The sequence below is a fragment of the Mesorhizobium sp. BR115XR7A genome, from assembly GCF_020165315.1.
Classification (GTDB): domain Bacteria; phylum Pseudomonadota; class Alphaproteobacteria; order Rhizobiales; family Rhizobiaceae; genus Mesorhizobium; species Mesorhizobium australicum.
On the sequence record NZ_JAIUHW010000011.1, the window covers coordinates 113,484 to 223,646 of the forward strand.

Annotated in this window: 119 protein-coding genes and 1 pseudogene (2 of these 120 running past the window's edge); 41 read left to right on the forward strand and 79 right to left on the reverse strand. The window is 63.9% G+C overall.

Features of this window, described 5'->3' with window-relative positions; all coding sequences use genetic code 11:
• The 6 genes in view from LB557_RS22990 to LB557_RS23015 are tightly spaced (at most 39 nt apart) and all read left to right on the forward strand, a layout consistent with a single transcriptional unit that may run on beyond the window.
• A protein-coding gene (locus LB557_RS22990; protein WP_224642624.1) for an NAD(P)H-dependent glycerol-3-phosphate dehydrogenase crosses the window boundary here: on the forward strand, positions 1–111 show its final stretch. 912 nt of this gene lie to the left of the window's left edge; 111 of the gene's 1,023 nt are visible here — the last part of the coding sequence; its start codon lies off the left edge, out of view; the stop codon is at positions 109–111.
• A gap of 36 nt (positions 112–147) precedes the next feature.
• Positions 148–444, forward strand: coding sequence for a YciI-like protein (locus LB557_RS22995; RefSeq protein ID WP_140874593.1), 297 nt, complete (start codon positions 148–150; stop codon positions 442–444).
• Between the two features lie 39 nt (positions 445–483).
• Positions 484–909: an EVE domain-containing protein gene (locus tag LB557_RS23000; protein ID WP_140822785.1), complete on the forward strand. Its 426-nt coding sequence runs from the start codon at positions 484–486 to the stop codon at positions 907–909.
• Positions 864–1,589, forward strand: coding sequence for a class I SAM-dependent methyltransferase (locus tag LB557_RS23005; protein ID WP_224642623.1), 726 nt, complete (start codon positions 864–866; stop codon positions 1,587–1,589). The genes LB557_RS23000 and LB557_RS23005 overlap by 46 nt, the downstream gene beginning before the upstream one ends.
• 22 nt (positions 1,590–1,611) lie before the next feature.
• Entirely contained in the window at positions 1,612–2,028 is a 417-nt protein-coding gene (locus tag LB557_RS23010) for a DUF1761 domain-containing protein (RefSeq protein WP_140822789.1), read from the forward strand.
• A gap of 13 nt (positions 2,029–2,041) precedes the next feature.
• Positions 2,042–2,785 (forward strand): glycosyltransferase family 25 protein, encoded by a 744-nt coding sequence (locus LB557_RS23015; protein WP_224642622.1) that lies wholly within the window; start codon positions 2,042–2,044, stop codon positions 2,783–2,785.
• A 4-nt stretch (positions 2,786–2,789) separates the two neighbouring features.
• Here the strand turns inward: LB557_RS23015 and gcvA are convergent, their stop codons facing one another.
• Positions 2,790–3,722 carry a transcriptional regulator GcvA gene (gene gcvA, locus LB557_RS23020; RefSeq protein ID WP_140719770.1) on the reverse strand — a complete coding sequence of 311 codons (933 nt, stop codon included), beginning with the start codon at positions 3,720–3,722 and terminating at the stop codon, positions 2,790–2,792.
• Between the two features lie 166 nt (positions 3,723–3,888).
• Between gcvA and LB557_RS23025 the strand changes: the two genes are divergently transcribed.
• Positions 3,889–4,131: a hypothetical protein gene (locus LB557_RS23025; RefSeq protein WP_140618370.1), complete on the forward strand. Its 243-nt coding sequence runs from the start codon at positions 3,889–3,891 to the stop codon at positions 4,129–4,131.
• A 74-nt stretch (positions 4,132–4,205) separates the two neighbouring features.
• Here the strand turns inward: LB557_RS23025 and LB557_RS23030 are convergent, their stop codons facing one another.
• The gene (locus LB557_RS23030; RefSeq protein ID WP_181166327.1) at positions 4,206–4,742 is read right to left on the reverse strand and encodes a L,D-transpeptidase; all 537 of its coding nucleotides are present in this window, start codon (positions 4,740–4,742) and stop codon (positions 4,206–4,208) included.
• 144 nt (positions 4,743–4,886) lie between these two features.
• On the opposite strand from LB557_RS23030, the gene LB557_RS23035 reads away from it, so the two are divergent.
• Together LB557_RS23035 and LB557_RS23040 are read left to right on the forward strand one after the other, a co-directional pair.
• On the forward strand, positions 4,887–5,570 hold the full coding sequence (locus LB557_RS23035; RefSeq protein WP_015315056.1) for a response regulator transcription factor: 684 nt from the start codon (positions 4,887–4,889) through the stop codon (positions 5,568–5,570).
• A gap of 123 nt (positions 5,571–5,693) precedes the next feature.
• On the forward strand, positions 5,694–6,149 hold the full coding sequence (locus LB557_RS23040) for a Crp/Fnr family transcriptional regulator (protein ID WP_224642621.1): 456 nt from the start codon (positions 5,694–5,696) through the stop codon (positions 6,147–6,149).
• Positions 6,150–6,320: 171 nt separating this feature from the next.
• Here LB557_RS23040 and LB557_RS23045 read toward each other — a convergent pair whose 3' ends face one another.
• From LB557_RS23045 to tesB, 7 genes are all read right to left on the reverse strand, one after another.
• Complete coding sequence (locus LB557_RS23045) at positions 6,321–7,127, reverse strand: exodeoxyribonuclease III (RefSeq protein ID WP_224642619.1); 807 nt, start codon at positions 7,125–7,127, stop codon at positions 6,321–6,323.
• Between the two features lie 99 nt (positions 7,128–7,226).
• Positions 7,227–7,907, reverse strand: coding sequence for an outer-membrane lipoprotein carrier protein LolA (locus tag LB557_RS23050; RefSeq protein WP_224642655.1), 681 nt, complete (start codon positions 7,905–7,907; stop codon positions 7,227–7,229).
• Between the two features lie 133 nt (positions 7,908–8,040).
• On the reverse strand, positions 8,041–10,698 hold the full coding sequence (locus tag LB557_RS23055; protein ID WP_224642617.1) for a DNA translocase FtsK: 2,658 nt from the start codon (positions 10,696–10,698) through the stop codon (positions 8,041–8,043).
• 208 nt (positions 10,699–10,906) lie between these two features.
• Complete coding sequence (locus tag LB557_RS23060; RefSeq protein ID WP_015315051.1) at positions 10,907–11,185, reverse strand: hypothetical protein; 279 nt, start codon at positions 11,183–11,185, stop codon at positions 10,907–10,909.
• 326 nt (positions 11,186–11,511) lie between these two features.
• Positions 11,512–12,867 carry an ammonium transporter gene (locus LB557_RS23065; protein ID WP_015315050.1) on the reverse strand — a complete coding sequence of 452 codons (1,356 nt, stop codon included), beginning with the start codon at positions 12,865–12,867 and terminating at the stop codon, positions 11,512–11,514.
• A gap of 31 nt (positions 12,868–12,898) precedes the next feature.
• Complete coding sequence (locus LB557_RS23070; RefSeq protein WP_015315049.1) at positions 12,899–13,237, reverse strand: P-II family nitrogen regulator; 339 nt, start codon at positions 13,235–13,237, stop codon at positions 12,899–12,901.
• Positions 13,238–13,535: 298 nt separating this feature from the next.
• Complete coding sequence (gene tesB, locus LB557_RS23075) at positions 13,536–14,396, reverse strand: acyl-CoA thioesterase II (RefSeq protein ID WP_015315048.1); 861 nt, start codon at positions 14,394–14,396, stop codon at positions 13,536–13,538.
• A 98-nt stretch (positions 14,397–14,494) separates the two neighbouring features.
• Between tesB and LB557_RS23080 the strand changes: the two genes are divergently transcribed.
• Positions 14,495–15,754 (forward strand): ubiquinone biosynthesis hydroxylase, encoded by a 1,260-nt coding sequence (locus LB557_RS23080; RefSeq protein WP_224586447.1) that lies wholly within the window; start codon positions 14,495–14,497, stop codon positions 15,752–15,754.
• Between the two features lie 117 nt (positions 15,755–15,871).
• Here LB557_RS23080 and LB557_RS23085 read toward each other — a convergent pair whose 3' ends face one another.
• The 3 genes from LB557_RS23085 to LB557_RS23095 all read right to left on the reverse strand — a co-directional run bounded on the left by LB557_RS23085 (position 15,872) and on the right by LB557_RS23095 (position 17,124).
• Positions 15,872–16,402, reverse strand: a complete 531-nt coding sequence (locus tag LB557_RS23085; RefSeq protein WP_140791390.1) for a hypothetical protein — start codon at positions 16,400–16,402, stop codon at positions 15,872–15,874.
• 141 nt (positions 16,403–16,543) lie between these two features.
• Complete coding sequence (locus LB557_RS23090; RefSeq protein WP_023794798.1) at positions 16,544–16,900, reverse strand: YciI family protein; 357 nt, start codon at positions 16,898–16,900, stop codon at positions 16,544–16,546.
• Positions 16,897–17,124 carry a hypothetical protein gene (locus LB557_RS23095; protein WP_224642616.1) on the reverse strand — a complete coding sequence of 76 codons (228 nt, stop codon included), beginning with the start codon at positions 17,122–17,124 and terminating at the stop codon, positions 16,897–16,899. Before LB557_RS23095 ends, LB557_RS23090 begins: the two co-directional genes overlap by 4 nt.
• A 212-nt stretch (positions 17,125–17,336) precedes the next feature.
• Here LB557_RS23095 and LB557_RS23100 point away from each other — a divergent pair, with 212 nt between their 5' ends.
• Positions 17,337–17,762, forward strand: a complete 426-nt coding sequence (locus LB557_RS23100; RefSeq protein ID WP_015315043.1) for an OsmC family protein — start codon at positions 17,337–17,339, stop codon at positions 17,760–17,762.
• A gap of 157 nt (positions 17,763–17,919) precedes the next feature.
• Here LB557_RS23100 and LB557_RS23105 read toward each other — a convergent pair whose 3' ends face one another.
• The 8 genes from LB557_RS23105 to LB557_RS23140 all read right to left on the reverse strand — a co-directional run bounded on the left by LB557_RS23105 (position 17,920) and on the right by LB557_RS23140 (position 25,231).
• Positions 17,920–18,549, reverse strand: a complete 630-nt coding sequence (locus LB557_RS23105; RefSeq protein ID WP_224642614.1) for a YceH family protein — start codon at positions 18,547–18,549, stop codon at positions 17,920–17,922.
• A 158-nt stretch (positions 18,550–18,707) separates the two neighbouring features.
• Positions 18,708–20,216, reverse strand: coding sequence for a sulfatase-like hydrolase/transferase (locus LB557_RS23110; protein ID WP_224713097.1), 1,509 nt, complete (start codon positions 20,214–20,216; stop codon positions 18,708–18,710).
• 466 nt (positions 20,217–20,682) lie between these two features.
• On the reverse strand, positions 20,683–21,462 hold the full coding sequence (locus tag LB557_RS23115) for a succinate dehydrogenase iron-sulfur subunit (protein ID WP_140618356.1): 780 nt from the start codon (positions 21,460–21,462) through the stop codon (positions 20,683–20,685).
• A complete protein-coding gene (locus LB557_RS23120) occupies positions 21,462–21,896 on the reverse strand; it encodes a DUF3052 domain-containing protein (protein WP_224642610.1) in 435 nt (144 codons plus the stop codon). The genes LB557_RS23115 and LB557_RS23120 overlap by 1 nt, the downstream gene beginning before the upstream one ends.
• A gap of 2 nt (positions 21,897–21,898) precedes the next feature.
• Positions 21,899–23,734 (reverse strand): succinate dehydrogenase flavoprotein subunit, encoded by a 1,836-nt coding sequence (gene sdhA / locus LB557_RS23125; RefSeq protein ID WP_224642608.1) that lies wholly within the window; start codon positions 23,732–23,734, stop codon positions 21,899–21,901.
• Between the two features lie 4 nt (positions 23,735–23,738).
• Complete coding sequence (gene sdhD / locus LB557_RS23130) at positions 23,739–24,134, reverse strand: succinate dehydrogenase, hydrophobic membrane anchor protein (protein ID WP_224642606.1); 396 nt, start codon at positions 24,132–24,134, stop codon at positions 23,739–23,741.
• Complete coding sequence (gene sdhC / locus LB557_RS23135; protein ID WP_224642604.1) at positions 24,134–24,550, reverse strand: succinate dehydrogenase, cytochrome b556 subunit; 417 nt, start codon at positions 24,548–24,550, stop codon at positions 24,134–24,136. Before sdhC ends, sdhD begins: the two co-directional genes overlap by 1 nt.
• Positions 24,551–24,805: 255 nt before the next feature.
• Positions 24,806–25,231: a hypothetical protein gene (locus LB557_RS23140; protein WP_224642602.1), complete on the reverse strand. Its 426-nt coding sequence runs from the start codon at positions 25,229–25,231 to the stop codon at positions 24,806–24,808.
• A gap of 240 nt (positions 25,232–25,471) precedes the next feature.
• Between LB557_RS23140 and LB557_RS23145 the strand changes: the two genes are divergently transcribed.
• On the forward strand, positions 25,472–25,849 hold the full coding sequence (locus LB557_RS23145) for a hypothetical protein (RefSeq protein WP_263496818.1): 378 nt from the start codon (positions 25,472–25,474) through the stop codon (positions 25,847–25,849).
• Here LB557_RS23145 and LB557_RS23150 read toward each other — a convergent pair.
• Both LB557_RS23150 and LB557_RS23155 read right to left on the reverse strand, forming a co-directional pair.
• The gene (locus tag LB557_RS23150) at positions 25,833–27,050 is read right to left on the reverse strand and encodes a sensor domain-containing diguanylate cyclase (protein WP_224642600.1); all 1,218 of its coding nucleotides are present in this window, start codon (positions 27,048–27,050) and stop codon (positions 25,833–25,835) included. The genes LB557_RS23145 and LB557_RS23150 overlap by 17 nt on opposite strands.
• Positions 27,051–27,125: 75 nt before the next feature.
• Complete coding sequence (locus LB557_RS23155; RefSeq protein ID WP_224642598.1) at positions 27,126–28,322, reverse strand: sensor domain-containing diguanylate cyclase; 1,197 nt, start codon at positions 28,320–28,322, stop codon at positions 27,126–27,128.
• Between the two features lie 149 nt (positions 28,323–28,471).
• On the opposite strand from LB557_RS23155, the gene LB557_RS23160 reads away from it, so the two are divergent.
• The gene (locus tag LB557_RS23160; protein WP_015315031.1) at positions 28,472–28,789 is read left to right on the forward strand and encodes a hypothetical protein; all 318 of its coding nucleotides are present in this window, start codon (positions 28,472–28,474) and stop codon (positions 28,787–28,789) included.
• Between the two features lie 39 nt (positions 28,790–28,828).
• Here LB557_RS23160 and leuC read toward each other — a convergent pair whose 3' ends face one another.
• The 7 genes from leuC to rplS form a co-directional block, all read right to left on the reverse strand.
• The gene (gene leuC / locus LB557_RS23165; protein ID WP_140618342.1) at positions 28,829–30,238 is read right to left on the reverse strand and encodes a 3-isopropylmalate dehydratase large subunit; all 1,410 of its coding nucleotides are present in this window, start codon (positions 30,236–30,238) and stop codon (positions 28,829–28,831) included.
• Between the two features lie 255 nt (positions 30,239–30,493).
• Positions 30,494–31,129 carry a class I SAM-dependent DNA methyltransferase gene (locus tag LB557_RS23170; protein ID WP_224529637.1) on the reverse strand — a complete coding sequence of 212 codons (636 nt, stop codon included), beginning with the start codon at positions 31,127–31,129 and terminating at the stop codon, positions 30,494–30,496.
• 53 nt (positions 31,130–31,182) lie between these two features.
• Positions 31,183–31,992, reverse strand: a complete 810-nt coding sequence (locus tag LB557_RS23175) for an amino acid ABC transporter permease (RefSeq protein ID WP_140712273.1) — start codon at positions 31,990–31,992, stop codon at positions 31,183–31,185.
• An 88-nt stretch (positions 31,993–32,080) separates the two neighbouring features.
• The gene (locus LB557_RS23180) at positions 32,081–32,878 is read right to left on the reverse strand and encodes a transporter substrate-binding domain-containing protein (RefSeq protein WP_140874572.1); all 798 of its coding nucleotides are present in this window, start codon (positions 32,876–32,878) and stop codon (positions 32,081–32,083) included.
• A 168-nt stretch (positions 32,879–33,046) separates the two neighbouring features.
• Complete coding sequence (locus LB557_RS23185; RefSeq protein ID WP_224529641.1) at positions 33,047–33,547, reverse strand: MarR family winged helix-turn-helix transcriptional regulator; 501 nt, start codon at positions 33,545–33,547, stop codon at positions 33,047–33,049.
• Entirely contained in the window at positions 33,544–33,957 is a 414-nt protein-coding gene (locus tag LB557_RS23190; RefSeq protein WP_224642596.1) for an organic hydroperoxide resistance protein, read from the reverse strand. The genes LB557_RS23185 and LB557_RS23190 overlap by 4 nt, the downstream gene beginning before the upstream one ends.
• Positions 33,958–34,114: 157 nt before the next feature.
• Positions 34,115–34,666, reverse strand: coding sequence for a 50S ribosomal protein L19 (gene rplS, locus LB557_RS23195; protein WP_013892267.1), 552 nt, complete (start codon positions 34,664–34,666; stop codon positions 34,115–34,117).
• A 338-nt stretch (positions 34,667–35,004) separates the two neighbouring features.
• On the opposite strand from rplS, the gene LB557_RS23200 reads away from it, so the two are divergent.
• Complete coding sequence (locus LB557_RS23200) at positions 35,005–35,757, forward strand: sulfite exporter TauE/SafE family protein (RefSeq protein WP_224642594.1); 753 nt, start codon at positions 35,005–35,007, stop codon at positions 35,755–35,757.
• Here LB557_RS23200 and trmD read toward each other — a convergent pair.
• Together trmD and rimM are read right to left on the reverse strand one after the other, a co-directional pair.
• On the reverse strand, positions 35,739–36,437 hold the full coding sequence (gene trmD / locus LB557_RS23205) for a tRNA (guanosine(37)-N1)-methyltransferase TrmD (protein ID WP_224622411.1): 699 nt from the start codon (positions 36,435–36,437) through the stop codon (positions 35,739–35,741). The genes LB557_RS23200 and trmD overlap by 19 nt on opposite strands.
• Entirely contained in the window at positions 36,434–37,033 is a 600-nt protein-coding gene (rimM, locus tag LB557_RS23210) for a ribosome maturation factor RimM (protein ID WP_015315021.1), read from the reverse strand. Before rimM ends, trmD begins: the two co-directional genes overlap by 4 nt.
• A 115-nt stretch (positions 37,034–37,148) precedes the next feature.
• Here rimM and LB557_RS23215 point away from each other — a divergent pair, with 115 nt between their 5' ends.
• Positions 37,149–38,087, forward strand: coding sequence for a tyrosine recombinase XerC (locus tag LB557_RS23215; protein WP_224642592.1), 939 nt, complete (start codon positions 37,149–37,151; stop codon positions 38,085–38,087).
• A 328-nt stretch (positions 38,088–38,415) separates the two neighbouring features.
• The gene (locus LB557_RS23220) at positions 38,416–39,483 is read left to right on the forward strand and encodes a TraB/GumN family protein (RefSeq protein ID WP_140822829.1); all 1,068 of its coding nucleotides are present in this window, start codon (positions 38,416–38,418) and stop codon (positions 39,481–39,483) included.
• 782 nt (positions 39,484–40,265) lie between these two features.
• Here the strand turns inward: LB557_RS23220 and lpdA are convergent.
• The 9 genes from lpdA to mdh all read right to left on the reverse strand — a co-directional run bounded on the left by lpdA (position 40,266) and on the right by mdh (position 51,431).
• Positions 40,266–41,672, reverse strand: coding sequence for a dihydrolipoyl dehydrogenase (lpdA, locus tag LB557_RS23225; RefSeq protein WP_224642660.1), 1,407 nt, complete (start codon positions 41,670–41,672; stop codon positions 40,266–40,268).
• Positions 41,673–41,696: 24 nt separating this feature from the next.
• A complete protein-coding gene (locus LB557_RS23230) occupies positions 41,697–42,452 on the reverse strand; it encodes an SDR family oxidoreductase (protein ID WP_224642711.1) in 756 nt (251 codons plus the stop codon).
• Between the two features lie 540 nt (positions 42,453–42,992).
• Complete coding sequence (gene odhB, locus LB557_RS23235) at positions 42,993–44,270, reverse strand: 2-oxoglutarate dehydrogenase complex dihydrolipoyllysine-residue succinyltransferase (RefSeq protein ID WP_224642662.1); 1,278 nt, start codon at positions 44,268–44,270, stop codon at positions 42,993–42,995.
• A 32-nt stretch (positions 44,271–44,302) separates the two neighbouring features.
• Positions 44,303–47,287, reverse strand: coding sequence for a 2-oxoglutarate dehydrogenase E1 component (locus tag LB557_RS23240; protein WP_140618313.1), 2,985 nt, complete (start codon positions 47,285–47,287; stop codon positions 44,303–44,305).
• Between the two features lie 144 nt (positions 47,288–47,431).
• Positions 47,432–48,334, reverse strand: a complete 903-nt coding sequence (gene sucD, locus LB557_RS23245) for a succinate--CoA ligase subunit alpha (RefSeq protein WP_023784122.1) — start codon at positions 48,332–48,334, stop codon at positions 47,432–47,434.
• Positions 48,335–48,345: 11 nt separating this feature from the next.
• Positions 48,346–48,843, reverse strand: a complete 498-nt coding sequence (locus LB557_RS23250) for a DUF1579 family protein (protein ID WP_141906778.1) — start codon at positions 48,841–48,843, stop codon at positions 48,346–48,348.
• A gap of 3 nt (positions 48,844–48,846) precedes the next feature.
• Positions 48,847–49,218, reverse strand: coding sequence for a cupin domain-containing protein (locus LB557_RS23255; RefSeq protein ID WP_015315011.1), 372 nt, complete (start codon positions 49,216–49,218; stop codon positions 48,847–48,849).
• Between the two features lie 4 nt (positions 49,219–49,222).
• The gene (sucC, locus tag LB557_RS23260; RefSeq protein ID WP_140712255.1) at positions 49,223–50,416 is read right to left on the reverse strand and encodes an ADP-forming succinate--CoA ligase subunit beta; all 1,194 of its coding nucleotides are present in this window, start codon (positions 50,414–50,416) and stop codon (positions 49,223–49,225) included.
• Between the two features lie 46 nt (positions 50,417–50,462).
• Positions 50,463–51,431, reverse strand: a complete 969-nt coding sequence (gene mdh, locus LB557_RS23265) for a malate dehydrogenase (protein ID WP_015315009.1) — start codon at positions 51,429–51,431, stop codon at positions 50,463–50,465.
• Between the two features lie 213 nt (positions 51,432–51,644).
• Here mdh and LB557_RS23270 point away from each other — a divergent pair, with 213 nt between their 5' ends.
• On the forward strand, positions 51,645–52,073 hold the full coding sequence (locus LB557_RS23270) for a GNAT family N-acetyltransferase (protein ID WP_224642664.1): 429 nt from the start codon (positions 51,645–51,647) through the stop codon (positions 52,071–52,073).
• A 72-nt stretch (positions 52,074–52,145) separates the two neighbouring features.
• Here LB557_RS23270 and LB557_RS23275 read toward each other — a convergent pair whose 3' ends face one another.
• The 9 genes from LB557_RS23275 to LB557_RS23315 all read right to left on the reverse strand — a co-directional run bounded on the left by LB557_RS23275 (position 52,146) and on the right by LB557_RS23315 (position 60,342).
• Complete coding sequence (locus LB557_RS23275) at positions 52,146–52,685, reverse strand: NADPH-dependent FMN reductase (protein WP_224642666.1); 540 nt, start codon at positions 52,683–52,685, stop codon at positions 52,146–52,148.
• Positions 52,686–52,721: 36 nt separating this feature from the next.
• Positions 52,722–53,342, reverse strand: a complete 621-nt coding sequence (locus tag LB557_RS23280; protein WP_224642668.1) for a pyridoxamine 5'-phosphate oxidase family protein — start codon at positions 53,340–53,342, stop codon at positions 52,722–52,724.
• Positions 53,343–53,361: 19 nt separating this feature from the next.
• Positions 53,362–54,036 carry a septation protein A gene (locus tag LB557_RS23285; RefSeq protein ID WP_015315005.1) on the reverse strand — a complete coding sequence of 225 codons (675 nt, stop codon included), beginning with the start codon at positions 54,034–54,036 and terminating at the stop codon, positions 53,362–53,364.
• Positions 54,037–54,094: 58 nt separating this feature from the next.
• Positions 54,095–55,513 carry a signal recognition particle-docking protein FtsY gene (gene ftsY, locus LB557_RS23290; RefSeq protein ID WP_411970567.1) on the reverse strand — a complete coding sequence of 473 codons (1,419 nt, stop codon included), beginning with the start codon at positions 55,511–55,513 and terminating at the stop codon, positions 54,095–54,097.
• A 492-nt stretch (positions 55,514–56,005) separates the two neighbouring features.
• Positions 56,006–57,331: a tRNA (N(6)-L-threonylcarbamoyladenosine(37)-C(2))-methylthiotransferase MtaB gene (mtaB, locus tag LB557_RS23295; RefSeq protein ID WP_140822844.1), complete on the reverse strand. Its 1,326-nt coding sequence runs from the start codon at positions 57,329–57,331 to the stop codon at positions 56,006–56,008.
• Positions 57,331–58,215 (reverse strand): diaminopimelate epimerase, encoded by an 885-nt coding sequence (gene dapF / locus LB557_RS23300; RefSeq protein WP_140618301.1) that lies wholly within the window; start codon positions 58,213–58,215, stop codon positions 57,331–57,333. Before dapF ends, mtaB begins: the two co-directional genes overlap by 1 nt.
• A gap of 92 nt (positions 58,216–58,307) precedes the next feature.
• Positions 58,308–58,469: a DUF1328 family protein gene (locus tag LB557_RS23305; protein WP_015315001.1), complete on the reverse strand. Its 162-nt coding sequence runs from the start codon at positions 58,467–58,469 to the stop codon at positions 58,308–58,310.
• 214 nt (positions 58,470–58,683) lie between these two features.
• Complete coding sequence (locus LB557_RS23310) at positions 58,684–59,238, reverse strand: hypothetical protein (RefSeq protein WP_224713099.1); 555 nt, start codon at positions 59,236–59,238, stop codon at positions 58,684–58,686.
• A gap of 93 nt (positions 59,239–59,331) precedes the next feature.
• Entirely contained in the window at positions 59,332–60,342 is a 1,011-nt protein-coding gene (locus LB557_RS23315; RefSeq protein ID WP_224642674.1) for an MBL fold metallo-hydrolase, read from the reverse strand.
• 215 nt (positions 60,343–60,557) lie between these two features.
• On the opposite strand from LB557_RS23315, the gene LB557_RS23320 reads away from it, so the two are divergent.
• The 3 genes from LB557_RS23320 to zapE all read left to right on the forward strand — a co-directional run bounded on the left by LB557_RS23320 (position 60,558) and on the right by zapE (position 62,998).
• Entirely contained in the window at positions 60,558–61,001 is a 444-nt protein-coding gene (locus LB557_RS23320; protein WP_015314998.1) for a hypothetical protein, read from the forward strand.
• 138 nt (positions 61,002–61,139) lie between these two features.
• Entirely contained in the window at positions 61,140–61,679 is a 540-nt protein-coding gene (locus LB557_RS23325) for an AprI/Inh family metalloprotease inhibitor (RefSeq protein ID WP_224642676.1), read from the forward strand.
• 92 nt (positions 61,680–61,771) lie between these two features.
• Positions 61,772–62,998, forward strand: a complete 1,227-nt coding sequence (zapE, locus tag LB557_RS23330) for a cell division protein ZapE (protein ID WP_224642678.1) — start codon at positions 61,772–61,774, stop codon at positions 62,996–62,998.
• A gap of 38 nt (positions 62,999–63,036) precedes the next feature.
• Here the strand turns inward: zapE and LB557_RS23335 are convergent, their stop codons facing one another.
• Together LB557_RS23335 and LB557_RS23340 are read right to left on the reverse strand one after the other, a co-directional pair.
• The gene (locus tag LB557_RS23335) at positions 63,037–63,246 is read right to left on the reverse strand and encodes a tautomerase family protein (protein WP_015314995.1); all 210 of its coding nucleotides are present in this window, start codon (positions 63,244–63,246) and stop codon (positions 63,037–63,039) included.
• 162 nt (positions 63,247–63,408) lie between these two features.
• The gene (locus tag LB557_RS23340) at positions 63,409–64,329 is read right to left on the reverse strand and encodes an SMP-30/gluconolactonase/LRE family protein (protein ID WP_224642680.1); all 921 of its coding nucleotides are present in this window, start codon (positions 64,327–64,329) and stop codon (positions 63,409–63,411) included.
• Between the two features lie 282 nt (positions 64,330–64,611).
• Between LB557_RS23340 and LB557_RS23345 the strand changes: the two genes are divergently transcribed.
• Positions 64,612–64,779: a hypothetical protein gene (locus LB557_RS23345; protein ID WP_015314993.1), complete on the forward strand. Its 168-nt coding sequence runs from the start codon at positions 64,612–64,614 to the stop codon at positions 64,777–64,779.
• An 84-nt stretch (positions 64,780–64,863) separates the two neighbouring features.
• Here LB557_RS23345 and LB557_RS23350 read toward each other — a convergent pair whose 3' ends face one another.
• The 3 genes from LB557_RS23350 to LB557_RS23360 are packed head-to-tail and all read right to left on the reverse strand — an operon-like array spanning position 64,864 to position 70,656.
• Positions 64,864–68,199, reverse strand: coding sequence for an error-prone DNA polymerase (locus LB557_RS23350; RefSeq protein ID WP_224642682.1), 3,336 nt, complete (start codon positions 68,197–68,199; stop codon positions 64,864–64,866).
• The gene (locus LB557_RS23355; RefSeq protein ID WP_224642683.1) at positions 68,196–69,674 is read right to left on the reverse strand and encodes a DUF6504 family protein; all 1,479 of its coding nucleotides are present in this window, start codon (positions 69,672–69,674) and stop codon (positions 68,196–68,198) included. Before LB557_RS23355 ends, LB557_RS23350 begins: the two co-directional genes overlap by 4 nt.
• On the reverse strand, positions 69,616–70,656 hold the full coding sequence (locus LB557_RS23360; protein ID WP_140719706.1) for an ImuA family protein: 1,041 nt from the start codon (positions 70,654–70,656) through the stop codon (positions 69,616–69,618). Before LB557_RS23360 ends, LB557_RS23355 begins: the two co-directional genes overlap by 59 nt.
• Before the next feature lie 178 nt (positions 70,657–70,834).
• Between LB557_RS23360 and LB557_RS23365 the strand changes: the two genes are divergently transcribed.
• The gene (locus LB557_RS23365; protein ID WP_140618287.1) at positions 70,835–71,257 is read left to right on the forward strand and encodes a metallopeptidase family protein; all 423 of its coding nucleotides are present in this window, start codon (positions 70,835–70,837) and stop codon (positions 71,255–71,257) included.
• A 16-nt stretch (positions 71,258–71,273) separates the two neighbouring features.
• Here the strand turns inward: LB557_RS23365 and LB557_RS23370 are convergent, their stop codons facing one another.
• Together LB557_RS23370 and LB557_RS23375 are read right to left on the reverse strand one after the other, a co-directional pair.
• Positions 71,274–71,480, reverse strand: a complete 207-nt coding sequence (locus tag LB557_RS23370; RefSeq protein WP_015314987.1) for a DUF1737 domain-containing protein — start codon at positions 71,478–71,480, stop codon at positions 71,274–71,276.
• Positions 71,481–71,517: 37 nt separating this feature from the next.
• On the reverse strand, positions 71,518–72,405 hold the full coding sequence (locus tag LB557_RS23375) for an HpcH/HpaI aldolase/citrate lyase family protein (protein WP_224642685.1): 888 nt from the start codon (positions 72,403–72,405) through the stop codon (positions 71,518–71,520).
• 285 nt (positions 72,406–72,690) lie between these two features.
• On the opposite strand from LB557_RS23375, the gene LB557_RS23380 reads away from it, so the two are divergent.
• From LB557_RS23380 to LB557_RS23395, 4 genes are read left to right on the forward strand one after another with little or no spacing between them, the layout of a single operon-like run.
• Complete coding sequence (locus tag LB557_RS23380; RefSeq protein ID WP_224642687.1) at positions 72,691–74,226, forward strand: DUF4173 domain-containing protein; 1,536 nt, start codon at positions 72,691–72,693, stop codon at positions 74,224–74,226.
• A gap of 3 nt (positions 74,227–74,229) precedes the next feature.
• Positions 74,230–74,922: a response regulator transcription factor gene (locus LB557_RS23385; RefSeq protein WP_140660431.1), complete on the forward strand. Its 693-nt coding sequence runs from the start codon at positions 74,230–74,232 to the stop codon at positions 74,920–74,922.
• Positions 74,913–76,529, forward strand: a complete 1,617-nt coding sequence (locus LB557_RS23390) for an ATP-binding protein (protein WP_224642689.1) — start codon at positions 74,913–74,915, stop codon at positions 76,527–76,529. The genes LB557_RS23385 and LB557_RS23390 overlap by 10 nt, the downstream gene beginning before the upstream one ends.
• A gap of 27 nt (positions 76,530–76,556) precedes the next feature.
• On the forward strand, positions 76,557–77,723 hold the full coding sequence (locus LB557_RS23395; RefSeq protein ID WP_224642691.1) for an NAD(P)/FAD-dependent oxidoreductase: 1,167 nt from the start codon (positions 76,557–76,559) through the stop codon (positions 77,721–77,723).
• Positions 77,724–77,956: 233 nt separating this feature from the next.
• Here LB557_RS23395 and LB557_RS23400 read toward each other — a convergent pair whose 3' ends face one another.
• The 5 genes from LB557_RS23400 to LB557_RS23420 form a co-directional block, all read right to left on the reverse strand.
• On the reverse strand, positions 77,957–78,694 hold the full coding sequence (locus tag LB557_RS23400) for a DUF72 domain-containing protein (RefSeq protein WP_224642692.1): 738 nt from the start codon (positions 78,692–78,694) through the stop codon (positions 77,957–77,959).
• Positions 78,695–78,765: 71 nt separating this feature from the next.
• Positions 78,766–79,257, reverse strand: coding sequence for an SRPBCC domain-containing protein (locus LB557_RS23405; RefSeq protein ID WP_140712227.1), 492 nt, complete (start codon positions 79,255–79,257; stop codon positions 78,766–78,768).
• Positions 79,258–79,298: 41 nt separating this feature from the next.
• Positions 79,299–79,745: an SRPBCC family protein gene (locus LB557_RS23410; protein ID WP_140660427.1), complete on the reverse strand. Its 447-nt coding sequence runs from the start codon at positions 79,743–79,745 to the stop codon at positions 79,299–79,301.
• Entirely contained in the window at positions 79,745–80,062 is a 318-nt protein-coding gene (locus tag LB557_RS23415) for an ArsR/SmtB family transcription factor (RefSeq protein ID WP_140660426.1), read from the reverse strand. The genes LB557_RS23410 and LB557_RS23415 overlap by 1 nt, the downstream gene beginning before the upstream one ends.
• Positions 80,063–80,144: 82 nt before the next feature.
• Positions 80,145–80,615 (reverse strand): GNAT family N-acetyltransferase, encoded by a 471-nt coding sequence (locus LB557_RS23420; protein ID WP_224642693.1) that lies wholly within the window; start codon positions 80,613–80,615, stop codon positions 80,145–80,147.
• Between the two features lie 154 nt (positions 80,616–80,769).
• Here LB557_RS23420 and leuD point away from each other — a divergent pair, with 154 nt between their 5' ends.
• The 3 genes and pseudogenes from leuD to LB557_RS31880 form a co-directional block, all read left to right on the forward strand.
• Positions 80,770–81,375: a 3-isopropylmalate dehydratase small subunit gene (gene leuD / locus LB557_RS23425; protein ID WP_015314976.1), complete on the forward strand. Its 606-nt coding sequence runs from the start codon at positions 80,770–80,772 to the stop codon at positions 81,373–81,375.
• A gap of 50 nt (positions 81,376–81,425) precedes the next feature.
• On the forward strand, positions 81,426–82,361 hold the full coding sequence (locus tag LB557_RS23430; protein ID WP_224642694.1) for a hypothetical protein: 936 nt from the start codon (positions 81,426–81,428) through the stop codon (positions 82,359–82,361).
• A gap of 172 nt (positions 82,362–82,533) precedes the next feature.
• A pseudogene (locus LB557_RS31880) lies at positions 82,534–82,776 on the forward strand (nuclear transport factor 2 family protein); the annotation flags it as partial.
• A 201-nt stretch (positions 82,777–82,977) separates the two neighbouring features.
• On the opposite strand, the gene LB557_RS23440 reads toward LB557_RS31880, so the two are convergent.
• Positions 82,978–86,337, reverse strand: a complete 3,360-nt coding sequence (locus LB557_RS23440; RefSeq protein WP_224642695.1) for a tetratricopeptide repeat protein — start codon at positions 86,335–86,337, stop codon at positions 82,978–82,980.
• Between the two features lie 242 nt (positions 86,338–86,579).
• Here LB557_RS23440 and LB557_RS23445 point away from each other — a divergent pair, with 242 nt between their 5' ends.
• The 3 genes from LB557_RS23445 (at position 86,580) to leuB (ending at position 88,615) form a co-directional block, all read left to right on the forward strand.
• Positions 86,580–86,963 (forward strand): RidA family protein, encoded by a 384-nt coding sequence (locus LB557_RS23445; protein ID WP_140618274.1) that lies wholly within the window; start codon positions 86,580–86,582, stop codon positions 86,961–86,963.
• 13 nt (positions 86,964–86,976) lie between these two features.
• Positions 86,977–87,327, forward strand: coding sequence for a VOC family protein (locus LB557_RS23450; RefSeq protein WP_140874527.1), 351 nt, complete (start codon positions 86,977–86,979; stop codon positions 87,325–87,327).
• 184 nt (positions 87,328–87,511) lie between these two features.
• Positions 87,512–88,615 carry a 3-isopropylmalate dehydrogenase gene (gene leuB / locus LB557_RS23455; protein ID WP_140660421.1) on the forward strand — a complete coding sequence of 368 codons (1,104 nt, stop codon included), beginning with the start codon at positions 87,512–87,514 and terminating at the stop codon, positions 88,613–88,615.
• Here leuB and LB557_RS23460 read toward each other — a convergent pair whose 3' ends face one another.
• The 4 genes from LB557_RS23460 to LB557_RS23475 all read right to left on the reverse strand — a co-directional run bounded on the left by LB557_RS23460 (position 88,616) and on the right by LB557_RS23475 (position 92,437).
• Entirely contained in the window at positions 88,616–89,065 is a 450-nt protein-coding gene (locus LB557_RS23460) for a MarR family winged helix-turn-helix transcriptional regulator (RefSeq protein ID WP_140660420.1), read from the reverse strand.
• Positions 89,058–89,486, reverse strand: a complete 429-nt coding sequence (locus LB557_RS23465) for a polyketide cyclase (RefSeq protein ID WP_015314969.1) — start codon at positions 89,484–89,486, stop codon at positions 89,058–89,060. Before LB557_RS23465 ends, LB557_RS23460 begins: the two co-directional genes overlap by 8 nt.
• 135 nt (positions 89,487–89,621) lie before the next feature.
• Positions 89,622–90,353, reverse strand: a complete 732-nt coding sequence (locus LB557_RS23470) for a DUF805 domain-containing protein (protein ID WP_224642696.1) — start codon at positions 90,351–90,353, stop codon at positions 89,622–89,624.
• Positions 90,354–90,568: 215 nt separating this feature from the next.
• Positions 90,569–92,437: a DEAD/DEAH box helicase gene (locus LB557_RS23475; protein ID WP_224642697.1), complete on the reverse strand. Its 1,869-nt coding sequence runs from the start codon at positions 92,435–92,437 to the stop codon at positions 90,569–90,571.
• Positions 92,438–92,894: 457 nt separating this feature from the next.
• On the opposite strand from LB557_RS23475, the gene LB557_RS23480 reads away from it, so the two are divergent.
• Both LB557_RS23480 and LB557_RS23485 read left to right on the forward strand, forming a co-directional pair.
• Positions 92,895–93,929, forward strand: coding sequence for an aspartate-semialdehyde dehydrogenase (locus tag LB557_RS23480; RefSeq protein WP_023774477.1), 1,035 nt, complete (start codon positions 92,895–92,897; stop codon positions 93,927–93,929).
• A 212-nt stretch (positions 93,930–94,141) separates the two neighbouring features.
• Complete coding sequence (locus tag LB557_RS23485; protein WP_140719681.1) at positions 94,142–94,594, forward strand: GNAT family N-acetyltransferase; 453 nt, start codon at positions 94,142–94,144, stop codon at positions 94,592–94,594.
• Positions 94,595–94,596: 2 nt separating this feature from the next.
• On the opposite strand, the gene LB557_RS23490 is transcribed toward LB557_RS23485, so the two are convergent.
• Positions 94,597–95,004 carry an ACT domain-containing protein gene (locus tag LB557_RS23490; protein ID WP_224642698.1) on the reverse strand — a complete coding sequence of 136 codons (408 nt, stop codon included), beginning with the start codon at positions 95,002–95,004 and terminating at the stop codon, positions 94,597–94,599.
• A 172-nt stretch (positions 95,005–95,176) separates the two neighbouring features.
• Here LB557_RS23490 and LB557_RS23495 point away from each other — a divergent pair, with 172 nt between their 5' ends.
• From LB557_RS23495 to LB557_RS23505, 3 genes are all read left to right on the forward strand, one after another.
• A complete protein-coding gene (locus tag LB557_RS23495) occupies positions 95,177–96,082 on the forward strand; it encodes a bestrophin family protein (RefSeq protein ID WP_140712213.1) in 906 nt (301 codons plus the stop codon).
• Between the two features lie 104 nt (positions 96,083–96,186).
• Entirely contained in the window at positions 96,187–96,597 is a 411-nt protein-coding gene (locus tag LB557_RS23500) for a DoxX family protein (protein WP_224642699.1), read from the forward strand.
• 179 nt (positions 96,598–96,776) lie between these two features.
• The gene (locus LB557_RS23505) at positions 96,777–97,040 is read left to right on the forward strand and encodes a YMGG-like glycine zipper-containing protein (protein ID WP_015314961.1); all 264 of its coding nucleotides are present in this window, start codon (positions 96,777–96,779) and stop codon (positions 97,038–97,040) included.
• Positions 97,041–97,118: 78 nt separating this feature from the next.
• Here LB557_RS23505 and rpsP read toward each other — a convergent pair whose 3' ends face one another.
• The 6 genes from rpsP to LB557_RS23535 form a co-directional block, all read right to left on the reverse strand.
• Entirely contained in the window at positions 97,119–97,520 is a 402-nt protein-coding gene (rpsP, locus tag LB557_RS23510; protein ID WP_023774471.1) for a 30S ribosomal protein S16, read from the reverse strand.
• A 48-nt stretch (positions 97,521–97,568) separates the two neighbouring features.
• Positions 97,569–97,895, reverse strand: a complete 327-nt coding sequence (locus LB557_RS23515; RefSeq protein ID WP_015314959.1) for a chorismate mutase — start codon at positions 97,893–97,895, stop codon at positions 97,569–97,571.
• A gap of 7 nt (positions 97,896–97,902) precedes the next feature.
• Positions 97,903–99,462 carry a signal recognition particle protein gene (ffh, locus tag LB557_RS23520; protein WP_224642700.1) on the reverse strand — a complete coding sequence of 520 codons (1,560 nt, stop codon included), beginning with the start codon at positions 99,460–99,462 and terminating at the stop codon, positions 97,903–97,905.
• A 295-nt stretch (positions 99,463–99,757) separates the two neighbouring features.
• The gene (locus LB557_RS23525) at positions 99,758–100,714 is read right to left on the reverse strand and encodes a CPBP family intramembrane glutamic endopeptidase (RefSeq protein ID WP_224642702.1); all 957 of its coding nucleotides are present in this window, start codon (positions 100,712–100,714) and stop codon (positions 99,758–99,760) included.
• A 178-nt stretch (positions 100,715–100,892) separates the two neighbouring features.
• A complete protein-coding gene (locus LB557_RS23530) occupies positions 100,893–101,492 on the reverse strand; it encodes a DUF1236 domain-containing protein (RefSeq protein ID WP_015314956.1) in 600 nt (199 codons plus the stop codon).
• A gap of 62 nt (positions 101,493–101,554) precedes the next feature.
• Positions 101,555–102,652, reverse strand: coding sequence for a putative zinc-binding metallopeptidase (locus LB557_RS23535; protein WP_140618257.1), 1,098 nt, complete (start codon positions 102,650–102,652; stop codon positions 101,555–101,557).
• Positions 102,653–102,963: 311 nt separating this feature from the next.
• On the opposite strand from LB557_RS23535, the gene LB557_RS23540 reads away from it, so the two are divergent.
• Positions 102,964–103,761, forward strand: coding sequence for a lytic transglycosylase domain-containing protein (locus LB557_RS23540; protein ID WP_140791627.1), 798 nt, complete (start codon positions 102,964–102,966; stop codon positions 103,759–103,761).
• Positions 103,762–103,810: 49 nt separating this feature from the next.
• On the opposite strand, the gene LB557_RS23545 is transcribed toward LB557_RS23540, so the two are convergent.
• Together LB557_RS23545 and LB557_RS23550 are read right to left on the reverse strand one after the other, a co-directional pair.
• The gene (locus LB557_RS23545) at positions 103,811–104,278 is read right to left on the reverse strand and encodes a hypothetical protein (RefSeq protein WP_411909928.1); all 468 of its coding nucleotides are present in this window, start codon (positions 104,276–104,278) and stop codon (positions 103,811–103,813) included.
• A 59-nt stretch (positions 104,279–104,337) separates the two neighbouring features.
• Positions 104,338–105,561 (reverse strand): argininosuccinate synthase, encoded by a 1,224-nt coding sequence (locus LB557_RS23550; RefSeq protein ID WP_224642704.1) that lies wholly within the window; start codon positions 105,559–105,561, stop codon positions 104,338–104,340.
• 325 nt (positions 105,562–105,886) lie between these two features.
• On the opposite strand from LB557_RS23550, the gene LB557_RS23555 reads away from it, so the two are divergent.
• Positions 105,887–106,528 (forward strand): LysE family translocator, encoded by a 642-nt coding sequence (locus LB557_RS23555; RefSeq protein WP_015314951.1) that lies wholly within the window; start codon positions 105,887–105,889, stop codon positions 106,526–106,528.
• Here LB557_RS23555 and LB557_RS23560 read toward each other — a convergent pair.
• The 3 genes from LB557_RS23560 to rlmN are packed head-to-tail and all read right to left on the reverse strand — an operon-like array spanning position 106,500 to position 108,651.
• The gene (locus LB557_RS23560) at positions 106,500–106,973 is read right to left on the reverse strand and encodes a hypothetical protein (protein WP_015314950.1); all 474 of its coding nucleotides are present in this window, start codon (positions 106,971–106,973) and stop codon (positions 106,500–106,502) included. The two genes, LB557_RS23555 and LB557_RS23560, sit on opposite strands and share 29 nt — an antisense overlap.
• Positions 106,970–107,419 (reverse strand): hypothetical protein, encoded by a 450-nt coding sequence (locus tag LB557_RS23565; protein WP_224642705.1) that lies wholly within the window; start codon positions 107,417–107,419, stop codon positions 106,970–106,972. Before LB557_RS23565 ends, LB557_RS23560 begins: the two co-directional genes overlap by 4 nt.
• Positions 107,416–108,651, reverse strand: coding sequence for a 23S rRNA (adenine(2503)-C(2))-methyltransferase RlmN (gene rlmN, locus LB557_RS23570; RefSeq protein WP_140618248.1), 1,236 nt, complete (start codon positions 108,649–108,651; stop codon positions 107,416–107,418). The genes LB557_RS23565 and rlmN overlap by 4 nt, the downstream gene beginning before the upstream one ends.
• 275 nt (positions 108,652–108,926) lie before the next feature.
• On the opposite strand from rlmN, the gene LB557_RS23575 reads away from it, so the two are divergent.
• Positions 108,927–109,226: a hypothetical protein gene (locus LB557_RS23575; protein ID WP_015314947.1), complete on the forward strand. Its 300-nt coding sequence runs from the start codon at positions 108,927–108,929 to the stop codon at positions 109,224–109,226.
• An 80-nt stretch (positions 109,227–109,306) separates the two neighbouring features.
• Here the strand turns inward: LB557_RS23575 and LB557_RS23580 are convergent, their stop codons facing one another.
• Positions 109,307–109,864, reverse strand: a complete 558-nt coding sequence (locus LB557_RS23580) for a DUF305 domain-containing protein (protein WP_224642707.1) — start codon at positions 109,862–109,864, stop codon at positions 109,307–109,309.
• A 128-nt stretch (positions 109,865–109,992) separates the two neighbouring features.
• On the opposite strand from LB557_RS23580, the gene LB557_RS23585 reads away from it, so the two are divergent.
• Positions 109,993–110,163, forward strand: partial view of a chloride channel protein gene (locus LB557_RS23585; RefSeq protein WP_140660410.1) — the beginning only. The gene runs 1,185 nt beyond the window's last position; the window shows 171 of its 1,356 coding nt (coding positions 1–171); its start codon is at positions 109,993–109,995; its stop codon lies off the right edge, out of view.

Below are 110,163 nucleotides of genomic sequence, written 5' to 3' on the forward strand. Positions count from 1 at the left end.
GATGCGCCGATCATCGCCGCGGTCGCCGCCATACTGGATGGCACCATCACCATCGGGCAGGCCGTGACGGCGCTGATGACCCGGCCGCTGAAGACCGAAACCAACGATTGATCCCACACTCTGAACCAATCACCCAGGAGAAAGACCATGCTGTTTGCTCTGATCTGCAAGGACAAGCCCGGAGGCCTGCAGGTGCGCCTCGACACGCGGCCCGAGCATGTCGCCTTTCTCGAAGGGCTGAACGGCGACAAGAAATTGGCCTTTGCCGGTCCGTTCCTCGACGCCGACGGCAAGCCCAATGGCAGCCTCGTGGTGGTCGAGGCGCCCGATCTGCCCAGCGCGCAGGCTCTGTCGGCCGCCGACCCGTACGCCAAGGCCGGCCTGTTCGAAAGCGTCGAAATCCGCCAGTGGAACTGGACGTTCAACAAGCCGGCGGCTAGTTAATTCGCGGCGCCCGCGACTGGGCCGCAAGGAGGAGAGAAAATGAACTACTGGCTGTTCAAATCCGAACCCTCGGTTTTCTCCTTCGAGGCGTTGAAGGCCAAGGGCAAGGCCGGCACCCAATGGGACGGCGTGCGCAACTACGCCGCCCGCAACAACATGAAGGCCATGCAGGTCGGCGATCTCGGCTTCTTCTACCATTCCAACGAGGGGCTGAACGTGGTCGGCATTGCCGAGGTCTGCGCGCTGGCCCATCCCGACACCACGTCGGATGATCCGCGCTGGGAGTGTGTCGACATCCGCGCCGTGAGGGACATGCCGAACCCGCCGACGCTGGAAGAAGTCAAAGCCAATCCGAAACTGGCCGAGATGGCGCTGGTGCGGCTCGGACGGCTTTCCGTGCAGCCGGTGACCCCGGCCGAATGGAAGGAAGTCTGCCGCATGGGCGGCCTGACGCCTGCGCCGTGACGGCACTTACACCCGATAGCGCCAAGCAATTCATTCTCGACAACACGGCGCTGATGGCGCCGCCGCATGTACCTGAGATTCGTCTCCACCTCGCCGACGAAGCGCATGATCTCTGGCAGAGGACAGAGGACGAACTTGTCGAGATCGGCCTGCCGCCGCCCTTCTGGGCGTTTGCCTGGGCGGGCGGCCAGGGCCTCGCCCGCTATGTCATCGACAATCCCGATATGGTCCGAGGCAAGCGCGTGCTCGACTTCGCCTCGGGCTCCGGACTCGTCGCCATCGCCGCCGCCAAGGCGGGCGCTGCCGAGGTAACCGCCGCCGACATCGACCCGTTCTGCGCCACCGCGATCCGCCTCAACAGCGAGGCCAACGGCGTCGGCATCGCGTTCCTCGGCACGGACTGTGTGGGCCCCGATGCGGGTTGGGACGTGGTCCTGGCCGGCGACGTCTTCTACGACAAACCCTTCGCCGACCGGCTGACGCCGTGGTTTTCGACACTCAAACGGCGTGGCGCCGACATTCTGGTCGGCGATCCCGGCCGGTCCTATCTGCCGCGATCGGGGCTGGAGCCGCTTGCCGTCTATCAGGTGCCGGTGACAAGGGCGCTCGAGGATGCCGAAGTCAAACGCACCACGGTATGGCGACTGCTTGACGCAATCGCCGAACAGGCGTTTCCATAAAACCGAACAGGAGGGGGAACTCATGGATTTTTCAGCAGTGAATTGGCTGGCGGTGATCGCCGCCGCCGTCTTGGCCTGGCTGTTCGGCGCCGCCTGGTACATGGTGTTGAGCAAGCCCTGGCTGAAGGCCGCCAGGCTCGATCCGGCGACGATGAAGAAATCGCCGCTGCCCTTCGTCATCTCCTTCATCGCCGAACTGCTGATGGCCTACATCATGGCCCTGGTCGTCGGCGCGATGACGGGTGGTGAGCCGACCTGGCTGGCCGGACTGATCTTCGGTTTCGTGCTTTGGCTGGGTTTTGTCGCCACGACGCTGTCGGTCAACCATCGCTACGAGAATTTCGGCTGGGACCTGACTGTCATTGACGGCGGTCACTGGCTTGGCGTGCTGTTGATCATCGGCGCGGTGATCGGCTGGTTCGGCGCCGCTGCAAGCTGACGGTGCGTTGACGATGGCGGACGAGTCCGGATTTCCCCGCGACCTGGTGTTCACCAGGATCTGCCACGTCAAGCAGGGCTATGACGACCGGCGCCGGCACATCGTGCGCGAGTTCGACCGGCGCGGCGTGCCGGTTACCTTCTACACCGACTGGGACCGTGCGGATATCACCCCGGAAATCCGTGCTGAATTGGTCGCCCCCGATTTTGTCCACCCGGCGCAGGTCTCGCTGGCGCTGAAGCATGTCGGCATCTGGCGCGACTTCCTCGAAACCGACCTGCCCTATTGCCTGGTCTTCGAGGATGACGTCTTCCTCGCGCGCGACTTCGTCGCCAAATTCCGGCAAGGGCTGGCCGAACTCGGCAGCCCGATGCGCAAGGCCGTCATCTATTTCGGCAACGGCAGCAACTACTACACGCCGAGCTGGAAATTGCGCAGGGGTCAGAGGCTCTACCCGGCACTGCATGCCAGGTGCGCGGATTCCTATCTCATCACCCGTCCGGTCGCCGAAGCCCGTTGTGCCTGGATCGATCAACACAAGATCTACACCGTGATCGACCACCAGATCGAACAGATGGACGAAAAGCTGGGCGTTGAGATGCTGTGGTTCGAGCGGCCAATCGTCGAGCAAGGCAGCGAAAACGGCGCGTTCCAGACTTCCGTCGCCGGAAAAATGCAGCCGCTGCTCTACAAGAAGCTAAAATGGAACGTGAAGAAATACCGACGCATGATCTTCGGCCACAACGCCCGGTCCTGAAGGTCTAAAGTTTGTCCGTCGTTCGCGTCCTGGAAACTTCCTCTAGGATCCATTCGCGGAAGGCGACAATGCGGGGATCGTCGGCCATGGCCTGGGGATAAACCAGGAAATAGGCATATTCCGGCGCAACCCTGATGCTGAGTTCGAAGGGCCGCACCAGCCGGCCCTCGGACAGGTCGTTTGCCACCATGGCGAAATCGGCGAGCGCGACGGCATTGCCGTCGAGCGCCGCCTGGACCGCATCCGTCGATGTGCCGAAGACCACGGTGCGGCTGTCGTCGAAATCGTTGATGCCGGCCGCCGCCATCCACATGCGCCAGTTCGGCCATGTCACGCCCTGTCGGGCCCATTCGATATGGGCAAGCGTGTGGTTGAACAGGTCGCGCGGCTCGCGCAGGGGCGGCCCCGATGTCAGGAGGCCCGGACTGCACACCGGAATGATGATGTTGTCGAACAGGCGGTGTGCGCTGAGCCCCGGATATTTGCCGGCGCCGAAGCGGATGCCGACATCGACGTCGTCGAGATCGAAATCGCGCAAGCCATAGGCGATGTCGAACCTGAGTTCGATGCCCGGCCGCTGCTGGCGGAAATTCTCGACGCGCCGCATCAGCCATTTCGCCGCGAACTGCGCGTCCAGCGTCACCTTCAGGAATTCGGTGCCGCGCGCCATCTTGCGCGCCCGCATCACGGCGCGGCCAAGCAGGTCGAGCGTGTCGGTCGCCGCCTCGTAAAGCACCGTGCCCGCCTCCGTCAGCCGGATGGTGCGGCTGGTGCGGGTGAACAGCACGATGCCGAGCTGATCCTCGATTTCCTTGATCTGGTGGCTGACGGCGGCAGGCGTCAGGCCGAGCTCGTCGGCGGCGCGGGTGAAGTTGAGGTGCCGGGCCGCCGCCTCCAGCGTCCTGAGCGCCCGCGTTCCCGGCAAGAGCGCTGCCATCAGCGTGCGGCCTGATCGAAGCGGCTCATGGAGCCTTAATCCTCAAATAAAACTTGATGATCAGACAAGAACTACTCGTTTCCCGTTGGTTTTTCAATACGGCATGATTGCAGCATCAAAGACACCATCAAACCGGATTTGATCTCCGGGGAATACGGATCACCTCATGTCTCACATCGCTCTTCGCCCTGCATACATCGCCCGGCCAGACTGGCTGTCGGCTGCCCGTACCTGGCTGCGGCAGGCCAGGGTCGCGGTCAACCTTCCTCACCAGAACGTCGAGGACCTCTCCGATCGCCAGTTGCGCGATATCGGGGCCGGCCGCAGGGACATCGCCCGGGCCATGGACCGCGAGACAGGCCGGTTGGGCCTTCTCGACATCGGCTGGCAGCGGAACAGGAAGGGATAAGCGAGCAGGGGAATAGGATGATACAGTTTGAGCGTGTCTGCTGCCGCTGAAGACTTCCCTATTCCCTATCCCCCCTATCTCACCACCCTTACCACCGTCCGGTCCGACAGCAGCGGCAAGAGCCGCGCCATCGTGCGCGCGGTCACCGCCACGCAACCTTCCGTCGGCGTGAAGCCGGGACGCGCCAGATGGAAGAAGATGGCGCTGCCGCGCCCGCGCCGGCGCGGCGCGATGTTCCAGTCGAGCACCAGGCAGGCGTCATAGAGCCGGTCGTCGCGCCGCATGCGTTCGTGGCTGGCGCCGTAGGGAATCTTGACCGGCCTGTTATAGTTGCGGTCGTCAGGCACTTCGCACCAGCCGAGGTCCGGCCCGATCGGCGCCATCGCCAGCCGCGTTCTGCGCCCGGCGGCAAACTGATCTCCCCGGAAATAGCCCGTCAGTATGCGCATCGAAGCGAGCGGCGTGGCACCGTCGCCTTCGCGCTTGCCGGCCGAGATGCCGCCACGCCCCAGCGCGCACGCAAACACCGTTTTGCCGGCCTGCAGCAGGCCCTGGCTTGGATGGCCGGGCCGAGCCCGCACGGTCAGCACGCGCAGCCCTTTTGCCAAAATTGCGCCGGCTGCATTGCGATCGCGTTTTTTCTTGTATGATCGTGCCACGGAACAAATCACTGTGATCGGCTATTGTGCCGGCCAGCTTCCGCATAAATACGCAGCGGTCAACTGAATTCACTTTTCAAAACAACGGATTGATCCATGACCTCACGTACCATCCTGATCGTCGATGACGATGACGACCTGCGCGGCACACTGGTCGAGCAACTGTCCCTCTACGAGGAATTCGATGTGCTGCAGGAAGCGACTGCGGCAAAAGGCGTCACCGCTGCGCGCGGCGGGCTCATCGACCTGCTCATCATGGATGTCGGTCTGCCCGACATGGACGGCCGGGAGGCGGTGAAGATCCTGCGCAAGGGCGGCTACAAGGCGCCCATCATCATGCTGACCGGCCACGATACCGATTCGGACACGATTCTGGGTCTCGAGGCCGGCGCCAACGACTATGTGACCAAGCCGTTCCGCTTCGCGGTGCTGCTTGCCCGTATCCGGGCGCAACTGCGCCAGCATGAGCAGAGCGAGGACGCGACCTTCTCGGTCGGCCCCTACACCTTCAAGCCCAGCCAGAAACTGCTCATCGACCAGCGCGGCGGCAAGGTGCGGCTGACGGAAAAGGAAGCCTCGATCATCAAGTATCTCTATCGCGCCGACCAGAAGGTGGTGACCCGCGACGTGCTGCTGGAGGAAGTGTGGGGATACAATTCCGGCGTCACCACGCATACCCTGGAAACCCATGTCTACCGTCTGCGCCAGAAGATCGAGCGCGATCCTTCCAATGCTGAAATTCTTGTGACAGAAAGCGGCGGCTACAAGCTGGTTCCTTAAACATTTCACCATTCAAATGAGCGGTTCGGGCGGGGCCGCTTTCGGGTACGATCCTGTTGGAGGGGGATTCTGGGACCGTACCGCAGAGGAGGGATTGGACTGACCGTTCGGGGACACAGCTAGATGGCGCTGGATGACGACATCCGCATCCTGTCCGCCGTGAGGCTTTTCGAGGGCTTCACGCAGGAACAATTGCGCCTGCTCGCCTTCGGTGCCGAGACCACTTTGGTGCAGGCCGACCACAAGCTTTATCGCGAGGACGATGTGGCCGACTCGGCTTATGTCGTGGTCAGCGGGCGTATCGTGCTCTATCGCGAGCAGGATGGCGAGCGCATCCCGATCAGCAAGGTCGGCCCAGGCACGATGCTTAGCGAGCTGGCGCTGATCGCCGATACCAACCGGCTGACCAGCGCCTCGGCCGAAATCGACTCGGAAGTGATAAGGCTGAGCCGCAAGATGTTCCGGCGCATCCTGGAGGAATACCCGGAATTGGCGGTGAAGCTGCATCAGCGCATCTCCGAGGAATTCCACGACATGATCCGCCGCATCGAGGAATTGGCGCCACGATTTTCGGGTTGACCTGGCATTTGACGCCGCAGGTGTCGAGATTCAGGTCAGGCCGAGGCGAAAACGGCGGATTCCGAGAAGCGTACTTAAAGTACGTGAGCACAGTTCTACTGCGACGTAGTAGAACTGGGAAGCGCAGCAAGCCGCCGTTTGCAGGCCGGCTTCACCTGAATATCGATAAACCTAATCCAAGTCGAACCGGGCAATAACTGGCACATGGTCCGACGGCCGGTCCCAGCCACGGGCGGCTCTAAGGATCTCATAGCCGGCAAAACTGGGCACCAGGTTTGGCGACGACCAGACATGGTCGAGCCGCCGGCCGCGATTGGACGCCTCCCAATCCTGCGCCCGGTAGCTCCACCAGGTGTAGAGCTTCTGTTCCGGTGGCACGTTGTGCCGCATCAGGTCGACCCAGCCGCCGGCGCGCCGCATCGCCTCGAAGTTTTCGGTCTCGACCGGCGTGTGGCTGACCACGTTGAGCAGTTGCTTGTGCGACCAGACATCATGCTCCAGCGGCGCGATGTTGAGGTCCCCGACCAGCACCGACGCCGACACCTCGCCGTGTTCGGCCCGGATGGCGTTCATCTCGGCGACGAAATCGAGCTTGTGCCTGAACTTCCTGTTGATCTCGGGATCCGGCTCGTCGCCACCCGCGGGCACGTAGAAATTGTGCACCAGGATGGTCTGGCCGCCGGCCTGTACCGTCACCGACAAGTGCCGGCTGTCCTCGATGTCGCAGAAGCGGCGCTTTTCGACCACCTCGATCGGCCGCCGCGCCACCGTCGCCACGCCGTGATAGCCCTTCTGGCCATGGAACGCGATGTAGGGATAGCCGACCTTGCGAAAGGCTTTTTCGGGAAAGAGCTCGTCCGGGACCTTGGTTTCCTGCAGGCAGAGCACATCGGGCGCGTACTCATCGAGCAGGCGTTCGACGATCGGCATGCGCAGGCGCACGGAGTTGATATTCCAGGTGGCGATCGAAAAGGGCATGCGGAGGGGTCCGGCAGGAGATCGCCATTCTACTGCCAGTCGCGCGCCGCAAAAACAAGCCAGCCCGCTCCGCTAACGGGCCTGGCTATATCGGCGGGCCTACCGCGTCTTGGTGTTCAGCTCGCGATTGGCCGTATAGTCGATGGCAAAGGTGTCGGGCGCGAAGCTGACGCCTTCCTTGGTGTTGAAGATCATCACCGTCGTGTCCTTGCCCTGCGCGTCGGTGATCGTCCACTGCCGCAGATCATAGGTTTTCGGGTCGAACATCATGGTGATCCGCGCATTGCCGAAAACCGACTTGTCGGAAAGCTGGATGGTGGTGAGGTCGTCTTCTTCCTTGACGCTCTTGACGCGGTTGCCGGAGAGGTCGATGCGGTCGTCGAGCAGCAGTTTCAGCGGCGTCTTCGACAGCGGATAAAGGTCCGACGTGTTCAGTTTCTTGTTGAGTATGGCGACCGATCTGCCGTCGGAAATCACCCGGAAATTCGAAGACCCGTCATAGTTGAAGCGGATCTTGCCCGGCCGTTCCAGGAAGAATTTTCCGCCGGTCTGCTCGCCCTTGGGGCCGAACTGGACGAATTCGCCGCTCATCGATTTGACCGCCGAGAAATGGTCGGCGATCTTCTGTGCCGCCGCGGGCACGGCCGCCTGCGCCGAGGCCAGCAACTCGAATCCGGGCACCACGTTAAGTGCGGCGGCACCCGCGAATACCAGGCCCAGGCCAAGCAATTGGCGGCGTGTCGGGGCAAAATCGCTGAGCGCTGAAAGATCGTTTTTCATATCGGTCACTCTCGTCCGGTTCCTGATTTGGCCGCTGTCGTGAACCCCCAGTTGGGCTGAAGTTTGGCGAGCCGATCGCTGCTCAGTCGGTGAACGCGCCAGAAGGTTCAAAGTTGCCACGAACTCTGCACTGTCAGAACTTGTCGTCTTCTGTCGGCACCAGGATTTCGCGTTTTCCGGCATGGTTGGCTGGGCCGACAATGCCTTCCTTTTCCATCTTCTCGATAATCGAGGCGGCTCTGTTATAGCCGATGCCCAGACGCCGCTGGATGTAGCTGGTCGAGGCCTTGCCGTCGCGCAGCACCACCGAAACCGCCTGATCGTAAGGATCGTCGGAATCCTCGAAATTGCCACCGCCACCGCCGCCCGAACCGGCCTTGCCGGACGGCTCGTCGTCGTCCTCGCCGTCGTCCTCGGTGATGGCGTCGAGATATTCCGGCACGCCCTGCAGCTTCAGGTGCCCGACGATCTTCTCGACCTCGTCATCGGAGACGAACGGCCCGTGCACGCGCTGGATGCGGCCGCCGCCGGCCATGTAGAGCATGTCGCCCATGCCGAGCAGCTGCTCGGCGCCCTGCTCGCCCAGAATGGTGCGGCTGTCGATCTTGGACGTCACCTGGAAGGAGATGCGGGTCGGGAAGTTGGCCTTGATGGTGCCGGTGATGACGTCGACCGAGGGACGTTGCGTGGCCATGATGACGTGGATGCCGGCCGCGCGCGCCATCTGCGCCAGGCGCTGCACCGCGCCTTCGATGTCCTTGCCGGCGACCATCATCAGGTCGGCCATTTCGTCGATGATGACGACGATATAAGGCATCGGCTCGAGATCGAGATTCTCGGTCTCGTAGATCGCCTCGCCTGTCTGGCGGTCGAAGCCGGTCTGCACAGTGCGCGAGATCTTTTCGCCCTTCTTCTCGGCCTGCTGCACGCGTGCGTTGAAGCCGTCAATGTTGCGCACGCCGACCTTGGACATCTTGCGGTAGCGGTCCTCCATCTCGCGCACGGTCCATTTCAGCGCCACCACCGCCTTCTTCGGGTCGGTGACCACGGGCGTCAGCAGATGCGGAATGCCGTCATAGACGGAGAGTTCGAGCATTTTCGGATCGATCATGATCAGCCGGCACTCCTGCGGGGTGAGGCGGTAGAGCAGCGACAGGATCATGGTGTTGATGGCGACCGACTTGCCCGAACCGGTGGTGCCGGCGACCAGCACGTGCGGCATCTTGGCGATGTCGACGATGACGGCTTCGCCATTGATGGTCTTGCCCAGCGCCAGCGCCAGCTTGGCCTTGGTCGTCTCGAAGTCGCGGCTGGCCATGATCTCGCGGAGGTAAACCGTTTCGCGCTTGGCGTTGGGCAGTTCGATGCCGATGGCGTTGCGGCCCGGCACCACGGCGACGCGGCAGGCGATCGCGCTCATCGAACGGGCGATGTCGTCGGAAAGGCCGATGACGCGCGACGACTTGATGCCCGGTGCGGGTTCGAGTTCGTAAAGGGTGACGACCGGACCCGGGCGAACGGCAATGATCTCGCCCTTGACGCCGAAATCCTCCAGCACGCCTTCGAGCAGGCGCGCGTTCTGTTCCAGCGCGTCCTTGGAAAGACTTGGGTCGCGCGCGACATTCTTCGGTTCGGACAGGAAATGCAGCGACGGCATTTCGAACGTGTCGGAGCCGATCAGCGAGGTTTGCGCCTCGCGCTGGACGCGGGCGCCCGGTACCGGTCGCGCCGCCGGCGCCTCCACCCGGGTGGCGGCATCGGAGCGGAACTGCTGGACCTTGGCCGTGGGAGCACGCCGCTGCGCGACGGGCTCGTCATCGAAATCCATATCCGCGTCGTCGCGGCCGAAGACATCGTCGTCGTCCGGGTCGACGGAGACGCTGCGGTCGTTGACCATGGCGGCGAAGAATTCCGGTTCGACACGGGCGCGGCCGTCATGGCTCATGCGCTGCTCGGCGAACTCGGCCGACTCGACGCGTTCGGCGGCCCGGCGCCAGGCGCTGGCGCGCGGCTCCATCTCCGGTTCGAACTCGTCGCGCTCCTGCCTGCGGCGCACCGCGCGGCGATGCATCCACGCGCGGAAAGAAAGCCACCAATGGGTGATTGCGCCGAGCGCCAGTATGCCCTCGTCGCCCTCGTCCTCGTCATTGTCGAACAGAAGCTCGTCCTCGCGCGGGTCCGCGGCGGCCGGTTCTTCCATCACGGCGAAGCCGTTCTTGCGCCCGAGCAGCGCCGCGCCATGGGCGAACAGCCAGAGCGCGGGCGCAGCCAGCACTATGGCGAGCACGCTGGCCACCAGCCCGGTTGGATAGCCGCCGATGAGGACACCGGGGATCTTTAGCACCATGTCGCCGACGACGCCGCCGAGGCCGGTGGGCAGCGGCCAGGTCTTGGGCGGAACGATGCAGCCGGCGATGGCGGCGGCGAGCAGCGCGAAACCGAACCAGAACAGCCCGCGCCTGGGCAGCCGGTCGACGCCGCGCGCCGAAAACAGGAGGTATCCCCAGATCACTGCCGGAACCAGCGCGGCGACCGCGGCAAGGCCGAAGAACTGCATGGCGAGGTCGGAGAACACCGCGCCGGCATAGCCCATGGCGTTGGTGACGATGTTGGCGGTGGCATGCGAGAAGCTTGGATCGGCGACGTTCCAGGTCGCGAGGCTGGCGACGGCGAAGGCCGTGAACGCGAACAGGCCGGTGCCGATCAGCCGGCCGACCTGGCGCCGCGCGAATGCCTGGATGCCGTGCCCCGTATCGGTCAGCGCGAGCGGTGCTGAAGCCCCTGAACGCATGCTCTTCCCCGTCAGTGATTGCCTGGCCGCAGCGCATGACGCACTCCGGCAGATTCGGATGTCAGACTAGGCGTGGGAAGGTTAAGGGCGCATTAACTATAAGACCGTGGGGGCCGTCCTTTTGGCACCGACATCTACCAGTGACCGCACCATAAGAAAAATGGCGGGCGCCCTGGCCCGCCATCCATTCGTTGGGCTGGGCAGCGTGCTACTTGCTGGCGCCGCCGAGCATCTTCACATTGGCGCAGAACTCGGCGTGCGGCTTGCTCATCGCAGCGTCCTGGCATTCCTTCATCATGGCGTCCTGCTTCTCCTTCGGCATGGCCATGAAAGCTGCCTTGAATTCCTCCATTGGCTTCATGGTCTTCATGCTGGAATCGGTGAAGAACGGCGCCATGTTGTCCGGCTCGTCCAGTGCGCCGGCAAATGCAAAGCCGCTGACCATGGAAAGTGCGAGTGCCCCGAGGCAGATATTCTTGAGGTTCATGAGAAAATTCCTTCCCTGTTTCAAAATCACGAGCGTCAGAACGACGATCGCCTCCTGAGTTCGGCGACAGAGCGGTCGATGTTTCCTCGAAAAGCTTCTTCACGCGAACGTGATTGCGTGGACTCGGACGAAGCGAGAACGAATTTGCAAAAAAAGAGGCCCGGAGCGATCCGGGCCTCAAGGCGTGACCTCCTTGCGGGAGCATCACGACGGGATCCTTTCAAAGCAATTCCAGCAGAAGGGATTCGCGGTTTTCCCTCCGGAATTGCGCGGCAAACATGGGGCCGGCGGGAGGAGGGTTCCGCCGGCCCGTTGGCAAGGATGCCTTACGGCACCACTTCGCCATGCTGGGAGATGTCGAGGCCTTCGACTTCTTCCTGGGTCGTCGGACGCAGGCCGACCAGCGCCTTGACGACGTAAAGGATGACGAAGGTGGCAACCGCCGTCCAGACAATGGTGACGGCGACACCGTAGATCTGCTTGCCGAGAGAAGCGCCCGACGAGAGGCTGTTGATCGCCGGGTCGGCAAGCACGCCGGTCAGCAGGGCGCCGACCACGCCGCCGACGCCATGCACGCCGAAGGCATCGAGCGAGTCGTCATAGCCGAACATGTGCTTCACCTTGACCGCCGAGAGGTAGCAGACGACGCCGGCGACGATCCCGACGATGAAGGCGCCGGTCGGGTTGACGAAACCGGAAGCCGGCGTCACCGCGACGAGGCCCGCGACGGCGCCCGAGATGATGCCGAGCACGGAAGGCTTCTTGGCGATGATCCATTCGGCGAACATCCAGGCCAGTGCCGCGGCGGCGGTGGCAACCTGGGTGTTGAGCATGGCGGCACCGGCAAGGCCGTCGGCCGCCAGTTCCGAACCGGCGTTGAAGCCGAACCAGCCGACCCACAGCAGCGATGCGCCGATGACCGAATAGACGAGGTTGTGCGGCGCCATGTTGGTGGTGCCATAGCCTTCGCGCTTGCCGAGAACCAGTGCACAGACGAGGCCCGCGACACCGGCATTGATGTGAACGACCGTGCCGCCGGCGAAGTCGAGCACGCCAGCCGTACCGAGGAAGCCGCCACCCCAGACCCAATGCGCGATCGGCACATAGACGATCAGCAGCCACAGTGCCATGAAGATCAGCAGTGCCGAGAACTTGAAGCGTTCGGCGAAGGCGCCGGCAATCAGCGCCGGCGTGATGATGGCGAAGGTCATCTGAAACATCGAGAAGACGAATTCAGGGATGTTGGCCACACCCGGCAGCCACAGGCTGGCGGTGGTGATGCCGTGGTGGAAGAATTTCGAGGTGCCGCCGAGATAGGCATTCATGCCGCCGCCGTCGGAGAAGGCCAGCGAATAGCCGAACATGAACCATAGCACCGTTACCAGGCAGGTGATGGCGAAGCTCTGCATGACGGTGGCGAGCACGTTCTTCTTGCGCACCATGCCGCCGTAGAACAGCGCCAGGCCCGGGATGGTCATCATCAGCACCAGCGCCGTGGAGGTCAGCATCCAGGCGGTGTTGCCGGTATCGAGCACCGGGGTGGGCGCGGCGGCAGGTGCCGCGGCAGCGGCAGCGGGTGCGGCTTCCTGCGCGAAGGCGGCGACGCTGCCCAGCGCTGCGAGAGCGAGCGTGCCCAGAAGGGCCGCCCGTCCCGTCGTCTTCAAGGTGGAAGGAATATTCATTGAACTCTCCATTGGAATACGTGTTCGCCGCTCAGAGCGCGTCGCTGTCTGTTTCGCCGGTGCGGATGCGCACCGCCTGGTCGATGCCGAAAACGAAGATCTTGCCGTCGCCGATCTGGCCGGTCTTGGCCGCGGCGGTGATGGCTTCGACGGCCTTGTCGACCATGTCGGCCGCGACCGCGACCTCGATCTTGATCTTCGGCAGGAAAGAGACCGCGTATTCCGCCCCCCGATAGATTTCCGTATGCCCCTTCTGACGCCCGTAGCCTTTGACTTCGGTGACGGTCAGGCCCTGGATGCCGACGGCGGTAAGCGCTTCGCGTACCTCGTCCAGCTTGAACGGCTTGATGATTGCCATCACGATTTTCATAGGTTCACCCTTTGCTGTTGCGGTGCCCCGCGTTTGCACGACTTCACCGATCCCAAAGAGCCGGAGAGTGCCCCCAAGGATTCAAGCTCCGTGCCAAGTGCCGAAGCAGGGCGTTAACCTATTGGAAATAAAGGGAATGGAGCGCCCGCCGCCAATTGCTGTATGCATGTGCGGCACGCCGCATGCTCAAAATTTAAGCAATTTTGTGAAATTGCCTAATTTGCCGGCTTTGAGCATGATCAGGAAAAATGGAATCGGCTTTCGCAAAGAATCTTGCTCAAACAAGACTCGCGAATGCTCAACGCTTGAGCCGGATCAACCCTTCCTGTGCCATCGAGGCGATCAGCGTGCCGTCACGGGCATAGAGCGTGCCGCGGCTGAAACCGCGCGATCCCGAACTCGAGGGGCTGTCCTGCGCATAAAGCAGCCAGCCGTCGAGCGAATGCGGCCGATGGAACCACATCGAATGGTCGAGGCTGGCGGCCTGGATGTCGGGATCGAACAGGCCGCGCCCATGGGCGAAGGTCGAGGTGTCGAGCAGCGTCATATCGGAGAGGTAGGCGAGCAGCACCGACTGCAGCGCGCGGTCGTCGGGAACCGGCCCGGCAAGGCGGATCCAGACATTCTGCCGGGGCGGCAGCTTGTCGCGGCTTTCGTAGTGTTGGAGGTTGACCGGCCGCAACTCCAGTGGCCGCTCGCGCGCCCAGAAACGGCGAACCGCCTCCGGCACCCGGTCGGCCGTTTCGAGCAATTGGCGCTGCGTCTTCAGCCCTTCCGGCGGCGGCACGTCGTCAGGTAGCGCGAACTGGTGCTCGAGCCCCTTCTCGTCGACCTGGAACGACGCTTCCAGCGAAAAGATCGCCTGTCCGTGCTGAATTGCCAGCACCCTCCGCGTGGTGAAGGAACCGCCGTCGCGGATGCGATCGACCTCGTAGATGATCGGCACCTTGATGTCGCCCGGGCGCATGAAATAGCCATGCAGCGAATGCACGAAACGGTCGGGCTCCACCGTTCGCTGCGCCGCCACCAGCGCCTGCGCGATGGTCTGGCCGCCGAACACGCGCTGCCACTCCACCTGGGGGCTGCGACCACGATACAGATTGTGTTCCAGCTTCTCGAGGTCGAGAATGCGCAGAAGCTCGTCGATCGCCGCCGTCATGTTTTGTGACCTCGCCGCAAAATTGCTATGGCGGTTTCCGACAGGAAGAACGAGCCGTCAAGGGCGCAAGCCCCGTAGGCGCGCAAGGAGCCAAGACAATGGAACGCAAGGCGGACGCCAAGGCCAGATCCAGGATCGATGTTCTCGTCGCCGGTGCCGGCTATGTCGGCCTGGCCGCCGCGGTCTCGCTGAAACAGGCTCGCCCGGGCCTCGCCGTGGCGCTGGTCGACGCGGCGCCCGCCGGTTCCTGGCAAAGGGATGGCCGCGCTTCCGCCATCGCCGCGGCGGCCTGCCGCATGCTCGACCAGCTCGGCGTCTGGGCCGAGATCGCGCCGAAGGCGCAGGCGATCACTGAGATGATCATCACCGATTCACGCAGCGCCGATCCGGTGCGCCCGGTCTTCCTGACCTTCGGCGGCGAGGTGGCGCCGGGTGAGCCTTTCGCGCATATGGTCGCCAACAGGGCGTTGAACGGCGCCTTGCGGGCCAAAGCCGAACAGCTCGGCATCGACATCATCGAAGGCGTGGCGGTGCAAGGTTTTGAGACCAATGGAGCCGGCATGTCAGTGCATCTGGCGGACGGCGCCACGTTGGCGGCGCGGTTGCTGGTTGCCGCCGATGGTGTCAATTCGAAACTGCGCGACATGGCCGGCATCAAGACGGTCAAGTGGGAATACGGTCAGTCCGGCATCGTCTGCACCGTGGCCCATGAACGCCCGCACAACGGCCGCGCCGAAGAGCATTTCCTGCCCGCCGGCCCGTTCGCCACGCTGCCGCTGATACCCGACGAGGACGGCACCAACCGCTCTTCGATCGTCTGGGTCGAACGGGCGGAAGATGCGAAAACGCTCGTCGAAGGCGACGATCTCGTCTTCGAACACGAACTTGAACAACGTTTTGGGCTGAAACTTGGAGAAATCCGCGTCGCCGACAAGCCGCGCGCCTGGCCGCTTGGTCTTACCATCGCGCGCGCCTTCGTGGCACCGCGCATCGCGCTTGCCGGCGATGCCGCCCACGGCATCCATCCGATCGCCGGCCAGGGGCTCAATCTCGGCTTCAAGGATGTGGCCGCCCTTGCCGAGGTGATCGTCGAGGCCGACCGGCTCGGCCAGGACATCGGCGCGCTCGACGTGCTGGAACGCTATCAGCAATGGCGCCGTTTCGACACGGTGCAGATGGGCATCACGACCGATGTGCTGAACCGGCTGTTTTCCAACGACATCACCCCGCTGCGCACCGTCCGCGACATCGGCCTCGGTCTCGTCGAGCGTATGCCGCGGCTGAAGGAGTTCTTCATCCGCCAGGCATCGGGACTATCCGCGGGCACGCCGCGCCTGCTGAAGGGCGAGGCGATCTGATCGTCTCGCTGACTTGACGTCGCGGCCTGTGGACTGCGCCGCGTCGCATCGCTCCTTGCTCCGCCATGGGATGAGGATGCAGCGGGAGTTTCGCGCCAATCGCCGAGGCCGGCGATCTCAGTTCACTTCAAAACCAAGCTTCTGGCGCAGCCGCAGCATGCGCTGGTCGGGTATCTTCAGGCTCTGCTCTCCGCCCTGAGCCACCCGGTTCAGCATTTGCAGCAGATCGTCCCGTTCGTTCGGGTCGAGGCGTTCGCGCAGGAAGGGCGCCAGCTTGTCGATGACGATGGTGGTGTCGTCTATCTGGGTCGCGGCCCACTTGGCATAGACAACCGCCTCGTCGGTCTTCTTCGGCCCGGCTGCGATCTGCGAAATCACCTCGCGAATGATGGCCTCGCGCCGCGGCAGAACAGGGCCATCTTCCGAAACGATCGCGGTGATCAGCGTCGCTGCCGCCACCACCGGATCATCGATCGCCGTCAGCGGCGAAAGTGCGGCCTGCTTGCGCAGCTTCTTGCGCCGGATGTTGCCTTGAACGCGCCCGACGACTTCGGCGACCTCGCGCGCGGCGTCGTTCATCGCCTTCATCCGGTACCACCACAATGCCGCCGCTCCGAGCACGCCAAGGACAGCAATCAGGAAAGGCATGTCCAAATCCCCCAAAGTCTTGGGCGACGATAGGAGAACTCGTGGCTTGCTTCAACACGCAAGAATTGAGCCCCGGCAAGACGGGACCTTCGCTCAACCGAACGCCCAGGTTTCCAAGGGAGCGCAACGCATGACAGGGAATTAAGACCCCGGCACGTTGTAGATCGCGCGCACTTCGATCGTACCGATTTCAGCCAGCGGAATCTCGCTGGCGATATCCAGCGCCTCGTCGAGATCCTGCGCTTCGATCATGACGAAACCGAGCAACTGCTCCTTCGTTTCCGCGAACGGGCCGTCGGTGATCAGCTGCTTGCCCTTGCGCCGCCGTACGGTCTTCGACGTCTTCACCGATTGCAGTGCCTGCGCGATGATCAGCTTGCCTTGTTGATCCAATGACCTGTCATAGGCCAGCGAGTCGGCATCGAGCTTGGCGGCACCCTCGGCGGTCAGCGCATGGAGGTCTTTTTCCTCACCATAGACCAGGCAGACATATTTCATCTCGAGCTCCCTTCTTGTGACAAATCATAGGCTGCGGCGACAGCCATGTCAGTCTTGCCCGAGATCGGTCCCGCATGGTCGAGAAGGCATGCCGCGACCGTTATGATGGCAAGCGCCGCCAGCAGCCTGTCGAGGCCGGACGCCGGCGGGTCCAGCCAGAAGTCCTCCTGTCGCCCAGGCCCGCGACCTGGCCTCTTCCACAGCGCGAAAAACAGATTGTCCATGTCAACCTCCATCCGGCCACAAATCCCGTGGCCGCCCGCAGGACGGCCGGCCCGGATGGAAGCCGACATTTTTGCGTGGGTATTTTTTCGGCGGAAAAGGCCGTCATCGTGCCGTGGTCCAAACAGCGCAGTGGTCTTCGGCGACGTCCGCGCTATAGTTGGCCGGACGCTGGCTCACCCAGGACAAGTTCACGACAACCCAGGAGGACTTCATGGACCGCACCGCAAACGCCGTCTGGAAAGGCAATTTGAAAGACGGCAAGGGCACGCTCGACACGCAGAGCGGGACCCTGAAGGGTACGCCCTATTCGTTCAAGGCGCGCTTCGAGGACGAAAGCGGCAAATCCGGCACCAATCCGGAAGAACTGATCGCGGCCGCCCATGCCGGCTGCTACGCCATGCAGCTGTCGCATTTCCTCGCCGAAAACGGCACGCCGGCGCAAGAACTTGACGCCAAGGCCGTGGTGACGCTGGTTCCCGGCACCGGCATCACCGGCAGCGCCATCACCCTGGTCGGCAAGGTGCCCGGCATCGATGCGGCGAAGTTCAAGGAATTGGCCGAGAAGGCCAAGGCCGAATGCCCGGTCTCTCAGGCGCTCGGCGCGATCAAGGTTTCGCTCGACGCCAGGCTTGGCTGAAGGGCTTGGCCTGAAGTGACAAACGCCGGCTCCAGGGCCGGCGTTTCTGCATCGGAGATTGGCGAAAGCGGTCGCAGCATCCAATGTTCCCCTCGTGGGGAGATGCCCGGCAGAACAGAGGGGGGCGCCGTCCCGCCGACGTCTCGGATTGGAGGCCTCAACCCCCCAGCGCATCAAGCCGGGCGCGAAGGGCCGCGACTTCCTGCTCCAGCGCCTCCAACCTCGCTTCCAGATGGGAGGCAGGCGCGGCCGGCGCACTGCGCTGAGCCGAGAGAGCGGCAACATCCACTGGACCGGCGAGCAGATGCACGTAGCGGTCCTCGCGCTGGCCCGGCCCGCGTGGGATTTCCTGGACCAATGGCGGCCGGCGGCCGATCAGCATGTCGAGTTCGCCGCGCAGGTCTTCGATCGATGAAAACCGCGCCATGCGCTCAGATCGCGCCAGGAGTTCATGTGCCGTCTGCGGTCCGCGCAGCAAGAGCAGACCGAGCAACGCGGTCTGCGGCGTGGTCAGTGAGAAACGCTGCGCCATCTGATGCTCGTAGCGCTCGACGCGCGAACCGAACATCTGCCGGACCAGTCCTTTCTGCTCCAGCAGCTTCAACGCCCTGTGCACCTCCGTCTGTTCCAGCGTCATGACAGGCTCGCGCGCCGTCTTCTGGTTGGCCGCGGCAAGTGCCGCGTTGAGCGTCAGCGGATAGACGTCCGGCGTCAGCTCCTTCTTCTCGATCAAGCAGCCAAGCACGCGGGCTTCGGCGGGAGAGAGGATGGGAAGGTCTTCGCTCATTGGATTGGTTATTTTCTACCGATTCTTGGACAGCATGATTTTGACAGACATCCGAGAAGCGCGACAGAGCAGAACTCTTGATCTCGGCGATCGCCTTGATCGGGTTGAGGCCTCGGCCAGGTAGGCGCTATCTAGCAGCGAACAAACGCAGGCGCGCATTAACGCGACTCAGCCTCGGACGCCACGGCGGTCCGTGTCGGTTTCAACTGCCAGAATGACCTGACGAGCACATCCTCGGCATAGATAGCGTCATCGAACTGGTCCTGTCCAAGTGCCCGGCTCAGCGTCGGTCGATCCCCAAGCAGCGAAACGCCAAGGGCAGCCTGGTCATTCGAGAGCGGCACCCCCAGCGCGTCAAGAATGGTGGGAAATATGTCAATCGTGCCCGCAAGCCCGGTATAGGTTTTGGAAGGAATGCCATCGCCCGACAGCGAGAAGAAGTTGCGGCGTTCATAATTGTTCAAGCGATCCGTCACCGTGCTCGGCGCGCTGAGGTGGTCGCTTTGCAAGGCCAGAACAGTGTTCCTCATCAGACCCGCGGCTTCGGCTTTGTGAACGAAGTCCGCGATGAGCATGTTCGTGCATTTCACGGCATGGAGAATGTTGGGGGTCTGCGGAGGAAGTCCCGTCTTGCCGATGCATTTGTCGGTCAGGTAGCCGTCCATCGCATGCCCGCCGCTGACGGCGATCGTGAGCGAGAACGGTTTGCCGTCCCGCTGCGCGCGCCGCAAGACGCCGAAGCTCATATCCAGAACTTCGGCGTCGTCGGCGCCAAAAGCGTTGCCGCGCCCCGCGATGGCGGCCACCACTTCGGATCCCCCAAAAAGCGATGAGTAGCCATGGGTGGAATAGAACGTGCCCTGACCGGTGAAGTTGAGCGGCCAACCGGTAATAAAGTTCTGCTGATAGCCCCGCGCCTTCAGAACGTCGCCCAGGCAGGTCAGTCCTGGCAGGAATTGCGAATTCTCCTCCAGATACTGGCGCGTCGTGAAGAACGATATCAGCAGCGGCGTTCCACAGTTCGCAGCGACCATCCCTGAGATGGAGTTGTTGGTATAGGCAAGTTGCACCATGTTGGTCGCCGAAACGCCACGCCTGTCGAATTCGAGCAGCGGACCCATGACGTCGCCGAACTCCGCCTCGTTCATGTAGGTGCGCTCGGCGCTCTCAATGAAAATATGAATGAGGTTCTTCGGCGCGGCGGTCGCCGACGCTGTTTCAGCCGGCTTTGTCAAAGAGGTGACATCGACGAACTGCTTGGACAGGAAATCATGCAGCGGGTTGGGATGGATCGCTGCCGCGATCGGACGTGTCAGCATCGGGTTTGCCGCCAGGAAGAATGCCATCAAGGCAACGTCCAATCCTCTTGTCAGCGTGCCGCGCGCCTTCAGTGCGCCAAGACCGAAAAGACCGGCGGCAATGATCAGGATCGTGCTTCCAGTATTCATCAAATACTCAAGAACGACACTGGGGGTGAGAACTCCGGCGTCGACATGCATGAACATCGCGGCCCAATCGAAATAACCGAAAACATTTTCGAGGTAGACATAGACAAGGAAGAAAAAGCAGGGAACGAGCGATAAATAGGCTCTGAACCACCCGCTTCCTGGCTGATCCGTCCTTGCCCCCTGGAGGCGATCCAGCAAGACAAGCGCGATCAAAGCCACTAGGCCGACGACCAGGATCAGCCTCTTCTCCTGAAAATAGACCAGCGAGGTGAGCCAGGTGAGCGATCCCACCGTCGCGGCGCTAACCAACGGTCCTATTGGCCAGTAACGAACCGCAGGAAATCTACTCATACTCTGTACTCGAGCGACGACTTCCGAAGTATCTATCGAGAATATCTTAACACTATACTAAGGTAACGTCACGTCATAGTGTATAGATGACAGCTGATTAATGAGGTTCCTCTAATGTAAGTCGTCCCGAAAATCACCTCGGCTTTGGGCAAGCAACGTGTATGAAAACAATGATGGGCGCGCCACATATCCAGGCCGTGCCGTGGCGCCTGGTAGCCGCTTCGACGGCGCTGAGGGATCCTTGATCTCAGCGCATTGTTGGTGAGGATGGCCGCCGTGTATTTCAGGCGAGTACCGATTCTCGATCAGCCGGCCGGCTTGTCCTCCGCCGAACCTAAACCCTTCTCTCCACCATCATCTTCTTGATCTCGGCGATCGCCTTCGCGGGATTGAGCCCCTTCGGGCAGGTCTGCGCGCAGTTCATGATGGTGTGGCAGCGATAGAGCCGGAACGGGTCTTCGAGATTGTCGAGCCGTTCCCCCTTGGCCTCGTCGCGGCTGTCGATCAGCCAGCGATAGGCCTGCAGCAGCGTCGCCGGGCCGAGATAGCGGTCGCCGTTCCACCAATAGCTCGGGCACGAGGTAGAGCAGCAGGCGCACAATATGCACTCGTAGAGCCCGTCGAGCTTTTCGCGGTCTTCGTGGCTCTGCAGCCATTCCTTGGCCGGCGTTGGCGACACCGTCTTCAGCCATGGCTCGATCGAGGCGTGCTGGGCGTAGAAATTGGTAAGATCGGGCACTAGGTCCTTGATCACGGGCATATGCGGCAGCGGATAGATCTTGATCGCGCCCGATATGTCGTCGCAGCCCTTGGTGCAGGCGAGCGTGTTCGAGCCGTCGATGTTCATGGCGCAGGAACCGCAAATGCCTTCGCGGCAGGAACGGCGCAAGGTCAGCGTCGGGTCGATCTTGTTCTTGATCCACAACAGCGCGTCGAGCACCATCGGCCCGCAATCGTCCATATCGACGAAGTAGGTGTCCATGCGCGGGTTCTCGTCGTCGTCCGGCGACCAGCGATAGATGCGGTATTCCCTGAGATTGGTGGCACCCTCCGGCTTCGGCCAGGTCTTGCCCTGCTGGACCTTCGAGTTCTTTGGAAGCGTGAGTTCGACCATTACCTCAGGTCCTTTCGGATGACGAGCTTCAGCCCGGACCAGATTTCGTTCACGGCGGCGACCTTGACGTCGACAAGGTCGAGCTTGAGCGCTTCAGCACGGACAACGCCCTCGGTGACGTCGGTGGCCACTTTCGAGGCCTTCTTTGGCCAGGAGACCCAGATCATGCCGTCGCGCTTGATCGCCGCCTCGAGTGCGCCGAGGCGATCCTCGATCTCGGCGCGCTGTTTGGTGAAGGCGTGGACGGCGTCGTATTTCAACACCACGCCCGAAATGTCGGACCATTCGGCCAGTCGGTCGGCCTCGGCGAAATCGACGGCCTCGGCGAGGTCCGTGAGTTCCGGCGGCAGGGCGATGAAGGCGGCAATCATCCCATCCTTCAGGCCGAGCTTGGCTGGAAGGTACGTACCGGAATATCCCGCCGCCGTCGCCATCCTCAGTACACCCTGGCCTTCGGCGCTATCTTGGCCAGACTGATGCCGCCGTCCTTTTCGGCCAAAAGCGGCTCGGTGTGCACCGGCCGATAGGTCAGCGTCACCGCGCCGTCCTCGCTGAGATGGGCGAGCGTATGCTTGCGCCAGTTGACGTCGTCGCGGGCGGAAAAATCTTCCCGGGCATGCGCGCCACGGCTCTCCTTGCGCGCCTCGGCGCCGTAGACGGTGGTGATGGCATTGGCCATCAGGTTTTCCAGTTCCAGCGTCTCGACCAGGTCCGAGTTCCAGATCATCGAGCGGTCGAAGACTTTGACATCCTTGAGCTCGGTCCAGATTTCCGAAATGCGCTTGCAGCCATTTTCGAGCGATTCCTGCGTGCGGAACACCGCAGCGTCTTCCTGCATCGCCTTTTGCATCTTTTCACGAAGGACAGCCGTCGGCGTCGAGCCGTTGGCGTGGCGCAACCGGTCGAAGCGGTCCATGATCTTGTCGACCGAAGCCTGGTTGGGCGACGGGATCGCCGCCTTGCGGTCGATGACCTGGCCGGCGCGGATCGCCGCGGCGCGGCCGAACACCACCAGGTCGATCAGCGAGTTCGAGCCCAGCCGGTTGGCGCCGTGCACGGAAGCGCAACCGGCCTCGCCGACCGCCATCAGGCCGGGCGAGACCCGGTCGGGGTTGTCCGCGGTTGGATTGAGCACCTCGCCCCAATAATTGGTCGGCACGCCGCCCATATTGTAGTGCACCGTCGGCAGCACCGGGATCGGCTCCTTGGTCAGGTCGACGCCGGCGAAGATTTTCGCCGACTCCGAAATGCCTGGAAGCCTTTCGTGCAAGACCGCCGGATCGAGATGATCGAGGTGCAGGAAGATGTGGTCCTTGGCCTTGCCGACGCCGCGGCCCTCGCGAATTTCCAGCGTCATGCAGCGCGAGACGACATCGCGCGAGGCGAGGTCCTTGGCCGACGGTGCGTAGCGCTCCATGAAGCGTTCGCCCTCGGAGTTGACGAGATAGCCGCCCTCGCCGCGCGCGCCCTCGGTAATCAGGCAGCCGGCGCCATAGATTCCGGTCGGGTGAAACTGCACGAACTCCATGTCCTGCAAGGGGAACCCCGCCCGCGCCGCCATGCCGCCACCGTCGCCGGTGCAGGTGTGCGCCGAGGTCGCCGAAAAATAGGCGCGCCCATAGCCGCCGGTCGCCAGCACCACCATCTTGGCCGAGAAGCGGTGGATGGTGCCGTCGTCCAGATTCCACGCCACGACGCCGGTGCAGGTGCCGTCCGGTTCCATGATCAGATCGAGCGCGAAATACTCGATGAAGAACTGCGCGTTGTTCTTCAGCGACTGGCCGTAGAGCGTGTGCAGGATGGCATGGCCGGTGCGGTCGGCGGCCGCACAGGTGCGCTGCACCGGCGGCCCGTCGCCATAGTTCATCATGTGGCCGCCGAACGGCCGCTGGTAGATCTTGCCCTCTTCGGTGCGCGAGAACGGCACGCCGTAATGTTCGAGTTCGTAAACGGCGGCCGGGGCTTCGCGCACCAGATATTCCATGGCGTCGACATCGCCCAGCCAGTCCGACCCCTTGACGGTGTCGTACATGTGCCACTGCCAGGAATCCGGGCCCATGTTGGACAGCGACGCGGCGATGCCGCCTTGCGCGGCAACCGTGTGCGAGCGGGTCGGGAACACCTTGGTGATGCAGGCGGTGCGCAGGCCCTGTTCGGCCATGCCAAGCGTGGCGCGCAGCCCGGCGCCGCCGGCGCCGACGACGACCACGTCGAACTTATGATCGACAAAGGTGTAGCCTGCCGCGTTGGCTGATTTCGTGTCCTGGACCAAGACTTCAGCCTCCGAATGCCAGTTTCAGCAGGGCGAAGAGCGAAGCGACGCCGACTGCTATTGTGAAGAATGTGTTGAGGGCGATCAGCGCCAGCTTCATGCCTTCGCCATGCACATAGTCCTCGATGATCACCTGCATGCCGATCCGCATATGATAGAGCGGCGAGATGAGCACCAGGGCCATCACCAGCGCCACGAACGGGTTGACGAGCGCTGCCCGCACCTGTGCATAGCCGGCGCCGTTGAGCGCGATCAGGAATCCGGTGAAAAACAGGATCAGCGGGATGTTGGCGATCGCCGTCAATCGCTGGCGCCAGAAATGCCCGGTGCCTTCGCGGGCAGAGCCCAAGCCGCGCACCCTGGCCAGCGGGGTGCGCATGTCGGTGTTCTTCGCACTCATCACAAAGCTCCCCGCGCCATGGTGCCGGCGACCCAGATCAGCAGCGTGAGCAGAACCGAGCCGGCAAGCGTCGCCCAGGCGATATTCGAGGCCGTGTGTTTTTCAAGCCCGGCGCCGGTGTCCCAGATCAGATGGCGGACACCGCCCAGCATGTGATGCATCAGCGCCCAGCTATAGCCGAACAGGATCAGCCGCCCGAGCCAGGTGCCGAAGGCCCAGTTCACCCAATCGAAAGCCGGCTGCGAGGATGCCGCCGCCATCAGCCAGACGGCAACCAGCAGCGTGCCGAAGTAAAGCGCGCCCCCGGTGATGCGATGGATGATCGACATCGTCATGGTGATCGGCGGCCGGTACACGCTCAGGTGCGGCGAAAGCGGCCTTTCGCGTCTGGCTTGGGTGGCTGGTGATTTGCTCATGGCTGCCCCAGTTCGGCGTCTGCCGCCTCAGGTGGAAATGCGGCATTGCCGCTTCCGGTTGCGACTTCGGACAGCCGGTTTCTAATGCTCTTTTTGCACCGCGTCAAAGCCAGAAAACCGTTTTGAAAACGTAATTTAGTCTGACTAAAAGGCCGAATGCGGCTTCAATCGATTAGCGGATGTCAGCCGAAGCCGGCTCGATATCGCTGCAGTGCAGCATGTCTGGCCCGGGGCGCGGCCGTGTCGAGATTTGGCTCACCGGGTGCAGGTCTGCGGCGTCGATCCCTTCTTCATCACCAGCGCCTCGCGTCCGTCGATCACGATTGCGTCATGCGTGACCGCCTGGTAGCGGCTGCTCTGGTTTGCCGGTGACGCCGCGAACTCCTCGGTGGCGCCTTCCTGGCCGACCACGCGCAGCGACGTGCCGAGATTCTGAATGGTGATCATGCCGCCATTGCCGCATCTGTAGGTAACCGTGCCCGTGGTGAAGCGCGGGGCGGTGAGGTCGGTGGTGATCTTGGTCGCCGGTCGGGCGGACCGTTGCTGGACGGGAGCAGCGGGCGCCACCACGGGTGTCGCTGTGTTGGCGGCCTTGGGCGCGCCGTCCTCCGGCACACAGGCGCCAGCCGCGAGAAGCAGCGGAATAGAGAACGACAGCCGAAGCGTTCGGTCAAACATCATGTGCTGCCCCCTCATGGCCGGGCACGCTAGCCACGCGGCGCGCCAAGATCAAGTTACCCCAGGATGCGAGTGGCCATGTCGTCCCGTTGGGACATCGGCGGCGACCGCGAAATTAACCATGTTCATTAAGAAACGGCCGTTGGACCGCTCCTCCCCTTAACAAAGGTTAAGAAAGGGTTAATTTCCGATTCGGACCAGATCGGGGCGCGATCTCTCTCGCGCCGACAAAGGGAGAGCGACATGCGTTCTAAATCAGTGCTCACCAAATCAGTGCGGACAAGCCTCGCGGCCCTCACGCTGGCAGCGCTTGCCGTCACGGTGGCCGCGCCGGCCGAGGCCGGTTTGCGCCATCATGACCGCGTCTACGCCGATTCGCTCGGCAATCTCGTCATCGACAGCGCAGCCGGCTACAAGCGCATCATCGTCGGCGAAGGCAAGCTGGCCAGGCAATTGTCCGACTACACCAGCGCCGGCCAGCCCAAGGTGATCTACCAAAACGAATCCGACGACATATCGGGCGAAGGCGACTGCTACCGCCCGCCGGTGTTCGTCAAGGGCCGCTCCTATATGTACGGCCTGTCCGACGGCGAAATGCCGGAGCTCAGCCCCTGCCGTTGATGCGGGCCTGACCGATTTTGAACACGGCCAGCCCATCGGCTGGCCCGGTGGAGACACGCACGCAGTCGCGCCCGGCATTCTTTGCCAGGTAGAGCGCTTCATCCGCGCGCCGCATCAGGTCGGAAAAACCCTCGCTCACGTGGAGCTCGGCAATGCCGAAGCTCGACGTGCAGCGGTTGTCGGCCGGCAACCCGCTGATGGGCAACGCGCCGAACGCGTGGCGGGTGCCTTCCGCGAACAGCCGGGCGGCCGCAAGGTTAGCGCCTGTCAGGATGATGGCGAACTCCTCGCCGCCGATGCGGCCAACCACGTGATGACCCTCGGCCGCTTCTCGCAGCAGGCCGGCAAAGGCCTCGATCACCCGGTCGCCGGAGGCATGGCCGAAGCTGTCGTTGACGGACTTGAAATGATCGAGATCGGCAATGACCATCGCCACCGGCACGCCCAGGCGCGTGGCGTCGTGCACGGCCAGCTCCGCATGACGCGTGAAGCCGCCACGATTGAGCAGGCCCGACAGCGTGTCCACCTCCGACTTCGACGTCACTTCGGCAAGCACATCGCGAACGAGAATGCCCAGCGTCAGCAGCGCCAGCGCCAAGGCAAAGACAGTGCCCAGCGACTGCGACACCAGCGCGTAACTGCTTTGCAGATAGGCCTGCGGATTGGCGCCCCAGCCGCCGAGCGCATGCGCGATGAACGGCTTTGAGGCAAACTGCAGGCCGCTGGCCGCCAGCACCGCCATCAAGATCAGATCGAGCCGACCGCGGCTTTGCCTAGACGTCCAGACGATGCCAAGGCCAACGAATTGCATGACGGCGTAGGGAAGCTGGTAGGCCATGATGCGGGTGAGCGACTGGCGCGGCAGATCCTGCACGAAATAGACGGCGATGGTGGTTGCGGCCAGGAAAAACAGCATCGGCGTCCATGGCGGCGCCACGCAATATTTGCGGGCAAGTCCCCCGTTGAAGGCAATGGTGGCGCCGAGGAAAACGGCAAAGGCCGCAACAACAGGAAGCCGCGCATCGTTGAAGGCCGGAATGCTGAATTCGATCGCTGAATAGACCACGCCCAGGACATAAGCTGACGCCAGCCAGCGCGCCGGCGCGCGGCCGGCATCGTGGAACGAGACAGCCATGAAGGATGCCGCCAGCAGGCCGGCAACCGCCAGATTGATCAACAGGATGAAGTTGGCGCCGCTCATCTATCCTCAAACCCCCGCCGACAGCTAAACATCGACGGGCGAAAAAGACGTTAACGCGAAACGCGGACGCGGCGGTCAGCTGGCCCTGAGCGGCTCCGGCACGAACACCGTCTCCGGTCGCTCGTAGGAGAGGCGCACGCTGTCGCGACCGTTTTTCTTGGCCTTGTAAAGCGCCTCGTCGGCCCGTCGCATCAACGGTTCCAGCGTCTCGTCGCCGCTGCGGGCCGCCACGCCGAAGCTGGCGGTGACCTTGGTGCCGGCGGGAAGGCCGTCGACGCCGCCGGCCGAATAGAGCGTGCGCACCGCCTCGGCGAACAGCCGCGCCGCGGCGAGATCGGTCAGCGGCAAAAGCACGGCGAATTCCTCGCCGCCGATGCGCCCCGCGGCACCTCGTGCTCCCGTGGCCGAGCGCAGCTTCCCGGCGAAATCCGCGATCACGCGGTCGCCGGCGGCATGCCCGTGCATATCGTTGAGCGCTTTGAAATGGTCGAGGTCGGCCAGCACCAGCGCCACCGGGAATTTGGCCATGGCGCAATGCTGCAGCAGCATGGCGGCGCGCTCCTCGAAACCCCGGCGGTTGAGCAGCCCCGAAAGCGGATCGGTGTGGGTTTCCGTCTTCAGCGCTTTCATTACGTCGAGCGCGGCGGCGGTGAAGAGGCAAAGCGCGATCAGCAGCGACAGCAAGGCGTGCGACAGCAGCGCCGTCGTCCAGTAGGACGAGCCGTAGAAGCCGTCATAGCCGGCGAAGGGTCCGTGCGCGATGACGACCGCCAGGGTGCGCACGAAGAAATTGACGCTGGACAGCAGCGACAGCACGAACAGGATCTTTTCCGTCGGACCATTGTTGCGCACCGGGCGCAGTTCGGCGGCGACGAGCAGGCTGACGCCGCCGAAACCGAAATTCATCGCCAGGATGCGCCAGGTGAGATCCGGGGTGACGAACAGGAACCACGCGAATGCCGCAAGGCCGCCGCCCGCCAGCACGGCGATCCCGACGCCGGGCACCTTCCGGCCGTAGCGGGCGATAATGGCGCCGGACAGGCAGCAGGCGGCGATGGTGAAGCAGATGTTCGACACCAGCTTGGTCAGCGTCACGCCGATGGGCAAGGTGAAATATTGGAACAGGAAGCCGGGCGCCGAGACGCAGTAGCTGAGCGCCAGCACCGCCAGATAGGGGCGATGGCGCTGATGGAACCACAGCACGAGGAAGGCCGCGCCGAGCGCCAGTGCGATCGTCGGGTTGAGCAACGCTATGAACAGGCCGGTGTCCAAAGGACCGTGACTTCCCCTCTGCTGACGTCACGGAAGACCTTAGAGGGCAAGCCCAAACAAGCCGTTAAGCCTGGGCTGTCGGCGCCGTATGTTTGGGGGAACCCGGTGCTGTCGGAAGCGTTCCTGAATTCACAATCCAGGAGCAGGCCATGGCCGACACGATCACATTGACCGACCACGATGCAATCCGTTCATGGGCTGCCGGGCGTGCCGGCTTTCCCGCGATCGTCGACATATCGCCAGAGGCTGGGACGCAGCCCATGCTTAGGCTGGTCTTCGGCCAGCACGCCTATCAGGACCAGGACCAGCCGGAACGGCCCGTCAACGCCGGCGGCTATGAGCTTGTCGAATGGGACGAGTGGTTCAAGCTCTTCGACGAAGAGCAGCTGGCGCTCGTGGTCGCGGCGGACGAACCTGGGCGCCGCGAGGAATTCCATGAACTCATCCGGCGCGACAGGAAGGCTTGACCCAAGCCCCGCAAAGGCTCGGGTCAAGTCCAGCCTGGCTTATTTCCAGTCGCGAATGTCGACGAAGTGGCCGGCAATCGCCGCCGCCGCCGCCATGGCCGGCGACACAAGGTGGGTGCGGCCCTTGAAGCCCTGGCGGCCTTCGAAATTGCGGTTCGAGGTCGAGGCGCAGCGCTCATGCGGCTTCAGCCGGTCGTCGTTCATGGCCAGGCACATCGAACAGCCCGGCTCGCGCCAGTCGAACCCGGCGGCGCGGAAGATCTTGTCCAGCCCCTCGGCTTCGGCCTGCTCCTTGACCAGGCCGGAGCCCGGCACGATCATGGCATCGACATGCGGGCTGACTGTCTTGCCCTCGACCACCTTGGCGACGGCGCGCAGATCCTCGATGCGGCCGTTGGTGCAGGAGCCGATGAAGACGCGGTCGAGGGTGATGTCGGTGATCTTCGTCCCCGGCGTCAGGCCCATATAGTCGAGCGCGCGCAGCTTGGAGGTGCGCTTGTTCTCGTCGGTGATGTCTTCCGGGTTCGGCACGATGCCCTGCACGGAGACGACATCCTCGGGCGAGGAGCCCCAGGAGACGATCGGCGGCAGCTTGGCCGCGTCGAGCACGATCACCTTGTCGAAATGCGCGCCTTCGTCGGTCTGCAGCGTCTTCCAGTATTCGAGCGCCGCGTCCCAGGCAGCGCCCTTCGGCGCGCGCGGCTTGTCCTTGACATAGGCGAAGGTGGTCTCGTCGGCCGCGATCAGGCCGGCGCGCGCGCCGCCCTCGATCGACATGTTGCAGATCGTCATGCGGCCTTCCATCGACAGCGCACGGATCGCCTCGCCGGCATATTCGATGACATAGCCGGTGCCGCCGGCGGTGCCGATCTCGCCGATGATTGCAAGGATGATGTCCTTGGCGGTGACCCCTTCCGGCAGCTGGCCGTCGACGCGCACCAGCATGTTCTTGGCCTTGCGCTGGATCAGCGTTTGCGTCGCCAGCACATGCTCGACCTCGGACGTGCCGATGCCATGCGCCAGCGCGCCGAAGGCACCGTGCGTCGAAGTGTGGCTGTCGCCGCAGACGATGGTCATGCCGGGCAGCGTAAAGCCCTGCTCGGGGCCGATGATGTGGACGATGCCCTGGCGGATATCGTTCTCGGAATAATATTCGACGCCGAAATCCCTGGCGTTCCTGGCCAGCGCTTCGACCTGGATGCGGCTTTCCTCGTTCTTGATGCCGAACTTGCGCTCGGGCGAGGTCGAGACGTTGTGGTCGACCACGGCCAGCGTCTTTTCCGGGTGACGGACTTTCCGGCCGCTCATGCGCAGGCCTTCGAAGGCCTGCGGACTGGTCACCTCATGGACGAGGTGGCGGTCAATGTAGAGCAGGCAGGTGCCGTCGTCCTGGCGGTCGACGACATGGTCGTCGAAAATCTTGTCGTAGAGGGTGCGCGGTGCGCTCATGTGCGTAAATCCGTCGATATGAGAATGGGAAGGAGCTGATGCCGCAAGCCCGCGGCCGGCCGGCAGGGATCAGCGAAGTCGGCTGGTCAGGGCGCCGGACACGCGCGCGGAAAAGCGCGACGGCAGGCGTTTTCTGTCCTGCAGCACGAACCCCTTGTAGGCCGGATCGCTGAAAAGCTTTTCCATGGCGGGCTAGATAGCAATGTTTTGGCTTTTCGGCAATTGCGGCGTGTCGCCGGCACCTCTTCCCTCGGCTTACATCACCTCGAACACAAAAGTCTTCACCAGCGCGTCGGGCTCGGCGATGGCGTAACAGCGAAACCACGGGCTTGCCTCAACCGCCCGCCATTTCGCTGCCTGTTCCAACTCATCGAACACAGCCTGAAAACCGCCGCTCTCAAACACCTGGTCGCGCACCGTGAAGATGGCGTGGCCGCCCTTTTTCGTGATGCGCACCAGTTCGTGCAGGCCGGCGGCCGGCGCGTGGCTGATGGTGAACACACCGGTGGAGAAGAAAGCGCGGAAATGCCCGTCCGGCCATGGCAGCGGGCCGCCCAGCATTGCCTGCTTCAGCTCGCTGTAGGCACTGCGGCTGCCGGCGATCTTGAGCATGTCGTCCGACAGGTCGAGTCCGGCAATGTCGCTGTAGCCGAGCGCCTTCAGCGACGGTCCCGACAGGCCCGTGCCGCAGCCGGCGTCGAGCAGCGGCCCTTCTCCCGCAGGCACGTGGCGGGTAACCCAGGCGGTGATCAGGAACGGCAGGAGATACCCGAGCGAGGCGGTTTCGCCATCATAGGTCGCGGCCCATGCGGCATAGGCCCGCGCCAGCGTTTCGGGCGTATCGGCCGTGTAGACCGAATCCAGCGCCGCATTGGCCTTGTCGATGTTCACTGGCAGCTCCTCCTCCGGCAAGCACCGAGCGTAACGCTGTCCCGGCCCAAAAACTATTCCTCGTGCTGGCGGCGCAGCCGCCGCTCCAGCGCCCTGAGCGCCAGCGACAGGCCGACGGTGAGGATGAGATAGATATAGGCTGTTATCGAATAGGTCTCGAAGAAGCGGAACGAGCCGGCGGCATACACTTTGCCCATCTGCGTGATGTCGGCGACGCCGAGCACCGAGACCAGCGAGGAATCCTTGACCAGGGCGACGAAATCATTGCCGAGCGGCGGCAGGATGGTGCGGATCGCCTGCGGAAACACGACCAGCCGGAAGCGCTGCGCACGGCTCAGCCCCAAGGCCTTCGCTGCCTCGATCTGACCTTTCTCGACCGACTGGATGCCGGCGCGAAAAACCTCGGAGATGAAGGCCGAATAGCCGATGGTGAGCGCCATGATGGCACGCCACAGCAACGACACGTCACGCACCAGCAATTCGCCGAGGACGCCGGCATTCTGCAATGGCGCGGTCAGCCCGTTCCAGGCCGCGACGAAGGCCGGCGCGCCGGCAAAGGCTATCCAGAACAGCAGCACCAGGATCGGCACGCCGCGAATGATCTCGACATAGAAGCGCGCGATCTGCCGCAGCCAGGCCGAACCCGACAGCCCCATCAAAGCGATGCCGAGGCCGATCACCGACGCCAGGACAAAGGCGATCACGGTGACGAAGACGGTGATGCCGATGCCCTTGGCGACAGTGGCGAAGACCTGCGCATAGAGATCGCTGGCGGCGATGGCGAGGGCGGCCGCCAGCGCAAGGACACCGGCAACGGCGAGCCACCAGGGGAAGTCGGGTTTGGAAATGGTGGGGGCTGCCATTAGCAGAGGTCGGCGACGCAAGAACTGCGAGAGGGACGCGCCCAACGCAAATCCCTGCCCATCAGACCACGCCCTCAACAAGATTGGCTCACTGGCCCATCTTGTAATCAAGGAACCACTTCTTGTTCAGCGCATCGAAGGTGCCATCTGCCTTCAGCGCTGCGATCGCCGCGTTGACCGGCTTCACGAGGTCGGAGCCCTTGGGGAAGATGAAGCCGAAATCCTCGGTGCCGAGCGGGCCGCCGATCAGCTTCAGCTTGCCCTCCGAAGCATCGACATAACCCTTGCCGGCGGTGCCGTCGGTCAGCACGACATCGACGTCGCCGGACTTCAGTGCCTGCACGGTGGCGCCAAACGTCTCGAACAGTTTGATGCGCGGGTTTTGCTCATTGCCGTCGAGCACACTGTAGACGGCGGTGTAGAAGGGCGTGGTGCCGGCCTGTGCGCCAATTAGTCCATCCTTGAAGGCGCCGAAGGTCTTGGCGTCGGTGAAGCGGCTTTCATCGCCGCGCACCAGCATGAACTGTTCCGAGCGCATATAGGGATCGGAGAAGTCGACCTTCTGCTTGCGGTCGTCCTTGATGGTGATGCCGGTCATGCCGATGTTGTACTGGTTGTCGGAGACCGCCTGGATCATCGCATCCCAAGAGGTGTTCTGGTACTCGACCTTGAAATTGAGCCGCTTGGCGATCTCGTTCATCGCGTCATATTCCCAGCCGATCTGTTTGCCGGTCTTGGCATCGATGAACTGCAGCGGCGGATAGGCGTTTTCGGTCACCACAACGACCTTCTTGCCGCCGAGATCGGGCAGCGCCTGCGCGAAGGCGGCAACGGGCGCCAGGACCAGGGCCAACAGGCCGGCCAGCAGCAATTTCGATTTGGTCATGACACACTCCCCGAAATGATTGGCCGCGCGATGCTGCGCGGCAGAGAAATCCGGCGCCGACTTTAGCTTTCCGCAAGCGCCTTGCAAGACGGGTCCACCGCGACCTTGCGCGTTGACGTGGATTCCAGTGCTTCCGGGAGGCGGTTTTTGAGGACAGCCTTGCCGCGATCAATCTTGCTCGGTCGCGGCTTCGCGCAATCCCGCGACAAGGCGGGTGAGCGTGCCGTGAAGGGTTTTGAGCTCAGCCCGCTCCAGCGGCATGCCGCAATCGAGCGCCGCCTGCACATCCTTCATGTTCGCGCGCAGCGCCTGGCCCTTGGCCGTCGGCTCGACCAGCACCCGGCGCTCGTCGTCGGCATCGCGCCGGCGGGTGACGAGGCCGCCCGCTTCCATTCGCTTGAGCAGCGGCGTCAGCGTCGCTGAATCCAGGCCGAGCGCTTCGCCAAGGTCGCCCACCGTGCTCGGCGCGCGTTCCCACAGCGCCAGCATCACCAGATATTGCGGATAGGTCAGGCCGAGCGGATCGAGCAACGGCCGGTAGAGCTTGGTCATCAATCCGCTCGCCGAATAGAGCGCGAAACAGAGCTGTTGATCGAGCCGTGGCACCGGGTGCGCCCCGGCGGCCTCCGCCGGGGCTTCTCTGGCTTTCGTTTCGACCTTTGTCGTCATGCCGCCTTTACCGAAAGCGCCACCTCGACATTGCCCCTGATGGCATTCGAATAGGGGCAAATCTGATGCGCAGCCGATACAAGCGCTTCAGCCGCCGCCTGATCAAGGCCTTTCGTCTCCGCTGCCAACGCGACGCCGAGCTTGAAGCCTTCGCCATTGGGGAGCAGGCTGACGGTGGCCGCTACCGCTGCATCCTCGAGCGGCAGCTTCTGCTTGCGCGCCACGAAGCGGATCGCGCTTTCGAAGCAGGCGGCATAGCCGATGGCGAAAAGCTGTTCGGGATTGGTCGCGCCGCCCGGTCCGCCGAGCTCCTTGGGCATTGCCAGATCGACCTTGAGCAGGCCGTCGCTGGTTTCGCCATGGCCTGCGCGACCGCCCGTCACATGGGCCTGTGTGGTGTAGAGTGCCATCTTCCATTCTCCAATTTAGATTGTGCACGATTATTTAGTACGCAATATGATTAGACGTCAATTGTCGACCCCGATCACCGAGGCTGAACCCGTTCACAGTTCGGTGAAACGAAAAAAGGCGGCCGAAGCCGCCTTTTCAAATTCCTTCGTCGAACTCTTATTCGGCCGGGGTCGCTTCGGCGGCTGCCTTGGCTGCTGCTTCAGCCTCGGCGGCTGCCTTCTTCTCGGCGGCTTCCTTGGCGGCCGTCTCGGCGGCCAGCGCCTGGGCGGCTGCGACCTTCTCGGCCTCGATGCGCGCCTTCTCGGCGTTCAGCGCGTCGCGCTCCTCATCATTGAGCTTGCGGGCGCGCACGCCGGTATTTTCCGAAATACGGGCCGACTTGCCGCGACGATCGCGCAGGTAATAGAGCTTGGCGCGACGCACCTTGCCGCGGCGCACGATCTCGACGCCTTCGACCATCGGCGAGTAGACGGGGAACACGCGCTCGACGCCTTCGCCGTAGGAGATCTTGCGGACGGTGAAATTTTCCTGGAAGCCGGAACCGGCGCGGGCGATGACGACGCCCTCATAAGCCTGGACGCGGGTGCGGGTGCCTTCGGTCACGCGGACCTGGACGCGCACGGTGTCGCCGGGCTGGAATTCGGGAAGCTTGCGCTTGGCTTCGATCTTGGCGGCCTGTTCGGCCTCGAGCTGACGGATGAGATCCATCTAAAAATCCACTTCTTGTTCTTCCGACAGTCAGAGCGCCCTACGCTCGCCTTGCAGTTCCATTGACCGCTCGGCTATGTCCTTTGTCTCCAAGACATTTGTCTCCCAGACATCGGGCAGGGGCGACTACACCGTCATTGTTGACGGGTCCGGCAGAGTTTTTCTTGCCGGTACGGGCGGGCACATACAGCTATTTCGGCGCTTTGTCACGCCTTGCCCGTGCATTTTTTGCCGGCATGGCTCCCGGCATGGCACCATCTTAATCCTGCCGTGCCGGGTTGCGTCTGTCCACCAAGCTTTCTAAGCCAGAATAGCACACTTCTTCACGGCGGCCATCCATGTCTGTCTTCGACGCCATCCTGCTCTTCCTGGCGGGCTTTCTGTCCGGCGCCGCCAACGCGGTCGCCGGCGGCGGCACCTTCGTCACCTTCGGCGCCATGACACTGGTCGGCGTCCCCCCGATCGTGGCCAACGCCACCTCCTCGGTGACGCAGTTCCCCGGCTACATCACCTCGACCCTCGCTTACTGGGCCGACATCAGGCACTTCTGGCGCGGCGCGCTGCTGCTCTGCCTGATCTCGGCCGTCGGCGCGCTAGCCGGCGCCCTGATCCTGCTGGCGCTCGACAATCCGTCCTTTCGCGTCCTGGTGCCGTGGCTGCTTTTGGGCGCGACGGCACTGTTTGCCGCCGGGCCCTGGCTGAAGCCGGCGCCGAAACCCGGACACGAAGCGGCTGTCGGCTCACTCGCCGGTTCGCTGGCGCAATTCGTCACCGCCATCTATGGCGGCTTCTTCGGCGCCGGCATGGGCGTGATGATGCTGGCCACCCTCGGCCTGACCCAGGCCGGCGACTACCACCGGCTGAACGCGCTGAAGAACATGCTGGCCGTGGTCATCGCGGCCGTCGCCATCGTCGTCTTCGTCTCGGGCGGCGTCGTCGCCTGGCCGGAGGCCATCGTCATGATCCCGGGCGGCGCGCTCGGCGGCTATGCCGGCGTCTGGATCGCCAAGCGCGTACCGCAGAACGTGGTGCGCGGCTTCGTCATCGCCGTCGGCCTGTTTCTGGCTTTTTACTATTTCGGCAAAGGCTGATCGCCGAACAGATCGGGTCGCCGCTCTTTCGTCAGCGTCTCCGACTGCGCGCGGCGCCAGGCGGCGATCTTCTTGTGATTGCCGGAGATCAGCACTTCGGGAATTTCCCGGCCCTCGAATTCCTGCGGTCGCGTGTAGTGCGGATGTTCGAGCAGGCCGTTTTCGAAACTCTCTTCTTCCCCGGAGACCGCATTGCCCATCACCCCGGGCAACAGCCGCACAACAGCGTCGAGCAGCACCAGCGCCGCCGGCTCGCCCCCGGACAGGATGAAATCGCCGATCGAGACTTCCTCCAGTCCCCGTGCATCGATCACCCGCTGGTCGACGCCTTCGAAACGGCCGCACAGGATGACCGCGCCCGGCCCGGCGGCGAGCTCCCGCACGCGCGCCTGCGTCAGCGGTCTTCCGCGAGGGCTCATCAGCAGCCTTGGACGCTCATCGCCCGGCGGCGAAGCATGGTCGATTGCCTTCGCCAGGACATCGGCACGCATCACCATGCCGGCACCGCCGCCGGCCGGCGTGTCGTCGACGGTGCGATGCCGGTCGGTGGCGAAGTCGCGTATCTGTATCGCCTCCAGAGACCATGTCCCCGCCTCCAGTGCCCGCCCGGCCAGCGACAGGCCAAGCGCGCCCGGAAACATCTCGGGATAGAGCGTCAGCACCGACGCGGCAAAACTCACCGGTTGCCTCCGGCGTCGCGCGGTCCGCGCGGCCGGCCCTTCGGGTCGAAATCCTCCTCGCGCGGCGCGTCCGCGTCCTCGTCCTCGACCAGTCCAGCCGCCACCGGATCGACGCGGACAAAGCCCTCGGCGATCGACACGGCAGGCACGGCGGCTTGCGTGAACGGGATCAGCACGCCCTTGCGCCCGGCGAGCGTCACATCGAGGATGTCGCCGCCCCCGAAATTGTGCACCGCGACGACCTTGCCGATGGCGGCGCCGGTATCATCCCGGATTTCCAGCCCGATCAGGTCGGCATGGTAGAATTCGTCCTCCTCGCCATCATCGGGCAGCATCGAACGGTCGACGAACAGCTCCGTGCCGGCGAGCGCCTCGGCCGCATTGCGGTCGCTGACACCCTTAAAGCGCACCACGACAACGGTGTTGGCGGGCCTTATGTCGGTTATCTGGAAGGCTCGTCCATCCCTGGCGTAGAGCGGCCCATAATCCGCCAGCGCCATTGGCTCGCCGGTGAAGGTTTTCACCCTGAGTTCGCCCTTGATGCCGTGCGCGGCGCCGATTACGGCCATCTGGACGGGGTTCTGCGGCTTGCTCATGGGCGAAAATCCTTTGTCCCTGCTCTAGCGCCGCCTCGCCGTCATTTCAACAACGGGCTCTTCACCGCTTCCTAACCCGGCTGCCGGAAAATGACGGCGAACCGGAACAGACCCGATGCAGGAATTCCTCATACCGGCAAAGGCCGATCTCCAGGCCGCGCGCGAAAGCTGGCTGAAGATGCTCGCGCGTGAACGTCGCCTGTCACCCGAGACAGTGGAAGCCTATGAGCGCGATTCACGCCAGTTCCTGCATTTCTTCACCGGCCATATCGGCGGACCACCCGGCATTTCCGATATCGCCGATCTGCGCCCGGCCGACCTGCGCGGCTTCCTCGCCGCCCGCCGCAATGCCGGCGCCGGCGCACGCACGCTTGGCCGTGGCCTGGCCGGCATCCGCTCGCTGCTGCGGTTCCTCGAGCGGCGCGGCCTCGCCAATGCGGCAGGTGCCGCGGCCTTGCGCGCGCCGCGACAACCCAAATCCCTGCCCAAACCTTTGACGGCGAGCGATGCCAAACATGTCGTATCGGTGGAAGGCCAACTGGCGGAAGAACCCTGGATCGCCGCCCGCAACGCCGCCGTGCTGACGCTGCTCTACGGCTCGGGCCTGCGCATTTCGGAAGCGCTTGGCCTCAATGCCGCCGATCTGGCGTCGGAAGCCGACACCGTGCTGCGCGTCATCGGCAAGGGCGGCAAGACACGGCTGGTGCCGGTGTTGCCGGTGGCGCTCAGGGCGATCGCCGAATACCGCCGGCTCTGCCCCTATCACCTCGATCCGAAGGGTCTGCTGTTTCGCGGCGCGCGCGGCGGCCCGCTCAACCCGGCCATCATCCAGCGTGACATGGCGAAGCTGCGTTCGGCGCTCAACCTGCCGGACACGGCGACGCCACATGCCTTGCGCCATTCCTTCGCCACCCATCTGCTCGGCCGAGGCGGCGATCTGCGCACCATCCAGGAACTCCTGGGCCACGCCAGCCTGTCGACGACGCAGATCTACACCGGCGTCGACACCGCAAGGCTGCTCGAAATCTACGAATCGGCCCATCCCAGGGCATGAACGTCGGTAAAGCCATGCAGTATCGGTGGCCCATTATAAACATTCGCGATTGGCCGAAGCCTTCCCAACTTCGTCATCCTAGGGCGAAGCAGGAGCGAAGCTCCGTCGCGGAGACCCTGGGATCCATGCCGTGACATCAGCCGTGGAATGCAGCGGAGCTGAATTCTGCACCGTGGGCGGTGCTCTGAAGTCGCGGCATTCATCCTCGGGTCTGCGCCGCGTCGCTATGCTCCTTGCTCCGCCCGTGGATGACGAAGAATGGGCGGTTAGGACAATTTCATAACCCCGATTAACGGTTTTGCCGCTTTTCAGTCCTAGGAATGGGACCATGAAACGCGTCATTGCCATCGCCGACCGTGCGGCTTCCGTCTCGCTGAAACTGCTTGTCGCGCTCAACGTGCTGTTTTTCCTGTCCTTCCTTGCTGTCCTGCTGTTCGCCGCCGGCAGGGCGCACGCGGAAATCCCGACCTGTAGCGGCGCCGACATGCTGTCGGCCTTGCAGAAGAGCAACCCTGCCACCTACGGCAAAATCGAGGCCGAGGCGGCTGCCACGCTGAACGGCAAGGGACTGCTGTGGAAGCTGGAAAAATCAGGCGAACAGCCATCCTACCTGTTCGGCACCATGCACATGACCGATCCGCGCGTCACCACGCTGCCGGCCTATGCGCAGAAGGCCTTCGATGCGGCCGGCACCCTCATCATCGAGACCACCGACGTGCTCGACAAGCAGAAGATGATGGCGGCGATGCTGAAGGAGCCGGACCTGATGATGTTCACCGACTCCACGACGCTTTCGTCACTGCTGTCGCCGGACGAAGCGGCGGCCATGAACGCCGCGCTCGATGCGCGCGGCATCCCGCCGGCGACGGTCGCAAAAATGAAGCCGTGGATGCTGTCGGCCATGATGGCGCTTCCGGCTTGCGAACTCGCCCGCCAGTCCGGCGGCGCGCCGGTGCTCGACGTCAAGCTGGCCGAGAGCGCCAAGGCGGCCGGCAAGCCGGTGGAAGGATTGGAAACGGCCGAGAGCCAGCTGCGCGCCATGGCCTCGCTGCCGCTCGCGTTTCACATGAAAGGTCTGGTCGACACGCTGAAGCTGGGCGACAAGGTCAACGATATCAACGAAACCATGATCGTGCTCTACCAGCGTGGCGACACCGGGATGTTCTGGCCGCTGTTCCGCGCCGCCATGCCCGAGGAGCAGGACGACCCCGCGGGCTACGCCGCCTTCGAGGAAACCATGATCACCAGCCGCAACAAGGTGATGGTCGATCATGCAGGACCGATCCTGGCCAAGGGCAACGCCTTCATGGCGGTCGGCGCGCTGCATCTGCCCGGTCCAGAGGGACTGGTCGAGGATTTCCGCAAAGCCGGCTATACTGTCACCGCCGTCAATTGAGTCGGACGGCAGCGGAGGCACGCAAACGCCGCGTTTCCGGCGTTTTCCTCCGCTAGCGTGAAACCCATTCAACGGTTGCGCGTTGATGGATGTTGATTGACCTTTTTCATTTTCCCGGAGGACACATTTATGGCGAACACACCAAACCCAAACGACCCGTACAATTCGACCACCAATGCCCCTCGGCCGAGCGGCGGTGGCGGCAGCCCCTGGCTGATTGCACTGGTCGTCGTTATCCTGGCGATTGTCGCGTATTATGTTTTCGGAAGAAGTGGTGGCGAGCACCCGGCACCCGCCGAGCCGCCAGCGGCCAGCACACCGGCTCCGGCGCCCGCACCGGCTGAACCGATGAAGCCCGCCGAACCGGCCAAGCCAGCCGAACCAGCTCCTGCACCCGCCCCGGCTCCTGCACCAGCGCCAGCGCCGGCTCCCGCACCAGCGCCCGCCCCGGCACCAGCGCCCGCCCCGGCACCAGCGCCGGCCCAGTAAGGGGCTCGATATCAAAGACCAACGGCCTGCTGAAAGGCGGGCCGTTTTGTTTTGGGTGATGACCGTTGGGGGGCCTTGGCGCCAAGCCGCTCCGCCCGTTCGTCATCCTCGGGCTTGACCCGAGGATCCATGCCGCGACCTCGGCCGAGGAATGCAGCGGAGCAGAATTCCGCATCGCAGGAGCGCTCTGAAGTCACGGCAGGGATCCCTTGGGCTGCGGAGCAGCTCCAGGGATCTACGCCGCGTCGCTTCGCTCCTTGCTCCGCCATAGGACGACGAAGCGTTGGGCACCCTTAGATGTGGATCGGCTTGAAGAAGGTGGCCAGCGCCGCTTCCTTCACCGCTTCCGACATCGTCGGATGGGCGTGGCAGGTGCGGGCCAGATCTTCCGACGAGCCGCCGAACTCCATCAGTACCGCCGCCTCATGGATCATCTCGCCGGCGCCGAAGCCGACGATATGGACGCCGAGCACGCGGTCGCTCTGCTTGTCGGCCAGGATCTTCACGAAACCGTCGGTATGCAGCATGGCGCGCGCGCGGCCGTTGGCCGTGAAGGGGAATTTGCCGACCTTGTAGTCGATGCCGGCCTTCTTCAGCTCTTCCTCGGTCCTGCCGACCGACGCGATCTCCGGACTGGTGTAGACGACGCTCGGAATGACGTCATAGTTCACATGGCCGGCCTGGCCGGCGATGGTCTCGGCCACCGCCACGCCCTCGTCCTCGGCCTTGTGCGCCAGCATCGGCCCGGCGATGACGTCGCCGATGGCGTAGATCCCGGGAACATTGGTCCTGAGATGCCCGTCGGTCTTGACCCGGCCGCGCTCGTCGACCTCGACGCCGGCTTCCTTCAGCCCGAGACTGTCCGAAAAGGCGCGGCGTCCCGTCGAGATCAGCACGGCATCGGCCTCGATGGTTTCGGCAGCACCCCCCTTGACCGGCTCGAAGGTCACGGTCGCGCCCTTCTTGGCCTTGGCGACGCCGGTCACCTTGGCGCCGAGCTTGAATTCGAAGCCCTGCTTGGAGAGCAGCCGCTGGAACTGTTTCGACACCTCGCCGTCCATGCCGCCCAGAATGGTGTCGAGGAACTCGACCACAGTGACCTTAGCGCCAAGCCGTGCCCAGACCGAGCCGAGTTCGAGCCCGATGACACCGCCGCCGACCACCACCAGGTGGCCAGGCACCTTCTCGAGCGACAGCGCGCCGGTCGAGGACACGATGATCTTTTCGTCGAAATCGACCTTGACGCCGGGAATGCCGGCGACGTCGGACCCGGTGGCGATGACGATGTTCTTGGTCTCGATCTCCTCGACCTTGCCGTCCTCGCCGGTCACCGAGACCTTGCCTGCGGCGACCACCTTGCCGGTGCCGCGGAAGGCATCGATCTTGTTCTTCTTGAACAGGAAGGCGACGCCGTTGACGTTGGACGACACCGTCGCGTCCTTGTGCGCCATCATTTTCCTCAGGTTCAGCCTGGGTGCCGGAATTTCGACGCCGAGCGTGTCGAAGGAATGGCCGGCCTCGGCGAACATTTCCGAGGCATAAAGCAGCGCCTTGGACGGGATGCAGCCGATGTTGAGGCAGGTGCCGCCGAAGGTCGCGTTCTTCTCGACCACCGCGACCTTCAGCCCAAGCTGTGCCGCCTTGATGGCGCAGACATAGCCGCCGGGTCCCGAGCCGATGATAACCACGTCATAAGCCATGTTTGTTTCCCTTTTGCTTGGGGCTCAGCGGCCGCCGCTGACATTCAGGATCGCGCCCGTCGTATAGGACGCGGCATCGGATAAAAGATAGAGGACCGCACCGGCGACTTCATCCGCCGTTCCCGCCCTTTTCATCGGCAGCAGATCGCGGAACCGTTCTATCCGGTCCGGCTGGCCTCCGGAGGCGTGGATGTCGGTGTCGATGATGCCCGGCCGCACCGCGTTGACGCGAATGCCTTCCAGAGCCACCTCGCGGGCGAGGCCGATGGTGAAGGTGTCGATGGCGCCCTTGGAGGCGGCATAGTCGACATATTCGCCCGGCGAGCCCAGCGTCGCCGCCGCCGACGAGATGTTGACGATCGCACCACCCGACCCGCCATGCCGCGTCGACATGCGCTTCACCGCCTCGCGAGCGCACAGGAACGAGCCGATGACATTGATGCGCATCATGCGTTCCAGCCGCGCGACATCCATCTCGTCGACGCGCGCCTTGACGTCGACGATGCCGGCATTGTTGACGAAGGCGTCGAGGCGGCCAAAGGCGCGGTCGACGGCGCCGAACATGGCCACGATATCGGTTTCCTTGCCGACATCGCCCCTGACGGCAACGGCTTCGCCGCCGCCGTCCTTGATTTCGGCGACCAGCGCATCGGCGGCGGCCTTGTTGGAGGCGTAATTGACCGCGACGCGATAGCCCCCCTCCGACCCAAGCCGGCAGATGGCGGCGCCGATGCCGCGGCTGCCGCCGGTGACCAGCAGCACTTTTTGCGTCGCGCTCATTCCTGGCATCCCTTCAGCGAACACATCGGACGGCACTTTCGAAAATCCGCCGCCGCCACGCGCCCGGGACTGCCTAAGCACCGGCCCGAGATCGGGCAGGATCAGCGTCTTCGGCGCCTCCACTCCCTCGGCCGGCAAAAGCCCGACAGTGCCCTTGTCGTCGGACGTGTAGATGACGCCGTTCCACAGCGTGCAGGCGGCAAGCTCCTCGCCGGTCACGTCGCCTTCCGGGCACTTGTACATCAGCGCGCCGTTCGGCCGCGCAACATCCGTGGTCCACATGACGATGCCGTTCAGCACCACATCGTTGTCGAGGATCAGCCGGAAACTGTTGGTGACAACAGCCGATGTGCCGGTCGGGGTAAAATCGATCTCGCTGCCGCTCTGGCTATCCCCATAGACGGCGAGTTCGATCGGGCAGGCGGCTTGGGCGGCTGCGGTAGCCATCACGATACCGATCATCAGCACAACCCGTTTGGTGGCTCCAAGCAAACGCGCCATCATTGGCCGCTCTTTGCCGCAAGCCGCCATCCGACCGCCTCACAGATCGAGCACCAGCCGTTCCGGATCCTCCAGGCTTTCCTTGACCCGCACCAGGAAAGTCACGGCTTCCTTGCCGTCGACGATGCGGTGGTCGTAGCTGAGCGCCAGGTACATCATCGGCCGGATCACGATCTGGCCGCCGACCACGACCGGCCGGTCCTGGATCTTGTGCATGCCGAGAATGCCCGACTGCGGCGCATTGAGGATCGGCGTCGACATCAGCGACCCGTAGACGCCACCATTGGAGATGGTGAAGGTGCCGCCCTGCATGTCGGCGACCGACAGCTTGCCGTCGCGCGCGGCGATGCCCAGCCGGCCGATATCCTTCTCGATCTCGGCGATCGACATCTGGTCGGCATCGCGCACGACCGGAACCACGAGACCCTTTTCGGTGCCGACCGCGACACCGATATGGGCATAATTCTTGAAGATGATGTCGGTGCCGTCGATCTCGGCATTGACCGAGGGGATTTCCTTCAGCGCGTGGGTGACCGCCTTGGTGAAGAAGCCCATGAAGCCGAGCTTCACGCCGTGCTTCTTCTCGAAAACGTCCTTGTACTTGGTCCTGAGCGCCATCACCGCCGACATGTCGACTTCGTTGAAGGTGGTCAGCATGGCGGCGGTCGACTGCGCCTCCTTCAGGCGGCGCGCGATGGTCTGGCGCAGCTTGGTCATGCGCACGCGCTCCTCGCGCGATGCATCGTCGCCCGACGACGGCGCCCGAACCGCGATCGGTGACGGCGCCGCCTTTGGCGTCTCGGCCGGCTGCGACGGCGCACCCTTGGAGATGGCATCCAGCACGTCGCCCTTCAGCACCTGGCCGCGCCTGCCCGAGCCGGAGAGCTGGTCGACCGACAGATTGTTCTCGGCGATCAATTTTGCCGCCGCCGGCGCCGGCGGCATGGTGCGCGGCTCGACCGGTCCGGCATCGCCGGCAACCTTGGCGGTCTCGGCCGCGGCCTGCTTGGTGGTGGATGCCGCGTCGGGGCTGGACGCCTGCGCGACCGCTTGCGGCTTGGTCGCGGGAGCAGCCGCGCCACCGGCCGAAATCGACCCGAGCAGGGCGCCGACGCCGACCGTCTCGCCTTCCCCAACCGTGATTTCACCGAGCGTCCCGGCGGCGGCGGCGGGCACCTCTATCGTCACCTTGTCGGTTTCGAGCTCGACCAGCGGTTCGTCGGCGGCAATGGCATCGCCGACCTTCTTGAACCATTTGCCGACGGTCGCTTCGGTGACGGATTCGCCGAGTGTGGGAACGCGGATTTCGGTAGCCATTGTGCCTGTCCGTTCTTTCGGTTCTGTTCTGCTTATTCGCCGAGCGCGTCTTCGAGCAAGGCGGCGAGCTGGGCGAGGTGCTTCGACATCAGCCCGGTCGCCGGCGAGGCGGCCGCCGGACGGCCGGTGTAGCGCACCCGCTGATGCTTGGCGTCGATATGCGCCAGCACCCATTCCAGATACGGATCGATGAACGACCAGGCACCCATGTTCTTGGGCTCCTCCTGGCACCACACCATCTCGGCGTTGCGGAAGCGTGACAGCTCGGTGATCAGCGCCTTGGCCGGGAACGGATAGAGCTGTTCGACGCGCAGCAAGTAGATGTCGTTGATGCCGCGCTTCTCGCGCTCTTCATAGAGGTCGTAATAGACCTTGCCCGAGCACAGCACGACGCGGCGGATCTTGGAATCCTTGGTCAGCTTGATCGCCTGGTTGGGCAACAGCTGGGCGTCGTCCCACAGCAGCCGGTGGAACGAGCTTTCGCCCGAGATTTCCGGCAGCGTCGACACCGCCCGCTTGTGGCGCAGCAGCGACTTCGGCGTCATCAGGATCAGCGGCTTGCGGAAGTCGCGCTTCAGCTGTCGGCGCAAGATGTGGAAGTAGTTGGCCGGCGTCGTGCAGTTGGCGACCTGCATATTGTCTTCGGCGCAAAGCTGCAGGAAGCGCTCCAGCCGAGCGGAAGAATGTTCCGGGCCCTGGCCTTCATAGCCATGCGGCAGCAGGCAGACGAGGCCAGACATTCTGAGCCACTTGCGTTCGCCCGACGAGATGAACTGGTCGAACACCACCTGGGCGCCGTTGGCGAAGTCGCCGAACTGCGCCTCCCACAGCGTCAGCGCCTTCGGCTCGGCCAGGCTGTAGCCATATTCGAAGCCCAGCACCGCTTCTTCCGACAGCATCGAGTTGATGACTTCGTAACCGGCCTGCGCCGCCGACAGATTGTTGAGCGGGATGTAGCGGGTCTCGTCGCGCTGGTCGTAAAGCACGGAATGGCGCTGCGAGAAGGTGCCGCGCTCGGAATCCTGGCCAGAAAGCCGGATCGGATTGCCGTCGAGCAGGATCGCGCCGAAGGCCAGCGCCTCGGCCGTCGACCAGTCGATGCCTTCGCCGGACTCGATCGCCTGGCGCCGGTTTTCGAGGAAGCGGATGATCGTCTTGTGCGCTTCGAAACCCTTCGGCACCTCGGTCAGCTTCTTGCCGATTTCCTTCAGCGTCTTGACCGGTACCGCTGTCTTGCCGCGCCTTGTCTCGTCCTGGTTGTCGGCCGTGCGCAGGCCTGACCAGGCGCCGTCGAGCCAGTCGGCCTTGTTGGGCTTGTAGTGCTGGCCGACTTCCCATTCGGCTTCCAGATGCGCGCGCCAGTCGGCCTTCATCTGATCGAGCTCGGCCTGGGTGATGTGCCCTTCCGCGATCAGGCGATCGCCATAGATTTGCACCGTCGTCTTGTGGGCGCGGATGTTGCTGTACATGAGCGGCTGCGTGAAGGCCGGTTCGTCGCCCTCATTGTGGCCGAAGCGGCGGTAGCAGAACATGTCCACGACCACCGGCTTATGGAACTTCATGCGGAATTCGATCGCCACCTTGGTGGCGTGCACCACAGCCTCCGGATCGTCGCCATTGACGTGAAAGATCGGTGCCTCGATCATCTTGGCGACATCGGACGGATAGGGCGATGAGCGCGAGAAGCGCGGATTGGTGGTGAAGCCGATCTGGTTGTTGATGATGAAGTGCAGCGTGCCGGCGACGCGGTGGCCACGCAGGCCCGATAGGCCGAGGATCTCGGCGATCACGCCCTGGCCGGCGAAGGCGGCGTCGCCATGCAGCAAGAGCGGCAGCACCTTGGCCCGCTCTTCCAGCGGCACGATCTCCTCGCGGCCGCGGCCGAACAGGGAATCCTGCTTGGCGCGCGCCTTGCCCATCACCACGGGATCGACGATCTCCAGATGCGAAGGGTTCGCCGTCAGCGAAAGGTGAACCTTGTTGCCGTCGAACTCGCGGTCCGACGAGGCACCGAGATGGTACTTCACGTCGCCCGAGCCCTCGACCTCGTCGGGGGCCGCCGAGCCGCCCTTGAATTCGTGGAAGATGGCGCGGTGCGGCTTGGCCATCACCTGGGAAAGCACATTGAGGCGGCCGCGATGGGCCATGCCGAGCACGATCTCCTTCATGCCGAGCTGGCCGCCGCGCTTGACGATCTGCTCCAGCGCCGGGATCAGCGATTCACCGCCGTCGAGACCGAAGCGCTTGGTGCCCTTGTACTTGACGTCGATGAACTGCTCGAAGCCTTCCGCCTCGACCAGCTTCTGCAGGATCGCCTTCTTGCCGGTGGCGGTGAACGAGATCTCCTTGTCGGCGCCCTCGATGCGCGCCTGGATCCAGGCCTTTTCCTCGGGATCGGAAATATGCATGAACTCGACGCCGAGCGTCGAACAATAGGTGCGGGTGAGGATCTCCAGCATTTGCCGGATGCTGCCGAATTCGAGCCCCAGCACATTGTCGAGGAAGATCGGCCGGTCGTAGTCGGCTTCGGTGAAGCCGTAATTTTCCGGCGACAGTTCGTTGTAATCCTCGAGCGTGTTGATGCCGAGCGGATCGAGATTGGCGTGCAGATGGCCACGCATGCGGAAGGCGCGGATCATCATGATGGCGCGCACCGAATCGCGTGTCGCCTGGTGCACATCGGCGTCGGACAGCACGACACCGTTGGTGACGGCCTTGTCCTTGACCTTCTTTTCCAGGTGCTTTTCGACGATGCCCCAATTGCCGTCCAGCGCCGACACCAGCTCGCCATTGGCCTGCAGCGGCCAGGATGGTTTCGCCCACGAAGCGCCCTTGGCGTTCCTGCGCACATCGCCGGCATCGTCCTTCAGTCCGGCGAAGAACTCCTGCCACTCGGGATTGACCGAGGCGGGATCGTCCTCATACGCCGCGTAGAGAGCGTCGATGTAATCGGCATTGCCGCCATAAAGGAAAGAGGTGAGCGAAAATTGGTCGTTGGCCTGATCTTGTCTTGCCATGTCGTTTCAGCGGAGCCTGGCTCCGTCTCCTTTCGAGGGAACGGTGAGTAGCCGGTAGTGAGTGGAAAATGGAATTTTCCACTCAGTTGCTACTCACCCGTTCTTCCCTTCTTCACTACTGACTACCTGCTACTCACTACTGGCTTAACCCTTGATCGCCTCGACCAGCGTCGTGCCCAGCCGCGCCGGCGACGGCGAAACTTTTATCCCGGCCGATTCCATCGCCGCGATCTTGTCTTCCGCCCCGCCCTTGCCGCCGGAGATGACCGCGCCCGCATGGCCCATGGTGCGTCCGGCCGGCGCCGTGCGCCCGGCGATGAAGCCGGCCATCGGCTTCTTGCGACCACGCTTGGCTTCGTCCTTGAGAAACTGCGCGGCGTCTTCCTCGGCCGAACCGCCGATCTCGCCGATCATGATGATCGACTTGGTCTCATCATCGGCCAGGAACATCTCGAGCATGTCGATGAACTCGGTGCCCTTGACGGGGTCGCCGCCGATGCCGACGGCGGTGGTCTGGCCGAGGCCGACATTGGTGGTCTGGAACACAGCCTCATAGGTAAGTGTTCCCGAGCGCGAAACAACGCCGACCGAGCCCTTGCGGAAGATGTTCCCGGGCATGATGCCGATCTTGCATTCGTCGGGGGTAAGCACGCCCGGGCAGTTCGGTCCGATCAGCCGCGAGGCCGAGCGATCGAGCCGCGCCTTGACCTTGATCATGTCCATCACCGGAATGCCTTCCGTGATGCAGACGATCAGCGGGATCTCCGCCTCGATCGCCTCGATGATGGCTTCCGCGGCGCCCGCCGGCGGCACGTAGATGACGGAGGCGTTGGCGCCTGTCTTTTCCTTGCCTTCGGCGACAGTGGCGAAGATCGGCAGGCTCTCGCCTTTCGAGCCCGTCCAGGTCTCGCCGCCCTTCTTGGGATGGATGCCGCCGACCATCTTTGTCCCGTGATAGGCCAGCGCCTGCTCAGTATGGAACGTACCGGTCTTGCCGGTCAGGCCCTGCACCAGCACCTTGGTATTCTTGTCGACGAGAATGGACATGGCCGCCCTTTTTAAAAACCGTTGATCGAGGAAGGCGAGACGCGCCGGTAGACGCCGCTCACCATGTCTTGCCAGTCATCGCTGCCGGCAAGTTTGAAATGCAATCGCATGCGGTAGGTGTCGGCATCGTCGAAAACATACGTCACCCTCGCAAAGCCGCGCGGCGACGATCGCTCCAGTACCAATTCGCTGCCGTTCCATGTGCCCGTGGCGGGCGAGGACGGCACAAAGCCCATCGAATCGAACTGGTGCATGGTGACGACGCTGTTCTGCTGGTCGAAGCCGAATACATTGTGCGCGCCGAAGGAGACCGTGCCATCGCGGCGCTGCTTATAGCGCTGCACCACGAACAGACCGCCGAACTGCGCTTCCGCTGTCACTTCGCTCGTCGCCATGCCGCCATCGGCCCACTGCGTATCCGCGACCTCCTCCTCGCCGCGCCAAGCACCGACCAAAGCCTGCAGGAGCTGGTGATCGGCCGAGAGCGAAGAGAAGGGCGAGGCGTTCATCGGTCAGAGCCGCTTCAGATCGGCGACCGTCAGATCGCTCTTGGCATTGCCGGTGTTGAGTGTCGTCGCCGGTTCGAACATCAGCACCACCGGCTCTGATGTCAGCGAACGCGGCCGATGCTCGACGCCGCGCGGTACGACGATGAAGTCGCCCTCGCCGAGCTCGATCGGCCCGTCGCGAAAATCAATGGCGATCCTGCCGCGCAGCACGAGGAAGGCTTCGTCTTCATTGTCATGCGCATGCCAGTCAAAGACCTCGCCGAACTTGGCGACCTTGGCCTGGCTGTCATTCACGTCGCCGGCGATATGCGGATCGAAGACCTCAGTGATGGTCCGATCCGCCGCCTCGACCAGGTTTATCTTGCGTGGAGGCACCGGCTCAGCCCTTCACCGCCGCCACGATCTTCTTGGCCGCGTCGTCGAGATCGTCGGCCGAGACGACGTTCAGGCCGCTGTCGTTGATGATCTTCTTGCCAAGCTCGGCATTGGTGCCTTCCAGGCGCACGACCAGCGGCACCTTGAGCCCGACTTCCTTGACCGCGGCAATCACACCCTCGGCGATGATGTCGCACTTCATGATGCCGCCGAAGATATTGATCAGGATGCCCTTGACCGCCGGATCCCTGGTGATGATCTTGAACGCCGCCGTCACCTTCTCCTTGGAAGCGCCGCCGCCGACATCGAGGAAGTTGGCGGGTTCGGCGCCATAGAGCTTGATGATGTCCATCGTCGCCATGGCAAGGCCGGCGCCGTTGACCATGCAGCCGATATTGCCATCGAGCGCGACATAGGCGAGGTCGTATTTCGACGCCTCGATCTCCTTCTCGTCCTCTTCTGACGTGTCGCGCAGTTCGAGCACATCTGGGTGGCGAAACAGCGCGTTGTTGTCGAACGACACCTTCGCGTCGAGCACGCGCAGATGCCCATCCTTCATGACGATCAGCGGGTTGACCTCGAGCAGGCTCATGTCCTTCTCGACGAAGGCCTTGTAGAGGATCGGGAACAGCGTGCCGCCGTCCCTGGCCGCGTCGCCGTCGAGCTTCAGCGCATCGTTGAGCGCCTTGACGTCCTCAGCCGTAACGCCCTTTTCCGGATCGATGGCGACGGTGATGATCTTTTCCGGCGTGTCGTGCGCGACGCCCTCGATGTCCATGCCGCCCTCGGTCGAGACGACAAAGGCGATGCGGCCGACCGAGCGGTCGACCAGAATGGAGAGATAGAGTTCGCGCTCGATGTCGGCGCCGTCCTCGATATAGAGGCGGTTGACCTGCTTGCCGGCCGGGCCGGTCTGCTTGGTCACCAGCGTGTGGCCGAGCATCTCGTTGGCGTTGGCGACCACCTCGGCGACGGACTTCGCCAGCCGCACGCCGCCCTTGGCGTCGGGGCCGAGTTCCCTGAATTTGCCTTTGCCGCGGCCGCCGGCATGGATCTGGCTCTTCACCACATAGAGTGGGCCGGGCAGCGCCTGTGCAGCGGCTTCCGCCTCGCTTGCCTTGAAAACCGGCACGCCTTCGGCCACCGGCGCGCCAAAGCTCTTCAGCAGCGCCTTGCCTTGATATTCATGGATGTTCATCGGGAACTATCTCCAGGTCGTTTTGCCGGGGTGACGTTTGGGCGGGTTATTTCGAGGCGAGCTGCGGCGCGATCTTGACGCAGGCCTCGGTCAGGCCCTGCACGGTCGCCACCGATGCCTCGAACATCTTCTGCTCGGCCTTGTTAAGGTCGATCTCGATGACGCGCTCGACACCGCCGGCGCCGATCACCACGGGCACGCCGACATAGGTACCCTTGACGCCATACTGGCCGGAGAGGTGTGCCGCGCAAGGCAGCACGCGCTTCTTGTCCTTGAGATAGGATTCGGCCATCTGGATCGCCGAGGCCGCCGGCGCGTAATAGGCCGAGCCGGTCTTCAGGAGGCCGACGATCTCGGCGCCGCCGTCACGGGTGCGCTGCACGATCTGGTCGAGCTTTTCCTTCGAGGTCCAGCCCATCTTGATCAGGTCGGGAAGCGGAATGCCCGACACCGTGGAATAGCGGATCATCGGCACCATGGAATCGCCGTGGCCGCCGAGCACGAAGGCGGTGACGTCCTCGACCGAAACCTTGAATTCCTCGGCCAGGAAGTAGCGGAAGCGCGCGCTGTCGAGCACGCCGGCCATGCCGACGACATGGGTCTTGGGCAAGCCCGAAAACTTCTGCAGCGCCCACACCATGGCGTCGAGCGGATTGGTAATGCAGATGACGAAGGCCTTCGGCGCGTACTTCTTCAGTCCTGCGCCGACCTGCTCCATGACCTTCAGGTTGATGCCCAGCAGGTCGTCGCGGCTCATGCCCGGTTTGCGCGGCACGCCGGCGGTGACGATGCAGACATCGGCGCCCTCGATGCCGGCATAGTCGTTGACGCCGGTCAGCCGAGAATCGAAACCATCGACCGGCGACGACTGCGCGATATCGAGCCCCTTGCCTTGCGGGATACCCTCGGCGATATCGAACAGGACCACGTCGCCGAGATCCTTGAGGCCGATCATGTGGGCGAGCGTGCCGCCGATCATGCCAGAGCCGATAAGCGCTATCTTGTTGCGTGCCATGTGAGGATGATTTCCCTTTGTCTGTGACGCGCCAACACGGCGTCGAGGAAGAGGCCGGACTGCTGCGGGGAACCGCGAATTTCCCGCACCCAATAACTCTGGTGCGGAATAAATTCAAACGATTATTTCGACCCCTGCAGTTTCAATCGGTTAGTGTCTTCGGGATTTACGTAAACGTCAAAGTTTGTAAGCCGACTTGGGAGAATTTACACAATGGCGATTGAGATCAGAAGGCTTTATCCCGGAGATGACGCCCTTGTGATGCGGATTGCCGACGACGTGTTCGACCAGCCGGTGCGGCCCGATCGCCTGGCAAGCTATCTCGCGCAATCGGGCCATTTCATGATCGTGGCCCTGGCCGAGGACGTTGTCGTCGGCCAATGCGCGGCGGTCATGCACCGCCATCCGGACAAGGCGACCGAACTCTATGTCGACGAGGTCGGCGTCTCGCCAGCCTTCCAGCGCCAAGGCATCGCGCGCGGAATGCTCGACGCCATGTTCGCGCTCGGCCGCGAGCATGGCTGCGAAGAGGCCTGGGTCGGCACCGAGCCGGACAATCTGCCCGCCCGCGCACTTTATGAGGGGCGCAAGGAGGCGCATGGCGAGGCGGAGACCTTTGTGATGTACGTCTATCGGCTGTAGCGATTGGCCGACGCCTCCGGTCCTTCCAGGACGACGACACGATGGCGACCGCTCAATTTGGCGCGAGTCCGCTCAAATTTGGCGCGAGCGGATGAAGGCCGCGAAGGCTGACAGGCTATCGCGAATTGCCCGCACGTTTGCCGGCTCTCGCAGGATACTTTCAACCTCCGCCGGCTTCTTGCCGAGGAGCGAGACCTCGAGCATGGCTTCTTCGCAAAGCGCGAACGACATGGTGCGCATGATCTCCGCCAGCCCCGTGCGGGCGTAGAGCGAGCGTGGCGAGGCGTGCGCCAGCATCGCCGGCTTGCCGACGGCGGCGTCACGCGAGACCAGCCAGTCGAGCGCGTTCTTAAGCCCGCCAGGCACGCCATGGGCATATTCGGGACAGGAGACGACGACACCGTCCGCGCCGGTGACGGCCTCGATCAGATCGGAGGCCTCACGCGGCGTCCGCTCGCCCTCGTCGTCGGGATTGAAGATCGGCAGCCGGCCAAGCCCGTCATAGACGGTGACGCGACAGCCCGCTGGCGTGTTCAGCGCCAGTGCCGCGACCAGGGCCGAATTGGTGGAGGCCGCCCGCAGGCTGCCGGATATCGCAATGAGGTTGAGCAAGGCGGACCAGTCCAGACGAATCGGGGGCCGACAACCCTACCACATCGTCTGTTTGTACTCGCCATCGAGCCAGCGGTCGGTCGCCTCGGCCGAATCGGCCAGTGCCAACTGGTCGCGCAGGATCTGGCCGAGCGTCGGCAGCGTGGCGCGATCATGCCAGCTGTCGGGCTTCCACAAATCGGAGCGCATGAAAGCCTTGGCGCAATGCATGTAAGCGGCCTTGACCACTATCACGATAACGCTTTGCGGCTCCTTGCCGCCGACCGCAAGGCGCTCGCGCAAGGTGGCATCGACGGTGATGCGGGCATCGCCATTGACGCGCAGCGTCTCGTTCATGCCTGGTATGAGGAAGAGCAGCCCGACCGAGGGATTGCGGATGATGTTTTCCAGCGTATCCAGCCGGTTGTTGCCGGGCCGGTCGGGGATGGCGATGGTGTTCTCGTCGAGAATGGCGGCGAAGCCGGGCTTGTCGCCTTTCGGGGTGACGTCGGCATTGCCTTCGCCATCGGACGAGCCGATCAGCACGAATGGGCTCTTGCCGATGAAGGAGCGGCAATGGGCGTCCAGCGCCTTCAATTCCTTGCGGATCGAGCCATCGGTCGGGCGCGGCGTCTTGTAGATCGTCCGCAGATCCTCCTGGGTGGTGACGAATTCCATGGCTCTCCCCTTTACAGCCCTATTTCCCGACTTTCTCTTCGCCGCCGGCCTTGTCGTCCAGCGAGTGGCGCAGGATCAGCGGCATCTGGCTGAAGGTGAAAAGAAGCGTGATCGGCATGATGCCCCAGACCTTGAACGTAACCCAGGCGTCGGTGGAAAAATTCCGCCAGACGACTTCGTTGACGAGGGCCAGGAACAGGAAGAACAGGCCCCAGCGGAAGGTGAGCTTGCGCCAGCCTTCGGCATCGAGCTTGAATGCGGACTCGAAGACATAGCCGAGCAGCGAGCGGCCGAAATACAGGCCGCCAAGCAGCACGCCGCCGAACAGCGTGTTGACGATGGTCGGCTTCATCTTGATGAAGATATCGTCCTGCAGATAAAGCGTCAGCGCGCCGAAGATGAAAACGACGACCCCCGACACCATCGGCATGATCGGCAAGGTGCGGGTGAGCAGCCATGAGGCGATCAGCGCGATGGCGGTCGCGGCCATGAACAGGCCTGTGGCGACGAAGATCGGGCCGCCGAATTCAGCCAGCACGGGCAATTTCTGCGTCAGCCACTCGCCGCGCGCATTGGCGAAGAAGAAGACGAGCAGCGGCCCGAGCTCCAGCGCCAGCTTGAGCACGGGATTGATGCCTTCCTTCTTCTCTTTCTGCGGGTCGGACGGATCGCGTTCGAGAATGGGTGGGTTCATGGTTTCCTTCTAACGCACGATCCAATCCGGAAGCCTCACTTCCGGCATCGTGCCTTGTTCAAGCCACTCCAGCGATCGCCCTGGCGAATTCGCTTGCGGAAAACGGTTCGAGGTCGTCGACCTGTTCGCCGACGCCGATGAAATAGACCGGCAATTTATGTTTTGCCGCGATCGCCACCAGAATACCGCCCCGCGCCGTGCCGTCCAGCTTGGTCATCACCAGGCCGTTGACGCCGGCGATATTGCGGAAGATCTCGACCTGGTTGAGCGCGTTCTGGCCGGTCGTGGCGTCGACCGTCTGCAGCACGGTGTGCGGCGCTTCGGGATCGAGCTTGCCCAGCACGCGGACGATCTTTTCCAACTCCGCCATCAGTTCGGTCTTGTTCTGCAGCCGGCCGGCGGTGTCGATGATCAGCACGTCGGAGCCGGCTTCCTTTGCCCGCTCGAAGGCATCGTAGGCGAGACCGGCGGCGTCGGCGCCGAGCTTCGAGGCAATGACGGGCGATTTCGTTCGTTCGCCCCAGATCTTCAGCTGTTCGATGGCGGCGGCGCGGAACGTGTCGCCGGCGGCCAGCATCACCGACAGGCCGCCATCGGTCAGCTTGGCGGCGAGCTTGCCGATGGTCGTGGTCTTGCCGGTGCCGTTGACGCCGACCACCAGGATGACATGCGGCTTGTGCGAGAGGTCGAGCTCGAGTGGTTTCGCGACCGGCGCGAGCACCTTCTCCACCTCGGCCGCCATGACGGCGCGCACTTCGGTATCGGAAACATCCTTGCCGTAGCGGCTGGAGGCCAGTGAATCGGTGACGCGCAGCGCCGTTTCGACGCCGAGATCGGCGCGGATCAGCACGTCCTCCAGGTCCTGCAGCGTCTCCTCGTCCAGCTTGCGCTTGGTGAAGACGCCGGCAATGTTGCCGGTCAGTTCGCGCGAGGACCGGGCTAGCCCGTCCCGCATGCGCTGGAACCAGGATTGCCTCGGCGCCGGTTCCGGCGCCTTCTGTGGCTCGGCCTTCTGCTCGACCTTCCTGGCGACCGTCACCTTGCCGGGAACGGGTCTTGGCTCCGGGGTGGGCCGCGGGACCGATTGAGGCTCGGGCGCGACCTCGGCAACGACCGGCTGCGTCTCGACCGGTGCAGGCTGGCGAATGGGAGGGGCGATTTCAGCTGGTGGCGCTTCGAGCGCCGCTTCGACGGCAGGTCCGCGCTTTCCTTCATGCTCTCCCCGCAAACCGGGCGAGGGTGGTGCTGAAGCCCCTTCCTTCGCCCCGTCCCTATACGGGGAGGTGCCGGCAGGCGGATGAGGGGCAGCGCCGGCCCCTGAAGGCTGCTCGACGGCGGCCGCCGACGGAGGCACTTCAGCCGGCGACGCCGACGGCACCTCGACCGGTGCGGGTATCTCGGCCGGCACTTCGACTGGCGGCGTCGGCACTTCGACGGGCGCGGGTTCCGGTCGCCTCTCCGGACGCGAGGGAACGATCTCCGGCTCCGATGGCGCCGGCGGGATCTCCTGCGGCTGGGGTTCGGGTGTGGGCTCGGGAGCAACGGGCGGCGGCGGGACCTCTTCGGGCGCGGGCGGTTCAGGCGTTTCGGGCGTTTCGGGCGCGGGTGCCGGTTTCTCTTCCGGCGCAGGCTCCGGCTGCCGCTCCGGTTCTGACGGAACCGTCGGCTCCGGCGCGGGCGGAATGGTCGGCGCAGGCTCGGGTGTGGGTTCCTCGGGTGTGGGTTCCTCGGGCTGCGGCCCGGGCGCGGCCTCGACCGGAGCAGGCACGGTCGCCGGCGCGGCTTCCGCCACAGGCTCCTCGCGCTTCAAAAACTCCGGCAAGGCCTGCTCGGCCGCCGGCTTCAGCGCGTCGAGCTGGTCCCATTTGATCGGCGGCAGCGGGGCGGTCTCGTCGATGCGCTCCTCGACCACCTCCTTCTTGCCGAACGAAAATATCTTCTTGAAAAAACCAGCCATGCTTTTGTGTTCTCAGGCGGCGCGGGCGGCAAGGGGGGTGGCTATGAGCCTGATCCCGTCGTGGCCGGTTATATCAGCCTCGACGATCTCTCCCGGCGCGCCGGTGCCGAGTGCGGCAAGCGTGAACCCTTCGGTGCGGCCAAGGCCGTCGCGCTCGATCAGGACCGACTGACGGCTGCCGGCGAGCGAGGACAGATGGCGCTGGTAGGCCGCTTCGCCGGCGGCGCGCAACCGGGCGGCGCGCTGCTTGACCAACTCGCGGCGGACCTGCGGCATGCGCGCGGCGGGTGTGCCTTCGCGCGGCGAAAACGGGAAGACGTGGAGATGGGTCAGGCCGCACTCCTCGACGATCTCCAGCGAATTCTCGAACATGGCTTCGGTCTCGGTCGGGAAACCCGCGATAATGTCGGCGCCGAAGACAATGTCGGGCCGCAGCTTGCGCACATCCTCGCAAAAGCGGATCGACTGATCGCGCAGATGCCGGCGCTTCATGCGCTTCAGGATCATGTCGTCGCCCGACTGCAGCGACAGATGCAGATGCGGCATCAGCCTGGGTTCTGTGGCGAGCGCATCGAGCAAGTCGTCGTCGGCCTCGATCGAATCGATGGAGGACAGCCTAAGCCGCTTTACGTCGGGCACCTGACGCAGGATGGTCTTCACCAGCTTGCCGAGCTTCGGCGCGCCTGGCAGGTCGGCGCCGAAAGACGTCATGTCGACGCCGGTCAGCACGATCTCGGCGTAGCCGTTGCCCGCCAGCCGCTTGACCTGCTCGACCACGGCGCCCATCGGCACCGAGCGCGAATTGCCGCGGCCATAGGGGATAATGCAGAAGGTGCAGCGATGGTCGCAGCCATTCTGCACCTGCACGAACGCACGGGCCCGGCCCTCGATGGCGTCGACCATGTGGCCGGCGGTCTCGCGCACCGAAAAGATGTCGTTGACGCGCGCCTTCTCGGTGTCGTTGACGCCGAAATCCGGCAGCGCGCGATAGGAATTGGCCTTCAGCTTCTCTTCGTTGCCAAGCACGAGATCGACCTCGTCCATGGCGGCGAATTTTTCGGGCTCGGTCTGCGCGGCGCAGCCGGTGACGATGATGCGCGCGGCCGGGTTGTCGCGGCGCGCCTTGCGGATCGCCTGCCTGGCCTGGCGCACCGCTTCGCCAGTGACTGCGCAGGTGTTGAAGATGACGGTGCCGCCATCCAGCGCGCCGAGGCCGGCATTTTCGGCCTCGCGCCGCATCACTTCGGACTCATAGGTGTTGAGACGGCAGCCGAAAGTCACCACGTCGATGCAGCCGGGCTCCTTCGCCACGTCGACGTCCTTGGCAAGAGCGGACATCACGCCGCGCTTTCGGTGTCGCGGGCCCATTGTCCGGTCGACGGATCGAAGCTGCCGGAAAATTCCCACTCGGCCGCGCCGGTCAGGATGACGTGGTCGTCCTCGCGCCACTCGACATGCAGCGTACCGCCGCCGGGGGTCAAAAGATTGACGCTGCGGCCCGTGCGCCTGGTGCGCGCGGCGGCAACCACAGCCGCGCACGAGGCGGAGCCGCAGGCCTTGGTCAGCCCGGCGCCACGCTCCCAGGTGCGGATGATCATCGAGTCGGGCGAGGTCACCTGCGCGATGGTTATGTTGGCGCGCTCAGGAAAGATCGGATGGTTTTCGAGCAGCGGGCCGAAACGATCGAGTTCATAAGTCCAGACATCGGCGTCGACCCAGAAGATGGCGTGCGGGTTGCCCATCGAGACCGCCGAAGGCGAATGCAGCACCGGCGCGTCGATCGGGCCGACCTGCAATTCGATCATGCGGGTGTCGCGGAACTCCTCGGCCAGCGGGATGTCGCGCCAGCCGAAGCGCGGCGTGCCCATGTCGACCGAGATCGAGCCGTCCGCGTGTTCGCGGGCGTTCAAGATCCCGGCCACGGTTTCGAAGGTGAAGGTCTTCTCGCCGGTCTCGGCGGCCAGCGCCTGGACGACACAGCGCATACCGTTGCCGCAGGCCTGCGCGCCCGACCCGTCGGAATTCAGGATGTCGACGAAATAAGCGGTGCCCGGCGTCCTGGCGTCGTGGATCGCCATGATCTGGTCGAACCGCGTCGAGGCATCGGCGTTGAGCGCGATGGCAGCCGCGGCCGTCACCCGATCCGCACGGCCACGCATGTCGGCAACGATGATCTCGTTGCCGATGCCATTCATCTTGGCGAAAGGGGCCGTGCCTGCCATTGCTCCGAAATTCCATGTCCGTTCGGCGCTATATGGCGGAAACGGGCAGGAATTACCAGTGCGCAGCCGCTTTCACGGCGAAGGTGCGGGACTTACGTCACCGCAAAGACCCCAAGCAAGATCAACAGGAAGATGATGAGCACGATGCCGATGAGAATGCGCGCGCCAGTGGCGGCCGCGCCCGCCAGCGCCGGCATGCCGAGCAGGCTCGCCGCGGCGGCGATGATCAGGAGAATGATGATCCATTTGAGCATGGGAAAGCCTCGCAAGCCGGACACATTGAAACCGGTTGAAAAACGCGGCTGTCGTGCTTGGGTTCCCGATGCCGGGAGATAGCGTCGGCGATGTCGAGGCAGCCGAGGTCGTAGAAAGTGCAGTTCTGATTGATGAAGACATTACGCCCGACGCGGATTTCGTCCCCGCCGATGCCGTCTCCCATCGGACATCGGTGGTTTTCCCGGCATCGCCTCAGCCGGCGATCTCGATATCGGTGCTGAAGGGGGCCGTCTTGCTCGAATTCTCGTCATGCATGACGAAGTCGCACCGGTATTTGCCGGCCGGCAGGCCGTCGAGGGTAAGGTCGAGTTTGAAGAACAGTTCGCGATTGTGCGAGCGAGAGGCGATCTGAACACGGCCGACCTTCTCCATTGTGCCGAGCGTTTCGCCGGCTGCGGACACGATGGTGATGTCGACAGAGAGCGCGATCATGCTGTTGCCGAGGCCGTCCTTGCCGTAGCCATAGCCGACCGGCTCCATGTACAGCACGATTTTCTCGCCGGGCTTGTAGATGTGGTTGGCGCGCTCGCTGTAGATACCGAAGCCGGAGGCCGTGTCGACTTGCTTGACGTTCAGGACGCCAAGCGGCATCGCTTGCCAGAGCGCTTCCTGGGCGCTGCTGAATTTCTCCAGCGCACCGGCGCCATCACCCGACTGGAGCAGCTTCTCGGCCTCGGCCGCCCGATCGCTGATCTCGCCCGCGAAAGCCGCCGGCACAGAGACCGCCAGCGCCAAAAGACCTGCCATGATTGACTTCATCTGATTCCCCCTATCCTGTCCGCGGATGACCATCAGCGAAAACCATGGCAGCGTAAACGGTCATTCCAGCCATCGAGGCGATCATATCCGGGGCACTTCCCAGATCTCGCCGGGTCGCAAGGCGCGAAAGCGCTCCTGTGGGATGCCTCGGCCGTCCAGCGCCTCGGCCAGCTTCCGCACCGGTTCGTCGAACGGCTCGTCGGTGAGCTGGAACGTGCCCCAATGGCAGCCGGCGGCGAAGGCTGCGTTGCACAACGACATGCCCTGGACCGCTTCCTCGGGGTTCTGGTGCTGCGGCGCCATGAACCAGCGCGGCTCGTAGGCGCCGATCGGCAGGATGGCGAAGCGGAAGCCGCCATGCCTCTCCGCCATCAGCCGGTAGTTGATGCCGCCGTGGAAGCCGGTATCACCGGCGAAATAGATTTTTCCGCCCGGCGTCTCGATGACGAAGCCGGCCCACAGCGCCATGCGCCGGTCGCGCGCCCCGCGCGCCGACCAGTGATGCGCGGGCTCGACGTGGATAGCGGTGCCGTCGGAGACATCGACCCTGTCGCCCCAGTCATGCGCGGAAAGCCGCATCCCGGGCACCGCGGCGGCGATGATGGCATCGTTGCCGAGCGGCGTCACCACCAGCGGATCGTGCTTCTCCTGCAACTGCCTCAGCGTGGCAAGGTCGAGATGGTCATAGTGGTTGTGGCTGACCAGCACGAGGTCGATCGCCGGCAGATCGCCAAGGGCGATACCCGGCGGATTGACGCGCCTGGGTCCGGCAAAGGAGAACGGCGATGTGCGCTCCGACCAGACCGGATCGGTAAGGATGTTCAGCCCGGCTGTCTGGATCAGCAAGGTCGAATGGCCGACCATGGTCACGATCAGATCGGCGCCTTCGACCGCCGCCGCCGGCTTTGCCTGCGCAAAGGGGCTCGGGCTGGCAGCCGGCCATTTCGAGCGCTGGCCGCTGAACTGCCATTTCAGCAAATCCTTGAAGGGGCCGGGCATCCGGCCGCCGGGATTGAAGAACAGGCTGCCGTCGAAATGGTCGCTGGGCGGGCCGCTGTAGTAGCGGTTGGCGGCTTTCTTTCTGGCGGCCAAGGTCTGCGCTCCGGCGGGTTTCGGTGAACTCTTTGTTTTCACTCAGTTCCCAGGGGGAAAGTGCTGCGCGTTTTCCCGGGGAAATCGCCGCACACCTTTCCTGGAATTGGCCATAGACATAAGCCCTGACGCGCCTGGCGCAAGCGTTTGCCGGCCGAAGGCCAAGGGCGGCAAGGCGGTCTCGGCTAGGATCGCGGCATCAGGAGGAAGACGCCATGGCGATGAAGCGGACCAAGACACCCTGGATGAAGGCCGAGGATTTCGGCCGCTCGCTGCCGCGCGGCATCGGCGTCAATCTGCTGGTATCGGACATGGCGGCGATGGAAGCCTTCTGCGGTGACGTGCTTGGCGCCCGCATCGTCTATGCCGACGAGGATTTCGCCGCGCTCGAGCTTCTGGGATCGGTGTTCATGCTGCATGCGGACCATTCTTATCTCGACAATCCCATGACGGGCTCCATCGCGGGTACGGAGACGCGCGGTGCCGGCATCGAACTGCGTCTCTATGGCGCGGAGCCCGACGCGATCGAGGCGGCGGCGCTGGAGCATGGCCACATCGTGCTGGCCGGCGCGATCGACAAGCCGCATGGTCTGCGCGAGTGCTATATCGTCGGACCGGACGGATATGTGTTCGTGCCGAGTGCGCCGCTCGCCGGGTGAGTGCGATAAATTTGCAACAATTCATACCACAAACCCTATTTTAACCATATCGGGTTGAAATTTCGCCACCTTCTCCATCTTGGTGGAGGTGAAATTGCGCGGACGGTTTCCCCCCAGCCGGATCCGACGGAGGTTGTAATGAATTTTTCGAAAGGCGGCCTGGTGGCCGTATCCCTGGCGGCACTCGTTGCGAGCGGCTGCTCAACCTCACGCTTCTCGTCGATGGACGACCAGCAACCGGCGCCGCTGCAGCCAGCCCCCGCCGGCCAGGTGAGTTCCAACCAGCTGCCGCCGCCGGCCTCACCCGGCACCACCGACCCGTCGCGGTTCCCCACCGCGCCGGCCAACACGCAGGTTGCTTCGCTGCCGCCGGACGGCGCGGCGCCCGCGGGTGCCGCCGATCTCAGCGCGGCGGCCGTCGCCGGTGTCTGGAACGTCAGCGTCTCCGGCCAGAGCTGCAAGGTGGCGACGCCGCAGACCAAGTTCGGCGCCGGTTTCCGCGCCGGGCCGCTGCATTGCCCGGCGCCGATCGACGGCATCAAGTCGTGGAACGTCGCCGGCAAGCAGCTGACGCTTTATGACGAGAATGGCGGTTCGCTGGCGCGGCTCTATTCGTCGGGCGGCTTGAAATTCGACGGCCAGACTTCCAACGGGCAACCGATCTCGCTTACGAGGTAGGAGATGCCGACATTCAGGTGATGCCGGCGGCGTGACCTCGATCTCGGCGCACCCTTTCTCTGGGCATCCTGCTCTGAACAATGACGTGATCGATGCATCTGCGTGACGGCCTTCAGACACATCCGACCGTCCGGCAGCGCTACGACCATCTGGTGGTATCAGGCGCGATCGAGCGCGATGCCGCGCAGGAAGAGATCGCCGCCGCGCTCGACCGGCTGACCGTCGAGATCTCGGCCAAGCGGCTGGCGCACAAGTCCAGTGCACTGGGCTGGCTGTTTGCGCGCAAGCGCGAGACGCATGAAGCTGTCAAGGGCCTCTACATCCATGGCGGCGTCGGCCGCGGCAAGACCATGCTGATGGACATGTTCTTCGAGCTCCTGCCGGTCAGGCGCAAGCGCCGTGTGCATTTCAACGACTTCATGGCCGATGTGCAGGACCGTATCCAGAAACACCGGCAGGCGCGCAAGGAAGGCACGGTCAGGGAAGACGATCCGATCCCGCCGGTGGCCAAGGCGCTCGCCGAGCAGGCCTGGGTGCTGTGTTTCGACGAGTTCTCGGTCACCGACATCGCCGACGCCATGATCCTGTCCAGGCTGTTCTCGGCACTGTTTGCCAACGGGGTCGTACTGGTGGCCACCTCGAACGTGGCGCCGCAAGACCTTTACCGTGACGGGTTGAACCGCCAGCTTTTCCTACCGTTCATCGCCATACTGGAACGCCACGCGCAGGTGCTGTCGCTGGACAGCGACAAGGATTACCGGCTGGAAAAGCTCGCCCGTACGCCGGTCTATGTCACGCCGGCCGATGCGGCGGCCGACCAGGCGCTCGACGAGGCCTGGCAGGCGATGACGCGCGGTGCGCCGACGGCCGAGACCTCGCTGACGCTGAAGGGACGCAAGGTGGTGGTGCCGGCCGCCGCTGGTGACGCGGCGCGTTTCACCTTCGCCGACCTTTGCGAAAAGCCGCTCGGCGCGCGCGATTACCTGGCGATCGCCGGGCGGTTTTCGACTGTTTTCATCGACCGTGTGCCGGTACTGGGCGAAGGCAAGCGCAACGAGGCCAAACGCTTCATCCTGTTGATCGACACGCTTTACGACCATCATACGCGGCTGGTGGTGAGCGCCGAGGCGCCACCGCACGCGCTTTATGTGGCCAAGCGCGGCGTCGAGGTGTTCGAATTCGAGCGAACCGCATCGCGGCTGATCGAGATGCAAAGCCGCGACTGGCTGGAGAGCTGGGCGAAGCGCCGGCCGGGTGAAGGTACGGTCGGCCGACGCACGGCAGGCGCGGATACGGCCGCCGCACCTTCACCGTCCTGAGCAGAGCCCGGATTTGCGGCGCTCATCGCGCCTTGGGATTATTTCTTGCCTCTCAACGTCTCCACGTCGGTCTTGCCGACATACCAGTCGCGGGCGTTGACTTCCTCGAAGACCACCCAGACATCGTCGTTGCTAAGCCCGGTGGCGTCCATGATGGCCGCCGTGACTTTCCTGGCGATGTCAGCCTTCTTGCCGGCCGGATCGGCGGCGATCACTTCCTTGACGATGCGGATGTTGACGAATGGCATGACGCCCTCCCCTTGAATTGTGTCTGATACCGCCGACATGCGGCTTCGAACTCCGCCCCGGCGAACCGCAGGATGGTGGCTCCGGAAGCCGCGGCGAAGCGGGCGCTGTGGCTACCCGCAAAACGGCCAATAAGGGACGCCAGAGAAGCGTTTCCAGCAGACTCAATAGGTCTTGGCCCCATTCACCATCAGCCGCACCGAATAAAGCGAGGTGGTGCCGGCGATGTAGAGACAGTTCAGCTTGGCGCCGCCGAAAACGCAATTGGCGGTCACCTCCGGCACCTTGACCTTGCCGATCAGCGTGCCGTCGGGATCGTAGCAATGGATGCCGTCGGCGGCACTCGTCCAGATGCGCCCATCGGCGTCGAGCCGGAAGCCGTCGAACAGTCCGGCCGTGCAGTCGGCGAACACCTTGCCTCCGGAAACCTTCTTGCCGTGCTTGCCGACGTTGAACACCCGCATATGCGCCGGGTTCTCGGCGCCATGCGTGCGGCCGGTGTCGACGACATAGAGCAGGCTTTCGTCGAGCGAGAAGGCAAGGCCGTTCGGCCTGACCATGTCGGTGATGACAGCCTCGATATCGCCCGTGTCGGGATCGACCCGGTAGACATGGCAGGCGCCGATTTCACTCTCGGCTTTGTCGCCCTCATAGTCGGTGTCGATGCCGTAGGTCGGATCGGTGAACCAGATCGAGCCGTCGGACTTCACCACCGCGTCGTTGGGCGAGTTCAGCGGCTTGCCCTTCCATTTGGCGGCGATGGTGGTGATCGAGCCGTCATGCTCGGTGCGGCTGACGCGCCGGCCCGAATGCTCGCAGGTGACCAGCCGGCCTTGCCGGTCGACGGTGTTGCCGTTGGAATTGCCGGAGGGCTGACGGAAGACACTGACTCTGCCGTCCGTCTCGTCGTAGCGCATCATGCGGTTGTTCGGAATGTCCGACCAGACGACATAGCGGCCGGCGGCGAACCAGGCCGGCCCTTCCGCCCACCGGCAGCCGGTGAACAGCTTCTCCACCTGCGCGTTGCCGTTGAACAGGCGCCCGAAACGCGGATCGAGAACTTCATAGTAATCTGCGGCCGCCATGTTTCCTCCAGGCATCAGGTGACATTGGATCAAGCCAGCCCGCAATCGATCTGGCAAGACGGGGTAACGCTAATTTGTAAGACAAAATGGGAGGCGGCTCGCCTGCCGGCCCGGGCCGCGCGTCGTGCGGGAGCTTAGGAAGCCATTAACCGGCTATGCGCTGGCTGCAATGGTGCATTGCAACATCTTCTTTTTGCAACGCACCATTCCTATGTCATGATCCGTACCGATCAAGGGAGGAAGAAACGGCCGCGCCGAATGCGGCACAGAAGGAACCTTGCTATGATCTTCAACGACCTCGTGACCCGCGCTCGCACCAGCATCGCCAAGCGCAAGCACTACAATCGCCTCATCGCCGAAATCGACAGCTTCTCCAGCCGCGATCTGGCCGACATGCGCGCCGACCGTTCGGAAATGCTCTACCAGATCCACAAGCAGATCTACGGCTGAGCAACCCATCACGTTTGTCGTCCTCGGGTCGCCGCGACGGAGCTTCGCTCCTGCTCGCCCGTGGATGACGAAGGTGGGTCGGGCCTACTGAAAATTACGCCCTTTGGGCATGACCCTCTCCGCCTCTTCCGACAGCGTTGCGAGATCCCGTTCGTCTTTCAGCATCGCGGGCCGAATTGCGGGTTGGCCGGAGCGGTCCGAAGGATCGGCGGCCGGCAGTGCGGCCGCACCGACCTTCTCCAGCAGCACGGTCAGCCAGGGCGTCAGGTCCTCGATCTTCTCGGCGACGATATGGACGACACCTGATTCCGACTGCAGTTTTCCGGTGACCTTCACAAACCGGGCACCCATGACGATGGGCCGGAAACGGGTGAAGGTCCTTTCCCAGAAGATGACGTTGGCGACGGCCTTGTCGTCTTCCAGCGTGAGAAAGATCGCGTTGCCCTTGCCGGGGCGCTGGCGCACCAGCACCAGCCCGGCAACGGAGACCCGCCTGCCGTCGCGCACGGAAGGCAGGCTGGCATTGGGAGTGATGCCGGCGCGGTCGAGCCGCTCGCGCAGGAAGGCGACCGGATGCGCCTTCAGCGACAGGCCGAGCGAGCGGTAGTCATGGATGACATGCTCGCCGAGCGGCATTTTCGGCAGCTTCGTCTCGGGCTCCAGCTCGCGCAGGCTGAGCGCCGGCTGGTCGAACAGCGGCAGCTTCTCGGCGGCACTCTTGCCGTCAAGCGCGCGGACCTCCCATAGTGCCGCGCGGCGGTCGAGGCCGATGGAACGAAAGGCGTCGGCCTGCGCCAATTTCTCGATCTCGTCGACATTGAGGCCGGAGCGCAGCCAGACATCCCGGACCGTCGAGTAGCCGGCGCCGCGCCGCTCGACGAAAACCTCCATGCGTTCCTTGGAAAGTCCCTTGATCTGCCGGAAGCCGAGCCGCACCGCATGCTGAGTCTCGATGACACCGTGCATTTCGGCATGACGCGGCAGGATGCGGGCCGGGTCGAAAAGCGCCTTTTCCAAAGTGCAGTCCCAGACGGAGAAATTGACGTCGACCTCGCGGATGTCGACGCCATGGTCGCGGGCGTCACGCACCAGCTGCGCCGGCTGATAGAAGCCCATCGGCTGCGAATTCAGGATCGCGGCGCAGAACACGTCCGGGTAGAAGGTCTTGAACCAGCAGGAGGCATAGACGAGCAGGGCGAAGGAGGCGGCGTGGCTTTCGGGAAAGCCATACTCGCCAAAGCCCTCGATCTGCTTGAAACAGCGCTCGGCGAAGTCCTTTTCGTAGCCTCGTCCTGTCATGCCGTCGATCATCTGCTGGCGATAATTGCCGATCGTGCCGGTGCGCTTGAAGGTGGCCATGGCACGGCGCAGTTCATCGGCCTTGCCCGGTTTGAAGCCGCCGGCGACGATGGCGATCTTCATCGCCTGCTCCTGGAACAGCGGCACGCCCAGCGTCTTGCCGAGAATCTCTTTCAGCTCCGCCTTGGGATATTCGGGTTTTTCCTTGCCTTGCCGCCGGCGCAGATAGGGGTGCACCATGTCGCCCTGGATCGGGCCCGGTCGTACGATCGCCACCTCGATGACGAGGTCGTAGAATTCGCGCGGCTTGAGACGCGGTAGCATCGACATCTGAGCACGCGATTCGATCTGGAAGACGCCGAGCGTATCGGCACGGCAGATCATGTCGTAGACACGGGAATCCTCCTTGGCGATCGTATCCAGGGTCAATGGCCTGCCATAATCGTCTCTCACGCCGTAATGGGTCTCGAGCAAAGTGAAAGCGCGCTGGAGGCAGGTCAGCATGCCGAGCGCCAGGATATCCACCTTGAGGATTTTCACCGAATCGAGATCGTCCTTGTCCCATTCGACCATCTTGCGCTCGTCCATCGCCGTCTTGACGATGGGGACGATCTCGTCGAGCCGGTCCCTGGTGATGACGAAGCCGCCGACATGCTGGGAGAGGTGGCGGGGAAAGCCCATGATCTCGTTGGCGCGTTCCATCACATGCCGTGACACCGGATCCCTGCGGTCGAGGCCGCCGGCCCTGGCTTCCTTCTCGCCGAGTTCCGAGGTCGACCAACCCCAGATCGAGCCGGAGAGAGACGCCCTGACATCCTCCGAAAGGCCCATCGCTTTCGACACTTCGCGCAGCGCCGAACGGCCGCGATAGCTGATGACGGCGGCGGCGAGTGCCGTGCGTTTGGAGCTGTATTTCGTATAGATGTACTGCATCACCTCTTCGCGCCGTTCATGCTCGAAGTCGACGTCGATATCCGGCGGCTCGTTGCGTTCCTCGGAAATGAAACGCTCGAAGAGCGTGTCGATCTTGTCCGGCCCGACCTCGGTAATGCCAATGCAGAAGCAGATAATCGAATTGGCCGCGGAGCCGCGGCCCTGGCAGAGAATGCCTTCGCCTCGGGCGAATTTGATGATGTCATGGACGGTCAGGAAATAACGGGCGTAATTCAGCCGCTCGATCAGGGCGAGCTCTTCCTGGATTCGTTTTATCACGCTGGCGGGGATACCGCCGGGAAAGCGCCGGGCCGCACCTTCCCGAGCCAGTCGCTCCAGCTCCGCCTGCGGTCCGAGACCCGATTCCGTCGGCTCGTCGGGATAATTGTACTGAAGGTCGCCGAGCGAGAAGGTCAGCTCTTGCGCAAACCGCAGCGTCTCCGCCAGCGCTTGCGGATACCGGCGGAATAGGCGCGCCATTTCCAGCGGCGGCTTCAGATGGCGTTCGGCATTGGCGGTCAGTTCCAGCCCCACCTCGGCGACCGGAACATTGAGGCGGATCGCGGTCAGCACGTCCTGCAGCGGGCGCCGTTCGGCCGTGTGGTAGAGCACATCGTTGGTCGCCATCAGCGGGATGCCGGTGCTCTCGGCGAACGCCGCCGCCTGCTCGATCCGGAAGCGATCATGGCCGGCATAACAGGGTGAGACGCCAAGCCGCAGGATCCTGCCGAAGCGACCCCTGAGTTCACGGAGCAAAGCCAGACTGTCTTGCGCGCCGGCCGCCAGATCGGGCAGGACCGCCAGCGACATCCGGTCCCCCCATTCGAGCAGGTCGTCGCGCCGGAGCAGGGTGGCGCCCTTTTCGGTCTCGTCACGCAGATTGGCCTGGGTGAGCATGCGGCACAGATGGCCCCAGCCCGCACGGTCCCTGGGATAGGCGAGAATGTCCGGCGTGCCGTCGCCAAAAACCAGCCGGCAGCCGGGATGGTAGGCAAGCTTTTCGACCTTGGCCTGCTGCCAGGCGCGCACCACGCCGGCGACGCTGTTGCGGTCGGCGAGCCCGATCGCGGAGAAGCCCATGAGCTTGGCCGCGACCACCAGCTCCTCGGGTTTGGAGGCGCCGCGCAGGAAGGAGAAATTCGACTGGATGCCGAACTCCGCATAAGGAATGACGGTCAGCGCGTTCATGCGAAGACCCCATGCATGAACCAGCGCGGCGGGGTTTGCGAGACGCCGCCGTAAAGGCCTTGCCGGTAGAGCCAGTAGCGGCGGCCACCGGCATCCTCGATGCGGAAATAATCGCGTGTCGACGCCGCCGCGTCGCCCGGCGCCTCGCGCCACCATTCGGCGGCGATGCGCTCCGGCCCTTCGGCGCGCGTCACACGGTAAAGCGCGCGGCGCCAACGAAAATGCAGCGGCGGTCCCTCCGGCATTTCGGTGGCCGGCACCTCGATGGGCTCGGGCGAACGGAACAGCCGGATCGGTCGTTCCGGCGGGAAGATGGTCATCGGCGCCTGCATCCTGTCCGGCTTCTTGGGTGGTGTGGTCCGGCGCGGGGCTTCGGTGAAGGGAATGACGGCGACGGCGCGTTCCGGCAGGTGGCTTTCCACGGGAACCGGCTGCAGAACCGCGCCCTCGCCGAGGCGGGCGCGGATACGGTCGGCGAACAGGGCGATGTCGGCGCCGTCATCGGCCGCTTCGCCGGTCAGATCGGTCTGCTGCATGTCGAAAGCGGCGACGGCCAGCACCGAGAGGCGCACTAGGTCGAAGCCAAAGCCGGCATCGATATGCTGCTCGAGTGCCGCCAGCCTTTCATGGAACAATTTCCGGATCAGCAAGGGTTCGCGCATCGGCCGCGAGGTGCCGAGCGCGATGCGGCTGACGGCGCCGTCGACGCGAAAAAGCAGTAGCGCCAGGCTCCTTGCGCCTTCGCCGCGGCGTTCGAGGTCGGTCTTCAAGGTCGTCGCCAGCATGCCCACCAGCCGCTCTATCTCCTCCGTCAGCGTGACGGGCTCGGCGAGATGACGCTCGACCGAAAGCGGCGCGACGGGAAGACGCGGTGAGATCGCCTCGTCGAGACGGCCAAGCGCCTGGTCGAGGCGCTGGAGCAGCAAAGCGCCGAAGCGGCGGGCGAGCGGCGCGCGCGGTGCCGCCATGACGGCACCCGCCGTGCGCAGCCCCACGCTTTCCAGGCTGGTACGGGTTTCCGGCGCTATGCGAAGGGCGGCCAGCGGCAAGGGCGCGAGCAGGGCTTCCTCCTCGCCTGATGGAACGATGCGGTCGCCGCAAAAGCGGGCCGCCGCCCAGGCCGCCCCGGGCGTGCCGGCAAGCCCGGCGCGGACGTCGAAACCCTGCTGGAAGAAGCGCGACAGGATTTCGTCCAGCATGGCGCGTTCGCCGCCGAACAGATGGGTGCAGCCGGTGACGTCGAGGAACAGGCCGTCGATGCCGTCCAGCGCCACCAGCGGCGTGTAGCGGTCGCACCAGTCGGCAAGGCCCTCGAGCAGGCGCCGGTCGGCCTCCGGATCGGCTTCGACGATGTCGATCGACGGATGCATGGCGCGCGCATCGGCAATCCCCATGTCGCGCTTCAGGTGCAGCGCCTCAGCCCGCGCGTCGAGGGCCGCGATGCGCTGCGCGTTGCCCTGGCGATGGCTGATCACGAGCGGTGGATGAGATGGCTGCGGATGATCCGGCGGCCGGGAACGCCAGGATTTCCCCAGACGCTGCCGCAGGATCCTTTCGGTCGCGAGATAGGGAAACCACAGGGACAGGATTCTCTGCCCATTCGTTGCTTGCCCTGCTTCTTTCCTCGCCCCTTCTTTCATCGAATCTGCATTCATCGGGGTTCCACTCCAGTGTGAATTGTCCAGGCAGGGCCGTGCGGCTCTTGCCGATGCTGATGGTGAAGGCCGGGTGACCGATCGAGCCGGCGAGCGGCCCGGCGACTGTTTCGCGCGGCACGGCCGGCGCCGAAGCGACAATCAGACGAACAGGCGCCGCCGTCGGTTCGGGCTCGGCCGCTTGTCGCAGCAGGAACACCGGCCGGCCGGCACCTTGCGCCCGCGCATGCAGGCGGCGTGTCGCGGTCAGGTCCAGCCGCTGCGGATTGCCGCGGATCTCCAGGATGACGGCTGCAAGCGCGGTCATGCGGGCCGCCTCCTCGGCGATCCACAGCGCATCGACAAGCCTGGGCGCCTCGGAAAACAGCAATTGCTGGGGCTCGATGCCGAACGAGGCATGCAGCCCCCTGGCATAGGGAAAGCCGGCCTCGTGGAAAATTTCCGATGTCCCGATCCACAGGATGGGCAGCCCCTGCGCCTGGTTGAGGATCAGGCTGACGATCGACAGGGCGAAACCGGCGACGGCGCCCGCATCGCGGGTTTCCAGGCCATGGATTTCGGTCAGGGCGGCTTTCGGCAGGCCGCCGCTGAGCGCGGCATCGAGCCGCTCGATGCCGATGGGCAGGAAAGCATCCGGCAAGGCCGCGGCAAGCCCGCGCCGGACGATCGTCAGATCGCTGCCGGCGTCAGCAAGGGGCGCGCCAGCCGGCGCCTGCAGGCGCTCGGGCAGCGTTCCCTCGATCTTCGCGATCTGGCGGCGCAGGGCAAAAACAGTCTCCCGCGCCACGGCGGTCATCGCCATGACGGTCAGCTTTCACTCACGATTGTTCCTGTTATGTTCCTATAGATTCCAGAGGGGATCGGAAGAGTCAAGCAGGCTCATCAAGGAATTTATTCCTCTTCCTGCGCGACACCGGCGTACAGGCGTCATTTGCCTCGACCAGCGCGAACGCCTATATGCCGGGATCAAAGGACAAAGCATGGCCCGCATCTACAAGACCCGCACCTGGCATGGTGAACTTGCGCCCTCGATGGAGGAATTGGAGTTCCTTGCCCTGGAGGCCTACGCCCACCTGCCGGAGGATTTTCGCAAGCTGACCGGCGAGATCGTCATCCAGATCGCCGAATTCCCGACCGACGAGATCATGGACGACCTGTCGCTGGAAACGCCGTTCGACCTGCTCGGCCTGTTCGAGGGCCGCGGCATCGCCGAACGCTGGAACCCGCAGACAGGCGAAGGCCCGAACCGTATCACGCTCTACCGCCGCGCCATGCTCGACTACTGGGCCGAAAACGAGGAAACGCTGGGCGACATCGTCACCCACGTGCTGGTCCACGAGATCGGCCACCATTTCGGCCTGTCGGACGATGATATGGAGAAAATCGAAGAGGCGGCTGAATAGCCCTCGGCGTTTTCCCCTACCAGTCGCTGAGCTTCGTATCCGGCCCGTATTCCTGGCCATCGACATCCTTCACCACGGCCTGGCCGCAGCGCATGGTCTTGGTCTTCTTGTCGTAGGCGTAGGTCGGCGAGCCGAACAGGTGCCAGCCCTTGTTCAGCGCCGCCGTCACCTTATGGCAGAAGCTGGCGTCGTCCGGGGCGGTGAGAAAGCGGTAGAGTTTCATCGTCCAATTCCTGTCGTGTATCCCAAATCGGCGAATATCATGCGCCGATGGCGGCCGCTTTCGCCAGAAGTTTTTCAGCCTGCGCCAAGTGCAACCGCTCGACCATCCTGCCATTCAGCGCGATGACGCCCGTGCCACTGTTTTGCGCAAGCGCGAAGGCATCCTTCACCGCGCGCGCCTCGGCCAGCGCCTGCGCCGACGGAGCGAAGGCACGGTTGGCCGCCTCGATCTGCGATGGATGGATCAGCGTCTTGCCGTCGAAGCCCATGGCGGCTGCCTGCGTGCACTCACGCGCGAACGCATCCGGGTCGCGGAACTCGTTGAACACCCCATCGAGCATGTCGATCCCGCCGGCGCGTGCCGCCAGCAGCATCTGCATCAGCCATGGCAGCAGATAGGCGCGATCCGGCGTCGCCAGCACGCCGGTATCCTTGATCAGGTCATTCGTTCCGGCGATGAAACAATCCAGGCGCGAGGCGGAGTCGCGGCCGAGTTCGGCGATGGCGCCGATGTTGAGCATGGCCTTGGGCGTCTCGATCATCGCCCATAGTTTCACGCTGTCCGGGGCAAAATTATCGTCCAGCACATCGCCGACTTCAAGCACGTCACGCGGCGTGTCGACCTTCGGCAGCAGGATGCCGTCCGGCTCCGCCTTGGCCACGGCCGCAAGGTCGTCAGTGCCCCATTCGCTGGACAGCGCGTTGACGCGTACCACCATCTCGCGTCGCCGGCCATTGGCATCAGGGCGGTTGGCGAAAATGCCGGCCAGTTTTTCGCGCGCGGCGATCTTGTCGGCGGGGGCGACGGCGTCCTCGAGGTCGATGATGACGGCGTCGCAGGCAAGCTGCGCGATCTTGGCCAGCGCCTTGTCGTTGGAGGCCGGGACATAGAGCACGGAGCGGCGCGGGCGGTAGATTTCGGTCATGCCAGATCTATGCCGTGTGTGATTGGTCGAGGCAAGCCGCCAGCCCTGCACGAAAACTGCACGCGCCTGCCGAAAACCTCCTCCGATCCGCCGCATCGCTTTCCTGCAGGCCTGCGACACAGGCGGCATGCACAAGCGAGCAAAACCCCGTCTGCCTTACCGGCTGCGCAGCGAAGGCTGGTGGCTGGTCGACCCGCAACGCGCCAACCCCGCTGCAATTCCCATCCCATTTGTCCGCAAGAGCCCATCGCCATGGCGATGGGACGCCATCAGGAAGATCAGGCCATGACCTCTTTCTTCCGCGCCGCGCCAAGCTATTGCAGCCGCTTCGGCGTCGCCGTGCTGCTGGTCGCGCTCGCCGATTTCCTGTTCTACGGCCAGCCCGCCGGGATCACGGTTCTGCTGTTCGCTACGCTGCTTGCCGCCGCGGCGGTTGCCGTGCATCCCGCCGCCTTCAGCGACGGGAAGATGTGGCTCAAGTCGGCCGCCTTGCTTGTCGCGCTGTTGCCGCTCGCCGAGACTGTCAGTCCCTTGTCCGTCTCGGTCGCGCTTGCCGCGCTGGTGGCGTTCGCGCTTTCGCTGAGCGGCCGCCCGTGGCACGGCATGGCGCGAATTGCCGGCCAGATCGTGCTGTTCGGACTGGCGGCGCCGTTCCGGTTCCTCGGCGATTTTCTCCAGTGGCGAAGAGCGGCGCGGCGGTTCGGCGGACATCGCATAAGGCTGGCGGCAATCGCGGTCTGGGTAATGCCGCTGACGCTGGGCGCGGTCTTCGTCGCCCTTTTCGGTGCCGCCAATCCGGTCATCGAAGAGTGGCTGTCGCTGATCGACGTCTTCAAGCTGCTCGACCTGATCCAGCTGACGCGGATTACCTTCTGGCTATTCGTGCTTGCCGGCGTCTGGGCCTTTCTGCGGCCACGCCTGCCGCGCTTTCAGCGCCGCATCGCCAGGCCAAATCACCCTCCTGCCGATGCCCAGCCAGCGGCCGACAGGCACGCCGTCGAGGATATCGTCTTCGGCAAGGCCGCCATCCTGCGCGCGTTGATCGTCTTCAACATTCTGTTTGCGCTGCAGAGCGGACTCGACGCCACCTATCTGTGGGGCGGGGTCGCGCTTCCCGATGGTTTGAGCTACGCCGCCTACGCGCATCGCGGCGCCTATCCCTTGATCGTCACCGCGCTGCTGGCCGCCGGCTTTGTCCTTGCGGCGCTGAGGCCCGGCAGCGAAACATCGGCCGACCCGCTCATCCGCCGGCTGGTCTATGCCTGGGTGGCACAGAACATCATGCTGGTCGTCTCGTCGATCCTGCGGCTCGACCTCTATGTCGGCATCTATGCGCTGACCTACTGGCGCGTCGCCGCCTTCGTCTGGATGGGACTGGTGGCGGCCGGCCTTGCGCTGATCATCGCCCGTATCGCGCTCGGAAAATCCAGTGAATGGCTGCTCTCCGCCAATCTTCTGACGTTATCCCTAACGCTTTATGCCTGCTGTTTCATCAACTTCGCAGCCATGATCGCCACCTGCAATGTCGACCATTCCCTCGAAATGAGCGGCCAAGGCATCCCGCTCGACGTCAGGTATCTCCGCTCGCTCGGGCCGGACGCGTTTCCAGCGCTCGATCGCATCTCCGATCGTCAGCGCGGGACGGCCAATGCCGGTGCCGTCGGCGAACTGGCAAGGTTGCGCGGTGTCGATGAAGGCTGGTATCGCAGCCTGCAGGAAAACTGGCGAAGCTGGAGCTTCCGCGACTGGCGCCTGCTTCGCTATCTCGACAACAGGCGGCCTATTGTTCCCAGCGCCGCAGAACTCGTGCCGGATCGCTAATCCATGCCGCATCACATCCTCGTCGCCGACGACGACCCGCATATCCGCGAAGTGATCTGCTTCGCGCTGGAAAAGGCCGGCATGAAAACGGCTGCCGTCTCCGATGGCGCCGCCGCCCTGCAGGCAATCGAACGAAGCACACCCGACCTTGTCGTGCTCGACATCGGCATGCCGGAGATGGACGGGCTGGAGGTCTGCCGGCGGCTGCGTCACACATCAGACGTGCCGGTGTTGTTCCTGTCCGCACGCGACGAGGAGATCGACCGCATCCTCGGGCTCGAAATGGGTGGCGACGACTATGTCACCAAACCGTTCAGCCCGCGCGAACTCGTCGCCCGTGTCAACGTCATTCTGCGCCGCGCCCGTCCGGCGGCGCCGGAACCGGCCGACGACAGGCAGTTCGCGCAGGGAAAGCTCACCCTGGCGCCGGCCAGCCACGCGGCCGCCTTCGACGGCAAGCCGCTCGCCCTGACGGCGATCGAGTTCTCGATCCTGAAAGGGTTTCTGGCGCGGCCCACCCATGTGCTCGACCGCGACGCGGTGATGGCCAATGCCTATGCCGGCAAGATCCATGTCGCCGACCGCACCGTCGACAGCCATATCCGCAATATCCGGGCCAAGCTGGCGGCCGTGGGGTGCCCGGAGGTCATCGAGACCGTGCACGGCGTCGGCTTCCGGCTCGGCCGATGCGGCTGACGACATCAAGCAAGTCGATTGGCAGCAAGTGGGTCGGCCGCAAATGGCGGCCGCGCCTCGCCACGGTCGTCGTCGCCATCCTGATCCTGGTAATGTCCCTGCCGCTGGTCGGCCTGTTCTTCTTCCGCCTCTATGAGAACCAGCTGATCCGCCAGACCGAGGCAGAACTGATCGCACAGGGCGCGGCCATCGCCGCCATCTATGCGCAGGAGGTCCGCGACGCCGGCATTTCACCGGAAAAGCTTGGCGTGGCGATGCCGCCGGCCAATGGCTATGCGAGCCGAGGCGCCAATCTCGATTCGCCCTATCGGCCGATCGAGCCGCAGCTCGATCTCGCCTCGGACTACGTGCTTGCGACCCGGCCGGCGGGGATCCCCGCCACGGTCGATCCCGCTTTCGCCACGATCGGCGCGCGGCTGGCGGGCATTCTCGACGCGACGCAGAAGACCACGCTGGCCGGCTTCCGGCTGCTCGATCCCTGGGGTGTGGTGATTGCCGGGCGCGACGAGACCGGGCAGTCGCTTGCCGGGGTCGAGGAGGTGCGCGCAGCACTTGCCGGGCGCTATGCCAGCGCGCTCCGGCTGCGCATCCCCAACCAGCCGGCGCCGCCGCTCTATTCGGTCAGCCGCGGCACAAAGGTGCGCGTCTTCGTCGCTTTGCCGGTGGCCGTCGACGGCAAGGTCGCCGGCGTGGTCTATGTCTCGCGGACGCCCAACAACATCATAAAACATCTCTATGGCGAACGCGGCAAGGTGACGGCGGCGGCGATCGCCATTCTCGGCGGCACGCTGCTTATCGGCCTCGTCTTCCTGCGCACCGTCAGCCGGCCGATCTACGCGCTGATCGACCGCACCCAGCGCATCGCCGCCGGCGAGCGCGACGCGATCCGGCCTCTCGACCACCATGGCACGCGAGAAATGGCGGAGCTTTCCGCCGCCTTTCTCGACATGGCCGAAAAACTGCAGGCGCGCTCGGACGCCATCCAGACCTTCGCCACCCATGTCTCGCATGAACTCAAATCGCCGCTGACGGCGATCCAGGGCGCGGCCGAACTGCTGCGCGATTCAGGCAGCGCGATGGGCGATGACGAGCGGCGGCGCTTCTCCGACAATATCGTCACCGATGCAGGGCGGCTCAACCTTTTGGTCCGGCGGCTGCTCGACCTGGCGCGGGCCGAAAACCTCGCACCCAGCGGCGAAAGCACCTCGGTCGGCGCGGCGCTGGCCCTGCTTCCCGTCGACACCAGGCTGGCGGTTGAAGTCAAGGCCGGTGGCGACCTGGCCTTGCGCATCTCGGCCGAGAACGCGGCGATCGTGCTTGCCAACCTCATCGACAATTCCGCCAGGCACGGCGCGACGCTGGTTTCGATCACCGCCGCAAGCGCCGGCGGCAAGGCGACCGTGCTGGTCAGCGACGACGGCGCCGGCATCTCGCCAAGCAACCAAGCGCGCATCTTCGAGCCGTTCTTCACCACGCGACGCGATACGGGCGGCACCGGCATGGGGCTTGGCATCGTGCTGGCCCTCCTGAAAGCGCATGATGGTACGATCCGGCTGGTTGACTCCGAGCGCGGCACGCGCTTCGAGATCACTTTGCCGGTCGCGTAGATTGCGGGCGGCGGATCGGAGAAAAAAGTGCGCTACGACATCGTCATCATCGGCGGGGCCATCGTCGGGTCCTCGATCGCCTACTATCTGCGCGAGGAAGGGTTTTCCGGCTCGATCGCGCTGATCGAGCGCGACCCGCAATTCGCCCATGCGGCGACGACGCTGTCCATGGCCTCGATCCGCCAGCAATTCTCCATTCCGCAAAACATCCGCCTGTCGCAGTTCACGCTAAAACTGTTCCGGCGGCTGAAGGAAGAATTCGGCACCGACGCCGATATCGGTTTTCGCGAGGGCGGCTACCTCATCCTTGCCGGCGAGGCCGGGCTGCCGATCCTGAAAGCCAACCACGAAGCGCAGGTCGCCGAGGGCGCCGACATCCTGCTCGAGGACGCCGACCAGCTGACGCGCCGCTTCCCCTGGCTGTCGACCGAAGGCATCACCGCCGGCGCCTATGGCCGGACCGGCGAGGGCTGGTTCGACGCGCATGCGATGCTGATGCTGTTTCGCAAGGCGCTGCGGCAGAAGAAGATCGACTTCATCAGCGCGTCGGTCACCGGCGTCGAGCGGCAGGGTGACCGCGTCACCGGCGTCAGCCTCGACAATGGCGATCGGCTCGAGGCCGGCACCGTCATCAATGCCGCCGGGCCGAATGCTGGCAAGGTCGCCGCCCTTGCCCAGCTTTCGCTGCCGGTCGAGCCGCGCAAGCGCAACGTCTTCGTGTTCGACGCGCGGGACAAATTCACTGACATGCCATTACTGGTCGATCCCTCCGGCATCTATGTCAGGCCGGAAGGCTCGGTCTACCTCACCGGCGGCGCCGAGCCGGAAGAGGGCGATGGCCCGGCCAACCCCGGGGACTTCGACGTCGACTGGCCGCTGTTCGAAGAGGTGATCTGGCCGGTGCTGGCAACCCGCATCCCGGCCTTCGAGGCGATCAAGGCGACGCGCGCCTGGGCCGGGCACTACGACTACAACACGCTGGACCAGAACGCCGTGATCGGCCCGCACCCGCAAGTGACGAATTTCCTGTTCGCCAACGGTTTCTCCGGCCATGGCCTGCAACAGGCGCCGGCGGTCGGCAAGGCGCTGGCCGAACTGATCGTGCATGGCGGCTACCGGACGATCGACTGCTCGGCATTTGGCTACGCGCGCGTCGCCGAAGGGCGGGCCTTCCGGGAATTGAATGTGATTTGAGGTCAGGGGCTGCCTCGCGGGTTTGCCAGGCGCTCAGTTTCTTCGTCATTCCAGGGCGGAGCAGGAGCGAAGCGACGTCGCGGAGACCCTGGAATCCATCCCGTTACCGTTGTCGTAGTGTTCTAACGGCGCAGAACGAAGGGGGTGCCGATTGGCGCGTATTGTCGCGATAAGTCGACGTCGCGGCATGGATTCTAGGGTCTGCGCCGCGTCGCTGCGCTCCTTGCTTCGCCCTAGAATGACGAAGTCTGGGCGTCAACCTTGAGCGCGTTGCCCAGCGCATTGCCTCCGGCCGTATTGTCGAAGATTCCCCAGACCTCGGCACCCGAAGCGGCGGCGGCCTCGACTTGCCGGCTGAACCGGTCGAGGCTGTCGGCATCGTAGTCGGAATAGTAGACGCGCGGCGCGCCATGCCAGCGGAAATAGGCGAGGCCGGGCCAGCCGCCCGGCCTCGCCGCAGGTGGCACCGGAGCGGGATCGGCGGCAACGCGCGCGATCCGGCGATCGGCCAGAAGCGCTTCAGCCTCTGCTTCGAACCAGCTGGGATGGCGCGGCTCGCAGACCAGCCTAGTTTCGGTTCGGGTGCCCACCATGTCGAAGAAATCGCTCGCGACATCGGGCTCGAAGGACAGGCTGGGCGGCAGCTGCACCAGAAGCACGCTCAGCTTTCCACCGAGACCTTCGACCTCCTGGAGAAAGCTTTGCAAAATTTCGTTGCAGTCCACGAGACGGCGCTCATGGGTGATCGCCTTCGGCATCTTGACGGCGAAGCGGAAGTGCTGCGGCACGGCGTGTGCCCAGCGTTCGTAAGTCTCGCGACGGTGCGGCTTGTAGAAGGACGTGTCGATCTCGACGATCGGAAAGTGCCGGGCGTAGCGTTCGAGATGCGATCCGGGTTGCGGGAAATTATTCTTGTATCGTGTCGGAATGCCCCAGCCAGCCGTGCCTATGAAACATGCCTGTTTTCCCATGCATGGGATGTGGACCAGAACAGGCGTGGGTCAAGGCGTGCGGAGGGGCGTGACGTCGCTCCGCACGCCGATCAGGCCGCAGCCAGCCTTCCAGCCTCGACATGCGCCTGCAGCCAGGCCAGCACCCGGGCCCAGTCCTCGGCATGTTCAGCCGCCGCCTCTTGCCGCCCGCCAAAGCCGCCATGGCAGATGGTGACGCGCGTGCCGTCGGCGATAGGCTCCAGCAGCCAGGCGACCCTGGTTTGCCGCCGGCCAAGCGTGGGATGGTCCCAGCCATGGGCCCACGTCTGCACGATCCGGCGCGGTGTTTCGATTTCGAGGAATTCGCCGCCGGCCGGCAGGTCCCTACCGCCGGCCGTGCGCACGACAACAGTCCAGCGGCCGCCGACGCGAAGGTCGGCCGACCAGTCGACCATCCGGTAGGTATCGGCTGACCCCCACCATTGCTCGGCTTCCTTGCCGACCAGCGCCTTGAAGACGCGTTCGGGAGGCGCGCCGATCTCGGCCGATGCCATGATCGTCTCGCCATTGGTCATGCTCCGCACCCTGAGAGCGTGCATCATCGATGCCTCCACGTGAAATTTGTTCCGCTAGCGAAACGAGTTCAAGCTTTCGATGGCGGACGCTCGAATCCCTTGCCGGTCTCGAGCAGGCTCTTCAGGCTGGCCAGCACCAGCGGCCAGCCTTTGGCGACATTGCCGATCAGCCTGTGCGGGCCGTCCGCCTCATGGGTGACGGCAAGTTTCATCAGCTCGCCGTCGGGCTCGATGGTGAAGGTGCAGCGCGTGTAGCCGTCTTGCCTGATCTCGGGCATCCATTCATTGCGCCATTTGATGACCAGGCGTCGTGGCGGGTCGATCTCGAGAATCTCGCCACTGTCGGCGACACGGCCGTCCGGGAAGATCAGCTTCCAGCTGGAGCCCACTTTCCAATCGCTCTCCTGATAGGAGCAGAGGAAAAACTGCCGGTTGAACTCCGGGTCGGTCAACGCCTCCCAGAGTTTCTCCGGCGTGGTGCGGATATAGGTCACGTAAACGAAGCTGTTGCTCATCAGTCTTCCCTTTCGAGGCGTTTCTTCAGATCACTCAATGCATCAAGCCGGTGGCGCTCGAATTTGCCGATCCAGCGTTCGGCGATCTCATTGATCGGAACCGGGTTGAGGTAGTGCTCCTTCCCTCGGCCCCGGCGGATGGTGGTGACGAGGTTCGCCTCTTCCAGGATCGCCAGGTGCTTGGTCACCGCCTGGCGGGTCATGGCCATCTCCGCGCACAGCGCATTGAGCGTCTGTCCGTTCCTGGCATGCAGGCTGTCCAGCAATTGCCGGCGTGTCGGGTCGGCCAGGGCGCGAAAGACGGCATCCATGCTCATGGCTTTAATATGCAACCATTTGGTTGCATGTCAAGCGACAAGGTCGCTCACCGTTGACGATGGATGGATCACAGAGGAAAAGTCAGCGCTGGCGGGAGATCCAGAAGGCGTCGGGCATGCGCTTCATGCCGATGCGTTCATAGAATCCGACAGCGTCGGGCATGGAAATCAGGCTGATGGCGACCGACGGTCCGAGCTGCCGGGCCACCTCGTCCATCAGTCCCTTGCCGATGCCCAGGCCTTGCGCCTTGGCCGAGACGGCAAGATCGCTGATGTAGCAGACCCAGGAAAAGTCGGTCAGGCAGCGGGCAACGCCAATCAGCGGCCTGCCTCCCATGTCGAGACCGGCCATGTCGAGACCGGCCCTGTCGAGACGGGGCATGTCGAGACGGGCGGTCACGATCAGGCTGGCGCCCTCCAGCATCGCCTTCAGCCTTGCCTCGTCATCGACGGGCCGGACTTCGCCGAGACCGGATTCCACCAGCACGCGGCGGAATTCGGGAATGCCGAGCGCCAGTTCGCGCGCATAGAGAACGTGGGAGTTTTCCACCATTGGACCAGACTGCACCATCGGGCGGTGAATTCGAAGCTGTTTTGCACAGCGCCCTTGTGCCGGCGCGCACGAACAGTTGCCTTTTATTTGCCCGCGGCTTTGTGTAAACCGAGCCTCAGCAAATCCCCCCGCAACGAAAACACGGGCCAAAGCCATGGAAAAATTCACCAAGCTCACCGGCGTCGCCGCTCCCATGCCGATCGTCAATGTCGACACCGACATGATCATCCCGAAGGATTATCTCAAGACGATCAAGCGCACCGGGCTTGGCACCGGCCTCTTCGCCGAGATGCGCTACAAGGACGACGGTTCGGAAAATCCGGATTTCGTGCTCAACAAGCCCGCTTACCGCAAGGCGCAGATCCTGGTTGCCGGCGACAATTTCGGCTGCGGCTCGAGCAGGGAACACGCGCCATGGGCGCTGCTCGATTTCGGCATACGCTGCGTCATCTCGACCTCGTTCGCCGACATCTTCTACAACAACTGCTTCAAGAACGGCGTGCTGCCGATCACCGTCAGCCCCGAGGACCTGGAGAAGCTGATGGACGACGCATCGCGCGGCTCCAACGCCACCCTGTCGGTCGATCTCGAAGCCAAGGAAATCCGTGGCCCGGACGGCGGCGTGGTCACCTTCGACCTCGACGACTTCAAGCGGCACTGCCTGCTCAATGGGCTCGACGATATCGGCCTGACCATGGAAAAGGCAGGCGCCATCGCCTCGTTCGAGAAGAAGAACGCCGAACTGCGCCCCTGGGCCTGAGCGGCCGCCAGGACCGGCCCTTTCCGGGCCGGGTCGAGGGAGGGACAGTCATGAGACATCAGCTTCTTGCCGGCTTTTGCGGGCTGGCCTTGTTGCTGGCGCTCGCCGCGAGCGTGCTCGCGCAGACCCAGACGCCCGCAGCGCAAAAGGCGCCGGCGGTGGAAAAGCCGGCCACCGATCATGATGCGGGAGCCAACGCCGCCGACGCCGCCGATGACGACAAACAGGCGCCGGTGCCGTTCGAAGGCGGCCACCTCACCATCACGCAGCCGGAGCAGGACGGCGAGAAGGTGCTTGCTTATGACGGTAAGCAGCTGGCCAGCAATTACGATCTCTTCTTCGACAAGATTGTGGAGGTTGGTGGCATCAAGGTGGCCCTGTTCGATGTTGGCGATGGCGGCAATCAATGCGGCCCGGCGACGGTGATCGTCTGGAGGCCAGAAGGCGGCGCCATCCAGAGCACCAAGGTCGAGCAGGACGAGTGCGGAGCGCCGCCCGCGGGAGTGTCCGACAACGCCATCTATTTCGTGCCCTATCTCCTGCCGGGGGACCAGAAGCCGGCCCTGCAGTGGTCGCCGACGGATGGGCTGACGATTTCGGGCAATCTCACCTACATGCCGGAACCCGGCACCGACTGGAAAGACATCGATCCGGAAAAGTACCAGAACATCATCGACGCCTTCCACAATGAGGCTGTCTACAAGGAAGCCGAAAAGCTGCTCGGCAAGGACATGCCCGATATGGCGACCAGCCTGCTGGTCGGCGGCGGCACGGAAAAGACCGCGACCGGCGCCTTCTTCGCCAGCGGCTGCGTGCCGCATGATTGCGGCGGCAATGACGGCTTCATGGCTGTCGACCCGGCCAAGCACCAGCTCTATTTCGCCCGCCGCGGCGACAATGGCCAACCGAACGCCTGGCCGGCGCTGGCGACATGGCCGGCCGATGTGAAGGAAGCGCTGGACAAGGCGCTGGGGTCGGCGAACTAGCGCTGTCGCCAAGCGCGACGGTCTTCCGTCGCCATTTCCCGACGGAGGCTACGATGCAGAATCAGCGACAAGTGACAGCAGCCGGGCTGCTTCTCGGTGGCGGCTTGCTGACACCGACCCTCGCCCGGGCGGCTGCTCGGCTCAACCACTGGCGGGACGGTTCGCGGCGACATTGAGCGCGGGCGATATCGACGCCTTCTCCGAACTGTTCGCCGACACCTATGTGAATCATCAACAGAGCGCCGCGGCACCGCCGCCGGCCAATGTCAGTCCGAAACAGGCGACGGTCGCTTTCTTCAAGGCGCGGCTGACGGCAATGCCGGATCTCAAAGTCGTCACGGAAGTCGTGGTCGCCGACAAGGACCATGTGGCCGCGAGCTTCGTCTACAGCGGCACACAAGGTGTCTATTTCGGTGTCGCACCGACCGGCCGGACGCTGCACTTCACCTCCTGCGACATTTTTTCGGGTGGAAGACGGTCGCATCATCGGCATTGGGCATGGGTGATATCGCAGGCGTCCTGGCGCAACTGCGAGCCTGATTCATCACCGGCTCACCATTGTGAGCCCGCCATCGGACCAGTCGGACCGACCTCCATGCAACTCCGACGGACAAGCTTATTTCGCTTCGAGGCTGAGCGCTTTCTTGCGGTCGGCCTCGGCGCGTTTGTGGTTTCCCTTGGCTTCCCATGCTTGGCTTCGCGCTTGATAAGCGGCAGCGAAATTCGGCTTCATCCTTATTGCTTGGTTCAGATCGGCAATGGCGCCATCATAGTTCGATTGGCGAACGCCGATCGCTCCTCGGCCGAAGTAACCGAAAACGTTATTGCGATCGAGGCTGAGCACAGTCTCGAAATCGGCAAGTGCTGCTGCGTCTTCTCGCCGGGCCATTCGGAACATGCCTCGACCAGCATAGCTCCTGGCGTTCGTTGGATCAAGACGGACGGCTTTGTCGTAATCCGCCACCGCTCCGTCATAATCCCCTTGATATTTGAGGTTGCGGCCGCGATCGCCATAGGTCTCGCCAATGTCGGGGTTGATCGCGATCGCAAGGCTGAAATCGGCAATGGCCTGAGCATAATCGCCCTTTATCTCCCAAAGGAAGGCGCGGGCCACATATGCGTCCCGGAATGCAGGGAACAGGAGGATTGCCTTGCCATACTGCGCGATGGCGCCGTCATAGTCATTTTCGTTATCCAGCACCCCTCCCTGCTCGAAAGCCACTCTGGCTGCAGGTGGAATAGTGTAGCCACGATCGGTCAAAGCCTTTAGATTCTTCGGCTCAGGCCCAACGGCACCCGATGCAGCAGCGTCTTTTGCCTTCGCGGCCAGAGCCGTAATGCGCTCGGTCACATAGCTGACATTGTAAGGATTGAATTTTATCGCCTGATCGAAATCGGCAATGGCGCCCTCATAGTCATTCATGTCGACTCGTGCCATGCCGCGCCCGAAGTAACTGGCTGCATTTTTTGGGTCGATCTTAATCGCCACTGAGTAGGCCGCGATCGCCCGCTCGGCGTCGCCCCTGGCGCTCCAAGCCGACGCGGAACAGACAAATGCGTCGCTCGCTTCCGGGTCAATCTTGGCGGCCTGGCTACAATCCGCCAAGGCTCCGTCGACATCGCCCGACATGGTCTTGGCGATGCCCCGGAAGATCCACGCCGACTCTAAGTTTGGGAGGAGATCGATCACCCGATCATAGTCGGCGATCGCTCGACTGTAGTTGCGTTTTGCGGCCCAGGCCTTGCCGCGACCGAAATAGGCGAACGGGCTATTGGGGTCGAGGGCGATCGCCTTCTCATATTGCCCGATGGCTTGCTCGTATTTTCCGGCACCCGAGAAAGTGTCGCCGTTCTGCACTGTGCTCAGGACGCCCGGGCGAGCCGCCTCAGCCAGCTCCGTTATCTTTGACGCGGACAGCTTTTCGGTTGGCTTTGCTTTACCCTGGCTGAGTTGCCGGGCCAGGATTTCAACCCCGGCCGCGACGGAGGGCTTCGGCTGTTCCACCCTCGGTGGAGTCGACCGCATGCTTTCGCCGCTAGCAACCTGCTCGTCGCAAGCTCCTGCCCATTTCGGATCGAGTTCGACCGCGTGACGGCAATCCGCCGATGCCCCGGCCTTGTCCCCGTTCGTCGCCCTCGCTCGCCCTCGCGCCAGATAGGCTTCAGCATTGTCGGGATCGAGGCGGATCGCAGTGGCAAGATCGATGAGCGCGCTGCCGGCGCTATATTCCGCGAGACGCGCCTTGGCGCGCTCGATCAGGACTTTCGCAGCTGCCGGGTTCCTGGTCCCTCCCGCAGCCGACTCGGCTGGTTCGGCCGACGCATGGTCGTTGCAGGAACCCGTTCGCCTGGGGTCGAGATCAACGGCGCGCCGGCAGTCCTTGGCGGCGACGGCGTCGTTCCCTCGCGATGCCTCGGCGATCGAGCGGTTGTAGAAGGCGTCGGCATTGTAGGGGTCGCGTTCGATTGCAAAATTGAACGAGTCTATCGCGTCATTGAGATTTCCACGCGCCTGTTGCTCCAGGCCCCGCTTGAGCGTCCAGGCCACGATCTCGGAATGATCCACCTTCTTGGGGTATGGCTGAAACGGCTCATACGTTGGAGGCTCGGCAGGCTTCGCCGCTTGCATCGCGGCTGGGTTGGAGGTGTCGGCGGTCTCGGGACCCTGATTGTCCTCCGTGTCTGGTGCCTGCAGTACGGGTTGCCCCTTCGCCCTGCGCTTGTCGAGCTGGACGCGAAGCCTTTCGTTGCGGTAACCCACGTTGGCCGGATCGAGCGCGATTGCCTTATCCAGATCGGCGAGTGCCTTGTTGGGATCGCTCGTCTCCCAGACAATCGCCCTCTCAAAATACGGTTTTGGATCGTCGGCACTGATGGAAATCGCTTTGTCGAGGTCGGCAAAAGCCTCCTTTGAATTGCCGATTCGAGCCATAGTCATCCCGCGCACGCGATAAGCCTCGGCGTTGGCCGGGTTGCGGCGGACGGCTTCATTCAGATCGGTGAGCGCGCGGGTATAATTCTTCTTTAAGCCCCAGCTCTTGGCGCGATTGAAGTAGAAAGCGGAACTTGTTGGATTGAGCCGGATAGCCTCGTCGAATGCAGCGATGGCGCGGGTATGGTCGCCCTTTTCCTGCCACCCCACTCCAATCGCATTTTGAGCAGAAGCGGGGTTTGAGCCGGGGCCGCCGTCGCGCGGGTCGCCGAGAGCTTTCGCGATCAGGTGGCTGCAAGCGCGTCCTTTGCTCACGTCGACGCCAGCTATGTACTTGCAGTCGGCTTCAGCGCGCTTGCGCTCGCCCTTCGCGATCCACGAGCGGACGCGGTCTTGATAAGGCGCGACCGGGTCGGTACGGACGCTCTCCGCTTTGTCATAGTCGGCTTGGGACCGCGCCGCGTCGCCCTTGTCTTCCCATTGGACACCGCGCACGCCATAGGCGATCTCGTTGGCGGGGTCGATGTCGATCGCCTTGTCGCACTCGGCAATAGCGCGATCATGCTCGCCTCCTTTGCCGAGTGCCCTGGCGCGATAGGCGTAGAGGTTGGCGTCGTTCGGCGTGAGCGCGATCGCGCCCGTATAGTCCGCCACGGCTCGGTCGAAGTCCCCCTTGCTCTCCCAGGCAATGGCGCGGTTGGTAAAAGCGCGCACGTAAGTCGGATCGAGCGCTATCACCTCATTCATGTCAGCGATGACATGGTCGATATCATTCTTTTGCGTATAGGCAAGGCCACGCCAGAAATAGGCATTCACGCGCAGATCGGGTATCTCGCTGCTGTCCTCGGCGATGGGCGTGCAGGCGGCGATCTGCTGGTCGGCGCCAACCTTGCCGTCGCTGAAACAGGTGGCGTAATCCATGCCCGCGCCAAGCGCCGTAGAGCCAAGCCCGGCCTGGGCCGCCATCGCTGTCAAGACTACCACCGGCACGCGCGAAAACCGTACCACGAAGGCGCGAGCGAGCGCGACGGTGCGGCTTGACATAATGATTCCTCCCCCCGGAGTGACCGCGTCTGCTCTCGCGGATACATATATAGTTCTCTTTTTGTTCCTGAATGCAAGCAGAAATTGTGGCGGCGGTTGACTTTGCCGATTTCCCTTTGTGGCGTCCGGGCACAAGCTGGCCCGTCGAGGCCACAGTTTCTGCACCGCCGATCCATCCGCATTGGCCCATGGCAGGATCGGTTTTTCCCCGCAGACTAGCTGCAACAATGCGAGGCTCCCCCATGCGCAAGCTCATCTCAACCGGCTCGCCGTTCGAAAAGACCGCCGGCTATTCACGCGCCGTGGTGCAGGGCGACTGGTGCTTCGTGTCCGGGACGACCGGCTACGATTACGCCACCATGACGATGCCGGACAGTGTCGAGGCGCAGACGCGCAATTGCCTGGCGACGATCGGCAAGGCGTTGCAGGACGGCGGCTTCGAGATATCCGACGTGGTGCGCGCGCACTACTACATCACCGACCAGGCCTTCGTGGATGTCGTCTTCCCGATCCTTGGCGAGACATTCGGCGACATCAGGCCGGCGGCGACGATGATCGTCTGCCAGCTCAACAAGCCGGAAATGAAGATCGAGATCGAGGTGACGGCGCTGCGGCGTACCATGTGAGGAGACTTCCGCCATGAAGGTCCGGCGTATCGTGGCCAATATCGAAACGCCGGACGTGGCCGCGGCGAACCGTTTCTACCACGACGTGCTTGGCCTCGACATCCTGATGGATCAGGGCTGGATCGTAACCTACGGTTCCGAGGACATGATGCAGCTGCAGGTCAGCTTCATGACGCAAGGCGGGTCCGGTACGCCGGTGCCGGATCTGTCGATCGAGGTGGACGATGTCGATGCGGCATTCGAAGCCATGAAGGGCGCCGGCTTCGCCGTCGAATACGGGCCCGCCGATGAACCCTGGGGCGTGCGGCGCTTCTATGTGCGCGATCCGCTGGGCCGGCTGGTCAACATTCTCTCGCACCGGTGAGCGCATCTTCCGTGGCCACTAACTTGGACATGCCGGCGGGACAGCGGCGACAGGTCCTTCGTCCTCCCCTTGCGCTGCAACCGCTTGGCGTTTAGCAAGGCCGCGTCGCACAGCGCCGCGCGCCTCTTTGGCGCGCGAAGGACGCCGTGCAAACCGAAACGCATTCTTTCTGGGACGGCTCACCATGGCAACGAAGCATCTTTTCCTGCTCCCCGGCGACGGCATCGGCCCCGAGGCGATGGCCGAGGTCAAGAAGCTGATCTCGGCCATGAACGCAAAGCTCGGCAGTGGCTTCGTCACCGACGAGGGCCTGGTCGGCGGCTGCGCTCACGATGCGCACGGCGCGGCGATCTCCGACGCCGACATGGAAAAGGCGATGGCTGCGGACGCGGTGCTGTTCGGCGCCGTCGGCGGCCCGAAATGGGATGCCGTGCCTTACGAGGTGCGCCCCGAAGCCGGCCTGCTGCGCCTGCGCAAGGACATGGAGCTGTTCGCCAATCTCAGGCCCGCCATCTGCTATCCGGCGCTGGCCGCGTCGTCCTCGCTGAAGCAGGAAGTCGTCGAAGGCCTCGACATCCTCATCGTGCGTGAGCTGACCGGCGGCGTCTATTTCGGCGAGCCCAAGCAGATCATCGATCTCGGCAACGGCCAGAAGCGCGGCATCGACACCCAGGTCTACGACACGTTCGAGATCGAGCGCATTTCGGGCGTCGCTTTCGAGCTCGCGCGGACCCGCAAGAACCATGTCACTTCGATGGAAAAGCGCAACGTCATGAAGTCGGGCGTGCTGTGGAACGAGGTCGTCACCCAGACCCACAAGGCACGCTATTCCGACGTCAAGCTCGACCACATGCTGGCCGATGCCGGCGGCATGCAGCTGGTGCGCTGGCCAAAGCAGTTCGACGTCATCGTCACCGACAATCTGTTCGGCGACATGCTGTCCGACATCGCCGCCATGCTGACCGGCTCGATCGGCATGCTGCCGTCGGCCTCGCTCGGCGCGCCTGACGCCAAGACCAAGAAGCGCAAGGCGCTGTACGAGCCGGTGCACGGCTCGGCACCCGACATTGCCGGCAAGGGCATCGCCAACCCGATCGCCATGATCGCCTCCTTCGCCATGTGCCTGCGCTATTCCTTTGGCATGGTCGACGAAGCCGACAAGCTTGAAGGCGCTATCGCCGCCGTGCTCGACCAGGGCCTGCGCACCAAGGATATTTTCTCACCCGGCATGACCGAGGTCGGCACGGTCGAAATGGGCGACGCGATCATCGCCAAGTTCCTGGGATAATCAGCGGATCTCGCCGGCAAGCTGCCGCAGCAGACCGACGAGCCGCGCCTCGTCCACCGGCTCGAAAAACGCTGAGTCGGCGGCCTCGACGGCGACGATCGCTTGCTGGGCGGCCGCCGCCCCGGCGGCGGTGACGCGGATCACCTTGGCCCGGGAGTCCCGGGAATCGGCTTCGCGTGCGATCAAACCCTTGGCCTCCAGCCGGGCGACGACGTCAGAGGTCATCTTCACCTCCGTGCCGGCCTGGGCGGCGAGCTGCACCTGGTTGGGCGGTTCGCCATTGCGGCCAAGCCACATCGCCGAGGCGAGCAGCACGAACTGGACATGCGTCAGGTCGAGCGGCGCCAGCGCCGCCGTCATGAGGCGCTGCCAGCGCATGGTGGTTCGCCAGAGCAGCAAGCCGGGGCTCTCCGATGGCCCGCCCTTGAAGCGCGTGTCGAGTTCAGCCATGGTTCGCCAACGCCTCCGCCTGCTCGAACAACTTGGCCATCGACACGTCGAAATCGCCACTGATCTGGGGCCCGAGTTCCGGGCCGACCTCGGCGGCCGAAGGACCTGAGATATCGAGCCGGTGCGTCACCTGCGTGCCGCCTTCGACAGGCACCAGAGTGTGCCGGAACAGCAGCTTGGTGTCGCCGAACGAAGTTTCATCGGCATAGGTCACGTTTTCGACGAGATCGACGATGGTCGATTCGAACGTGTCCTGACCGACCGGCGTCACCGAGACGCGGGTGCCCTTGGCGAATGGCCCATGCAGCACGAAGGTATCGGAGCCTTCATAAGTCAGGCGGCCTTCATGCAAGGCCTTGAGCGCATTCCAGATGGCTTGCGCAGGAAGGGGGGAAGTCGCGGTGTATTCATTGGTCCACATCGTCTTGCTCCATTCACCTATTTAGTCTGCACACAGACTATCTGTGCGCGGATTAAATTGCAAGCGGAATCTTCGTCTGTGACGAAGATCGGCTGAACCGTCGTTTTTGGAGTGACCTTTCTCGGGAACTGACCGCTAAACCCTGACTCCAGCAGGCACCGGTCCCCACTGGTTTTCACGCGCCTGGGTCGGGATCAGCGCGAAGACCAGGATGATCAGGCTGCCGATGCTGGGGATCAGGATCACCAGATAGAGCCAGCCCGACAGGCCGATATCGTGCAGCCGGCGCACGGTCATGCCGAGGCCGGGCAGGAGCGTCGCCAGGAGGAAGGTGCCGCAGAGGCCGACCGTCACCACCGCCGAGACATCTGTGTCGAAATTGCCCATTTCGATATCGGTGAAGATGCCGATGCCGCCGACGATCAGCAGGCAGACCACCCAAAACAGGCAATAGCCCCAATATTCCTTGCGGCGGGCGCGGCCGGCGAAGTTGAAGTAGTTCTGCGTCAGTCCACGCCAGAAATAGCCCCAGAGATCACTGGGTTCGGCGGTTGCGCTCTCGCTGGATCGGCCGAAATGCTGCGCCTGCGGTGCGCGGGCTGTGGATGCGGTGCCGGCTTGGGCCGGTGCCGCATCTATGCCTGCGCCAACCGTCGAGTTCACGGCCGGGCCTGCGGTGGTTTGGCCAGCGATCGAAAAGACGTCGCGCGCCTGGCCGCCGCCCGGCTGGAACTCGACCGCCGTCCCGTTGGGCATGGCGGTTTGCCGGCGCAGGTTCTCGCGGGTGAAAGTGTAGCTGCTGCCGTCGGCTCCGGTGATGAAGCCGAAGCCCTGGTCCTCGTCATAGTGAAGCACTTCACCGCGCATCCGCCCGCCCCTTGTAGCCCGTTCCCTGCCAAGATGTGGCACAGGCCCAAGCCCATGGGCAAGCCGCCCATAGCTATGACAGCCAAGCGTTCCGATGCCTGCCGCGCGTCCCTGGCCGGGCACATCGCCAGACAGCACCGGCCGACACTGGCGTCGGCAAGCTGGGCGGCGATCATCCGGGCCGGCCTGAAGCAGAGCGCGGCCAGTCTGGATTCCTACGAAGGCCGCTTCTTCGTCTTCTTGTTTTTTGGCGGACCGGCGTTGTCGAATTTCGGCTTGCCCGGCTTCTTCGCCCACGGCTTTGCCTCATGCGTGGTGGCCGGACGATGGTCGACTGAAGCCGGTGCACGCTTCTCGAATTTGCGCTTCGGCGCGTTCGGGTCGAACGGCGCCTTGCCGCGATGCGGCTTCTTGTCCGGGCTCGGCGGCTGATAGCCGGCCCGCGACAGGTCCGGCGTGCCGTCCAGCCGCTTGACCACGATGTTGCCCTGCAATTTGCGGTCGGGACCGATCGCGGCGAGAAAGCGCTCCGCCCAGTCGGCGGCGATCTGCACGAACGTCTCTTCCGGCTGCATCTTGATGGCGCCGATCTCGCGCTTGGAAATGCTGCCGGCACGACACAGCATCGGGATCAGCCAGCGCGGCTCGGCATTCTGCCGGCGCCCCACCGACAGCGAGAACCAGACGCTGGCGCTGAAATCGTCGCGGCGGCTCGGTGCCTCGTCGCGAGGGCTGAATTTTTCGCCCGCCGCTCTTTCACGCGATGGCGTGAAAGGCGCGACGTCCATGAGATCCTCGGGCGCCGAGCGGCTGGCGCGGCATTGGCGCACGAAAGCGGCCGCCACCTGTTCGGCGCCATGCCGGCTAAGAAGCGCATCGATGAACTCGCGCTCGTCATCCTTGACCGGTTCGTCGAAAGCCGGGTCGGCAAGAATGCGCTCGTCGTCGCGCCGCATCACGTCGTCGGCCGAGGGCGGGCTCGCCCAGGTCGCCGTCAGCTTGGCGCTTTGCAGCAGCCGCTCGGTGCGCCTGCGGGCGCTGTTAGGCACGATCAACGCGCTGACGCCCTTGCGCCCGGCACGTCCCGTGCGGCCGCTTCGGTGCAGCAGCGTTTCGGGATTGGTCGGCAGGTCGGCGTGGATCACCAGCTCGAGATTGGGCAGGTCGATGCCGCGCGCCGCGACGTCGGTGGCGATGCAGACTTTCGCGCGGCCGTCGCGCATCGCCTGCAGCGCGTGGCTGCGTTCGTTCTGGCTGAGTTCACCCGAGAGCGCCACGACGGAAAAATTGCGGTTGTTGAAGCGTGCGGTCAGATGGTTGACGGCGGCGCGCGTGTTGCAGAACACCAGCGCGTTCTTGGCCTCATAGAAGCGCAGCACGTTGATGATGGCGTTCTCGCGGTCGGCCTGGGCTACATTCAGCGCCCGATACTCGATGTCGAGATGCTGCTTTTCCTCGCCGGCGGCCGAGATGCGCACGGCATCGCGCTGATAGCCCTGTGCGAGCGTGGCGATGGAGCGCGGCACGGTGGCCGAGAACATCAGCGTCCGGCGCTCGGCCGGTGCGGCATCGAGGATGAATTCGAGGTCCTCGCGAAAGCCGAGGTCGAGCATCTCGTCGGCCTCGTCGAGAACCACGGCCTTCAGCGTCGACATGTCGAGCGAATGCCGCGTGATGTGGTCGCGCAGCCGGCCGGGCGTGCCGACGACGATGTGGGCGCCGCGCTCCAGCGCGCGCCGTTCGGTGCGCATGTCCATGCCGCCGACGCAGGACGCCACCGTGGCGCCGGTTGGCTCATAGAGCCATTCGAGCTCGCGCGTCACCTGCAGCGCCAGTTCGCGTGTCGGCGCCACCGCCAATGCCAGCGGCGCCGCTGCCGGGCCGAAACGTTCCGCGCCGTCGAGCAGCGTCGGCGCCATGGCAAGGCCGAAGGCGACGGTCTTGCCCGAGCCGGTCTGCGCCGACACCAGCGCGTCGGCCTGGCCGAGCTCCAGCACCGCCTTCTGCACCGGTGTCAGGTCGGAATAACCGCGTTTTTCCAGCGCTTGTGCCAGCGCGGGAACAATACCATCGAAATTGGACATCTCGTTCTTTCGGAATTCAGGGTTCTGCGCTCATCATGGAGCACATGCCGGGGGCTGGCGGCGCCAGCCAAACAATCTTGGCCGTTCGTACTTCCTGCCGCCCTTCTTGTACAGGGTGCCATGAAGGCTATGCGGCGTGCCGCCAATTGACTCCTGCCGCAAACCGCGTAAAAGCCCGCTTCGAACGGGATCGTTTTTCGATGCGCGGCCTTTTGATGGCTCTTCTTGCATTCGATGCCCCCAGCCTCAATGCGAATCATTGGGCCGGGCGCGTCGCTGCGTCGCCTCGTTCCGGCAAAACCCTATTCTTGGCCAGGAAAACCACCAAAAGCACCACCAAAACGGTGTGATTCCCTTGGCCTAACCACCCTCTCCCGGGTCCGGCCCGGGGGACGGAACCCGCACTTGGCCGGCGGGTTTTCTCCAAAAACCAAGCGGAGAGGGACAGGAGATTTTTATGAGTTTCAAGGTTGCGATAGTCGGCGCCACGGGCAATGTGGGCCGGGAAATGCTCAACATCCTGGAAGAGCGCGGCTTTCCAGTGAGCGAAGTCGTGGCGCTCGCCTCGCGGCGCAGCATGGGCACGGAAGTGTCGTTCGGCGACCGCACGCTGAAGGTCAGGCCGCTCGACCAGTATGATTTTTCCGACACTGACATCTGCATCATGTCGGCCGGCGGCAATGTCTCCAAGGAATGGTCGCCGAAGATCGGCAAGCAGGGCTGCGTCGTCATCGATAATTCGTCGGCCTTCCGTTACGACCAGGACGTGCCGCTGATCGTGCCCGAGGTTAACCCGGACGCGATCTCGCTGTTCACACGCAAGAACATCATCGCCAACCCGAATTGCTCGACGGCGCAGCTCGTCGTGGCGCTGAAGCCGCTGCATGATTTCGCCACCATCAAGCGCGTCGTCGTCGCCACCTACCAGTCGGTATCCGGCGCCGGCAAGGAAGGCATGGACGAGCTGTTCACGCAGACGCGTGCGGTGTTCGTCGCCGACAGCGTCGACGTCAAGAAGTTCACCAAGCGCATCGCCTTCAACGTCATCCCGCATATCGATGTCTTCCTCGATGACGGTTTTACCAAGGAAGAATGGAAGATGGTCGCCGAGACCAAGAAGATGCTCGACCCCAAGATCAAGCTGACGGCGACCTGCGTGCGCGTGCCGGTGTTCATCGGCCATTCGGAAGCGGTCAACATCGAGTTCGAGAAGCCGATCACCGCCGATGAGGCGCGCGACATCCTGCGTGATGCGCCGGGCTGCCAGGTCTTGGACAAGCGCGAGGATGGCGGCTACATCACGCCGCTGGAATCGGCCGGCGAGGACGCCACCTTCATCTCGCGCATCCGCGAGGATTCGACCATCGACAACGGCCTGTCGATGTGGATCGTCTCCGACAATCTGCGCAAGGGCGCGGCGCTGAACGCCGTGCAGATCGCCGAGCTCCTGGTCGAGCGCGGCCTTATCCAGCCGAAGAAGAAGGCGGCATAATCTTCGCTCACGGGCCGTATCGCCGCTGCCGCGGCTGGCCCTCCGCGAGGGCGCCGGACGACCGGCGGCCCGCCGTCGCGGGCTCGGCCTCCGGCCGTTAGCCCTCTTCTCCCCGTCACTATACGGGGAGAAGGTCCCGGCAGGGGGATGAGGGGCGGCGCTGGCCTGTCCATTTTCCTCGACCGACCGGCGGCAGTCACAGGCTTGTAATTATGACCGATAACATCAAAGTCGCTCCGCGCCCGGCCATCGGTTCCGACGCCGCTTCCATCGCCAAGGTCATGCGTGCGGCGCTTGCCTCGTTCGACTGGATGCCGGTCTTGCACACGCCGGAGCAGGACTTGTCTTTCATCCGAGATATCGTGTTGCCCAACCAGCAGGTGACGATCGCCGAGGCTGACAATGACATTATTGGCTTCATTTCGGTCAAAGGCGAATGGATCGAGCAGCTTTATCTTGATCCGGCCTGGACGGGCCAAGGAATTGGTAGCCGGCTAGTGGAAGAGGCTGCCGCCATCTTGCCGGTGGTCAAGTTATATTGCTTTCAGGCCAACAGCGGTGCCCGCCGCTTCTATGAACGCCACGGATTTCGCGCCGAAGCGTTCGGCGACGGTTCGACCAATGAGGAAGGATTGCCGGACATTCTTTACGTCCGAAGGCGCTGATTTCAGCCAGCGCTGTCCTTGGCGAGCTGATGCAGCACCGCCATCGCCTCCTCCGCCCGCCCAGCCGGCACGAACAGATGGTCGTGGTAAAAACCCGAGATCGGATTGACGCCCATGCCGGCGGCGGCGAGGCGCGCGGTGATGGCGGCGAGGAAGCCGACGGCTTCCAGCGATGAGTGGACGTTCAGCGTGATCATCCGGCAGCGGAACGAGGCGGTCAGCTCAGTGCTCCGGGCGGCTTCCTCCGTCACGATCAGCGTCGTGCCTTCGCGCTCCCGAAACGCCATGACCGGTTCGAGGCCTTCGGGCTGTGGAACGCCAGGCGCCAGCGTGGCGAAGACATAGATGCCATCGCGCAGTTCCGGCGTCATCGACGCCAACAGAGTGCTCAGATCGGTCTCGCCCGTCATTTTTTCTCGCCTGCATCGGGACGGCAGCAGCTTCTCAATATCCGCAAACAGCACACACCGGTAGTCGACACACGGACGACATGGCAATGTCGGCGGCGGCCGGGCTTGCATGACGGCCGCATCGCACAATACAGGAGCTGAGGGCCGACGCTGGTCCGTGAAAGGCTCCCGAATGATCGTTCGTCCGCGCCCCACCTTCCTGCAGCTGTTCTTCATCATGCGCGGTTCGGTGGTGCCACGCATCCTGCCGCAGATTTTCGGCTTCGCGATCTATTCGGTGGTCATCCTCGTCGTGGCGCGCCGGTTCCAGCTCGATCTCGGCGTCTTCAACATCACGCCTTTCGGACTGGTGGGCGTGACCTTGTCGATCTATCTGTCGTTTCGCAACAACGCCGCCTATGATCGCTGGTGGGAGGCGCGCAAACTGTGGGGCGCGCTGGTCTTCGAAATCCGCAATCTGGCCCGCGCCACGACAAGCCTCATTCCCGATCGGGCCGAGCAGCGCGCCCTGCTGATGGAAGCGCTGGCCTTCTGTCATTTTCTGCGCGGCCAGTTGCGCAAGATCGACAGCGTCAAGGAGGTCCATGCCTTCATCGAGGCTGAAGCCGGGACGGCCGCTAGTTTCGCCAATCCGGCGGACGAGATGGTCAGGCGCATGGGCCGCCGTGCCAATGCGCAGCGCCGGGCTGGCGACCTCGACACGATCGGTTTCCGCATTCTGGATGAGAGGCTGGCGTCAATCACCGCCATCCAGGCCGGCTGCGAGCGGATCGCCGGCACGCCCTTGCCCTTCGCCTACACGCTGCTGGTGCACCGCACGGCCTACATCGTGTGCCTGCTGCTGCCGATTGGCCTGATCTCGACCACCGGTTGGGCAACGCCATTGTTCACGGCGCTGATCGCCTACACCTTCTTCGGCCTCGACGCGCTTTCGGAAGAGCTCGAGGATCCGTTTGGCACCGAAGCCAACGACCTCGCGCTCGACGGCCTGTGCCGGGTCTGCGAAATCTCGGTGTTCGAGGCCTTGGGCGAGACGCCGCCAAAGATGCTGTCGGCCGAAAAGTTCTATCTTTCGTAACGCTGCATCGTCAAGAATCCGAACACTTGTCGGATCGACGCCTCATGGAACGTCCTTGGATCGACCCCACCGAAAAAGGGGCTGACCATCAGGAGGGACACCCAATGAGCATTTCTCAAACCGCGCCCGTCTCGGCTGGCGCCCTGTGGACCGGCCGGGCGCTCAGCGGCCTCATCGTCCTGTTCATGATCTTCGACGGCGCCATCAAGCTGCCGCCGCTCGACGTGGTCACCCAGACGATGGTGCCGCTTGGGTGGCCAGCCGATCCCAACGTCGCGCGCATGCTGGGCGTCATCGGCCTGGTCTCGACCGCGCTCTACGCGCTGCCGCGCACCTCCGTGCTCGGCGCCCTCCTGCTCACCGCCTATATGGGCGGCGCCATCGCCACCAATGCGCGCATCGGCAATCCGCTGTTCTCGCACATGCTGTTCGGCGTCTATCTCGGCATCATCCTATGGGGCGGCCTCTATCTGAGCGACCCCAGGGTTCGTGCGCTGATCCCGTTCAGCCGATAGCTGTTCCGAGCCAAGAACAGCGTCCACTTCGCCTGCACGTCATCGGGTGCCGATACCGCCGATGCGGTCTGTTTGGGCGAGCAGCGTCGCGATCTTCGTTCTCCTCGGGATCAAATTAGCCGTCTGAGAGTTAAGCACTTGGCGGCGAGACGGCGATCCGCGTGTGAGAGGAACGACAAATGAAGAAAATACTGACCATTCTGGTGCTGACGACGGCACTGGGTGCATGTTCGCAAACGGAAAAAGGGGCTGCCGTGGGCGGCCTGGGCGGTGCTGCGGTTGGCGCGGCCGTGGCCGGAGATCCGGTGCAGGGCGCTGTTGTCGGCGGTGCGGTCGGCGCCGTGGCCGGCGCGCTGATCGGCCATGCCAGCGAAAGCGGCCAATGCCGGTACCGCGATCGCCATGGTCGGGTCTATGTCGATCGCTGCCCAAGCGGTTATTGATCGACAGCATTCCAAACATGAACAGCAAAACGGCGGGCACAGGCCCGCCGTTTTGTTCCCGCAAGGAATAGGAAGCGATTACTCGGCGGTAGCGGCTTCCGCTTCGGCCGGTGCGGCAGCGGCCGAGGCGACGGCGGCAGCGGCGTCTTCCTGGGCCTTCTTCAGCAGGGCGGCGCGTTCCTGCGCCTTCTTGCCGGGCTCGGCCTTCTTCGGGTTGGAGCGGGCTTCGCGCTTGGCAAGGCCGGCCTCATCGAGGAAGCGCAGCACGCGGTCGGTCGGCTGGGCGCCATGCGACAGCCAATGCTTGACGCGGTCGGCGTCGACCTTGATGCGCTCGCCGTCCTTAGGCAGCAGCGGGTTCCACGAGCCGAGCGACTCGATGAACCGGCCGTCGCGGGGCGAACGGGCATCGGCGACGACGACGTGGTAGTAAGGACGCTTCTTCGAGCCCGCACGGGCCAGTCTGATCTTCAGTGCCATTTCTTTTCTCCTAAAAGCTCTGATTTCGTTTGATAAGTCAGGGTTTTTTCAACCCGTTTTCGTCACGCCGTTGGCAGCGGCGATCTGTTCGTGGTGCCGGATCACTTCGCGGACGACGAAGTTGAGGAATTTCTCCGCGAAATCCGGGTCGAGATGCGCGTCATGCGCCAGCTGGCGCAGGCGGGCGATCTGCTGCTGCTCGCGCGCCGGGTCGGCCGGCGGCAGGCCATGCTCGGCCTTGAGCACGCCAACCGCCTTGGTGCAGCGGAAGCGCTCGGCCAGCATGTGGATGAGGGCCGCGTCGATGTTGTCGATCGACGCACGGTAGCCGGCCAGGATGGTGCGGGCGTCGGCCATGTCCTTTTCTTCGTTCATAGCGTCCTCACTTTTTCTTGCCGAGACCGGGCAGGCCGCCACCGCCGCCAAGGCCGGGAAGCTTCATGCCGCCGGGCAGGCCCTTCATGCCGCCGAGGCCGGCGGCCTGCGCCTGCTTCTGCAAGGCTTCGAGCTGCTTGGGGTCCATCTTCGACAGATCGGGCATGCCGCCCATGCCGCCGGGCATCATGCCGCCCCCCAAACCACCAAGGCCCATCTTGGAGGCGAGGCCGCCCATCATGCCGCGCATCAGGCCACCGCCTTTGCCCTTGCCGCCCATCGCCTTCATCATGTCGGCCATGCCGCGATGCATCTTCAGGAGCTTGTTGATCTCGGCGGCATCGGTGCCGGAGCCGGCGGCGATGCGCTTCTTGCGCGAGTGCTTTAGAATGTCGGGATTGGCGCGCTCGGCCTTGGTCATCGAGGAGATGATGGCGAGCTGGCGGCCGAACATCTTGTCGTCGAGCCCGGCGGCGGCCATCTGGTCCTTCATCTTGCCCATGCCGGGCATCATGCCCATGATGCCGCCCATGCCGCCCATCTTCGACATCTGCTGAAGCTGCTGGGCAAGGTCGTTCAGGTCGAACTTGCCCGACTGCATCTTCTTGGCCATCGCCGCCGCCTGCTCGGCGTCGATGTTCTCGGCGGCCTTTTCGACCAGGCTGACGATGTCGCCCATGCCCAGGATGCGGTCGGCGATGCGCTTGGGGTGGAATTCCTCCAGCCCGTCCATCTTTTCGCCGGTGCCGATCAGCTTGATCGGCTTGCCGGTGACGGCGCGCATCGAAAGCGCTGCACCGCCGCGGCCATCGCCGTCCATGCGGGTCAGCACAAGCCCGGTAATGCCGACGCGCTCGTCGAAGCTTTTCGCCAGGTTGACGGCGTCCTGACCGGTCAGCGAATCGGCGACCAGCAGGATCTCGTGCGGGCTCGACACCTTCTTGATGTCGGCCATCTCGACCATCAGCGGCTCGTCGATATGGGTGCGACCGGCGGTGTCGAGGATGACGACGTCATGGCCGCCGAGCTTGGCCGCCTGCACGGCGCGCTTGGCGATATCGACCGGGTTCTGGCCTGCGATAACAGGCAGCGTCGCCACCTTGACCTGCTCGCCGAGCTGGCGCAGCTGCTCCTGCGCGGCCGGACGCCGCGTGTCGAGCGAGGCCATCAGAACCTTCTTGTTCTGCCGCTCGGTCAGCCGCTTGGCGATCTTGGCCGACGTGGTGGTCTTGCCGGAGCCCTGCAGGCCGACCATCATGATGACGACCGGGGCCGGCGCGTTGAGGTCGATGGCGACACCCTCGGCGCCGAGCATGTCGACCAGCTCGTCATGGACGATCTTGACGACCATCTGTCCCGGCTTGATCGACTTCAGCACCGCGGCGCCGACGGCCTTCTCGCGCACCTTGTCGGTGAAGGACCGCACCACTTCCAACGCCACGTCGGCCTCGAGCAGCGCACGGCGCACCTCGCGCAGCGCTGCCGAGACATCCGCCTCCGACAGCGCGCCGCGGCCGGTCAGGCCGTTCAGGATGGAGCCAAGACGCTCCTGCAGCGATTCAAACATTCGTTTTCCTTTTCCCTGGCACCCGGATGGTGCCCGAGAGGTAATGCGTTCGCGCCCAGTCTCCAAGCAAAAGCCAGTCCAAGCAAAAGCCCAAAACCAAAAAGCACCCGGGGGCGCACAGCGCTGCCGGGTGTTGGCCTCCAGGATCTGTTTACAGCACTCGGCCTCAAAGAGGTTTCGGCATCCTGGTCGGCTTGCTCGGAGGAATACTCGTCGCGGAATTGGTGGGCTGTAGACAGGAAATCGGCGCGAGAGTCAAGGCAAGGCCGGTGTTGCGATGTTTTCCGGGCAGCGATCAGGCAGCACCCACGGCGTTTGGAACCTCGGCCGTGACCTTCAGCGGCGAGCGCGGATGCAGCAGCAAGACAATCGTCAGCAGGCTGCAGGCAATACCGATGACCGCAATGAGGATGGCATCCGATATCATCCAGCCCGGCCCTTCGAGCGGCTTTGCGGTGAACAAGGCGAAGGAATTGTAGCTCTCCTGATGCGAGATCAGCAGGAAGCCGGTGAGGTTGTTGCCAAGATGAGCTCCAAGGGCGGTCCCGAGATTGCCGGTGGCGTAGACCACAAGCGTCAGAAACAGCGCGAAGGCAGCGATCGACACCAGCACGCTGGCGTTGATGGCGGCCGACGAACCGCCGCTCCAGTGCAGCGAGGTGAACAGCAGGCCGGGCAGCAGCGCCCAGACGCACGGGCTTCTGAACCGATTGGCCAGGCCACGCAGCAGATAGCCGCGAAACAGCACCTCCTCCGACGACGTCTGCAGCAAGGTGAGCGTGGCGATTGGGATCGCGAACAGCAGCCATGACGACAGGCTGATCGGGCCGCGCGCGATGCCGGGCTGCAGCAGATAGAACAGGATTTCGGACAAGGCCGACGTGATCAGCACCGCGATCAGCCCCTTGAGGAAGTCCGGTCGCGCTACGCAGCGGCCGGCGCCAAGCAGCGCCGACAGCGGCTCGCCATGCACCCAGCGCATGGCGATCCACAGGCCGATCCAGATCCCCGCGAAAGAGGCGAGCGCGCACAGGATGCCGGCGGGCGAGGCGAGAAAACCTTCCATGCCGTATGGCGAAGTCGCCGCCCCCTGCCAGGCGAAGTAAACACGGGTGCCACCGAACAGCACGGCCGCGGTGGTGGCGGCCCAGAACAGGACGACGATCAGCGTTCCCAGCAACAGGCGCGGCAAGGTCGTCCTGGCGGTCGGCGTGTTGCGATAGCGCTCGAAGGCAGTGTCGTCGATCGTCACGCTTGTCCTCGATCCCAATCCATCGCTGCTTGATCCAGCTGATGGTTTCGGGAACCGGAATCGATATCAGCAGGAATACGCGCACTGCGATTGCCCCGGAACGCAGGCGCGGGCCAGCCTGCCGCGGTCGCCAATCCAGGTTTCGCCGGCGGCCGCTTCGGCGACCGCCGGCATCGCGTCAACGCACGACGTACATGATGCGCCGTGTCTGCGGATCGATCAGCGCCCGCTGGCCGTTCACATAGACATAGCGGTAGTTGTAGTCAGGAATTTCGCGCAGCTCGACCGTATCGGGCAGGGTCGCGCCGGTGACCACCTCGCCGTCGAGATAGACGGGGTCGAGGCGATGGGTGTCGACATAGGTCCGTACCGCGGCCGGCGGCGCTGGAAAGTCGCCAACCACCGGATCGCTGGAAATGATCGCACCGGTATAGTCGGTCGAATAGTTGCCGATGTCGTCCGGCGGCGAGACCACGGCAACGGCGGAGCGGCGCTGCGTCAGCACCACGCGGCTGCCGCCGAAATCGGCGGTGACGTAGTCGGAATAGACCCAGCCCTGGCCGCCAGCTTCGGCGATGGTGCACCATTTGCTGTTTTCGATGCAGCCGTTGAGCGTCGCCGACTGGCCTGCGGCGAGAACGCCAATGACAGGATATTGCGGGCCGGGACCGGCACGCACGTTGAGATCGGTGACTGCCGAGACAGCGGTATCGGCCAATGCCGCGCCCGACATTGCGGTCAGCATCCCGGCTATTGCGGGAAACAATAAGGATTTCATGGGTTCTCTCCGTTTCACAGTCCCTCGGCGGTGACAACGGGACAGCAGCGCATGCGTTCCGGCTAAAATGCGCGAGCCAACTCACGATTTGTTCCGGCCTCCATCGGCAAGCCGGTCAGAAGATCGTGTACGAACGCCAGTTTCCGCGCGGTCGCGTCCGAAATGACGAAGGGGTAGAGGTCGGGTAGGCCCATGCAGCGGTTGATCGAATTGGAGGCTTCCGACAGCACCAGCCAGCGGGCAAGGATCTTGTCGAAGGGCTCGGGTGTGTTGGCGGGCTCCGAGGGTGCTGCCTGCGGCTCGCCCCCGGTATCGCCCCGCGGCAGTTCGTTCGTCTCCACCGTCTCCAGCCGGCCGAGCGGGAAGTTCAGCGCATGGACCATCTCCAGCGTGTCGGTAATGTGCAGGTGGTGGGCCCAGGTCTCGGCCCAGTCCTCCCACGGATGCGAGGTGGCGTAGGCCGAGATGTGGTCTTGCTGCCAATCGGGCGCCGCGCCATTGGCGTAATAGGCCTTCAGCGCCTGTTCGTAGTCGGCACGCTCGTCGCCGAACAAGGCGCGGAACGCTTCCAGCCTTTGCGGATCGTCGCGGATCAGGCGGTCCCAGTAATAGTGGCCGAGCTCGTGGCGGAAATGGCCGAGCAGCGTGCGGTAATTCTCACCCATCTGGACGCGACGTTTTTCGCGCTCGGCTGAATCGGCTTCGGCGACGTTCAGCGTGATCAGGCCGTTGTCGTGACCAGTGAGAATCCGTTCGCCGCCCGGGCCGCCGCCGATCGGATCGGCGAGGAAGTCGAAGGCCAGCCCGATCTCGTCCGTCGGGCTCTGCTTGGGCGCCACCGGCAGGCCGAAGGCGAGCAGCGAATAGATGGCGCGCTTCTTCGCCGCCTCGACGCGAATCCAGCGGCGGCGATTGCCGTCGACCGAGAGATCGGGGATCAGCTGGTTCAGCACGCAGGCACGGCAGAAGACCTGTCCCGGCTCGGCCATCCAGTTGCAGGCGCATTCGTCGGCATTGGTGCACTGGATCGCGCCGTCGACGCCGGACAAGACAAAGCGCGCGCCCTCGGGATCATAGAGCACGAGACTGCTGCAGTTCAGGCACTGGGCATTCTCGAAATAGAGACGGTGGCCGCAATGCGGGCAGTCGAAAAGTTTCATCTCGGTCTCAATTCGTCAGAAGGGATGCATGATTCATCTGAAAGGGATGCATGGCGGCCCGTGCCCAAACGCGAACCACCGGCCGGTGTTCCGCGGTCCATCGCGACTATTTTGCTTCGCCGGTCCAGGCGCGCCTGCCCCGGTCCATGGGCGGCATCAGCGTCTTTCATGCCTGACACTCGCCATAATAATCACTTGATCGTAGGCAAATTCCCCGGCATTCGCCAGCATCGCGCCACAGACGGTGACAAATGCGCGTTTCGCTGGCAAATTCGCAAACGGGACGTGAATCAGGCAACCAGGAGAACAACATGGCATTTCGTGCCAAGGGTAGGATTTTAGCGGCGGCGGTGGTGGCGGTGCTGGGGCTGGCAACCGGCGCGCAAGCGGCGGCCAGCTGCGGCAAGACCGGCGCCGGCTTCGACGCCTGGAAACAGGACTTCGCCGCCGAGGCCAAGTCCGAAGGTGTCGGGTCGAGGGGTCTGGCTGCTCTGGCCGGCGCGACCTACGCAACAAGGACGATCTCCGCCGACCGCGCCATCCACAAGGCTTTCAGCGGCTCGGTGGACGATTTCATGAAACGCCGCGGCGGGTCGGCGATCATCTCCAAGGGCCGTTCGCTGAAGAAGTCGAACGCGGCGCTGTTCAACCAGATTGAAGCCAACTACGGCGTGTCGCCGGGCGTGCTGCTCGCCATCTGGGGCATGGAAACCGGCTTCGGTGCTTCCATGGGCAACCAGAACACAGTCTCCGCCATTGTGACGCTTGCCTATGATTGCCGCCGTCCGGATTACTTCCATCCGCACGCCATCGCGGCCCTGAAGCTGGTTGATCGAGGAGCGTTGACCGCCTCGTCGGTCGGCGCCATGCATGGCGAGATCGGCCACACGCAGTTCTTGCCCGGAAATGTCTTGAAGTATGCGGTCGGTAGCGGAAACCTGCGCGACAAGGCCACAGCTTTGGCCTCCACCGCCAACTTCCTCAAGGGTCACGGCTGGCGGGCTGGCGCCAGCGCGCAGTCGAATATGGGCGCGATCGCCGGCTGGAATTCGGCAAGCGTCTATCAGCAGGCCATCGCCCGCATCGCCACCGCGATCGACGCCGATTGATCGAACCGCACGGCCATTGAACGAAAAACCCGGCTCCGCGCCGGGTTTTTCATTTCACGTCGAGCGCATAGGAGCAGCCGGCCAGCGTCCTGCCGGGGTGGGACTCGACGGTCGAGACGTTGAGCGTGATGCGCGTGGCAAGGCTCACGCCGCCGGCATCCTCGCTGCTTTCGGCCATGACCTTCTCGCCGAGGAACTTGTCCGGCGTCGAGACCGTCGCCGGGACGTCGAGCTGGCGGGCGAGGTCCGGCGCTGCGATGCCATCAAGCACGGCCATCGGCCCTGTCGCGGTAAAGACGATCGTCGCGGTCTCGCGCCCGAAGACATGGACCGGGACCGGCAATCGATACTGCCGCAGGAAGGGATTGCCGGAAGCGACCTCCTTCCAGCCAAGGGTCTGCGCCGCGTCTGGCTCACCGCCCAGCCAGAGGGCAAGACCATTATACGCCGGCAGATCGGCCCTGCATTCGATGAGGGCGGCGAGGTCCAGGGAGGTGGGCGCGAAGTCCCCAGCCATGACCGGCGCCGCCAGAAAGAGCAGCGGCACCGGGCATCGACCGAGACAGCGCATTCCGTCTAGCTGTTGCGGTTGCGCGCGGCCAATGTCCGCAGCCTCAGCGCATTGAGGCGGATGAAGCCGGCGGCGTCCTTCTGGTCATAGGCGCCACGGTCGTCCTCGAAGGTGACCAGCGCGTCGGAATAGAGCGTCTTCCCAGATTTGCGGCCGGTGACCATGACATTGCCCTTGTAGAGCTTCAGCCGCACCGTGCCTTCGACGTCTTCCTGGCTCTTGTCGATCATCGCCTGCAGCATCAGGCGCTCGGGCGAGAACCAGAAGCCGTTGTAGATGAGCTCCGCGTAGCGCGGCATGAACTCGTCCTTGAGGTGCGCGGCACCCCGGTCGAGCGTGATCGATTCAATGGCGCGATGGGCCACGATCAGGATAGCGCCTCCCGGCGTTTCATACACGCCTCGCGATTTCATGCCGACGAAACGGTTCTCGACCAGGTCGAGCCGGCCTACGCCATTGTCGCGGCCGAAATCGTTGAGCGCCGCCAGCATGGTGGCCGGCGACAGCTTCTTGCCGTTGAGCGCGACCGGGTCGCCCTTCAGGAATTCGATCTCGATCTCGGTGACGGCATCCGGCGCGTCCATCGGCGACACGGTGCGCTGGTGCACGAATTCCGGCGGCTCGCTCCATGGGTCTTCCAGCACCTTGCCCTCGGAGGACGAGTGCAGCAGATTTGCGTCGACGGAGAACGGTGCGTCGCCCCTCTTGTCCTTCGGCACCGGGATCTGGTGCTGTTCGGCGAAGTTCATCAGGTCGGTGCGCGATTTGAACGACCAGTCGCGCCACGGCGCGATGACCTTGATGTCGGGGTTGAGCGCATAGGCCGAAAGCTCGAAACGGACCTGGTCGTTGCCCTTGCCGGTGGCGCCATGCGCGATGGCGTCGGCGCCGGTTTCCCTGGCGATCTCGACCAGGTGCTTGGAGATCAGCGGCCGCGCGATCGAGGTGCCCAGGAGATAGGTGCCTTCATAGACGGTGTTGGCGCGGAACATCGGGAAGACGAAGTCGGCGACGAATTCCTCGCGTACGTCGACGACGCGGATGTCCTTGATCCCCATCATCTCGGCCTTGCGGCGCGCCGGCTCCAGTTCGCCGCCCTGGCCGAGATCGGCGGTGAAGGTGACGACTTCGGCCCCGAGTTCGGTCTGCAGCCATTTCAGAATGATGGATGTGTCGAGGCCGCCGGAATAGGCGAGCACGACCTTCTTGACGTCTTTGATCTTGGACATTTCTGCTCCGTCGAAAAGCGGACGCCTGAGGCAAGGCGCCACGGATTGTCGGAGCGCCTTTTAGCAGGAACGGCAAAGCGAGCAAGCGCACGCGGCGCAAGGTTGCTGATCCAGCGCGGCAGTGCGACGCCGGGCTTGATCGGGAGGACCGATCCCGGGGCCATGCGGCCGGTTACCAGGCGCTCAAGAACGCCGCCTGTAAGCTGGCGAAATGTAAGCTGGCAAAACTGGCCGAACCGCTCCAACTCCACCGGAGGACGCGCTGGCCCATCTGGCGCCGGCGAGACGGGTCCTGTATAGCCGACGCGTTCCCCCGGGGCCCGCCATGTCCTTCATTCCCGACACCACCACGCTGATCCAGTTCGCCATCGCCACCGTCATCCTGGCGATCACGCCAGGCCCTGACATGACGCTGTTCGTGTCGCGCACGCTGAGCCAGGGCCGCGCCACCGGCTTTGCCTCGATGGCCGGCGCGCTGTGCGGCACGTTGATCCACACCACGCTGGTGGTGGTCGGCGTCTCGGCGCTGATCGTCGCCTCGCCGATGGCTTTCTTCGTGCTGAAGATCTTTGGCGCCGGCTATCTCGTCTTCCTAGCCTGGCAGGCGATCGCCAAGGGCTCGGCTTTCTCGCCGGAAAAGAAGACCGGTCCGCGGATTTCCTTGTTGCGCAGCTGGGCAGCGGGGCTCGGCGTCAATTTGCTCAACCCGAAGATCATCCTGTTCTTCATGACCTTCCTGCCGCAATTCGTCTCCGCGCACGATCCGAACGCGCCGGGGAAGCTGTTCTTCCTCGGCTCCATGTTCATCGTGCTGTCGATCCCGGTGACGGTACCGATGGTGCTGGCGGCGGAAAAATTCTCGGCGGCAATGAAAGCCAGCCCCCGTGTGACGCGGGTGGTCGACTATCTCTTCGCCGGCGTGTTCTCGGCGTTCGCGCTCAAGATCCTGACGGCCCAGGCGAAGTAGAGACCTTCCACCAGCTTCCCGCCCAGCGCCCGGCGGCAAGCCAATAGAAGATCCCGCCGACCATGCCGCCACCGAGCACCGCCATGATGGCGCTGGCTTCGGTGACCGCGAAAGGGGAATCGCGGACATTGTCGACGAGGCCGAGGAAAACCCCCGCCACCACCGCGCCGGCGAGCGCGTAGAACAACCAGTCGCGCCGGCCGAGGATTTCGGCAATCAGGATGACGATCGCCGCCGGCATGAAGCCGAAATAGGCGACGAACAGGGCGACGAAGGGAATTGAAAAATAGAGCGATGCCGTTGCCGCCGGATGCGCTTGCGCCGGCGCGTAGCCGAGCGAGGCCAGGAACAGGATGTTGAGGAAGGCGCTCGCCGCCAGCGAGGCGACGGCATAACCGAACAGGATGATGGCGAAGCGCACGATGTAGGCGACGAGACGGTTCATCGGGGATCATGGCCCTTGAGACGACCGGAGCTGCGTCCGGCCAGAAGCCAGTAGACCCAGCCGGCGGCAATGCCGGCGGCGGCCAGAAAACCCAGGAAGCCCGGATTGAAAACAAAGCCTCCAGCGGAGCCCGGCACAAAAACACCGAAGGCGATCGACGTGACCGCGCCCGTGACGGCGAAGTAGAACCATCCTCGCAGCGCCAGCCGTTCGGCGACGAAGATCGCCGGGCCGACGATCAGCAGCGCGCAGATCGCCACGGTCAACACGGCGAGCGGGAAGGAGGCCAGCCAGTCGAATGTGAAAATGATCGACCAGTTGCCGTCCTCGATCCCGGCCAGAAGAACGATCAGCAGCACCGGCACCAGGATCGAGGTCAGCACGGCGGCGAGGTAGCCGACTGCGATCATGGCGAAGCGTGTGAGGCCGGCGACGAGACGGCTCACACCTCGCCGTGCCCCGCGATCATCATGGCTTCCAGCGCCAGCCGGTCGACCTTGCGCATGCGTTCTGATTCCGACTTCAGCTGACCGCAGGCGGCCAGGATGTCGCGGCCGCGCGGCGTGCGGATCGGCGAGGCATAGCCGGCATTGTTGATGTAGTCGGCGAACTTCTCGATCGTCTCCCAGTCCGAGCACTGGTAGTTGGTGCCCGGCCACGGGTTGAACGGGATCAGGTTTATCTTGGCCGGAATCCCCTTGAGCAGCTTGATCAGCCCCTTGGCGTCCTCGATGGAATCGTTGACGTCCTTCAGCATCACATATTCGAAGGTGATGCGCTTGGCGTTGGAGAGGCCGGGATAGGCGCGGCAGGCGGCGATCAGCTCCTTCAGCGGATACTTCTTGTTGATCGGTACCAGAAGGTCGCGCAGATCGTCGTTGGTCGCATGCAGCGAGATCGCCAGCATGACGCCGATCTCCTCGCCGGTGCGGAAAATCTCGGGCACGACGCCGGAGGTCGACAGCGTGATGCGACGCTTCGACAGGGACAGGCCGTCGCCGTCGGAGGCGATCAGCAGCGCCTTCTTCACCGCCTCGAAATTATAGAGCGGCTCGCCCATGCCCATCATGACGATGTTGGACACTTTCCGGCCCTCGGCCGGCACGATGGCGCCATCCGGCGTGTCGCGGTCGGGGAAGTCGCCGAGCCGGTCGCGCGCGGTGAGCAACTGCGCCAGGATTTCTTCCGCGGTCAGGTTGCGCACCAACTTCTGCGTGCCGGTGTGGCAGAACGAACAGGTCAGCGTGCAGCCGACCTGCGAGGAGATGCACAGCGTGCCACGGCCTTCCTCGGGGATATAGACGGTCTCGATCTCGACCGGCCGGCCGGCGCCGCGGGGCGGAAAGCGGAACAGCCACTTTCGCGTGCCGTCGGCGGAAATCTGCTCCTCGACGATCTCGGGCCGGGCGACGGTGAAATGCTTGTCGAGTTCGGCGCGCAGATCCTTGGAGATGTTGAACATGCCGGCGAAGTCGGAAACGCCGCGCACATACATCCAGTGCCAGAGCTGCTGGGCGCGCATCTTTGCCTGGCGCTCCGGCACGGTGCCGGATTCGACGAGAGCGGCGGCGAGTTCCGTCCGCGTGAGGCCGATCAGCGATGGCTTTTCGGTCCGCGCGGCACGGCCGCGCAAGGCGTCACGGGCGCCTTCGGCGGTAAGGTCGAGTGAAAGGGTCATGGTTGCACAGATATAAGCGGTTTGCGGCCGATTTCATCCATCGGCCCGATATGAAGCGCGGCGCATAGCACAGGTTGAGCGCGAAGTCATGCCGTGCACGCCAAACTGGAGCCGGCCGTCGGTGTCCCGATCGCCACCGTCCCCGTGAAGGACGATCGCCGGTGGACGCGATGTCGTTGGCGGCGATCACTTAGTCGTGTTGGCGTAACGATCCCCATCGCGCCTTCGAACCCTGAATGGGGCAACTGTGCCCCTACAGAATGGGAGTATGCAGGATGAAATCGATCAAGCTCGCCGTCGTTGCCGGCTTCGCCGCTCTTTGCGCCTCGCAGGCGTTTGCCGAGGACGCGATGGGCACCATGAGCATGATGAAAGGCGGACAAGTGACGGCGATCATGCCCGACGGGCATATGGGCACCATGACGCCGGACGCGAAGATGGGCGCCGACATGATGAAGATGGCCAAGCCGATCAAGCACTGCATGATGATGATGACCGACGCCAAGGGCAAAGCCTACATGATCGACACCTCGACCAAGAAGGCCCAGGCCGAATGTGAAAAAATGGCTATGTGACGATCCCGCAAGGAATGTTCCCGCCGGCTTGGAGGCCGGCGGGACGAGCGGCTTCCATATCCGCGCGTCCATCTCCGCGCCTACCTGTCGATGGACAGCGTATCGATCCCGGTGCTCTGGTCGGTTTCCGGCGGTGGCGGCGCGGCCCCGCGGGCTCGGTAGGACGGCAGGTCGGGAGCGCCGGCCGCTACGGGATTGGCGTCGAGCCGCGCGATCAGACGCTTCATTTGCGTGATCTCGCGCACCTGGGCGTCGATGATGCCGTCCGCCAGCTTTCGCACCTCCGGGTCGCGGATATGGGCGCGTTCGCTGGTCATGATCGCGATCGAGTGGTGCGGGATCATGGCCTTCATGTAAGAGACGTCGCTCACGGTTTCCTGGCTTCTGACCAGCCACAAGGCACCAGCGAATACCAGCATGCCGCCGATGACGATGCCTACATTCGCGGCCACGCTCTCGTACATCCCCCACATGAAGCCGATCATGACGATGGCCATGGCGGCGCCCATCACGATGGCCATCCACACCCGGGTCTGGCTGAAGAAAACATGATCCAGCGCATAGGTGTTCAGGTACATGAGCCCGTACATGAGGACCGTGGAAACCAGGATCATCGCGGCGAATCTGACATAGCTCATGACTGCGGGCTCCTTGTTCAAAGGGACACAACCGCGACGGTGGGCTTTTGATCCCGTCCGATCGGCAGACTCACACTTGATCGGCGTCATGCCTGTGTTAGGGCTGGGTTTTCCCCCCGAGGGCAGACATGGCCGGCCAATCGCGAAAACACCCCATGCTGCGGCGTTCGCGCGCCATGTGGGCCTCGCGCCGCGTCTGGCAGCCACGTCTGGTGTTCTGGGCCGGTGCGATCTCGATCGGCCTGATCAGCGTGCTCTTTGCCGTGCTGGCCGACAAGGCGCAGGCGCTGTTTCATGTC

Coding starts and splice junctions, on each gene's coding strand:
- LB557_RS23575 (WP_015314947.1), top strand. CDS start 108,927: ATGAAATCGATCAAGCTCGCCGTCGTTGCCGGCTTCGCCGCTCTTTGC.
- sdhC (WP_224642604.1), bottom strand. CDS start 24,550: ATGAGCAAATCACCAGCCACCCAAGCCAGACGCGAAAGGCCGCTTTCG.
- rlmN (WP_140618248.1), bottom strand. CDS start 108,651: ATGACCCTTTCACTCGACCTTACCGCCGAAGGCGCCCGTGACGCCTTG.
- LB557_RS22995 (WP_140874593.1), top strand. CDS start 148: ATGCTGTTTGCTCTGATCTGCAAGGACAAGCCCGGAGGCCTGCAGGTG.
- leuC (WP_140618342.1), bottom strand. CDS start 30,238: ATGAGCGCACCGCGCACCCTCTACGACAAGATTTTCGACGACCATGTC.
- odhB (WP_224642662.1), bottom strand. CDS start 44,270: ATGGCTACCGAAATCCGCGTTCCCACACTCGGCGAATCCGTCACCGAA.
- LB557_RS23505 (WP_015314961.1), top strand. CDS start 96,777: ATGAAGAAAATACTGACCATTCTGGTGCTGACGACGGCACTGGGTGCA.
- LB557_RS23095 (WP_224642616.1), bottom strand. CDS start 17,124: ATGGACAATCTGTTTTTCGCGCTGTGGAAGAGGCCAGGTCGCGGGCCT.
- LB557_RS23200 (WP_224642594.1), top strand. CDS start 35,005: ATGTCTGTCTTCGACGCCATCCTGCTCTTCCTGGCGGGCTTTCTGTCC.
- lpdA (WP_224642660.1), bottom strand. CDS start 41,672: ATGGCTTATGACGTGGTTATCATCGGCTCGGGACCCGGCGGCTATGTC.
- LB557_RS23420 (WP_224642693.1), bottom strand. CDS start 80,615: ATGGTGGAAAACTCCCACGTTCTCTATGCGCGCGAACTGGCGCTCGGC.
- LB557_RS23105 (WP_224642614.1), bottom strand. CDS start 18,549: ATGAGCGAAGACCTTCCCATCCTCTCTCCCGCCGAAGCCCGCGTGCTT.
- LB557_RS23055 (WP_224642617.1), bottom strand. CDS start 10,698: ATGCGTTCAGGGGCTTCAGCACCGCTCGCGCTGACCGATACGGGGCAC.
- LB557_RS23070 (WP_015315049.1), bottom strand. CDS start 13,237: ATGAAAATCGTGATGGCAATCATCAAGCCGTTCAAGCTGGACGAGGTA.
- LB557_RS23360 (WP_140719706.1), bottom strand. CDS start 70,656: ATGGCGATGACCGCCGTGGCGCGGGAGACTGTTTTTGCCCTGCGCCGC.
- LB557_RS23280 (WP_224642668.1), bottom strand. CDS start 53,342: ATGGAATTCGTCACCACCCAGGAGGATCTGCGGACGATCTACAAGACG.
- rpsP (WP_023774471.1), bottom strand. CDS start 97,520: ATGGCACTGAAGATCAGACTGGCCCGTGCGGGCTCGAAGAAGCGTCCT.
- LB557_RS23045 (WP_224642619.1), bottom strand. CDS start 7,127: ATGCCCTTTTCGATCGCCACCTGGAATATCAACTCCGTGCGCCTGCGC.
- LB557_RS23040 (WP_224642621.1), top strand. CDS start 5,694: ATGGCGCTGGATGACGACATCCGCATCCTGTCCGCCGTGAGGCTTTTC.
- LB557_RS23335 (WP_015314995.1), bottom strand. CDS start 63,246: ATGCCATTCGTCAACATCCGCATCGTCAAGGAAGTGATCGCCGCCGAT.
- LB557_RS23065 (WP_015315050.1), bottom strand. CDS start 12,867: ATGAATATTCCTTCCACCTTGAAGACGACGGGACGGGCGGCCCTTCTG.
- LB557_RS23050 (WP_224642655.1), bottom strand. CDS start 7,907: ATGAAAAACGATCTTTCAGCGCTCAGCGATTTTGCCCCGACACGCCGC.
- LB557_RS23365 (WP_140618287.1), top strand. CDS start 70,835: ATGGCCCGCATCTACAAGACCCGCACCTGGCATGGTGAACTTGCGCCC.
- LB557_RS23475 (WP_224642697.1), bottom strand. CDS start 92,437: ATGTCCAATTTCGATGGTATTGTTCCCGCGCTGGCACAAGCGCTGGAA.
- LB557_RS23010 (WP_140822789.1), top strand. CDS start 1,612: ATGGATTTTTCAGCAGTGAATTGGCTGGCGGTGATCGCCGCCGCCGTC.
- LB557_RS23000 (WP_140822785.1), top strand. CDS start 484: ATGAACTACTGGCTGTTCAAATCCGAACCCTCGGTTTTCTCCTTCGAG.
- LB557_RS23410 (WP_140660427.1), bottom strand. CDS start 79,745: ATGAGCAACAGCTTCGTTTACGTGACCTATATCCGCACCACGCCGGAG.
- LB557_RS23140 (WP_224642602.1), bottom strand. CDS start 25,231: ATGATGTTTGACCGAACGCTTCGGCTGTCGTTCTCTATTCCGCTGCTT.
- ffh (WP_224642700.1), bottom strand. CDS start 99,462: ATGTTTGAATCGCTGCAGGAGCGTCTTGGCTCCATCCTGAACGGCCTG.
- LB557_RS23550 (WP_224642704.1), bottom strand. CDS start 105,561: ATGTCCAAGATCAAAGACGTCAAGAAGGTCGTGCTCGCCTATTCCGGC.
- LB557_RS23220 (WP_140822829.1), top strand. CDS start 38,416: ATGAAACGCGTCATTGCCATCGCCGACCGTGCGGCTTCCGTCTCGCTG.
- rplS (WP_013892267.1), bottom strand. CDS start 34,666: ATGGATCTCATCCGTCAGCTCGAGGCCGAACAGGCCGCCAAGATCGAA.
- LB557_RS23320 (WP_015314998.1), top strand. CDS start 60,558: ATGGCGATGAAGCGGACCAAGACACCCTGGATGAAGGCCGAGGATTTC.
- LB557_RS23305 (WP_015315001.1), bottom strand. CDS start 58,469: ATGCTCAAATGGATCATCATTCTCCTGATCATCGCCGCCGCGGCGAGC.
- LB557_RS23270 (WP_224642664.1), top strand. CDS start 51,645: ATGGCGATTGAGATCAGAAGGCTTTATCCCGGAGATGACGCCCTTGTG.
- LB557_RS23400 (WP_224642692.1), bottom strand. CDS start 78,694: ATGGGAAAACAGGCATGTTTCATAGGCACGGCTGGCTGGGGCATTCCG.
- LB557_RS23015 (WP_224642622.1), top strand. CDS start 2,042: ATGGCGGACGAGTCCGGATTTCCCCGCGACCTGGTGTTCACCAGGATC.
- LB557_RS23385 (WP_140660431.1), top strand. CDS start 74,230: ATGCCGCATCACATCCTCGTCGCCGACGACGACCCGCATATCCGCGAA.
- LB557_RS23530 (WP_015314956.1), bottom strand. CDS start 101,492: ATGAAATCCTTATTGTTTCCCGCAATAGCCGGGATGCTGACCGCAATG.
- LB557_RS23495 (WP_140712213.1), top strand. CDS start 95,177: ATGATCGTTCGTCCGCGCCCCACCTTCCTGCAGCTGTTCTTCATCATG.
- LB557_RS23405 (WP_140712227.1), bottom strand. CDS start 79,257: ATGATGCACGCTCTCAGGGTGCGGAGCATGACCAATGGCGAGACGATC.
- LB557_RS23180 (WP_140874572.1), bottom strand. CDS start 32,878: ATGACCAAATCGAAATTGCTGCTGGCCGGCCTGTTGGCCCTGGTCCTG.
- LB557_RS23115 (WP_140618356.1), bottom strand. CDS start 21,462: ATGGTCGAACTCACGCTTCCAAAGAACTCGAAGGTCCAGCAGGGCAAG.
- sucC (WP_140712255.1), bottom strand. CDS start 50,416: ATGAACATCCATGAATATCAAGGCAAGGCGCTGCTGAAGAGCTTTGGC.
- leuD (WP_015314976.1), top strand. CDS start 80,770: ATGGAAAAATTCACCAAGCTCACCGGCGTCGCCGCTCCCATGCCGATC.
- LB557_RS23025 (WP_140618370.1), top strand. CDS start 3,889: ATGTCTCACATCGCTCTTCGCCCTGCATACATCGCCCGGCCAGACTGG.
- LB557_RS23390 (WP_224642689.1), top strand. CDS start 74,913: ATGCGGCTGACGACATCAAGCAAGTCGATTGGCAGCAAGTGGGTCGGC.
- LB557_RS23005 (WP_224642623.1), top strand. CDS start 864: ATGGAAGGAAGTCTGCCGCATGGGCGGCCTGACGCCTGCGCCGTGACG.
- LB557_RS23535 (WP_140618257.1), bottom strand. CDS start 102,652: ATGAAACTTTTCGACTGCCCGCATTGCGGCCACCGTCTCTATTTCGAG.
- LB557_RS23500 (WP_224642699.1), top strand. CDS start 96,187: ATGAGCATTTCTCAAACCGCGCCCGTCTCGGCTGGCGCCCTGTGGACC.
- LB557_RS23090 (WP_023794798.1), bottom strand. CDS start 16,900: ATGAAATATGTCTGCCTGGTCTATGGTGAGGAAAAAGACCTCCATGCG.
- mtaB (WP_140822844.1), bottom strand. CDS start 57,331: ATGTCCGCTCTTGCCAAGGACGTCGACGTGGCGAAGGAGCCCGGCTGC.
- LB557_RS23415 (WP_140660426.1), bottom strand. CDS start 80,062: ATGAGCATGGATGCCGTCTTTCGCGCCCTGGCCGACCCGACACGCCGG.
- LB557_RS23080 (WP_224586447.1), top strand. CDS start 14,495: ATGGAACGCAAGGCGGACGCCAAGGCCAGATCCAGGATCGATGTTCTC.
- LB557_RS23240 (WP_140618313.1), bottom strand. CDS start 47,287: ATGGCAAGACAAGATCAGGCCAACGACCAATTTTCGCTCACCTCTTTC.
- LB557_RS23430 (WP_224642694.1), top strand. CDS start 81,426: ATGAGACATCAGCTTCTTGCCGGCTTTTGCGGGCTGGCCTTGTTGCTG.
- LB557_RS23190 (WP_224642596.1), bottom strand. CDS start 33,957: ATGGCACTCTACACCACACAGGCCCATGTGACGGGCGGTCGCGCAGGC.
- LB557_RS23100 (WP_015315043.1), top strand. CDS start 17,337: ATGGACCGCACCGCAAACGCCGTCTGGAAAGGCAATTTGAAAGACGGC.
- LB557_RS23580 (WP_224642707.1), bottom strand. CDS start 109,864: ATGAGCTATGTCAGATTCGCCGCGATGATCCTGGTTTCCACGGTCCTC.
- LB557_RS23185 (WP_224529641.1), bottom strand. CDS start 33,547: ATGACGACAAAGGTCGAAACGAAAGCCAGAGAAGCCCCGGCGGAGGCC.
- dapF (WP_140618301.1), bottom strand. CDS start 58,215: ATGGCAGGCACGGCCCCTTTCGCCAAGATGAATGGCATCGGCAACGAG.
- tesB (WP_015315048.1), bottom strand. CDS start 14,396: ATGACGGCGGCGATCGACGAGCTTCTGCGCATTCTCGACCTCGAGAAG.
- LB557_RS23480 (WP_023774477.1), top strand. CDS start 92,895: ATGAGTTTCAAGGTTGCGATAGTCGGCGCCACGGGCAATGTGGGCCGG.
- LB557_RS23515 (WP_015314959.1), bottom strand. CDS start 97,895: ATGAACGAAGAAAAGGACATGGCCGACGCCCGCACCATCCTGGCCGGC.
- LB557_RS23150 (WP_224642600.1), bottom strand. CDS start 27,050: ATGAGCGGCGCCAACTTCATCCTGTTGATCAATCTGGCGGTTGCCGGC.
- LB557_RS23250 (WP_141906778.1), bottom strand. CDS start 48,843: ATGAACGCCTCGCCCTTCTCTTCGCTCTCGGCCGATCACCAGCTCCTG.
- LB557_RS23230 (WP_224642711.1), bottom strand. CDS start 42,452: ATGAGCGCGACGCAAAAAGTGCTGCTGGTCACCGGCGGCAGCCGCGGC.
- LB557_RS23465 (WP_015314969.1), bottom strand. CDS start 89,486: ATGTGGACCAATGAATACACCGCGACTTCCCCCCTTCCTGCGCAAGCC.
- LB557_RS23285 (WP_015315005.1), bottom strand. CDS start 54,036: ATGAACCCACCCATTCTCGAACGCGATCCGTCCGACCCGCAGAAAGAG.
- LB557_RS23160 (WP_015315031.1), top strand. CDS start 28,472: ATGGCCGACACGATCACATTGACCGACCACGATGCAATCCGTTCATGG.
- LB557_RS23145 (WP_263496818.1), top strand. CDS start 25,472: ATGCGTTCTAAATCAGTGCTCACCAAATCAGTGCGGACAAGCCTCGCG.
- LB557_RS23450 (WP_140874527.1), top strand. CDS start 86,977: ATGAAGGTCCGGCGTATCGTGGCCAATATCGAAACGCCGGACGTGGCC.
- LB557_RS23035 (WP_015315056.1), top strand. CDS start 4,887: ATGACCTCACGTACCATCCTGATCGTCGATGACGATGACGACCTGCGC.
- LB557_RS23375 (WP_224642685.1), bottom strand. CDS start 72,405: ATGACCGAAATCTACCGCCCGCGCCGCTCCGTGCTCTATGTCCCGGCC.
- LB557_RS23370 (WP_015314987.1), bottom strand. CDS start 71,480: ATGAAACTCTACCGCTTTCTCACCGCCCCGGACGACGCCAGCTTCTGC.
- zapE (WP_224642678.1), top strand. CDS start 61,772: ATGCATCTGCGTGACGGCCTTCAGACACATCCGACCGTCCGGCAGCGC.
- LB557_RS23215 (WP_224642592.1), top strand. CDS start 37,149: ATGCAGGAATTCCTCATACCGGCAAAGGCCGATCTCCAGGCCGCGCGC.
- LB557_RS23490 (WP_224642698.1), bottom strand. CDS start 95,004: ATGACGGGCGAGACCGATCTGAGCACTCTGTTGGCGTCGATGACGCCG.
- LB557_RS23440 (WP_224642695.1), bottom strand. CDS start 86,337: ATGTCAAGCCGCACCGTCGCGCTCGCTCGCGCCTTCGTGGTACGGTTT.
- LB557_RS23380 (WP_224642687.1), top strand. CDS start 72,691: ATGACCTCTTTCTTCCGCGCCGCGCCAAGCTATTGCAGCCGCTTCGGC.
- mdh (WP_015315009.1), bottom strand. CDS start 51,431: ATGGCACGCAACAAGATAGCGCTTATCGGCTCTGGCATGATCGGCGGC.
- LB557_RS23445 (WP_140618274.1), top strand. CDS start 86,580: ATGCGCAAGCTCATCTCAACCGGCTCGCCGTTCGAAAAGACCGCCGGC.
- LB557_RS23470 (WP_224642696.1), bottom strand. CDS start 90,353: ATGCGCGGTGAAGTGCTTCACTATGACGAGGACCAGGGCTTCGGCTTC.
- LB557_RS23310 (WP_224713099.1), bottom strand. CDS start 59,238: ATGGCAGGTCTTTTGGCGCTGGCGGTCTCTGTGCCGGCGGCTTTCGCG.
- LB557_RS23555 (WP_015314951.1), top strand. CDS start 105,887: ATGTCCTTCATTCCCGACACCACCACGCTGATCCAGTTCGCCATCGCC.
- LB557_RS23485 (WP_140719681.1), top strand. CDS start 94,142: ATGACCGATAACATCAAAGTCGCTCCGCGCCCGGCCATCGGTTCCGAC.
- LB557_RS23120 (WP_224642610.1), bottom strand. CDS start 21,896: ATGGCGACGGCGGCGGGATATTCCGGTACGTACCTTCCAGCCAAGCTC.
- LB557_RS23540 (WP_140791627.1), top strand. CDS start 102,964: ATGGCATTTCGTGCCAAGGGTAGGATTTTAGCGGCGGCGGTGGTGGCG.
- sucD (WP_023784122.1), bottom strand. CDS start 48,334: ATGTCCATTCTCGTCGACAAGAATACCAAGGTGCTGGTGCAGGGCCTG.
- LB557_RS23325 (WP_224642676.1), top strand. CDS start 61,140: ATGAATTTTTCGAAAGGCGGCCTGGTGGCCGTATCCCTGGCGGCACTC.
- leuB (WP_140660421.1), top strand. CDS start 87,512: ATGGCAACGAAGCATCTTTTCCTGCTCCCCGGCGACGGCATCGGCCCC.
- LB557_RS23545 (WP_411909928.1), bottom strand. CDS start 104,278: ATGGCTGGGGACTTCGCGCCCACCTCCCTGGACCTCGCCGCCCTCATC.
- LB557_RS23345 (WP_015314993.1), top strand. CDS start 64,612: ATGATCTTCAACGACCTCGTGACCCGCGCTCGCACCAGCATCGCCAAG.
- LB557_RS23350 (WP_224642682.1), bottom strand. CDS start 68,199: ATGAACGCGCTGACCGTCATTCCTTATGCGGAGTTCGGCATCCAGTCG.
- LB557_RS23175 (WP_140712273.1), bottom strand. CDS start 31,992: ATGGCAGCCCCCACCATTTCCAAACCCGACTTCCCCTGGTGGCTCGCC.
- LB557_RS23060 (WP_015315051.1), bottom strand. CDS start 11,185: ATGAACCTCAAGAATATCTGCCTCGGGGCACTCGCACTTTCCATGGTC.
- LB557_RS23460 (WP_140660420.1), bottom strand. CDS start 89,065: ATGGCTGAACTCGACACGCGCTTCAAGGGCGGGCCATCGGAGAGCCCC.
- LB557_RS23560 (WP_015314950.1), bottom strand. CDS start 106,973: ATGAACCGTCTCGTCGCCTACATCGTGCGCTTCGCCATCATCCTGTTC.
- LB557_RS23340 (WP_224642680.1), bottom strand. CDS start 64,329: ATGGCGGCCGCAGATTACTATGAAGTTCTCGATCCGCGTTTCGGGCGC.
- gcvA (WP_140719770.1), bottom strand. CDS start 3,722: ATGGCAGCGCTCTTGCCGGGAACGCGGGCGCTCAGGACGCTGGAGGCG.
- sdhD (WP_224642606.1), bottom strand. CDS start 24,134: ATGAGTGCGAAGAACACCGACATGCGCACCCCGCTGGCCAGGGTGCGC.
- LB557_RS23085 (WP_140791390.1), bottom strand. CDS start 16,402: ATGCCTTTCCTGATTGCTGTCCTTGGCGTGCTCGGAGCGGCGGCATTG.
- rimM (WP_015315021.1), bottom strand. CDS start 37,033: ATGAGCAAGCCGCAGAACCCCGTCCAGATGGCCGTAATCGGCGCCGCG.